This is a genomic window from Sphingomonas colocasiae (assembly GCF_019880585.1).
Taxonomy (GTDB): Bacteria; Pseudomonadota; Alphaproteobacteria; order Sphingomonadales; family Sphingomonadaceae; genus Sphingobium_A; species Sphingobium_A colocasiae.
Window position 1 is genome coordinate 899,930 of record NZ_JAINVV010000004.1, and the last position, 115,343, is coordinate 1,015,272.

Annotated in this window: 98 protein-coding genes, 1 tRNA gene and 1 riboswitch (1 of these 100 cut by a window edge); of the genes, 40 read left to right on the top strand and 59 right to left on the bottom strand. The window is 66.0% G+C overall.

Annotated elements, in window-relative coordinates; genetic code table 11:
* The first annotated feature begins 74 nt into the window (after positions 1 to 74).
* The 3 genes from K7G82_RS10640 (at position 75) to ppdK (ending at position 5,705) form a co-directional block, all read left to right on the top strand.
* Positions 75 to 947, top strand: a complete 873-nt coding sequence (locus K7G82_RS10640; RefSeq protein ID WP_222989810.1) for a glycine--tRNA ligase subunit alpha — start codon at positions 75 to 77, stop codon at positions 945 to 947.
* Entirely contained in the window at positions 947 to 2,980 is a 2,034-nt protein-coding gene (gene glyS / locus K7G82_RS10645) for a glycine--tRNA ligase subunit beta (protein WP_222990259.1), read from the top strand. The genes K7G82_RS10640 and glyS overlap by 1 nt, the downstream gene beginning before the upstream one ends.
* 64 nt (positions 2,981 to 3,044) lie before the next feature.
* Entirely contained in the window at positions 3,045 to 5,705 is a 2,661-nt protein-coding gene (gene ppdK / locus K7G82_RS10650) for a pyruvate, phosphate dikinase (protein ID WP_222989811.1), read from the top strand.
* A 61-nt stretch (positions 5,706 to 5,766) separates the two neighbouring features.
* Here ppdK and K7G82_RS10655 read toward each other — a convergent pair whose 3' ends face one another.
* Genes K7G82_RS10655 through K7G82_RS10685 form a run of 7 tightly spaced genes read right to left on the bottom strand, consistent with a single transcriptional unit; the run spans position 5,767 to position 12,857 of the window.
* The gene (locus tag K7G82_RS10655) at positions 5,767 to 6,786 is read right to left on the bottom strand and encodes a type II secretion system F family protein (protein WP_222989812.1); all 1,020 of its coding nucleotides are present in this window, start codon (positions 6,784 to 6,786) and stop codon (positions 5,767 to 5,769) included.
* Between the two features lie 13 nt (positions 6,787 to 6,799).
* On the bottom strand, positions 6,800 to 7,777 hold the full coding sequence (locus tag K7G82_RS10660) for a type II secretion system F family protein (protein WP_222989813.1): 978 nt from the start codon (positions 7,775 to 7,777) through the stop codon (positions 6,800 to 6,802).
* Positions 7,778 to 7,830: 53 nt separating this feature from the next.
* Entirely contained in the window at positions 7,831 to 9,120 is a 1,290-nt protein-coding gene (locus K7G82_RS10665) for a P-loop NTPase family protein (protein WP_222990260.1), read from the bottom strand.
* Between the two features lie 2 nt (positions 9,121 to 9,122).
* Positions 9,123 to 9,770: a CpaD family pilus assembly protein gene (locus K7G82_RS10670; protein WP_222989814.1), complete on the bottom strand. Its 648-nt coding sequence runs from the start codon at positions 9,768 to 9,770 to the stop codon at positions 9,123 to 9,125.
* Positions 9,771 to 9,783: 13 nt separating this feature from the next.
* Positions 9,784 to 11,355 (bottom strand): type II and III secretion system protein family protein, encoded by a 1,572-nt coding sequence (locus K7G82_RS10675; RefSeq protein WP_222989815.1) that lies wholly within the window; start codon positions 11,353 to 11,355, stop codon positions 9,784 to 9,786.
* A gap of 1 nt (position 11,356) precedes the next feature.
* Positions 11,357 to 12,364 (bottom strand): Flp pilus assembly protein CpaB, encoded by a 1,008-nt coding sequence (gene cpaB, locus K7G82_RS10680; RefSeq protein WP_222989816.1) that lies wholly within the window; start codon positions 12,362 to 12,364, stop codon positions 11,357 to 11,359.
* A gap of 49 nt (positions 12,365 to 12,413) precedes the next feature.
* Positions 12,414 to 12,857 (bottom strand): A24 family peptidase, encoded by a 444-nt coding sequence (locus K7G82_RS10685; protein ID WP_343228558.1) that lies wholly within the window; start codon positions 12,855 to 12,857, stop codon positions 12,414 to 12,416.
* A gap of 76 nt (positions 12,858 to 12,933) precedes the next feature.
* On the opposite strand from K7G82_RS10685, the gene K7G82_RS10690 reads away from it, so the two are divergent.
* The 3 genes from K7G82_RS10690 (at position 12,934) to K7G82_RS10700 (ending at position 15,214) form a co-directional block, all read left to right on the top strand.
* A complete protein-coding gene (locus K7G82_RS10690) occupies positions 12,934 to 13,902 on the top strand; it encodes an alpha/beta fold hydrolase (RefSeq protein WP_222989818.1) in 969 nt (322 codons plus the stop codon).
* Positions 13,902 to 14,975 carry an NAD(P)/FAD-dependent oxidoreductase gene (locus K7G82_RS10695; protein WP_222989819.1) on the top strand — a complete coding sequence of 358 codons (1,074 nt, stop codon included), beginning with the start codon at positions 13,902 to 13,904 and terminating at the stop codon, positions 14,973 to 14,975. The genes K7G82_RS10690 and K7G82_RS10695 overlap by 1 nt, the downstream gene beginning before the upstream one ends.
* A gap of 62 nt (positions 14,976 to 15,037) precedes the next feature.
* Complete coding sequence (locus K7G82_RS10700) at positions 15,038 to 15,214, top strand: YegP family protein (RefSeq protein WP_222989820.1); 177 nt, start codon at positions 15,038 to 15,040, stop codon at positions 15,212 to 15,214.
* A 5-nt stretch (positions 15,215 to 15,219) separates the two neighbouring features.
* On the opposite strand, the gene rnhA is transcribed toward K7G82_RS10700, so the two are convergent.
* Genes rnhA through ispH form a run of 3 tightly spaced genes read right to left on the bottom strand, consistent with a single transcriptional unit; the run spans position 15,220 to position 17,586 of the window.
* The gene (gene rnhA / locus K7G82_RS10705) at positions 15,220 to 15,669 is read right to left on the bottom strand and encodes a ribonuclease HI (RefSeq protein ID WP_222989821.1); all 450 of its coding nucleotides are present in this window, start codon (positions 15,667 to 15,669) and stop codon (positions 15,220 to 15,222) included.
* The gene (gene thrB, locus K7G82_RS10710) at positions 15,666 to 16,625 is read right to left on the bottom strand and encodes a homoserine kinase (RefSeq protein ID WP_222989822.1); all 960 of its coding nucleotides are present in this window, start codon (positions 16,623 to 16,625) and stop codon (positions 15,666 to 15,668) included. Before thrB ends, rnhA begins: the two co-directional genes overlap by 4 nt.
* Before the next feature lies 1 nt (position 16,626).
* Positions 16,627 to 17,586 (bottom strand): 4-hydroxy-3-methylbut-2-enyl diphosphate reductase, encoded by a 960-nt coding sequence (gene ispH / locus K7G82_RS10715; protein ID WP_222989823.1) that lies wholly within the window; start codon positions 17,584 to 17,586, stop codon positions 16,627 to 16,629.
* Positions 17,587 to 17,698: 112 nt separating this feature from the next.
* Here ispH and K7G82_RS10720 point away from each other — a divergent pair, with 112 nt between their 5' ends.
* The 5 genes from K7G82_RS10720 to gcvPB all read left to right on the top strand — a co-directional run bounded on the left by K7G82_RS10720 (position 17,699) and on the right by gcvPB (position 23,258).
* Positions 17,699 to 18,340 (top strand): hypothetical protein, encoded by a 642-nt coding sequence (locus tag K7G82_RS10720; protein ID WP_425517259.1) that lies wholly within the window; start codon positions 17,699 to 17,701, stop codon positions 18,338 to 18,340.
* Positions 18,341 to 18,447: 107 nt separating this feature from the next.
* Positions 18,448 to 18,539: riboswitch (glycine riboswitch) on the top strand.
* 159 nt (positions 18,540 to 18,698) lie between these two features.
* Positions 18,699 to 19,826, top strand: coding sequence for a glycine cleavage system aminomethyltransferase GcvT (gene gcvT / locus K7G82_RS10725; RefSeq protein ID WP_222989824.1), 1,128 nt, complete (start codon positions 18,699 to 18,701; stop codon positions 19,824 to 19,826).
* On the top strand, positions 19,823 to 20,194 hold the full coding sequence (gene gcvH, locus K7G82_RS10730) for a glycine cleavage system protein GcvH (protein WP_222989825.1): 372 nt from the start codon (positions 19,823 to 19,825) through the stop codon (positions 20,192 to 20,194). Before gcvT ends, gcvH begins: the two co-directional genes overlap by 4 nt.
* A gap of 143 nt (positions 20,195 to 20,337) precedes the next feature.
* Positions 20,338 to 21,696 carry an aminomethyl-transferring glycine dehydrogenase subunit GcvPA gene (gene gcvPA / locus K7G82_RS10735; protein WP_222989826.1) on the top strand — a complete coding sequence of 453 codons (1,359 nt, stop codon included), beginning with the start codon at positions 20,338 to 20,340 and terminating at the stop codon, positions 21,694 to 21,696.
* On the top strand, positions 21,693 to 23,258 hold the full coding sequence (gcvPB, locus tag K7G82_RS10740) for an aminomethyl-transferring glycine dehydrogenase subunit GcvPB (protein ID WP_222989827.1): 1,566 nt from the start codon (positions 21,693 to 21,695) through the stop codon (positions 23,256 to 23,258). Before gcvPA ends, gcvPB begins: the two co-directional genes overlap by 4 nt.
* Before the next feature lie 20 nt (positions 23,259 to 23,278).
* Here gcvPB and K7G82_RS10745 read toward each other — a convergent pair whose 3' ends face one another.
* Both K7G82_RS10745 and K7G82_RS10750 read right to left on the bottom strand, forming a co-directional pair.
* Positions 23,279 to 24,610, bottom strand: coding sequence for an ATP-binding protein (locus K7G82_RS10745; RefSeq protein WP_222989828.1), 1,332 nt, complete (start codon positions 24,608 to 24,610; stop codon positions 23,279 to 23,281).
* On the bottom strand, positions 24,610 to 25,428 hold the full coding sequence (locus K7G82_RS10750) for a response regulator (RefSeq protein WP_222989829.1): 819 nt from the start codon (positions 25,426 to 25,428) through the stop codon (positions 24,610 to 24,612). Before K7G82_RS10750 ends, K7G82_RS10745 begins: the two co-directional genes overlap by 1 nt.
* A gap of 50 nt (positions 25,429 to 25,478) precedes the next feature.
* Here K7G82_RS10750 and K7G82_RS10755 point away from each other — a divergent pair, with 50 nt between their 5' ends.
* Complete coding sequence (locus K7G82_RS10755; RefSeq protein WP_222989830.1) at positions 25,479 to 27,629, top strand: TonB-dependent receptor domain-containing protein; 2,151 nt, start codon at positions 25,479 to 25,481, stop codon at positions 27,627 to 27,629.
* A gap of 215 nt (positions 27,630 to 27,844) precedes the next feature.
* The gene (locus K7G82_RS10760) at positions 27,845 to 28,489 is read left to right on the top strand and encodes a DUF938 domain-containing protein (protein WP_222989831.1); all 645 of its coding nucleotides are present in this window, start codon (positions 27,845 to 27,847) and stop codon (positions 28,487 to 28,489) included.
* Positions 28,490 to 28,631: 142 nt separating this feature from the next.
* On the opposite strand, the gene K7G82_RS10765 is transcribed toward K7G82_RS10760, so the two are convergent.
* The 9 genes from K7G82_RS10765 to K7G82_RS10805 all read right to left on the bottom strand — a co-directional run bounded on the left by K7G82_RS10765 (position 28,632) and on the right by K7G82_RS10805 (position 49,059).
* Positions 28,632 to 30,059, bottom strand: a complete 1,428-nt coding sequence (locus K7G82_RS10765) for an aldehyde dehydrogenase family protein (protein ID WP_222990262.1) — start codon at positions 30,057 to 30,059, stop codon at positions 28,632 to 28,634.
* 20 nt (positions 30,060 to 30,079) lie between these two features.
* A complete protein-coding gene (locus K7G82_RS10770; RefSeq protein WP_222989832.1) occupies positions 30,080 to 31,720 on the bottom strand; it encodes an acetolactate synthase large subunit in 1,641 nt (546 codons plus the stop codon).
* A 205-nt stretch (positions 31,721 to 31,925) separates the two neighbouring features.
* Entirely contained in the window at positions 31,926 to 32,876 is a 951-nt protein-coding gene (locus tag K7G82_RS10775; RefSeq protein WP_246623403.1) for a D-2-hydroxyacid dehydrogenase, read from the bottom strand.
* A gap of 212 nt (positions 32,877 to 33,088) precedes the next feature.
* Entirely contained in the window at positions 33,089 to 34,495 is a 1,407-nt protein-coding gene (gene cysS / locus K7G82_RS10780) for a cysteine--tRNA ligase (protein ID WP_222989833.1), read from the bottom strand.
* A gap of 55 nt (positions 34,496 to 34,550) precedes the next feature.
* A complete protein-coding gene (locus tag K7G82_RS10785; RefSeq protein WP_222989834.1) occupies positions 34,551 to 41,111 on the bottom strand; it encodes a beta strand repeat-containing protein in 6,561 nt (2,186 codons plus the stop codon).
* Entirely contained in the window at positions 41,111 to 42,904 is a 1,794-nt protein-coding gene (locus K7G82_RS10790; RefSeq protein WP_246623404.1) for a ShlB/FhaC/HecB family hemolysin secretion/activation protein, read from the bottom strand. Before K7G82_RS10790 ends, K7G82_RS10785 begins: the two co-directional genes overlap by 1 nt.
* 312 nt (positions 42,905 to 43,216) lie before the next feature.
* A complete protein-coding gene (locus K7G82_RS10795) occupies positions 43,217 to 43,951 on the bottom strand; it encodes a hypothetical protein (RefSeq protein ID WP_222989836.1) in 735 nt (244 codons plus the stop codon).
* Positions 43,938 to 45,938, bottom strand: coding sequence for an adenylate/guanylate cyclase domain-containing protein (locus K7G82_RS10800; protein WP_246623405.1), 2,001 nt, complete (start codon positions 45,936 to 45,938; stop codon positions 43,938 to 43,940). Before K7G82_RS10800 ends, K7G82_RS10795 begins: the two co-directional genes overlap by 14 nt.
* Before the next feature lie 19 nt (positions 45,939 to 45,957).
* Entirely contained in the window at positions 45,958 to 49,059 is a 3,102-nt protein-coding gene (locus K7G82_RS10805) for a CHAT domain-containing protein (protein WP_343228559.1), read from the bottom strand.
* 266 nt (positions 49,060 to 49,325) lie between these two features.
* Here K7G82_RS10805 and K7G82_RS10810 point away from each other — a divergent pair.
* The 5 genes from K7G82_RS10810 (at position 49,326) to K7G82_RS10830 (ending at position 56,670) form a co-directional block, all read left to right on the top strand.
* Positions 49,326 to 49,399, top strand: a tRNA-Cys gene (locus K7G82_RS10810).
* A gap of 218 nt (positions 49,400 to 49,617) precedes the next feature.
* Positions 49,618 to 49,803 (top strand): hypothetical protein, encoded by a 186-nt coding sequence (locus K7G82_RS10815; protein WP_222989838.1) that lies wholly within the window; start codon positions 49,618 to 49,620, stop codon positions 49,801 to 49,803.
* A 307-nt stretch (positions 49,804 to 50,110) separates the two neighbouring features.
* Positions 50,111 to 50,641 (top strand): hypothetical protein, encoded by a 531-nt coding sequence (locus K7G82_RS10820; RefSeq protein WP_222989839.1) that lies wholly within the window; start codon positions 50,111 to 50,113, stop codon positions 50,639 to 50,641.
* Positions 50,642 to 51,206: 565 nt separating this feature from the next.
* The gene (locus K7G82_RS10825; protein WP_222989840.1) at positions 51,207 to 52,676 is read left to right on the top strand and encodes a serine hydrolase; all 1,470 of its coding nucleotides are present in this window, start codon (positions 51,207 to 51,209) and stop codon (positions 52,674 to 52,676) included.
* Positions 52,677 to 52,905: 229 nt separating this feature from the next.
* On the top strand, positions 52,906 to 56,670 hold the full coding sequence (locus tag K7G82_RS10830) for an Ig-like domain-containing protein (RefSeq protein ID WP_222989841.1): 3,765 nt from the start codon (positions 52,906 to 52,908) through the stop codon (positions 56,668 to 56,670).
* Positions 56,671 to 56,748: 78 nt separating this feature from the next.
* Here the strand turns inward: K7G82_RS10830 and K7G82_RS10835 are convergent, their stop codons facing one another.
* The 5 genes from K7G82_RS10835 to K7G82_RS10855 form a co-directional block, all read right to left on the bottom strand.
* Positions 56,749 to 58,239, bottom strand: coding sequence for an amidohydrolase family protein (locus tag K7G82_RS10835; protein WP_222989842.1), 1,491 nt, complete (start codon positions 58,237 to 58,239; stop codon positions 56,749 to 56,751).
* A 169-nt stretch (positions 58,240 to 58,408) separates the two neighbouring features.
* Entirely contained in the window at positions 58,409 to 59,758 is a 1,350-nt protein-coding gene (locus K7G82_RS10840; RefSeq protein ID WP_222989843.1) for a GntR family transcriptional regulator, read from the bottom strand.
* Between the two features lie 157 nt (positions 59,759 to 59,915).
* Positions 59,916 to 60,698, bottom strand: coding sequence for an enoyl-CoA hydratase/isomerase family protein (locus K7G82_RS10845; protein ID WP_222989844.1), 783 nt, complete (start codon positions 60,696 to 60,698; stop codon positions 59,916 to 59,918).
* Positions 60,695 to 61,564: a TauD/TfdA dioxygenase family protein gene (locus K7G82_RS10850; RefSeq protein WP_222989845.1), complete on the bottom strand. Its 870-nt coding sequence runs from the start codon at positions 61,562 to 61,564 to the stop codon at positions 60,695 to 60,697. Before K7G82_RS10850 ends, K7G82_RS10845 begins: the two co-directional genes overlap by 4 nt.
* The gene (locus K7G82_RS10855; protein WP_222989846.1) at positions 61,561 to 62,832 is read right to left on the bottom strand and encodes a spinster family MFS transporter; all 1,272 of its coding nucleotides are present in this window, start codon (positions 62,830 to 62,832) and stop codon (positions 61,561 to 61,563) included. Before K7G82_RS10855 ends, K7G82_RS10850 begins: the two co-directional genes overlap by 4 nt.
* 174 nt (positions 62,833 to 63,006) lie before the next feature.
* Here K7G82_RS10855 and K7G82_RS10860 point away from each other — a divergent pair, with 174 nt between their 5' ends.
* From K7G82_RS10860 to K7G82_RS10875, 4 genes are all read left to right on the top strand, one after another.
* Positions 63,007 to 64,188 (top strand): hypothetical protein, encoded by a 1,182-nt coding sequence (locus tag K7G82_RS10860; protein ID WP_222989847.1) that lies wholly within the window; start codon positions 63,007 to 63,009, stop codon positions 64,186 to 64,188.
* A gap of 185 nt (positions 64,189 to 64,373) precedes the next feature.
* On the top strand, positions 64,374 to 64,697 hold the full coding sequence (locus tag K7G82_RS10865) for a PspC domain-containing protein (protein WP_222989848.1): 324 nt from the start codon (positions 64,374 to 64,376) through the stop codon (positions 64,695 to 64,697).
* A gap of 167 nt (positions 64,698 to 64,864) precedes the next feature.
* Positions 64,865 to 65,365 carry a glycine zipper 2TM domain-containing protein gene (locus tag K7G82_RS10870; RefSeq protein ID WP_425517260.1) on the top strand — a complete coding sequence of 167 codons (501 nt, stop codon included), beginning with the start codon at positions 64,865 to 64,867 and terminating at the stop codon, positions 65,363 to 65,365.
* A 127-nt stretch (positions 65,366 to 65,492) separates the two neighbouring features.
* Positions 65,493 to 65,945: a GFA family protein gene (locus tag K7G82_RS10875; RefSeq protein ID WP_222989850.1), complete on the top strand. Its 453-nt coding sequence runs from the start codon at positions 65,493 to 65,495 to the stop codon at positions 65,943 to 65,945.
* Positions 65,946 to 65,982: 37 nt separating this feature from the next.
* On the opposite strand, the gene K7G82_RS10880 is transcribed toward K7G82_RS10875, so the two are convergent.
* The 12 genes from K7G82_RS10880 to K7G82_RS10935 form a co-directional block, all read right to left on the bottom strand.
* Positions 65,983 to 66,804, bottom strand: coding sequence for an energy transducer TonB family protein (locus tag K7G82_RS10880; protein ID WP_222989851.1), 822 nt, complete (start codon positions 66,802 to 66,804; stop codon positions 65,983 to 65,985).
* A complete protein-coding gene (locus K7G82_RS10885) occupies positions 66,801 to 67,079 on the bottom strand; it encodes a DUF3325 domain-containing protein (RefSeq protein ID WP_222989852.1) in 279 nt (92 codons plus the stop codon). The genes K7G82_RS10880 and K7G82_RS10885 overlap by 4 nt, the downstream gene beginning before the upstream one ends.
* Positions 67,079 to 67,378 carry a hypothetical protein gene (locus tag K7G82_RS10890; RefSeq protein WP_222989853.1) on the bottom strand — a complete coding sequence of 100 codons (300 nt, stop codon included), beginning with the start codon at positions 67,376 to 67,378 and terminating at the stop codon, positions 67,079 to 67,081. The genes K7G82_RS10885 and K7G82_RS10890 overlap by 1 nt, the downstream gene beginning before the upstream one ends.
* On the bottom strand, positions 67,375 to 69,045 hold the full coding sequence (locus K7G82_RS10895) for a PepSY-associated TM helix domain-containing protein (RefSeq protein ID WP_222989854.1): 1,671 nt from the start codon (positions 69,043 to 69,045) through the stop codon (positions 67,375 to 67,377). The genes K7G82_RS10890 and K7G82_RS10895 overlap by 4 nt, the downstream gene beginning before the upstream one ends.
* Positions 69,046 to 69,081: 36 nt before the next feature.
* Positions 69,082 to 71,607: a TonB-dependent siderophore receptor gene (locus K7G82_RS10900; RefSeq protein ID WP_222989855.1), complete on the bottom strand. Its 2,526-nt coding sequence runs from the start codon at positions 71,605 to 71,607 to the stop codon at positions 69,082 to 69,084.
* 203 nt (positions 71,608 to 71,810) lie between these two features.
* Positions 71,811 to 72,785 (bottom strand): FecR family protein, encoded by a 975-nt coding sequence (locus K7G82_RS10905; RefSeq protein ID WP_222989856.1) that lies wholly within the window; start codon positions 72,783 to 72,785, stop codon positions 71,811 to 71,813.
* A 123-nt stretch (positions 72,786 to 72,908) separates the two neighbouring features.
* A complete protein-coding gene (locus K7G82_RS10910; protein ID WP_222989857.1) occupies positions 72,909 to 73,454 on the bottom strand; it encodes a sigma-70 family RNA polymerase sigma factor in 546 nt (181 codons plus the stop codon).
* Positions 73,455 to 73,587: 133 nt separating this feature from the next.
* Positions 73,588 to 74,238, bottom strand: a complete 651-nt coding sequence (locus K7G82_RS10915) for a glutathione S-transferase family protein (protein WP_222989858.1) — start codon at positions 74,236 to 74,238, stop codon at positions 73,588 to 73,590.
* Positions 74,239 to 74,257: 19 nt separating this feature from the next.
* A complete protein-coding gene (locus tag K7G82_RS10920; protein WP_222989859.1) occupies positions 74,258 to 74,476 on the bottom strand; it encodes a hypothetical protein in 219 nt (72 codons plus the stop codon).
* A gap of 11 nt (positions 74,477 to 74,487) precedes the next feature.
* Positions 74,488 to 74,928, bottom strand: a complete 441-nt coding sequence (locus tag K7G82_RS10925) for an SRPBCC family protein (protein WP_222989860.1) — start codon at positions 74,926 to 74,928, stop codon at positions 74,488 to 74,490.
* Entirely contained in the window at positions 74,925 to 75,287 is a 363-nt protein-coding gene (locus K7G82_RS10930) for an ArsR/SmtB family transcription factor (protein WP_222989861.1), read from the bottom strand. Before K7G82_RS10930 ends, K7G82_RS10925 begins: the two co-directional genes overlap by 4 nt.
* Positions 75,288 to 75,338: 51 nt before the next feature.
* Positions 75,339 to 75,590: a hypothetical protein gene (locus K7G82_RS10935; protein ID WP_222989862.1), complete on the bottom strand. Its 252-nt coding sequence runs from the start codon at positions 75,588 to 75,590 to the stop codon at positions 75,339 to 75,341.
* Positions 75,591 to 75,874: 284 nt separating this feature from the next.
* On the opposite strand from K7G82_RS10935, the gene K7G82_RS10940 reads away from it, so the two are divergent.
* The 3 genes from K7G82_RS10940 (at position 75,875) to K7G82_RS10950 (ending at position 81,186) form a co-directional block, all read left to right on the top strand.
* The gene (locus K7G82_RS10940) at positions 75,875 to 80,185 is read left to right on the top strand and encodes an autotransporter domain-containing protein (protein WP_222989863.1); all 4,311 of its coding nucleotides are present in this window, start codon (positions 75,875 to 75,877) and stop codon (positions 80,183 to 80,185) included.
* Positions 80,186 to 80,278: 93 nt separating this feature from the next.
* Positions 80,279 to 80,902: a YbhB/YbcL family Raf kinase inhibitor-like protein gene (locus K7G82_RS10945; RefSeq protein WP_222989864.1), complete on the top strand. Its 624-nt coding sequence runs from the start codon at positions 80,279 to 80,281 to the stop codon at positions 80,900 to 80,902.
* On the top strand, positions 80,899 to 81,186 hold the full coding sequence (locus K7G82_RS10950; protein ID WP_222989865.1) for a hypothetical protein: 288 nt from the start codon (positions 80,899 to 80,901) through the stop codon (positions 81,184 to 81,186). Before K7G82_RS10945 ends, K7G82_RS10950 begins: the two co-directional genes overlap by 4 nt.
* Positions 81,187 to 81,192: 6 nt before the next feature.
* On the opposite strand, the gene K7G82_RS10955 is transcribed toward K7G82_RS10950, so the two are convergent.
* The 5 genes from K7G82_RS10955 to alr all read right to left on the bottom strand — a co-directional run bounded on the left by K7G82_RS10955 (position 81,193) and on the right by alr (position 84,926).
* Complete coding sequence (locus tag K7G82_RS10955; protein ID WP_222989866.1) at positions 81,193 to 81,414, bottom strand: hypothetical protein; 222 nt, start codon at positions 81,412 to 81,414, stop codon at positions 81,193 to 81,195.
* The gene (gene rnk / locus K7G82_RS10960; RefSeq protein WP_222989867.1) at positions 81,411 to 81,830 is read right to left on the bottom strand and encodes a nucleoside diphosphate kinase regulator; all 420 of its coding nucleotides are present in this window, start codon (positions 81,828 to 81,830) and stop codon (positions 81,411 to 81,413) included. The genes K7G82_RS10955 and rnk overlap by 4 nt, the downstream gene beginning before the upstream one ends.
* A gap of 331 nt (positions 81,831 to 82,161) precedes the next feature.
* Positions 82,162 to 82,509: a RidA family protein gene (locus tag K7G82_RS10965; protein WP_222989868.1), complete on the bottom strand. Its 348-nt coding sequence runs from the start codon at positions 82,507 to 82,509 to the stop codon at positions 82,162 to 82,164.
* A gap of 21 nt (positions 82,510 to 82,530) precedes the next feature.
* Positions 82,531 to 83,787: a D-amino acid dehydrogenase gene (locus tag K7G82_RS10970; protein WP_222989869.1), complete on the bottom strand. Its 1,257-nt coding sequence runs from the start codon at positions 83,785 to 83,787 to the stop codon at positions 82,531 to 82,533.
* Complete coding sequence (gene alr, locus K7G82_RS10975) at positions 83,787 to 84,926, bottom strand: alanine racemase (protein ID WP_343228560.1); 1,140 nt, start codon at positions 84,924 to 84,926, stop codon at positions 83,787 to 83,789. Before alr ends, K7G82_RS10970 begins: the two co-directional genes overlap by 1 nt.
* A 120-nt stretch (positions 84,927 to 85,046) precedes the next feature.
* Here alr and K7G82_RS10980 point away from each other — a divergent pair, with 120 nt between their 5' ends.
* Both K7G82_RS10980 and K7G82_RS10985 read left to right on the top strand, forming a co-directional pair.
* Positions 85,047 to 85,493, top strand: a complete 447-nt coding sequence (locus K7G82_RS10980; protein ID WP_222989870.1) for an Lrp/AsnC family transcriptional regulator — start codon at positions 85,047 to 85,049, stop codon at positions 85,491 to 85,493.
* Between the two features lie 52 nt (positions 85,494 to 85,545).
* Positions 85,546 to 85,746: a hypothetical protein gene (locus K7G82_RS10985; protein ID WP_222989871.1), complete on the top strand. Its 201-nt coding sequence runs from the start codon at positions 85,546 to 85,548 to the stop codon at positions 85,744 to 85,746.
* Between the two features lie 22 nt (positions 85,747 to 85,768).
* Here K7G82_RS10985 and K7G82_RS10990 read toward each other — a convergent pair whose 3' ends face one another.
* Both K7G82_RS10990 and K7G82_RS10995 read right to left on the bottom strand, forming a co-directional pair.
* Positions 85,769 to 86,071 carry a DUF6958 family protein gene (locus K7G82_RS10990; RefSeq protein WP_222989872.1) on the bottom strand — a complete coding sequence of 101 codons (303 nt, stop codon included), beginning with the start codon at positions 86,069 to 86,071 and terminating at the stop codon, positions 85,769 to 85,771.
* Positions 86,068 to 86,607: a GFA family protein gene (locus tag K7G82_RS10995; protein WP_281422983.1), complete on the bottom strand. Its 540-nt coding sequence runs from the start codon at positions 86,605 to 86,607 to the stop codon at positions 86,068 to 86,070. The genes K7G82_RS10990 and K7G82_RS10995 overlap by 4 nt, the downstream gene beginning before the upstream one ends.
* A gap of 86 nt (positions 86,608 to 86,693) precedes the next feature.
* Between K7G82_RS10995 and K7G82_RS11000 the strand changes: the two genes are divergently transcribed.
* A complete protein-coding gene (locus K7G82_RS11000) occupies positions 86,694 to 87,335 on the top strand; it encodes a TetR/AcrR family transcriptional regulator C-terminal domain-containing protein (protein ID WP_222989874.1) in 642 nt (213 codons plus the stop codon).
* 45 nt (positions 87,336 to 87,380) lie between these two features.
* On the opposite strand, the gene K7G82_RS11005 is transcribed toward K7G82_RS11000, so the two are convergent.
* Both K7G82_RS11005 and K7G82_RS11010 read right to left on the bottom strand, forming a co-directional pair.
* A complete protein-coding gene (locus K7G82_RS11005; RefSeq protein ID WP_222989875.1) occupies positions 87,381 to 87,884 on the bottom strand; it encodes an asparaginase domain-containing protein in 504 nt (167 codons plus the stop codon).
* 89 nt (positions 87,885 to 87,973) lie between these two features.
* Positions 87,974 to 88,333: a hypothetical protein gene (locus K7G82_RS11010; RefSeq protein WP_222989876.1), complete on the bottom strand. Its 360-nt coding sequence runs from the start codon at positions 88,331 to 88,333 to the stop codon at positions 87,974 to 87,976.
* Between the two features lie 110 nt (positions 88,334 to 88,443).
* Between K7G82_RS11010 and K7G82_RS11015 the strand changes: the two genes are divergently transcribed.
* The gene (locus K7G82_RS11015; RefSeq protein ID WP_222989877.1) at positions 88,444 to 89,490 is read left to right on the top strand and encodes an alpha/beta fold hydrolase; all 1,047 of its coding nucleotides are present in this window, start codon (positions 88,444 to 88,446) and stop codon (positions 89,488 to 89,490) included.
* Between the two features lie 3 nt (positions 89,491 to 89,493).
* On the opposite strand, the gene K7G82_RS11020 is transcribed toward K7G82_RS11015, so the two are convergent.
* The 5 genes from K7G82_RS11020 to K7G82_RS11040 are packed head-to-tail and all read right to left on the bottom strand — an operon-like array spanning position 89,494 to position 96,789.
* Positions 89,494 to 90,672 (bottom strand): VWA domain-containing protein, encoded by a 1,179-nt coding sequence (locus K7G82_RS11020; protein WP_222989878.1) that lies wholly within the window; start codon positions 90,670 to 90,672, stop codon positions 89,494 to 89,496.
* Positions 90,669 to 92,900 (bottom strand): DUF5682 family protein, encoded by a 2,232-nt coding sequence (locus K7G82_RS11025; protein ID WP_222989879.1) that lies wholly within the window; start codon positions 92,898 to 92,900, stop codon positions 90,669 to 90,671. The genes K7G82_RS11020 and K7G82_RS11025 overlap by 4 nt, the downstream gene beginning before the upstream one ends.
* Positions 92,901 to 92,904: 4 nt before the next feature.
* Positions 92,905 to 93,984: an ATP-binding protein gene (locus K7G82_RS11030; RefSeq protein ID WP_222989880.1), complete on the bottom strand. Its 1,080-nt coding sequence runs from the start codon at positions 93,982 to 93,984 to the stop codon at positions 92,905 to 92,907.
* A complete protein-coding gene (locus K7G82_RS11035; protein ID WP_222989881.1) occupies positions 93,981 to 95,402 on the bottom strand; it encodes a DUF5691 domain-containing protein in 1,422 nt (473 codons plus the stop codon). Before K7G82_RS11035 ends, K7G82_RS11030 begins: the two co-directional genes overlap by 4 nt.
* Complete coding sequence (locus K7G82_RS11040; protein WP_222989882.1) at positions 95,395 to 96,789, bottom strand: SWIM zinc finger family protein; 1,395 nt, start codon at positions 96,787 to 96,789, stop codon at positions 95,395 to 95,397. Before K7G82_RS11040 ends, K7G82_RS11035 begins: the two co-directional genes overlap by 8 nt.
* Positions 96,790 to 97,023: 234 nt before the next feature.
* Between K7G82_RS11040 and K7G82_RS11045 the strand changes: the two genes are divergently transcribed.
* Positions 97,024 to 99,153, top strand: coding sequence for a PQQ-dependent dehydrogenase, methanol/ethanol family (locus tag K7G82_RS11045; protein ID WP_222989883.1), 2,130 nt, complete (start codon positions 97,024 to 97,026; stop codon positions 99,151 to 99,153).
* 3 nt (positions 99,154 to 99,156) lie between these two features.
* On the opposite strand, the gene K7G82_RS11050 is transcribed toward K7G82_RS11045, so the two are convergent.
* Together K7G82_RS11050 and K7G82_RS11055 are read right to left on the bottom strand one after the other, a co-directional pair.
* Positions 99,157 to 99,528: a hypothetical protein gene (locus K7G82_RS11050; RefSeq protein ID WP_222989884.1), complete on the bottom strand. Its 372-nt coding sequence runs from the start codon at positions 99,526 to 99,528 to the stop codon at positions 99,157 to 99,159.
* An 86-nt stretch (positions 99,529 to 99,614) separates the two neighbouring features.
* Positions 99,615 to 100,424 carry a transporter gene (locus K7G82_RS11055; RefSeq protein WP_222989885.1) on the bottom strand — a complete coding sequence of 270 codons (810 nt, stop codon included), beginning with the start codon at positions 100,422 to 100,424 and terminating at the stop codon, positions 99,615 to 99,617.
* Positions 100,425 to 100,520: 96 nt separating this feature from the next.
* On the opposite strand from K7G82_RS11055, the gene K7G82_RS11060 reads away from it, so the two are divergent.
* A complete protein-coding gene (locus K7G82_RS11060; protein WP_222989886.1) occupies positions 100,521 to 100,811 on the top strand; it encodes a hypothetical protein in 291 nt (96 codons plus the stop codon).
* Between the two features lie 65 nt (positions 100,812 to 100,876).
* Here K7G82_RS11060 and putA read toward each other — a convergent pair whose 3' ends face one another.
* Positions 100,877 to 104,518 (bottom strand): trifunctional transcriptional regulator/proline dehydrogenase/L-glutamate gamma-semialdehyde dehydrogenase, encoded by a 3,642-nt coding sequence (gene putA, locus K7G82_RS11065; protein WP_222989887.1) that lies wholly within the window; start codon positions 104,516 to 104,518, stop codon positions 100,877 to 100,879.
* Between the two features lie 118 nt (positions 104,519 to 104,636).
* Between putA and K7G82_RS11070 the strand changes: the two genes are divergently transcribed.
* Positions 104,637 to 105,107, top strand: coding sequence for an Lrp/AsnC family transcriptional regulator (locus K7G82_RS11070; RefSeq protein ID WP_222989888.1), 471 nt, complete (start codon positions 104,637 to 104,639; stop codon positions 105,105 to 105,107).
* Positions 105,108 to 105,174: 67 nt separating this feature from the next.
* On the top strand, positions 105,175 to 105,546 hold the full coding sequence (locus tag K7G82_RS11075) for a tRNA-binding protein (protein ID WP_222989889.1): 372 nt from the start codon (positions 105,175 to 105,177) through the stop codon (positions 105,544 to 105,546).
* A gap of 10 nt (positions 105,547 to 105,556) precedes the next feature.
* On the opposite strand, the gene K7G82_RS11080 is transcribed toward K7G82_RS11075, so the two are convergent.
* Positions 105,557 to 106,312: a phytanoyl-CoA dioxygenase family protein gene (locus K7G82_RS11080; protein WP_246623407.1), complete on the bottom strand. Its 756-nt coding sequence runs from the start codon at positions 106,310 to 106,312 to the stop codon at positions 105,557 to 105,559.
* A gap of 184 nt (positions 106,313 to 106,496) precedes the next feature.
* Here K7G82_RS11080 and K7G82_RS11085 point away from each other — a divergent pair, with 184 nt between their 5' ends.
* The 4 genes from K7G82_RS11085 to K7G82_RS11100 all read left to right on the top strand — a co-directional run bounded on the left by K7G82_RS11085 (position 106,497) and on the right by K7G82_RS11100 (position 110,394).
* Positions 106,497 to 107,081, top strand: coding sequence for a helix-turn-helix domain-containing protein (locus K7G82_RS11085; RefSeq protein WP_222989891.1), 585 nt, complete (start codon positions 106,497 to 106,499; stop codon positions 107,079 to 107,081).
* 42 nt (positions 107,082 to 107,123) lie between these two features.
* Positions 107,124 to 108,302 carry an MFS transporter gene (locus tag K7G82_RS11090; protein ID WP_222989892.1) on the top strand — a complete coding sequence of 393 codons (1,179 nt, stop codon included), beginning with the start codon at positions 107,124 to 107,126 and terminating at the stop codon, positions 108,300 to 108,302.
* Between the two features lie 179 nt (positions 108,303 to 108,481).
* A complete protein-coding gene (locus K7G82_RS11095) occupies positions 108,482 to 109,729 on the top strand; it encodes a BtaA family protein (RefSeq protein ID WP_222989893.1) in 1,248 nt (415 codons plus the stop codon).
* Entirely contained in the window at positions 109,729 to 110,394 is a 666-nt protein-coding gene (locus K7G82_RS11100; RefSeq protein ID WP_246623408.1) for a class I SAM-dependent methyltransferase, read from the top strand. Before K7G82_RS11095 ends, K7G82_RS11100 begins: the two co-directional genes overlap by 1 nt.
* A 52-nt stretch (positions 110,395 to 110,446) precedes the next feature.
* Here K7G82_RS11100 and K7G82_RS11105 read toward each other — a convergent pair whose 3' ends face one another.
* Positions 110,447 to 111,334, bottom strand: coding sequence for a LysR family transcriptional regulator (locus K7G82_RS11105; RefSeq protein ID WP_222989894.1), 888 nt, complete (start codon positions 111,332 to 111,334; stop codon positions 110,447 to 110,449).
* A gap of 155 nt (positions 111,335 to 111,489) precedes the next feature.
* Between K7G82_RS11105 and bla the strand changes: the two genes are divergently transcribed.
* Positions 111,490 to 112,323, top strand: a complete 834-nt coding sequence (bla, locus tag K7G82_RS11110; protein WP_222989895.1) for a class A beta-lactamase — start codon at positions 111,490 to 111,492, stop codon at positions 112,321 to 112,323.
* Between the two features lie 66 nt (positions 112,324 to 112,389).
* Here bla and hemA read toward each other — a convergent pair whose 3' ends face one another.
* Entirely contained in the window at positions 112,390 to 113,604 is a 1,215-nt protein-coding gene (gene hemA, locus K7G82_RS11115; RefSeq protein ID WP_222989896.1) for a 5-aminolevulinate synthase, read from the bottom strand.
* 129 nt (positions 113,605 to 113,733) lie between these two features.
* The gene (gene murI / locus K7G82_RS11120) at positions 113,734 to 114,531 is read right to left on the bottom strand and encodes a glutamate racemase (protein WP_222989897.1); all 798 of its coding nucleotides are present in this window, start codon (positions 114,529 to 114,531) and stop codon (positions 113,734 to 113,736) included.
* Positions 114,532 to 114,665: 134 nt separating this feature from the next.
* On the opposite strand from murI, the gene plsY reads away from it, so the two are divergent.
* Complete coding sequence (gene plsY, locus K7G82_RS11125; protein WP_246623409.1) at positions 114,666 to 115,277, top strand: glycerol-3-phosphate 1-O-acyltransferase PlsY; 612 nt, start codon at positions 114,666 to 114,668, stop codon at positions 115,275 to 115,277.
* A gap of 1 nt (position 115,278) precedes the next feature.
* Positions 115,279 to 115,343 carry the beginning of a DNA-processing protein DprA gene (gene dprA / locus K7G82_RS11130; protein WP_222989898.1) on the top strand. Its footprint extends 1,054 nt past the window's final position, so only the first 65 of its 1,119 coding nucleotides appear in the window; it begins with the start codon at positions 115,279 to 115,281; its stop codon lies beyond the right edge, outside the window.

The following is a 115,343-nucleotide window of genomic DNA, read 5'->3' on the forward strand; positions in this document are numbered from 1 at the left end:
CGTTCTTCTTGACCATCCGGACCGCATCCGCCAAAGGCTCGCGCGAGATTTTTTGCATCTGCGAAGGCCGGAAATTGACCGACTCGAAGCCGCCGAGCTTCCAGCAGCTCATCCTCACGCTCCACGATTACTGGAGCGAGCAGGGGTGCGTGATCCTGCAGCCCTATGACATGCGCATGGGCGCCGGCACCTTTCATCCGGCGACGACGCTGCGCGCGCTCGGCCCCGATCCGTGGAATGCCGCCTTTGTCCAGCCGTGCCGGCGGCCGACCGATGGCCGTTATGGCGAGAATCCGAATCGCGGGCAGCATTATTACCAGTATCAGGTGATGCTAAAACCCAGTCCGCCCGATCTCCAGGATCTTTATCTGGGGTCGCTCAAGCGGATCGGCATCGATTTTTCGAAGCACGACATCCGCTTCGTCGAGGATGACTGGGAAAGCCCGACGCTTGGCGCCTGGGGGCTGGGCTGGGAAGTCTGGTGCGACGGCATGGAGGTGACCCAGTTCACCTATTTCCAGCAGATGGGCGGTTTCGACTGCAAGCCGGTGGCGGGTGAGCTGACCTATGGGCTGGAGCGCCTGGCCATGTATATCCAGGGCGTCGACAGCATGTACGACCTGGATTTCAACGGTCGCGGCGTCACCTATGGCGACATCTTCCTCGAAAATGAGCGCCAGATGTCGACCTGGAATTTCGAGGTGGCGGATACCGATCGCCTGTTCGATCTGTTCCGCAAGGCGACCGCCGAATGCGAGCTCTGCCTGGAGCGCAAGCTGCCGATCCCGGCCTATGAGCAGGCAATCGAGGCCAGCCACATCTTCAACCTGCTCAACGCGCGCGGCGTGATCTCGGTCGCCGAGCGTCAGGCCTATATCGGCCGCGTTCGCGATCTGGCCAAGGGAAGCTGCGCGGCGTGGATGGAACATAACGGGTGGACCGCGTGATGGCGGATTTCCTGCTTGAGTTGTTGTCCGAGGAAATCCCGGCGCGGATGCAGGACAAGGCGCGCGCCGATCTGGCGCGGCTGTTCGGCGAGGAACTGGCGAAGTCCGGCCTGACATCGGCCGCGATCGAGACCTTCGCCACGCCCCGGCGGCTGGCGCTGATCGCGCGTGGCCTGCCGCTCGAAACCGAAGCCGTGTCCGAGGAACGCAAGGGCCCCCGCGCCAGTGCGCCCGAACAGGCGCTGGCCGGTTTCCTGCGTTCGACGGGTCTCAGCCGCGAGCAGCTTGTCGAGCGTGACGGCGTGCTCTTCGCGGTGATCGAAAAACCCGGCCGCAAGACCGCCGATGTGCTCGCCGAAGCGGTGCCGGCGATCGTCCGCGCCTTTCCATGGCCCAAATCGATGCGCTGGGGCCGCGCCAGCCAGACGACCGAAAGCCTGCGCTGGGTGCGGCCGCTGCAGGGCATCGTCGCCCTGCTCGGCGATGCGGTGGTGCCGTTCGAGATCGAGGGGGTCGCGTCGGGCGCCGAAACCGTCGGCCATCGTTTCCACCATCCCGGCCGCATCACCATCGGCAATGCCGATGACTATGCCGCCAAGCTGCGCGCCTGCCATGTCATTGTCGATCAGGATGCGCGCAAGGCGCTGATCCGCGAAGGCGCTACCGCCGCCGCCGCGAATGCCGGGCTGGTGCTGGTCGAGGACGAAGGACTGGTCGTCGAGAATGCCGGGCTCACCGAATGGCCGGTGCCCTTGCTCGGATCGTTCGATTCCGCATTCCTCCAGGTGCCGCGTGAGGTGATCCAGCTCACCATGCGCACCAACCAGAAATATTTCGCGGTCAACGATCGCGACGGCAAGCTTGCGCCCAATTTCATCTGCACCGCGAATATCGTGGCGACGGACGGCGGCGCGAAGATCGTCGACGGCAATCGCAAGGTGCTGGCGGCTCGGCTGTCGGACGCGAAATTCTTCTGGGAGCAGGATCTGAAGGCGCCGCTCGACGCCTATCTGCCCAAGCTCGAGAACATGTTGTTCTATGAAGGCATGGGCACGCTGCGCGCCAAGGCGGAACGCATCGCCGCGCTCGCCGCCTGGATCGCGGCCGAATATTTCCCGGAGCGTGATCCGGAGACGGCGCGACGGGCCGGATTGCTGGCCAAGGCCGATCTCGCGACCGGCATGGTTGGCGAATTCCCCGAGTTGCAGGGTATCATGGGCGGCTATTATGCCGAACATGCTGGCGAGAAGCCAGGCACGGTCTCCGCGTTGCAGCAGCAATATGTCGCGGCGGTCGAAGGCTGCATCCCCGCATGCGTGGCGCTGGCCGATCGGATCGATACGCTGGCGGCCTTCTTCGCGCAGGGCATCCGGCCGACCGGATCGAAGGACCCGTTCGCGCTGCGCCGCGCCGCCTTGCAGGCGATCCAGACCATCCTGGTCAACGGCACGCGGCTGAACCTGCTCACGGTGCTGGAGCGTGCGAAGGCCGGCCTGTCCGTCGATGGCGGGGATGTCTCGCTCGATACCGGCGAACTGCTCGATTTCTTCGCCGATCGCCTGAAGGTCCAGCAGCGCGAAGCGGGCGTGCGTCACGATCTGATCGACGCGGTGTTCGCGCTGGGCGGCGAGGATGACCTTGTCCGCCTGCTGGCGCGGGTGAAGGCGTTGCAGGGATTTGTCGAAACCGAGGACGGCGCCAATCTGCTCGCCGGCTACAAGCGTGCGGCCAATATCCTGAAGAAGGAAGAGGCCCCGACCGTCGCCGCCGCGACGCCGTCCGAACCCGCGGAAATCGCGCTGGTCGCGGCACTCGATGCCGCCGCGCCGAAGGCGGATGCCGCGATCGCGGCCGAGGATTTCGAAGGCGCGATGGCGGCGCTCGCAACGCTGCGCGCGCCGATCGACAGCTTTTTCGAAGCGGTGATGGTGAACGATGCCGACCCGGCCAAACGGGCGGCGCGACTGGGGATGCTGGCACGGGTTCGCGATGCGGTGCATCGCGTCGCCGATTTTTCGAGAATAGAGGGCTGAGCGCGAGTTTCGACATCATCCCGGAAATCGAAGCGAAGCTCCACATTTCAACAGGGACGGAACGATGACCCAATATGTCTACCGCTTCGGCGGCGGTGTGTCGGACGGCGGCCAGGGGAACAAGAATCTCCTCGGCGGAAAGGGCGCGAACCTCGACGGCATGGCGTCGATCGGTCTGCCTGTTCCTCCGGGCTTCACCATCACCACCGAAATGTGCACGCGCTATTATGAGGAAGGTGAGACCTTCCCCGACAGCGTGAAAGCCGAAGTGGCGAACGGCATCGCGCATATCGAGGCGGTGACCGGCAAGGTCTTTGGCGACGCGGCAGATCCGCTGCTCGTGTCCGTCCGCAGCGGCGCGCGCGTTTCGATGCCCGGCATGATGGACACCGTCCTGAACCTGGGCCTCAACGACGAAACCGTGAAGGGCCTGGCCGAAACCTCGGGCGACGCCCGCTTCGCGTGGGACAGCTATCGCCGCTTCATCCAGATGTATTCGGACGTCGTGCTCGAACTCGATCATGGCGCGTTCGAGGAAGCGCTGGAGATCGCCAAGGAAGACAAGGGCTTCCACCTCGACACGCAAATGAGCGCGGAGGACTGGCAGGCGCTGGTCGGCGAGTATAAGGCGCTTGTCGAACAGCAATGGGGCAAGCCGTTCCCGCAGGATGTGCACGCCCAGCTCTGGGGCGCGGTCGGCGCGGTGTTCGGTTCGTGGCAATCCGAGCGCGCCAAGGTCTATCGCCGCTTGAACGACATTCCGGGCGACTGGGGCACCGCGGTCAACGTCCAGGCGATGGTGTTCGGCAACATGGGCGACACCTCGGCGACGGGCGTCGCCTTCACCCGCGATCCGGCGACGGGCGAGCGTGCCTATTATGGCGAGTTCCTGATCAACGCGCAGGGCGAGGACGTCGTCGCCGGCATCCGCACGCCGCAATATCTGACCAGGGCCGCGCGCGAACGGGCAGGGGCCAAGCCGCTTTCGATGGAAGAGGCGATGCCGGAGACCTTCACCGAACTGGCACGCGTCTTCGACCTGCTTGAAACCCATTATCGCGACATGCAGGATATCGAATTCACCGTGCAGCAGGGCAAGCTCTGGATGCTCCAGACGCGCTCGGGCAAGCGGACGGCCAAGGCGGCGCTGCGCATCGCGGTCGACATGGCGAACGAGGAACTGATCACCCGCGACGAGGCGATCGCGCGTGTCGACCCCGCGGCGCTCGACCAGCTTCTCCACCCGACGCTCGACCCCAATGCGCCGCGCGATGTGCTGGCCAAGGGGCTTCCCGCCTCGCCGGGGGCAGCGTCGGGCATCGCGGTGTTCGATAGCGACACCGCCGAGAAGCGCGCCGAGATGGGCGATGCGGTGATCCTGGTGCGGACGGAGACCAGCCCCGAAGACATTCACGGCATGCATGCCGCCAAGGGCATCCTGACCGCGCGGGGCGGCATGACCAGCCATGCCGCCGTGGTTGCGCGCGGCATGGGCCGGCCCTGCGTCTCCGGCGTCGGTACGCTCGCGATCGACGCGAAGGCGAAGCTGATGCGCGTGGGCACGCGTGAGGTGAAGGAAGGCGATATCATCACCATCGACGGCGCGTCGGGCGAAGTGATGCTGGGATCGGTGCCGACCGTGCAGCCGGAACTCGCCGGTGATTTCGGTACCTTGATGGAATGGGCGGACAAGGTTCGCCGGCTGAAGGTCCGCGCCAATGCGGAAACGCCGCTCGATTGCCGCACCGCGCGCGAATTCGGCGCCGAGGGGGTCGGCCTGTGCCGTACCGAGCATATGTTCTTCGACGCCGGCCGGATCACGGCGGTGCGCCAGATGATCCTGGCGGACAGCGAGGCCGGCCGCCGCGCCGCGCTCGACAAGCTGTTGCCGGAGCAGCGCAAGGACTTCACCGAGATCTTCGAGGTGATGGCCGGGCTGCCCGTGACGATCCGCCTGCTCGATCCGCCGCTGCACGAATTCTTGCCGCATGAGGAAGCCGAGTTCGCGGAGGTGGCCGCGGCCGCCGATGTCAGCATCGACACGCTCAAGCGCCGCGCGGCCGAACTGCACGAATTCAATCCGATGCTTGGCCATCGCGGTTGCCGCCTGGGCGTGACCTATCCCGAGATCTACGAGATGCAGGCCCGCGCGATCTTCGAGGCCGCGCTCGACGTCGCCGGCAAGTCGGGCAGCGCGCCGATCCCGGAGGTGATGATCCCGCTGGTCGCGACCAAGCGCGAACTGGAACTGATGAAGGCGATCGTCGACAAGACCGCGCAGGCGGTCTTCGTCGAACGCGGCGCCAGTGTCGATTATCTCGTCGGCACCATGATCGAGCTGCCGCGCGCGGCGCTGATGGCGGGCGAGATCGCGGAAGTCGGCGAATTCTTCAGCTTCGGCACCAACGATCTGACGCAGACGACGCTCGGCGTCAGCCGCGACGATGCCGGGCGTTTCCTCACCACCTATGTCGACAAGGGCATCTTCGCGCGCGATCCGTTCGTCAGCCTCGATATCGAGGGTGTCGGCCAGTTGATCGCGCTGGCGGCGGAGCGGGGCAGGGCGACGCGGCCCGACATCAAGCTCGGCATCTGCGGCGAGCATGGCGGAGATCCTGCCAGCATCGCCTTCTGCGAGAAGACCGGGCTCGATTACGTGTCCGCCTCACCCTATCGCGTGCCGATCGCCAGGCTGGCGGCCGCGCAGGCCGCGCTCAAGGCGTGATAAAAAATGCCCCGGCATCGAGAGATGCCGGGGCATTTTTCTTGAGCGATCGCGAAGCGCTTTAAGGTGCCGCGCCGGTCGCCTGTCCGCTCAGGAAGCTGTCGGAGATCGAACAGGCCGCGGGACCGAGGATCACGACGAACAGCACGGGCAGAATGAACAGGATCAGCGGCACGGTCATGATCGCCGGCAGACGCGCGGCCTTTTCTTCGGCGCGCATCATGCGCTCGTTGCGGAATTCGGCGGAAAGGACGCGCAGTGCCGAAGCGAGCGGCGTACCGTATTTCTCGGTCTGGATCATCGTGGTGACCACGCCGCGAACGGCTTCCAGATCGACGCGTGACGACAAATTCTCGAATGCCATGCGCCGTTCGGTCAGGAAGCCCAGTTCGATGGCGGTCAGCGCGAACTCCTCGCCGAGTTCCGGATAGGCGCGACCGAGCTCGCGAGAGACGCGGCCAAAGGCCGCGTCGACGGTCAGGCCGGCTTCGGCGCAGATGACGAGCAGATCCAGCGCATCCGGCAAACCCTTGCGGATGGCATCGCTGCGCTTCTGGATCTTGTTCTTGATGAAGATGTCCGGTGCCTTGTAGCTCAGGATCAGCGTGCCGGCCGTGAGCCCGAACTTCTTGATCGCGCTCCAGTCGGGGAACCAGTCGAGGACATAGACGCCGAGCACCACGGTGCCGCCGAGCACGACGGGCAGGATCATGCGCGCGAAGATGACGGTTACGGCCAGATCCTTGGACCTGATGCCGGCCTGGGCGAGTTTGATCTGTGCCGCCTTCACTTGCTCGTCCTGCAAAACCTTGAAGGTTTTCAGGAAGTCGCGAATGCGGTCAGTGGTTTCGCTCTGGTGGACAAGCTTGGCGCGACGGCGCGACGTCGACGCGACGATGCCCGCCTTTAACTGCTCGCGCCGGGCGTTGAGCGCCTTCACGCGCTTGATCATGGGATCGCGCACCGTCGTTGCCGCATAAAGCGCGACAAGCATGGCGAAGGTCGCGATGGCGGCCAGGATGGTGGCCACCCAGATCACGTCGACTCCAAGAAGGGTCGGCCCGGCAGGTGCGGTGCTCATCTCTCTGTGCCCCTCAGATCTCGAAACTGACCATCTTGGCCATGATGGCGCTGCCGATTCCCATCCATGTCAGGCCGCCGAGGCCGGCGATGATCAGCCGCTGGTCGGTGAAGAACTGGCCCATATAGCCCGGGCTCTGCACATAGATCAGCGCGAAGACGAGGAAGGGCAGCGATCCGACGATATAGGCGGATGCCTTGGATTCGGACGACATCGCCTTGATCTTCAATTTCATCTGCGCGCGCTTGCGCAGCACGTCGGCCAGATTCGACAGGGTTTCGGCCAGGTTGCCGCCCGTTTCGCGCTGGATCGCCAGAGTGATCACGAAGAACTGGAACTCGGGCGTGTTGAGCTTGTCGGCCACGTCCTGAAGCGCCGCTTCCATGGTTCGGCCGATACGGATCTTGTCGGCGACCGTGCTGAACTCTTCACCCACCGGGCCCGGGATTTCCTTGGCGACGACGTTCAGGGTCTCAGAGATCGGCAGACCGGCACGAAGGCCGCGTACGAGCAGCTCGATCGCATCGGGGAAGCGTGCCGTGAACGCGTTGATGCGCTTCTTGATGAGATAGCTGATCGTCATATGCGGAATCGCCAGACCCAGCATGACACCGATCAGGACCGACAAGGCCCAGGGCAAGCCCTGCAGCATCGCCAGCATCGCCGTGCCGATCGCCAGGCCCAGGGACGCGACACCATATTGGCCCAGCGTCCAGGCCTTGCCCGTCCGTCCGATGCGCTGTTTCAGCAATGCGGGATTGGGCAGGATCTGCGAGGCGACGCTGTCCATCTTCGTCGTCTGGCGGGCGGAAATCGCCTTGCGCATCTGCGCTTCGATCGATGCGGACGCCGAACTGGCATGGCGGTCCTTCGCCGAGGACAATCGCCGCGACAGCGCCTTGCTGGTCGACGGCCCCGAAAATGCCACGAACACCAGCAGCAGCGCGGCAAGCGCACCCACCGTCATCATGATCATCGGCATTATCGGCATCAGCCCGTTCCTTCAATCGCGCCGGTCGCCCGGCATTCTCGTGCGGCCCGACTTCAAGCGGGGCTCTTCGCCTTCTTGCCCTTGGGGATCAGCGCCTTGATGTCGCCAAGCTTGCCGAGCAGCGACTTGCCCTTGTCCGCATCGCGGTCTCGCTCGGCGACTTCCTCGACCGTTGCGAGCAGTCGATTGGAAAGGTCGATCAAAGCCTGGCCCACCTTGGAGCCCTTGCCGGCTTCGGCCATCGGTTTACCGAGCTTCGCTGCCTGAGCGGCGACCTTGATGTCGAGCGGAACGATCAGGTCGATCTTGCGTTCGATCGAGCTCTCAAATTCCTTGCGGCTGACTTCCGAGGCGCCTGTGGTCGGCACGCGATTGGCGATGACCAGGACGCGGGATTGTGGCGCGTTGCTCTTGAGCCATGACAGGATCCTGATGACGTCGCGCGCCGCAGCCAGCGTCAACTCGGTTACGATCACCGCAGCCTGCACTTCCTGGAGCAGATGCGGATGCTGGACCAGCATGTTGCGCGGCAGATCGATGACGGTGCATTCGAACGCGGCCCGCAATTCCTCCTGGAGCTGGAAGAATGCCGATCCGTCGGTCAGCATCGCCTGGCTGAGCGGGGCCTCGGCGGACAGCACCGAAAGCTTGTCGCTGGCACGCACCAGCGCGCGTTCGATGAAGAGGCCGTCGATCCGGCTTGGATTTTCGATCGCGTCGGTCAGCCCGCGGCCGGGCTCGAGATCGAGCGCGAGTGCACCAGTCCCGAAATGGACGTCCAGATCGAGGATCGCCGTCGAACGATTCGATTTTTCGCCGAACAGCCAGGCAAGCGAGGTCGCGATCGTCGAAGCGCCGACGCCACCGCGTGCACCGATCACCGCGGTCATGACATGTGGACGATCAATGCCCGATTCGACATGCTTGGGCGCGCTCAGCGTCGCCTGAGCCTGACCGAAGGCATCACGCAGTTGATCGGGGTTAAGGGGTTTCAGCAGATAATCTTGGATGCCGCTGGCGATCAGATCGCGGTAAAGACGGACATCGTTGACCTGGCCAGCGGCGATCACGATGGTTCCGGGCTCGCAGACCTCGGCAAGCGCGTTGATATCGTTGAGCGGGTCGCCCGATTCCGAAAGATCGACGAACAATATATTCGGGCTCGCGGAGACGGAGAGCGACTGGACGGCGTTGCGCAATCCGCCCTTGTTCACCTTCTCGGGCAGCCAGCCAAGTTCGATCGCGACCGAACGCAGCGTTTCGGCGGTCATCTCGTCGGAGACATAGGCGTTGAACGGTTCGCGGAGCGCCGCGCCGCGCGCCGGGTTCCAGGGTGCATTCATGGTCATCGTGCTCCCTTGCTGCTTTCTTGCTTGAGATCGGCGGCGCCCGTCGGAGCCTTGTCGCGATATGTCTTGATGGCTTTGCTCGACACGCGCTGGTCGGTGCTGCCGACCTGACCGCGGATAAGATCCTCGGGGTTGGCGACCATGGCGGCCAGATTGGCGTTGGTCGCGCAACCGAAGTTCGACATCGATGACGCCGCATATTCAGGCTGGGACGAACGGCTCCAGTCGGGACAGCCCCGTACGGATGCCGACATGCGGCTGACGACCACCCGGATCATGCCACCTCCGACTTCGCCCGTCGTGACCGGCGCACCGTCATCGAGCAGCAGGCCGTGACGCGCTGCAACGGAGGCAACGGCGTCACGACTGGCGGCGCTGCCGTAAGGAGAGGGGTCGTCGATCGAAATACGATCGCCATAACCGACGCGCAACGTATCGAACCAACCGGCAAGGCGCTGCGCCTCGCCATCCGCCAGCCCGCCATTTCCGCCTGTGTTCAGGTCAAGCGCATAATCCAGTCGATTGACGATCGGCTGATGGACGGACTCCAAGCCCGCGTTACGCGTGCCGCCGCATGCGCCGAGAGTGAGGCCAAGCGCGATAAGGAGGGGGCTGGCCGCCTTGCGTAGGACATTGCTCTTCATGAAACCCTCCCAATCAATCGAAGCTGAAGCCGGGTTTCGCCGAAGCGTTGCCCTTGGGTTGTGGTGAAGCCTGGGCCTGCGCCACCTTGGGCGTCGGCTGCTGGGGCAGGTTGCCGGGCAGTCCTTCGCCGGGAAGGGCTGCGCTGGGGCTGGCATCCGGAGAGACGCCTGGCTTGACGGTCTGCGGGGCTCCAGCCGATGGCAATGGGCGCTTCTGCCCGGTCTTGCCCTCATAGGTTTGGCCGAGCAGGAAACTTTCCGCGTCGTTGGCAGCGCGATAACCGTCGGTCGGCAGCGCGATCTGATTGGCCGATACCGGCTTGACCAGATAAGGCGTCACGACGATCACCAGTTCGCTTTCAGCACGGTTCCAGCGCTTGGAGCGGAACAGGGCTCCAAGAATTGGAAGGTCTCCCAGGAAGGGCGCCTTCTCCATCGAATTGTTGCTGGAATTGTTCAGCAATCCGCCGATGACGAAACTTTGCCCCGAACCCAGTTCCACCGTGGTCTCCGCCCGGCGTGTTGTAATGCCCGGGATTTCGAAGTCGTTCAGCGTGACCGATCCGGCGCTTGAAAGCTGGGACACTTCCGGGCGGACGCGCATCGAAATGCGGCCATCGGCCAGAACGGTGGGCGTGAAGGACAGGCTGACGCCATATTGTTTGTATTCGACCGAAATCTGACCCAGGGTCGTGCTGATCGGGATCGGGATTTCGCCACCGGCGAGGAAGCTGGCGGTTTCACCCGAAAGCGCGGTCAGGTTCGGATTGGCAAGCGTGGTCACCAGGCCGTCATTCTCGGCCAGATCGAGTGCACCAAGCACGTCGAGGCCAAAAAGCTTCCCGGCCGCCGCGAGCGTTGTCGAGCCCTCGATCCCCTTGAAGCTTGCCTTTCCGGTGGTGGCATCGATCGTCACCGCGTCGGGACGTCCCTGGGCAAGGCCGAACATGAATCCGCCGGTCGGGTCACGCGTCAGCAGGTTGAAGCCGACCTGCTTGCTCAGTTCGCGGCTGACTTCAGCGATCTTGACCTGAAGGTTGACCTGGAGTGGCGTCGCGGTGCGAAGCCGGCTGATCACCTGGCTGCCACTGCCGACAAATGCCTGGGCGAGGCGCTCGGCCTCGGCCGCATCGTCAGGGCTGGCGACCGTGCCGGTCAGCAGCATCAGGCCGTTCATCGGAGTCGCCTGGATTTGCGCATCGGGCATCGCCAGGCGGAGCATCGCATCGATCGAGCCGATATTGGTGCCGACGCGGACATTGGCCGAATAGACGACCTTGCCCGATTTCGACGTGGCATAGATGGTCGTTTCGCCCGCGGTCTTGGCAAAGACGTAGAGCTGGGTCGAGGAGCGCACCTGGACGTCGGCGATGTTGTTGTCGGCGACGAAGAGATCGCTCATCGGGGCGGAAAGATTGACCAGTGTGCCGCGGCCGATCGAAAGATTGACGGTACTTGCGGGCTGGGACGCGCCGGTCGGCTGCGCCATGAGCGGGGCAGTGCCCGCGGTTCCCGCTCCCAGGGCGAGGACTGCGGCGAGCGCGGTCCCCAGCGCCTGGCGCTTGGTCGTGTTGAAGATTGACATCTTATTTCCCCCCCACCGGGACTTCAGTGACAGTGTTGCCGCGCGCCACACGGACGACAGGGCCGCGCGGCGTGTAGATCGCCACGGGTGCGCCGCCCTGCGAAGGTGCCGGTGCCGTGGCGCCGCCGCGCTGCGCGACGGGCAGCGAGCGGCGCTGGAAGCGCGAGACATCCGCGCCTGTGACGAAAGTCGTGTCGGTGTCGATCGGGCGCGAAGCGATGGCGAGCAGCATCTGCTTCTCGGCCTTCGGATCGCCGTTCTCGGGTACCGTGACCTCGCCGGCGGCGATGGCGCGTTCGAGTTCGGCTGTGTTGTCGGCGATCGAGCGCAGCGACAGCGAGAGCTGGCCGATGGTCTGCGCGACCGCGATCTTCTCGGCGATGCGCGGCGTCGCTTCGAGCGTGACCGTCGAGAAGGTCTTGACCTCGGTCTGACCCTCGTCATTGGTATTGGTGGTGCGCTGGTCGGTTGCGAGCACACGCAGATTGCGGATGATGGTTTCCGACGTCTTGAGCGCGGGGCCGTCGCTGCCGGGAACTTCCTGCGTTAGCACCAGATCGACCCGGTCACCGGGAAAGACAAAGCCCGCCACGCTGGTTGCGGCGCCGACCGAAACGGTCACGGCGCGCATGCCCGGGCCAAGCGCTGCGGCAAGGAACCCGCGATCGCCGGGCTTGACGAGCGCACCCTGGGTGATCGGCTGGCCGGCGGTGATGGCATAACGGACCACTGTGCCCGAAAGCGTCGCCGGATCGGCCTCGCCCTTCAGATAATAGGCGCTCTGGATCAGGTCCTTGGGCCAGGGCTGGAATCGGAAGCTGTCCGGTTCGATGATGGTGCCGATGGGCATGGCGCGCGTCGCGACCAGGACCTCCGGACCCATCGGCACCGTTGGTGCGGCCGCCGCGCTCGGCGCCGATGCGCCCGAGAACATGCTCTTTGCCATGAAGGCCGTCACCGCTGCGATAAGCAGCGCGCCAACCAGCAATGCGATCTTCCTAACGTCCATGACGACTCTCGCCTCCTGAGCCGGCCCCCCAAAGGCCCGCGATGTTTCATCAAGCAAATTGGTTAAAATAGTGTTCGGACATCACCCAAAGCCCGCCGATGGCAATGGCAACGCCATAGGGGACTTCGATTTGTCCGTTTAATTTCCGTATCTTATGGAAAATAAGCGCGATCAGCGTGATGACGCCGCCTGCGATCGCCATGATAAACAGCATGTTGAACAGCGGCACGATCGGCAGCCACAGCGCAAGTGCGGCGAGCAGTTTGACGTCGCCGCCGCCCATCATGCCGATCGCGTAGACGCCGGCGAAAAGCGCGAAAACGCCGATCGCGATGCCGATCTGGATGGCGACGTCGGGCCACAGCGCATAATTCGCGGTCCACCAGTAAAAGGGGGCGAGCAACGCGATGGCAGCGACGGTCCAGTGCTCGATCGTCCGTCCCTTCAGGTCGGTGAATACCGCCACGAGCAACAGACAGCCGAGCGCCGCCACTAGAACATGTGCTAAAATTCCCCCAGTCATCCAGCGAGGTCTAGACGCTATGCCTTACGAAACCGTAACCAAGGACATGGCTGATGCATCAGGAGAATTTCCGGCAACCCTTCGCCGGTCCATCCCGCGCGGCGCGACCGTGCGCAACGAAGCGGTTGCGGATGGCTGGCCGCTGCGCGTCTTCGACTGGCCGGCCGATATCATGCCGGCGCGCGGCACTTTGCTGTTCCAGGGCGGGCGCGGCGACATATTGGAGAAGTATCTCGAATCTTTCGCGTATTGGCATGGCCGCGGCTGGCGGGTCACCAGTTTCGACTGGCGTGGGCAGGGGGGCTCCGGCCGTCTGAGCGCCAACCCGAATGTCGGTCATGCCGATGATTTCGCGCCCTGGATCGACGATCTGGCGGATCGTTTCACGGTGCTGCGGGCATCGACGCCCGGGCCGCATGTGATCGTCGCGCATTCGATGGGCGGTCATCTCGTGATGCGCGCGCTTCAGGAGCGGCGCGTGGCGCCGGATGCCGTGGTGCTGGTAGCGCCGATGCTGGGGTTGCAGAGCGCCCCATTCACGCCGGCGATGGCGGAGAGGGTCGCGCGTTTCATGACGCGGATCGGCGATCCCGCGCGTGCGGCGTGGAAGAACAACGAACGCCCGGCGCCGCCGGGCGCTTCGCGCCGCGCGTTCCTGACGCATTCGAACGAGCGCTATGACGACGAATTGTGGTGGAAGGCGCAGCAACCAGAGCTTGCGCTTGGGCCGCCAAGCTGGAAATGGCTGGCCGTGGCCTATCGCTCGACTCTCGACTCCTTCCTGCCCGGTCGCCTGGAGGCGGTGGAAACGCCGCTGCTGCTGCTGTGCGCCGATCGCGACAAGCTGGTGCGGCCGGCGGCGATCCATGAGGCGGCGCGCCGGCTGCCCCATGCGGAACTGCTGCGCTTCGGCGACGAGTCCGCGCACGAGATATTGCGGGAAGTCGATCCTGTTCGGAACCGGGCGCTCACCGCGATCGACGCATTCCTGGACCGGAACGCCCCGGCCGGCTGATGCGCTACGACATCGCGATCGTCGGCGCCGGCATTGCGGGTGCAAGCCTGGCTGCCGAACTGGCGGCGCACGCATCGGTCGTGATGCTGGAGACCGAGGACAGCCCCGGCTATCATGCCACCGGCCGTTCCGCCGCCTTCTGGAGCGAAACCTATGGCGGCCCGGCGATCCAGCCTTTGACCACGGCGTCGGGCGCGGCATTGCGGAATGGCGGTTTTCTCGATCCGATGGGCGCGCTGCATATCGGTCGCGCTTCGGACCGTGCCGCCTTCGACGGACTGCATGAAGCCTTCGCGGCGAGCGACGTGGTGTTGACGCCCGTCGATCCGGCAGCCCATGTCCCCGGTCTCAGGCCGGAATGGACGCTGGGCATGTTCGAGCCGAGCTGCGCCTATATCGATGTCGGCGCGCTCCATGCCGATTTCCTGACGCGGGCACGCAGGCAAGGCGCCGACCTACGGACCAGGGCGGCGCTTCGCTCGGCCGCGCGCGATATGGCGGGATGGATCATCGACAGCGCGGCGGGGCCGGTCCGCGCGGATATATTGGTCGACGCGGCGGGCGCATGGGCGGATCCCGTCGCGCAAATGACGGGCGTCCGGCCACTCGGCATCAGGCCCTTCCGCCGGACCGTGGCGCAGATCCGCACGACTCCGGCACGACCCGATGCGCTGCCGATCGTGATCGACATCGGCGGCGGCTTCTATTTCAAGCCGGAGGCGGGTGGGCGGCTCTGGCTGACGCCGCACGACGAAAGCCCCACCGATCCTTGCGACGCGGCACCCGAGGAGATCGATGTCGCGACCGCGATCGACCGGTTCGAGCGGGCCGTCGACTGGCGCGTCGATGCGGTCGAGCGGAAATGGGCGGGGCTGCGCAGTTTCGCGCCCGATCGGCGGCCCGTCTATGGCTTCGATCGGGCAATGCCCGGCTTCTTCTGGTGTGCCGGGCAGGGCGGCTTCGGCATCCAGACCGCACCGGCGGCGGCCAGGCTGGGAGCGGCGCTTATCCTGGGGCATTCGCCCGATCCGGGCATCGATCCGGCGCTCTATGATCCGGCACGGTTCGAATAGGCTTGGCAGATACGTCGCGCGCGCTAGTCTCGCTTGATCGAGATCAACAAGGAATCGGATCCATGGCGCACAAGTTCGTGATCGAGAAGAACAAGGCCGGCGAGTTCGTGGCCAAGTTCAAGTACAACAGCGAGATCATGTTCTGGACCGAAGGCTATTCGAGCAAGGCCAGCGCCAAGGAAGCGATCGAGTCGCTCAAGAAGAACGGCCCCGGCGCGGAAGTCGAAGACGCGAGCTGAGCTCTTCAGCCGCGCGGCTGGGCGAGCGCGGCGTCGCTCGCCAGCCGGTCCGCGCGTTCATTGTCGGGGTGACCGGCATGGCCCTTCACCCATAGCCATTCCACGCGATGCGGCTTGATCGCCGCGAGCAGCTCCTGCCATAGCTCGGCATTCTTGACGGGCTTGCGATCGGCGGTCTTCCAGCCATTCTTCTGCCAGCCGAAGATCCAGCGGGTGATCCCGTCCTTCACATAGTTGCTGTCGGTCGAAAGCGTCACGCGGCAGGGGCGCTTCAGCGCTTCGAGCGCCTTGATCGCGGCCATCAATTCCATGCGGTTGTTCGTCGTATGCGGCTCGCCGCCCGACAATAGCTTTTCATGGCTGCCCATCCGGATCACCGCGCCCCAGCCGCCGCGCCCGGGATTTCCCTTGCACGCACCGTCGGTCGCGATCTCGACATGGTCCAGCTCGCTCATCGCGCGAAGAGTCCGGGATTGGCGGCATAGGTTTCCAGCCGACGCAGGAAGGCGAGCGGATCCTTGCGATTGACGACCGCGTCGGCGGGCGTGTTGAGCCAATCCCATGCGCGGGTGAGCAGGAAACGAAGGCAGGCGCCACGCGCCAGCACGGGCAGCGCCGTACGCTCCGCGTCGCTCAGCCCGAAGCTGTCATCATAGCCTGCGATCAGCGCCGAACCGAGATCTGCATGATAGCCGGCGCCGTCATTCTCGAAGCTCCAGGCGGTGTGCGTCACCGCCACGTCCCAGGCGCGAATTTCGCGACAGGCGAAATAAAAGTCGATCAGGCCCGTCACCGTGTCGCCGAGCATCAGCACATTGTCCGGGAACAGATCGGCGTGGATCACCGCGCTTGGCAGGTCGCTCGGCCAGTGCGCGTCGAGATAGGCGAGTTCGTCGGCGACGCGTTGCCCCAGCCCGGGCGAGATCTGGTCCAGGTCGCCGCCGCATTTCTCGGCAAGCGCATGCCAGCCGGCCAATCCCAGCGCATTGGGGCGATCGCCCGGGAAATCGGCGACGGCTGCGTGCATCCGGCCAAGCGCCCCGCCCACCGCGCGAGCCTGCGCGGCGGTCGGATGGCTCACGGACACGCCCGACAGGAATTCGATCAGGCAGGCCGGGCGGCCGGCGACCGTCTGAAGCTGGACGCCGTCGCGATCCTTGATCGTGCGCGGGACGCGGTTGCCGGCATCGGCGAGATGATCGAGCAAGGCGAAGAAAAAGGGCAGATCGGCGACATCGACGCGCTTTTCGTACAGCGTCAGGAAGAAGCGATTGCGGTCGGTCTCGACCAGATAATTGCTGTTCTCGACGCCTTCAGCGATGCCCTTGGCCGAAACCAGCTGGCCCGCATTCTCGTAGCGCGTCAGAAGCGCCGCCATCTCCTCGGCGGAAACCTGCGTATAAACGGCCATGTCAGGCTGCTTCGAGGCCGCGAGGCAGTTTGAACGCGATCGATTCGACCGTGGTCTCGACTTCGCGTTCGCTGACGTCGAAGCGCGTCGCCAGCCGTTCGACCACTTCGCGCACCAAGATTTCGGGTGCGGAGGCGCCGGCCGTGATCCCCAGCCGGGCCACGCCCCGCAGCCACTCGAAATCGAGGTCGTCGGCGCGCTGGATCAGGCGCGCCCGCGTGCCTTCGCGCTCCGCGACTTCGACAAGGCGCAGCGAATTGGAGGAATTGGGCGCGCCGATCACCACCATCGCGTCGCACGCGGCGGCGATCGCCTTGACCGCGGCCTGACGGTTGGACGTCGCATAGCAGATATCCTCGCCGCGGGGTTCGCCGATCGTCGGAAAGCGCAGGCGCAGCGCCGCGACGATCGCCGCCGTGTCGTCCACCGACAATGTGGTCTGGGTCAGGAAGGAAAGATTGTCCGGATCGGGCGGCGTCAGCGTCTCCACGTCCTCCACCGTCTCGATCAGCGTCATCGATCCTTCGGGTACCTGCCCGAATGTCCCGATCACTTCGGGATGGCCGCGATGGCCGATGAACAGGATATGCCTCCCGGCGGCGACGAGCCGTTCGGCCTGGCGGTGCACCTTGGAAACCAGCGGGCAGGTGGCGTCGAGATAGGACAGGCCACGCTCGGCCGCCTTCGCGGGCACGGCTTTCGGAACGCCATGCGCGGAAAAGACGACGGGCGCATCGTCCGGCACCTCGTCCAGCTCCTCGACGAAGATCGCGCCCTTCGCCTTCAATCCATCGACGACGAAGCGGTTGTGGACGATCTCGTGGCGGACATAGACCGGCACGCCATATTTCTCGATCGCGAGCTCGACGATGCGGATGGCGCGGTCGACGCCCGCGCAAAAGCCGCGAGGGGCGGCGATCAGCAGCTCGAGCGACGGGCGCTGGGAAGCGGTTTCGGTCATGCTCGGGCCTCTACGCGATTGCTTGCTTCGACGAAAGCCGCTTCCTATGATCGCGTCCGCCGCCTATCGGCCGATCTGCGGTTTTCTCCGCTCGCCTGAAGGAAGTCTGTACGTGCCCGATCTGAAGCCGTTTATCCTTGTTGCCGCGCTTGCCAGCCTGGGCGCGTGCGCGAAAGACAATCAGATCGATGCCAGCGGCGGCATCACGGTCACCCGTTCTTCCTGCCCGGCGGTCGCGATTCCGGCGCACACTGGCGACGTGACCCTGTTCGACCCGCCGGTGAGCCGGGACGCGCGCGCGATCGACGTGGTCGCCTCCATCACCAATTTGCGGTCGACCTGCGACGATAGCGGGGCCGAGCTCACGGTCGATGCGACCTTCGACGTGATCGCGACCCGCACCAATGCCAGCGGTGCGCGCGAGGTCGTCCTGCCCTATTTCGCGACGGTGATCCGCGGCGGTCGCGCCGTCGTCTCTAAGCGGCTGAGCCGCGTCGCGATCCGGTTCGAGGACGGGCAGACCCGCGCGACCGCGACGGCAGGCGCCGGCGCCGCGGTCAATCGCGCGGCGGCGACCTTGCCCGACGATATCCGCCAGCAGATCGTGCGCCGCCGCAAGCCTGGGGACACGGACGCCGCGATCGATCCGCTGTCGATCCCCGAAGTGCGCGACGCGGTCAGCCGCACCAGCTTCGAACTGCTGATCGGGTTCCAGCTGACCAACGAGCAGCTTCAGTACAACGCGACGCGGTAACGCCTTGCGGACGCGGTGGCGGTAAATCGATCGCCGGACGATGATCTGCGATTGACTCGAATCGCGGCCTCGCCCAAGCGGAATCCCGTCGCCGGCGGGTAACCGCCGGGGATCGCGCGGGAGAGCCCCCGGATTCGTCCGGGGCGCCGAAGGAGCAACCGCCCCGGAATCTCTCAGGCCACTGGACCGCGCGGTCTCAGGCACTCTGGAAAGCGTTTCGGCGAAGGCCGGAGCCACCGAAGGGGTAAGTGGCGCCCGATGGCGCCGCGAAAGCTCTCAGGTTCCGTGACAGAGGGGGCAGCAAGGCAGGGCGCAATCATGCGCGCTGTCGGCTGTGGACCGTCACGGGAGCATATCGATGAGCGAAGACGCCAATATCGCAGAAGCCGCAGAAGCCTTGCCGCTGGATGCGTGGCATCGGGCACGGGGCGCGCGGATGCTGCCCTTTGCGGGCTATTCCATGCCGATCCAATATGAAGGGATCATGGCGGAGCATCTGTGGACGCGCGAATCCGCCGGCCTGTTCGATGTCAGCCATATGGGGCAGCTGCTGTTCACCGGCGAGGGTGCCGATGCCGCACTCGAAACCTTGCTGCCCGGCAATATCAAGGAACTGGGCGCCGGGCGGATGCGCTATTCGCTGCTGCTCGACGAGAATGGCGGCATCCTCGATGATCTGATGGTCACCCGCAGGGCCGACGATATCTATATGGTCGTCAACGGCGCGACCAAGTTCGACGATATCGGCGTGCTGCGCGAACATCTGCCCGACGAGATCGGGATGAACCATCTCGAGGATCAGGCGCTGATCGCGTTGCAGGGCCCCAAGGCCGTGGACGCGCTGTCGCGCGTCGTGCCCGGCGTCGAGGCGCTGTTCTTCATGGAGGCCGGTGGATTCGACTGGAACGGCACGCCGCTCTGGGTGAGCCGGTCGGGTTATACCGGCGAGGATGGTTTCGAGATCTCGGTGCCCGCCGATGCGGTCGAAGCGTTCGCCGAGGCGCTGGCCGGCCAGCCCGAAGTCAAGCCGATCGGCCTTGGCGCGCGCGACTCGCTGCGGCTGGAGGCCGGGCTTCCGCTCTACGGCCATGACCTCGATCCCGGCGTGACCCCGGTGGGCGCGGATCTGACCTTCGCGATGCAGAAGCGTCGCCGCACCGAAGGCGGCTTCATGGGCGCGGATGTCGTGTTGAAGCAGCTCGCCGAGGGCGCGCCCAACAAGCGCGTCGGCCTGTCGGTCGAAGGGCGGCTGCCCGTGCGTGAAGGCGCGCCGCTCTATAATGGCGAGGCCCAGGTCGGCGTCGTCACGTCGGGCGGCTTCGCGCCCAGCGTCGGCGCGCCGATCGCGATGGGTTATGTCTCCGCCGATCTCGCCGTCGCCGGCACCGCGCTCGAAGCCGAGGTACGCGGCAAGCGCGTCCCCGTCGCGGTCGCGCCCATGCCCTTCGTTCCCCATCGCTATCACCGCAAAGGAGCCCCGAAATGAGCCGCTATTTCACCGAGGACCATGAATGGGTCGACGTCGACGGCGAGATCGGCACCGTCGGCATCACCGATTATGCGCAGAGCCAGCTTGGCGACATCGTGTTCGTCGAGGTGCCTGCCGAGGGCAAGCAGCTCGCCAAGGGTGATGACGCCGCCGTCGTCGAAAGCGTCAAGGCCGCGTCCGACGTCTATTCGCCGGTTTCGGGCACGGTGGTCGAAGGCAATGCCGACCTCGCCGACGATCCCGCGCTGGTGAACGGTTCGGCCGAAGAGGATGGCTGGTTCTTCAAGCTGACGCTCTCCGATCCGTCCGAACTCGAAGGCCTGATGGACGAGGCAGCCTACGCGGCGTTCGTCGCGAAGCTCTGATCCAAGCCCCTCCCCTTGGGGGAGGGCGTGGGGTGGGGAAGTCGTGACGCCTCATCCCGAAAGCGCCCCGGCCGGCGTCGAGCGGGCCGGGGTGCTCATCCACCCCAAACCCCGCCCTTGAAAGGGAGGGGCTGGAGATTCGAATGCGATACCTTCCCCTGACCAATGAAGACCGCAGCGCGATGCTTGCGCGCATCGGTGCGGCATCGATCGACGATCTGTTCGTCGACGTGCCCGAAAGCGCGCGCCTGTCCGGCCCGGTGGCCGGCCTGCCCAACCACGCGACCGAGCTTGCCGTTGAACGCCACATGGGCGCCCTGGCGAAGCGCAACCTGTCGGCGGGGGAAGCGCCGTTCTTCCTGGGATGCGGGGCCTATCGCCATCATGTGCCGGCCTCGGTCGATCACCTGATCCAGCGGGGCGAGTTCCTGACCGCCTATACGCCGTATCAGCCCGAGATCGCGCAGGGCACGCTGCAGATGCTCTTCGAGTTCCAGACCCAGGTCGCGCGCCTCTATGGTTGCGACGTGGCCAATGCTTCGATGTACGACGGTTCGACGGCGTGCTGGGAAGCGATCGTGATGGCGCGGCGGGTCACGCGCCGCAACAAGGCGGTCCTTTCCGCCGGGCTGCATCCGCATTATGTATCGGTGGCGCAGACCATGGCGCGCTTCACCGGCGACGTGCTCGAAACCGCCTTGCCCACGCTTGAAGCCACCACCGATGCGGCGCGGCTGTTGGACGCGATCGACGGTGAGACCTCGTGCGTCGTCGTCCAATATCCCGACATTCTCGGCCGGATCGGCGATCTTTCCGAGATCGCGGCGCGCGCGCATGAAAAGGGCGCGCTGTTGATTGCGGTGGTGACGGAGCCGGTGGCGCTGGGCGCGCTCCGCGCACCGGGTGAGATGGGCGCGGACATCGTCGTCGGCGAGGGGCAGGGTATCGGCGTCGGCCTGCAGTTCGGCGGTCCTTATGTCGGCCTGTTCGCGTGCAAGGAGCGCTTCGTGCGCCAGATGCCCGGTCGGCTGTGCGGCGAAACCGTGGACGCGGAGGGCAAGCGCGGCTTCGTGCTGACGCTGTCCACGCGCGAGCAGCATATCCGCCGTGAAAAGGCGACGTCGAACATCTGCACCAATAGCGGCCTGTGCGCGCTCGCTTTCTCGATCCACATGACCCTGCTGGGCGAGAAGGGGCTGCGCGATCTGGCGATGCTCAATCACGGCCTGGCGGTGAAGGCGGCGGACCGGCTGGCCAAGGTGCCGGGTGTCGCCCTGATCAATGACGGGTTCTTCAACGAATTCACGCTCGATCTGGGGCGTGAGGCGCGGCCGGTCGTGCGCTCGCTCGCCGATCGCGGGATTTTGGCCGGCGTGTCGCTCGGGCGTCTCTATCCGGGCGTCGCGGCGCTCGAACGCGGGCTTGTCGTGGCGGTGACGGAGACGAGCACCGCCGAGGATGTCGAGGCGCTGGCCGCCGGACTTGAGGAGGCGCTGGCATGACGATCAACCAGAGCGGATGGAAACCCGAAATGGGTGACGGCAACGCGCCGGCCGGCACGACCTTCACCGGCAATCGCGGACTGATGCTGGAAGAGGCGCTGATCTTCGAGATCGGCGACTCGCACACCACCGGGGTCGACCTTGACGCCGCGCCGGCGATCGCGTCGCGCCTTTCCGGGCTCGAGCGCAATCGCGAGATCGGCCTGCCGGGCTTGTCCGAGCCGGAGACGGTTCGCCACTATACGCGGCTCAGCCGCCAGAACTACGCGATCGATCTGGGCCTGTTCCCGCTGGGATCGTGCACGATGAAGCACAATCCGCGCCTCAACGAGAAGGTGGCCCGCATGGCGGGCTTCGCCGATCTCCATCCGCTCCAGACCATCGATACGGTGCAGGGCGCGCTGGGCGTGATCCACGAGCTGGCGCACTGGCTGACGACGCTGACCGGCATGCCGGCGGTGGCGATGAGCCCCAAGGCGGGCGCTCACGGCGAATTGTGCGGGTTGCTTGCGATCCGTTCGGCGCTGGAAGCGCGCGGCGATGCCCGTTCGGTGATCCTCGTGCCCGAAAGCGCGCACGGCACCAATCCGGCGACGGCGGCATTCTGCGGCTATGCCGTCGAGAATATTCCGGCGACGGCAGAAGGGCGCGTGGATCTGGCGGCCCTGAAGGCGCGTCTGGGGCCGGACGTCGCGGCGGTGATGATCACCAACCCCAATACCTGCGGCCTGTTCGAACGCGATATGAAGGCGATCGCAGACGCCGTGCATGACGCGGGCGCGCTGGTCTATTGCGATGGCGCCAATTTCAACGCGATCGTCGGGCGCGTCCGTCCGGGCGATCTCGGCGTCGATGCGATGCACATCAACCTGCACAAGACCTTCTCGACGCCGCATGGCGGCGGCGGGCCGGGTGCGGGGCCGGTGGTCTTTTCCGAAGCGCTGGCGCCTTACGCGCCGCTGCCGATCGTGGAGAAGGCGGAGGACGGCTATCACCTGGTCGAGGAAGAGACGGCCGGTGAGCATCATGCCGACAGCTTCGGCCGGATGGTGGCGTTCCATGGCCAGATGGGCATGTTCACGCGCGCGCTCGCCTATATTCTGAGCCATGGCGCCGACGGTCTGCGCCAGGTTTCCGAAGATGCGGTGCTCAACGCCAATTATGTGCTGCGCAGCCTGGAGGACGTGCTCGACGCGCCGTTCGGGCCGAGCGGTCCGTGCATGCACGAGGCGTTGTTCTCGGACGACGGGCTCGCCGACGGCTTCACCACGCTCGACGTGGCGAAGGGCCTGATCGACGAGGGCTATCACCCGATGACGATGTATTTCCCGCTCGTCGTTCATGGCGCGATGCTGGTCGAACCGACCGAGACCGAGAGCAAGGCGGCGCTCGATCAGTTCATCGGCGCGCTGCGCTCGGTGGCGGAACGGGCCAAGGCGGGTGACGAGGCGCTCAAGAGCGCTCCGCATTTCGCGCCGCGCCGACGGCTCGACGAAACCGCCGCCGCGCGCAAGCCGGTACTGGTTTGGAAGGCGCCGGAGGTGGCGGAGGCCGCCGAATAAGCCTCGCCGCCTGACGGCAATTAGGGGCGGCGTGCGTCGGCGGGGATCTTGATCCGCGCCAGCAGGCCGCCCAGCGCGCTTTCCCCCAGGTCGATATGCCCGCCCATGGCGGTGACCGCACGCTCGACGATGGCGAGCCCCAGCCCGGCGCCTCCACCCGCGCCGCGCGCGGGATCGATCCGGCGAAAGGGCGCGAAAGCGTCGGCGCGGTGCTCCGGGGCTATGCCCGGCCCGTCATCCTCCACCGTCACCACGATGATGCCCGGTACACGGGTGAGGGTGACGTGGACGGTCTCGCCATATCGCACCGCATTTTCGATGAGGTTGGACAGCGCCCGTTTGAACGCGATCGGCGGCACCGCCGCCTCGAGCGTATCGGGGCCGGCATAGATGATGTCCGCGCCAGCGTCGGTCGCCTGGTCGACAAGGGTGAGCGCGACCGCGGCCAGATCGATCAGGCGCGGGGCTTCCACTTCGTCGCCGCGCATATAGGCGAGCACCGAACCGACGAATTTCTCCATGTCGTCGAGGTCGGCGGCCATCGTCTCGCGCGCTTCGGCGTCGTCGAGCAGCGATGCGCGCAGGCGCAAGCGCTGGATCGGCGTGCGGAGGTCGTGCGAGAGCGCGACGAGCGCCTCCGTCCGGTCGCGCACGATCCGCAGCAGCCGATCCTGCATGCCGCCCAATGCGGTGGCGAGTTGGCGAACCTCGTGCGGACCGGTCTGTGGCATGGCGATGGCATCGCTGCCGCCGACCCGGTTCGCGGCCTCGGCCAGCGCGCGGAGCGGACGGACCAGCGCGTAGGCCAGCAGCATGGTGATCAGCACGACGCCGCCGATGACGGCAAGGTGCAGCAACACCGTTGGAAGCACGCCGGGCGGCGCGTTCAGGAACGGGGTCACGCGAAAGGTGATGAACCCGCCATCGGTCAGGCCGAACGCCCCAAGCAGGTCGCGTCTTTGCGAATCCGCGGAGCGGACGATGTTGAGCCGAAGATCGCGACCGGCAAGCGCGGGGGCGGCGGCGATCAGGCGCGCCTTGACGCGTTCCAGCGCGGGCTGTGCATTGGACGCGTCCGTGATCACGGTGGCCGGGACCCAGTTGAGCCCGACATCGCGTGTCCGCATGTCGTGCATCAGCCGCGCGCGAGACGCGGGCTCGACATCGCTGAGCACGCGTTCGGCGACCAGCAATTGTTCGGCGAAGCGCTGGGTGCGGTCCGCCGACAGCAGATCCCGCTCGGAGCGTTCGAACAGCAGCAGGTTTCCCGCGAGTTCGAGCAGGAGAGCGAAGAGCAGGACCACCCCGATGCGGCCGATCATCGAACGGGGCAGCCATCTGCGCCAATCCATCAACCGGCCTCGACGTCCACCGCGAGCATATAGCCGACGCCCCGGATCGTTCGGATCATCGGGCGTGGCCTGCGACCGTCGCCAAGTTTGCGGCGCAGGCGGCTGACAAGAACATCGACGCTGCGGTCCGATGAATTGCGGATGCGGGTGCGCGAAAGCTCCAGCAACCGTTCGCGACCGATCACCCGCTGCGGATGCCGCAACAGACTGAGCAGAAGATCCTGTTCCGCACCGGACAATTCGACCTCCGCGCCGGAGGGGGCCAGCAATTCGCGATGGCGGATGTTGAAACGATACCCCGCGAAGATCAACCATTCGGATGCGTCGGTGCCTGCCGGTCGCGCGAAACAGGTCGCGCGTCGCAACTGGGCACGTACGCGGGCCAGCAGTTCGGATCGGCCGAAGGGCTTCGCGATATAGTCGTCGGCGCCGACCTCTAGCCCGGCGACGCGATCGGCTTCCTCGCCGCGCGCGCTGACCATGATGATGGGCACGGTGCTGTGCTCGCGGATCGCGCCGCACAGATCCAGGCCGTTTTCGCCGGGCAACATGATGTCGAGCAGGATCAGGTCGACGGGGCGGGCCGCCATCAACTCTCGCAGCATCGCGCCATCGGCCACCCCGCTCGCGTCATAGCCGTTTTCGCGCAGGATGCGGACGAGCAGCATGCGGATGCCGGCATCGTCCTCCACCACGATCACATGCTGCGGCGCATCGGGCGCCGACGCCAGATCGTCGTCCGCATCGCTTCTTTGTAACAACGTATTGCTCGTCCGCAGACGAAGCCGTTGGATATTGACCGCTGCCTGTACGTCCATCAATCGCCCCTTCGATTTCTGCTACTTATTCGCAATAGCGAGGGGGTTCAATGTTAGAGTTTATCGGCAAGCGCGCGCTGGCGGGCGCGGGTACCCTGGCTGTCGCCATGCTGCTGGCGGCGCCGGTTCACGCCCAGTCGCCCGAAGGCGCGGATGCCGACGGCCAGCCTCAGGCGTCGGGCGACGATATCGTGGTGACCGCGTCGGGCTTCGAACAGAAGATCGTCGAAGCACCCGCGAGCATCAGCGTGATCGGGCGTGAGACGCTCCAGGAAAGGCGCTTCGGCAGCCTGGCCGAAGCGCTGGGGGATGTGGAAGGCGTCGATGTCGGCGACACCGCGGGCAAGACCGGCGGACTCAACATCTCGATCCGTGGCATGCCGAGCGATTATACGCTGGTGCTGGTCGATGGCCGCCGGCAGAATTCGCCCGGCAGCGTGACGCCCAATGGTTTCGGCGAGACTTCGACGGGTTTCCTGCCGCCTTTCTCTGCGATCGACCGGATCGAGGTGGTGCGCGGGCCGATGTCGACCCTGTACGGTTCCGATGCGATGGGCGGCGTGATCAACCTCATCACCCGCAAGGTGGGCGATCGCTGGAGCGGCACGGTCAGCGCCGAAAGTACGATTCAGGAACATGGCGATTTCGGCAATATCGTATCGGCCAACGCCTATATGCAGGGGCCGATCGTCCGCAATCTGATCGGCCTGTCGTTGCGCGGCAGCATCTATCATCGCGAGGCGGCGGCGCTTCAGTACGAGAATGCCAATGGTGTCTTGATACCGGTCAGCACGCGCGGGCCGAGCCCGGTCAAGGCTGACATCTACACCTTTGGCGGCCGGCTTTCGATCACGCCCAGCCCCGATCACGACATCTGGTTCGAAGCGGATCGCGCGCGCCAGAAATACGACAACAGCCAGGGCCAGCTCGGTACCGCGACGGTGCAGGGCGGCTATGGCCCGATCCAGCGCTTCAACCGCGACAATTATGTGCTGGCGCATACCTGGCGCGCCGGTTTCGGCACGCTGGAAACGACGCTGACGCGCAATATGACCGAAACCATCGGCCGGACGGTGCCGCCGGGCACGCCGGGCGTGGTCGCTGGCACGCCGCGCACGCTGGAGGCGACCAACAGCATCGCCGACACCCGGCTGGTTTCGTCGATCGGCGCCTTCACCTTCACGCTCGGCGGCCAATATTGGAAAGCCGAGATGATCGACGGCGTCGCGCCGGAAAAATACGAGTTCGAGCAATGGGCGGCGTTCGCGGAGAATGAGCTCAAGATTGCCGACAGCTTCCGCTTCACGCTCGGTGCGCGTTACGATCATCACAGCACGTTCGGCGGCAAGCTTTCGCCCCGTGCGTACGCCGTCTGGAACGCCACCGACTCGCTGACCGTGAAGGGCGGCATCAGCCGGGGCTTCAAGACGCCGCGGCTCGACCAGATCGCCGAAGGGATCACCGGTTTCGGCGGGCAGGGCACGATTCCGCTGATCGGCAGCCCCGGTCTGAAGCCTGAAACCAGCACCACCTACGAAGCCGGCCTCTATTTCGACAATGGCGGTTTCTTCAGCGGCAACGTCACCGTCTTCAACAATGAATTCAAGGACAAGATCGCGGCAGGGCCAGGCATTCCCAATTGCCGCTTCAACGGCAATCCCAACCGGCCGGGGTGCCTTGACGTCGGCCAGTTCCCCAATGTCGATCTGTTCGGCCAGTCGATCAATGTCGATGAAGCGGTCACGCGGGGCGGAGAGGTCGCGGCGCGCTTCGAGTTCACCGACGCGCTGACGCTGGGGCTCAACTACACCTATACCGAAAGCGAGCAGAAGAGCGGCGCGCAAAAGGGGCTGCCGCTCACCAATACGCCCAAGCATATGGTCAACGGCAATCTGCGCTGGCGTGTCGACGACAAGGCGACGCTCTGGGTACGCGGCGAAATCCGGTCCAGCCGCTATCGCGGGGCGGGCGCTCCGCAGACCGCGCTGGGCGATTTCAAGGGTTATGAGCTGTTCCACCTCGGCGGCTCGCTGCAGGTGACCGAACGTTTCCGGTTGGCGGCGACGGTCTTCAACATCTTCGACACCGATTTCGTCCGTTACCTGCCCTATGCCAGCGGGAACACGACCGTCTACGCGGCCGAATATGCCAACAATCAGGAAGGCCGCCGGCTCTGGCTTTCGGCGACCGTGGATTTCTAGAGCGATTTCCAGTCAGATGGAATCATCTGACGACTCGGAAATCGCGGTTCAACAAAAACTGAGAGCGGTTGATCTGATTCAATCAGATCGCAAACCGCTCTAGGCTGTTCCACCCCGTCATTCCGGCTTTCGCCGGAATGACGGGATTTTGAGATACCCAGTCAGTCTCGTCGCAAATCCTTGCCAGCCAGGCGCGAAAGCGCTTTGACCCTGGCATGACCATATCCAAACCGACTCCCTGGAGCCCGGCCGATGGCCGCGACGAGGCCAAGCGCCATGCGCCCGCGACGTTGCGCAACCGCGACGCGATCGTCGCCGTGCTGCGAAAGACATTGCCCGAAGCCGGCCTCGCACTGGAGATCGCGAGCGGCAGCGGCGAGCACGTCGTTCATTTCGCGCACGCCTTTCCCGCGCTTGACTGGCAGCCCAGTGATCCCGAACCGGCCGCGCTGACCTCGATCGCGGCATGGTCCGCGGAAGCTGGTCTGCCCAATATCCGCCCGCCTGCCATGCTCGATGCGTCGGCGCCGGGCTGGCCGGTCGATCGCGCGGATGCGATCCTCTGCATCAACATGGTGCATATCAGCCCCTGGACCGCGACGCAGGGGCTGATGGCGGGCGCGGCACGCCTGCTGCCGCCCGGTGCGCCGCTCTACCTCTATGGCCCTTATGTGCGGTCGGGCGTGCCGACCGCCGAAAGCAATCTGGCGTTCGATGCGTCGCTGCGCGCGCGCGATCCCGCTTGGGGCCTTCGCGCATTGGAGGATGTGATCGCGCTTGCCGCCGAACATGGCCTCGTGTTCGAACGGCTGGTCGAAATGCCGGCGAACAATCTGTCGGTGGTGTTGAGGGCCAGGTAGGCTTGGGAGGGGTGACCTCCTCCTTGTCATTCCCGCGAAAGCGGGAATCCAGCTTCTTCTCTTTTTTCTGAAGCTTCACGGAATAGCTGGATTCCCGCTTTCGCGGGAATGACAGGCAGGATTGTCGTTTTACCCCGGCCGGTCAGGTCCGCCGGATCACCAGATTCCGGATTTCCGTCATATCCTCCATCGCGAAGCGGATACCTTCGCGGCCAAGGCCCGAATCCTTGACGCCGCCATAGGGCATGTTGTCGACGCGGTAGCTCGGCACATCGTTGATGACGATGCCGCCGACGTCGAGCGTATCCCAGGCATCGAACATCTTGAACAGATCGCGCGTGAACACGCCCGCCTGCAGGCCGAATTTGCTGTCGTTGACGATATCGAGCGCGTTGTTGAAATCATCGAACCGGATGAGGAAGGCGACGGGGCCGAAGGCTTCCTCGATATTGAGCTTGGTGTTCCGGTCGACGCCTTCGAGCAATGTCGCCTCCAGCATCGCGCCATCGCGCTTGCCGCCGCACAGCAATGTCGCACCTTTGGCCACCGCCTCCCGGATCCAGCCGTCCAATCGTTTGGCTTCGCCTTCGGAGATCATCGGGCCGATGAATGTGGCGCGATCATGCGGATCGCCGGCGACGAGCGTTTTCGTTTTCGCGACGAGCATATCGCGGAATTCGTCATAGACATCGGCGTGGATCAGGATGCGCTGCACGCCGATGCAGCTCTGGCCGGACTGGTAGAAGGCGCCGAAGATCACGCGTTCGAGCGCATCGGCCAGGTTCGCATCCCTGTCGACAATCACGGCCGCGTTGCCGCCGAGTTCGAGCACGACCTTCTTCTTGCCCGCCTTGGCCTTCAGATCCCAGCCGACACCGGGCGATCCGGTGAAGGACAGGAGTTTCAGGCGATCATCCTCCGTGAACAGATCGGCGCCCTCGCGATGCGCGGGCAGGATCGAGAAGGCGCCCTTGGGCAGGTCGGTTTCGGCCAGCACTTCGCCCATGATCAACGCGCCCAGCGGGGTGCGGCTGGCGGGTTTCATCACGAAGGGGCAGCCGACCGCGATCGCCGGCGCGATCTTGTGAGCGGCGAGATTGAGCGGAAAGTTGAAGGGCGAGATGAACGAGCAGGGGCCGATCGGCACCCGCTTCCAGATGCCCTGATATCCCTTGGCGCGCGGCGAGATGTCGAGCGGCTGGACCTCGCCCGTCATGCGCACCGATTCCTCGGCGGCGATGCGGAAGGTGTCGATCAGCCGGGTGACTTCGCCTTCGCTGTCCTTGATCGGCTTGCCCGCTTCGACGCACAGCGCATAGGCCAGTTCGTCGAACCGTTCCTTGAAGCGCGAGACGCAGTGCTGGAGCACGGCCTGCCGCTCATAGGCGGCAAGCTTGCGCATTGGCTCGGCGGCTTCCACCGCGCCCTGGATGCCCGCGTCGATCGTTTTCGCATCGGCCTGCGCGCAGCGGAACGCGACCTTGCCGGTGAACTTGTCGGTCACCTCCAGATCGGTGTTGGGCTGCTGCGCCTCGTTGTTCAGATAGAGCGGATAGACATCCTTCAGCATCGACACGCGGCGCGCTCCTTTTACAGCTTGGCGCTCAGCGCCTTGATCTCGTTGTTCAATATGCGGTCGTTGTCGGAATAATCGACCGGGCAATCGATGAGATGGACACCCGGCGTGTCGAGTGTGTGACGGAGCAACTCCGGCAGATGCTCCGCGCTCTCGACGCGATGGCCCGATGCGCCATAGGCCTCGGCATATTTGACGAAATCGGGATTGCCGAATTCCAGCCCCCAATCCTTGAAGCCCATATTCGCCTGTTTCCAGCGGATCATGCCGTAGCTGCTGTCGTTGAGGATCAGCACGGTGATGTCGAGCTTGAGCCGGACCGCCGTCTCCATCTCCTGGCTGTTCATCATGAAGCCGCCATCGCCGCAGATCGCCATCACCTTGCGGCCGGGATAGACCATCGCGGAGGCCATGGCGGAGGGCAGGCCGGCGCCCATCGTCGCCAGCGCATTGTCGAGCAGCACCGTATTCTGCTGGCGCGCCGGATAGTTGCGCGCGAACCAGATCTTGTAGACGCCATTGTCGAGGCAGATGATCCCGTCATTGGGCATCGCCTTGCGCACCTGTTTGACGAGATGCGACGGATAGATCGGAAAGCGCCGGTCATCCTCAAGACTGGCGGTGTGGTCCAGCTCCGCCTTGCGATAGGCGAGCATCGCCTCGCAACCCCAGCCCTGGGGCACGATATCCTCCTTCATCTGCCAGATCGCATTGGCGATATCGCCGATCACCTCGATCTCGGGAAAATAGACGGGATCGACCTCGGCCGATCGTGTCGAGACATGGATGACCGGGCAGCCGCCCTGGCGCATGAAGAAAGGCGGCTTCTCGATCACGTCATGGCCGATATTGACGATCAGGTCCGACGCCTCGATCGCCCGGTGGACGAAATCGCCGGCCGAAAGCGCCGCGCAGCCCAGGAATTTGGGATGGGTCTCGTCGATCACGCCCTTGCCGAGCTGGGTGGTGAGGAAGGGAATGCCGGTCTTCTCGACGAACTGGAGCAGCATGCGCCCGGTCATCTTGCGGTTGGCGCCCGCGCCGATGACGAGCACAGGCGCCTTCGCCTTCTCCAGCATGTTCACCGCGGCGCGCACCGCCTTGGGATCGGCGGAGGGGCGGCGGGCAAGGCTGGGCTTGATGGGGACGCTGTCGGTCTTTTCGTCCGCCACATCCTCGGGAAATTCGAGATGGGTGGCGCCGGGTTTCTCCTCCTCGGCCAGGCGGAACGCCTCGCGCACGCGGCTGGGGATGTTGTCGGCGCTGGCGAGCTGATGCGTATATTTGGTGATCGGGCGCATCATGTCGACGACGTCGAGGATCTGGAAGCGCCCCTGTTTCGATTTCTTGATCGGTTTCTGCCCGGTCACCATCAGGATCGGCATGCCGCCGAGCTGCGCATAGGCGGCAGCGGTGACGAGGTTGGTGGCGCCCGGACCAAGCGTCGCCATGCAGACGCCGGTCTTGCCGGTATGGCGGCCATAGGTCGCGGCCATGAAACCGGCGCCCTGTTCGTGGCGGGTGAGGATCAGCCTGATGCTCGACCGGCTGAGCGAATCGAGCATGTCGAGATTTTCCTCGCCGGGAACGCCGAAGATATATTCGACGCCTTCTTCCTCGAGGCATTGAACGAACAGATCGGATGCCTTGGTCATGCCGCTGGTCTCCCCCTCGAGCCCCGTAGAGCGATGGACGTGGTTCAGATGATCGCGACCCTATAGCAAGATGCGGCGAGTCTCACGTGCCGCATCTTGCTATAAGCCCGCGCGGCGCTTGAGCGACCCAAGGTGCGGATGCGTCAGCATTCCTGCGCCTTGCTATCCATGCTGGTGGTAAGCCTGTTCGCACCGTGAGTCATCCTCAATAGCCGCGCGCGGGATCGACCAGATTCTCGAGCGGTTCGCCCGCCAGATAGCTGCGGAGATTCCGGGCGAACAGCTCTGCCGCGCGTGGGAACAGCCGGGTTTGCGATCGTCCCGACAGATGCATGGTGATGATGACGTTGGGCATCGCCCAGAGCGGATTTTCGGGCGGAAGCGGTTCCGGCGTCATCACGTCGAGGAACGCGCCCGCGATCCGGCGGAGGCGCAGCGCCGCGATCAGCGCATCCTGATCGACCAGCTCGCCGCGCGCGACATTGATCAGCCAGGCATTGGATCGCATCGCCGCGAAATCGCTTTCGCCGAGCAGCGCCTGCGTCTCGCCTGTCGAGGGGGCGGCGAGCACGACCCAGTCGAACTCGCCCAGCCGTCCGCGCCAGGCATCGGGCCCGATGATGTTCGGATCGTTGGACGGCGAACGGCGCACGCCCGTCACGCGAACCCCCAACCCCTTCAGCCGCTCGCCGATCGCCGCGCCGATCGCGCCATAGCCGATCACCAGTGCGCTGCTTTCCCACAATTCGGTATTGCCCGGTGGTACGACCGGCCATTCGCGCCGATCCTGCGCGCGGACAACCTGATGGAAACCCTTGGCGGCCGCCAGTACGCCCATCACCGCATATTCGGCGACCGGGATCGCGCCCAGTCCGGCGCCATTGGTGATCGCGACGCCGCGCTCGGCCAGCAGGTCGAGTGGGAGCGCGTCGAGCCCGGCGAAGACGCTGGTCAGCCATTTCAGCTTCTCCGCCGCCGCCGCCGCCCGGCCGATATCCGCGGGCACCTGTTGGTCGAACCAGCCGATCTCCGCCTCCGGCGCCAGCGCGATCGCTTCCTCGGCGGTGGTGAACCAGTGCGCGTCGATCTCCGGCGGAAGCTGGCGTTCGATGAGCGATCGGGCATAGGCGGGAAAGACGGCGTTGATCCGGCGCATATGTCTCCACCTTTCGATGTCGAGGGCGTCAACGGATGCCGCAAAGCGGGCCCTAGCTCAAGCGCGGCACCTTTGGCGAGCCCCGGACAAAGCTGCCCATGTCATTGCGAGGCGCGTAGCGGCGCGGCAATCCAGCGTTTGACGCATCGCTGGATTGCCGCGCTTCGCTCGCAATGACGATGCGCGGAGCAGGTGCATTCTCCCCCGGCGCGTCAATCCAGTGCGATCTTCCAGTCCCAACCCAGCGGATCACCGTCCATGATCTCGATGCCCTGTGCCGCCAGCGCGTCACGAACGCGATCGGACGTCGCGAAATCCTTCGCGGCGCGCGCCTGCCGACGCTCGGCGATCCGCGCCTCCACCTCATCCTCGCTCAGCACCGCATCGGCGGGACGGACGCGCAGATCGGCGCGGGTGAGCGACAACAGGTTCAGGCCAAGCACCTCGTCCATCCGCGCCACGGTCGCACGCGACTTCTGCGCGATCGCCTTGTCGAGCAGCGGCAGCGCCTTGGGCAGATTGAGATCGTCCGAAATGGCTTCGTCGAACGCATCGAGCAGCGCCCGATCGGGTTCGCCGCCATCATCGGCGAGCGCCGAGACGGCGATCACCCAGCGGCGCAGGCGCGTGAGCGCCGCGACCAGGCTTTCCGCGCTGAATTCGAGTTCCGAGCGATAATGCGCGGAAATGCACATCAGCCGATAGGCGAGCGGATGGATGCCCCGGTCGATCAGCGACTGGAGCGTGGTGAAGCCGCCCTTGGACTTCGACATCTTGCCGCCGCGATCGACCAGGAAATTATTGTGCATCCACCAGTTCGCGCCGGTGTTGGCGGTGCAGCTATGCGCCTGGTTTTGCGCGATCTCGTTGGGATGGTGGATTTCGCGATGGTCGATCCCACCGGTGTGGATATCGAACTGGTCGCCCAGATATTTGCGACTCATCACCGAGCATTCGAGATGCCAGCCGGGTGCGCCGCGCCCCCAGGGTGAATCCCATTCCATCTGCCGGTTCTCGCCCGGCGCGCTCTTGCGCCAGATCGCGAAATCCTGCGCATGGCGTTTGCCCGCCACCGGATCGATCCGGCTCTCGCCTTCATCGTCGGTGGTGCGCGCAAGCCGGCCGTAATCGGGAACCGTCGACACGTCGAAATACAGGCCCGTTTCCAGCTCGTAGCAATGGCGCGGGGCGATGTCGGTCGCGAATTCCACCATTTCGATGATGTGATCGGTCGCGACGGACCACAGGCTGGGCGGGCGGATGTTGAGATCCGCCAGATTGCGCTTGAACGCCTCGGTATAATGCGCGGCGATATCCCAGATGCTCTTGGCCTGCGCGCGCGCGGCGGCCTCCATCTTGTCGTCGCCGGCATCGGCGTCGGACGTCAGATGGCCGACATCGGTGATGTTGATGATGTGCGTGAGCTGCCAGCCCTTCCAGGCGAGCACGCGGCTCAGCGTGTCGGTGAAGACATAGGCGCGCAGATTGCCGAGATGGGCGTAGTTATAGACCGTTGGGCCGCAGGAATAGACGCGCACATGATCGGGATCGATCGGCGCGAACGGCCGGGCCGCGCGCGTCAGGCTGTCGTAGAGAATGAGCGATGCGCCTTGGGTCATGGTGCGAGCCAATCCCCGCAAAACGCGTCCGCGTCAACCATGGTGACGCCGGGTCTCACGGCGGGGAGGGGGGCGGTTTCGCCGGTGGCGGGGCAGGGCAGTCGCCTTGCTTCGCCGGATCGCAATCCTGCGCGATCCAGAGATCGTCATTGCCCGATCCCGTCACGGGTTCGTCGATCAGCGGCTGATAGCCGAAGCTGTCGACGTCCTCGATCTCGATCTGCGCGATCCGCAACCCTTCATCGACATCGGTTTCGACGGGCCCTTCGATCCGGTCGCGCGTCGGTGTGTCCACGATCCGGTCCGGCGTCGGCGTGGGTGTCGGGGTAGGCGTTGGCGTCGGAGTTGGTGTTGGTGTGGGTGTCGGGGTAGGCGTTGGTGTCGGTGTCGGTGTCGGTGTCGGTGTGGGGGTAGGCGTCGGAGTGGGCGTTGGTGTGGGAGTCGGCGTTGGTGTGGGAGTAGGCGTCGGCGTGACGCAGTTGCCTGCGGCGGTGATCACGCAGCCGTTGATTGTCGATCCGGCGGCGAAACCCGACGCGGATGGCGCGGGCTGGCCGTTGATGGTGACGTTGGGGATGGTGTCGAGGCCGGTGATCGGCGTGCCGCCGGCCGGAACCACGTGTCCGTTGATCGCGATATGCGGGGTTGCGCCTTGCGCGGTGGCGATCGCGATGCCGCTGGCCCCAGCCGTGAAGCCGCGCCGTTGGGCATAGGCGGTGCCGGCGCCGCTGTTCTGAATGTAGAGGCCGTTGCTCACCGTGAAGCGCAGGCCGCGCGCGCGCAGCATGCCTTGGTCGATCGTCGCGCCGTCATTGCTGCCCAGCCGCGTATCGATCGCGGCGATGTCGTCGCTGGCGAGCACGGTCTCGGTGGCGCCCGCCGAAGCCGCGATGATGTCGCCCGCCGAGAGCGCGATCGTGCCGCCCAGCGCGTCATTGGGCCCGCGCACGTCGATCGATCCGGTCGCGGCGTCGATGGCGATGAGTTCGCCGGCCTGGATGGCGAAGGCGTTGGCGTCGCCGGCGCCGGTCATCGCGACCGCGCCGTCCAGGCGGACCCGGCCGGTCGTGCGGATGGTGAAAGCGCCCTGCGCGCCAAGCTGGCCGACAGGGGCGTTGGCGCGGCTGGCGATTGTCATCGCGCCGACGATCACATCGGGCGCGTTGGTGCCGCTTGCGGCGGTGCGCGGGGCGATCAACGTGATGTCGTCGCCAAAGACCCTGCCCAGTTCGTCGGCGGACAGGCTGTAACCGTCGGTGGTCGAAGCGCCGCCATAGAAGCTCCGCCGCGTATCGTCGCTATTGCTCAGTTCCACCAATGTCGTCGTGCCCACCGTGCCGATCCGGCCGCCGCCGGCGATCGCAATGTCGCCCGACGCGATCTTGACGGTGTCGCCGGTGGCGAGCGTACTGACCGTCGTGCCGCCCTTGGACGCGAGCGCCAGAGCGCCGTCCGCCTGAACACTGCCGACGGTCAATGCGCCGCCACTGCTCGTCAGTTCGATATCGCCGCTCGCCGTGCCGCTGTTGACGGAGAGGGCGCCGCCCGCGAGCACGCTGAGCCCGCCCGCGGTCGCCTGCGCCGAAAGGAGCGTCAGATCCTTGGTCGCGGTCAGGTCGATCGATTTGCCCAATGCCGTGACCTGGCCCGCCGCGACAAGGTCGGTCGAGACGGTGACCGCACCCGCTTCCGCCTTCAGCGTGACGGGGCCGCCCGCCTGGATGGTCTTCACCGCCAGGCCGGTATCGGCGATCTGGCTCATCGCGCCGGCGCCGGTGGTCTTGGCCGTGTCGATCGTCGCGCTGCCGTCTAGATCGACCGAAAGCGCTCCCGCGGCGCTCAGTATGCCCGCGGTCAGGCTGGCGCTGCCGGTATCGGTGATCGCGATGTCGCGCGTGGCGACCGCGCTGTCGATCTTGATCGCCTGACTGCCGAGCGCCGCGATCGAAAGATCAGCTGCCGTGCTGCCGACACCTGCATTCGCGGACGCGATGGTGATCGCACCCGGCGCGCTGATCGTGACACCGCTTTTGCCGGTGATCGTCCCGGCATCGATCGTCGATGTCGTCGATACGAGCTGGGCGATTCCGCCCGCATCGACCTCTTCGGCGAACAATGCGGTGTTGGCCTTAAGCGTGATTGCATCGCCGGCCGTCAGGCTCGTCGCATTGAGCGTTCCCGTGGTCGCTGTGGCGAGAATATCGTCATCGACCAGGATGGTGCCGAGCGTGATCGTCGGCGCGCTTGCCTTGAGGAAATCGGAGGCGCCGCCATTGCCGGTGAGCGAGCCGAGCGACAGCGTGCCGCCGGTCGTCGCGATATCAAGGCCCTTGGTCACCGCATCGCCGATCGCCAGGCCGTTCGCTGCGCGGATCGTGGCGGTCGATGGGCCGCTCAGCCGCAGCAGGTTGGAGATCGCGACCTCGCCGGGCACCGTCAATATGCCGGCCCCAGTGATCACGCCGAGCGCGTTGATGCTGTTCAGCGGTCCGGATATGTCGATCGTTCGAACGCGGAGGTCCCGGCCGACCGACAGGTCGAGATTGCGGTTCGAAAGCAGTGAAAGATTGGCGCCGGTTATGTCTCGGCCCGCGATCAGCGAGACGATCTCGCCTCGCAGCGTGCGATCGGGCGGGCCGCCGACGCCGACGATGTCGCGCCCTGCGTGCATGCGCAGTTGGCCGCTGGCGTTCACCGTGCCGCTGATCAGTATGTCGACCGGCGCATAGGTGCCGACCAGTTCGATCGGATCGACGCCGGCGGTGATGTCGATCGAACCACCTGTCAGCGGCGTGCCGCTGGCCGGTCCGGTCGTGCGCGCATTGGTGATGGCGACGGTGCCGAGCGCATGGACACCCAGGGTATCGACGGCGCGCAGATCGGCGGCGATAATGTTGCCCGTGCGTGCGCGAACGGTCAGGCTGGCGCCGGCGCTGACGATCGTGCCGGTGCCGGCGGTGAAATTCTTGCCGGCGTCGAAGACGGCGGAACCGCTGGTGATCGACGAAGCGTTCGGCGTGGTCTGGCTGCCATGGCTTACGGTGATATCCCCCCCGGCGAAGACGCTGGCCGTGCCGCCGATGGCGAGCGTGCCGTTGCCGGCGATGGCGAAGCTGGCATTGCCGCCCGTTTCGACCGAGAAATCGCCAGTAACCGGCAATGGGGCGCCCGCGCTTTCGAACTGGAAGCCTTTGCCCGCAGCCCCGCTGCCCAGGGCTTCGGCCAGGACGCTGGCGATCTTCACCGATCCGTTCGGGCCATTCGCCGGATCGGCGAGCCGGGCGAGGCCGGCGACGGCATTGGGCCCGGGAGAGCCGCCGATCAGCCCGCCATTCCCGTTGGCGCGGAGGCTGAGCGCACCGACGGTGCGACCGTTCGGGGCCACCGGATCCGAGCCCTGATTGACGAATTGCGCCGTCCCGCCGGTTCCTGCGCCATTCTCCGGCTGGGTGCCTTTGGATACGGGCTGGGCATCGCCCGCGACGCCGGATGCATCGAGCGCGAGTATGTTGATCGCATAGCTTGCGTTGTTCGCCAGCACCTGCGCAAGCCCGCCGGTGCCCGAGCCTCCGGCGCCCGGCGCAACATCCTCGTTCCCGCTGAAGCCACCCAGGCCGCCGGATCCCTGGGCATATAGCCCCGTCGCCGCCGCCGTCACCTTGGCGCCGCCGAGCGCCAGGGTCACGGTTCCGCCGGTGCCGTCGCCGCCGTTGGATGCCGGGTTGAGGCCGATTCCATCTCCGCCGGCGCCACCGTTGCCGAGCGCGGAGAGTTGCAGCAAGTCGGTGATGACGCTGCCGCTGGTCGCGGTGAAGCTGACTGTGCCGCCGATGCCGTCGCCGGCAAAGCCAGCATATTCCTCGGTGGTGTTGGGACTGATCGCCATACCGCCGTTGCCGCCCGCCGCCGCGAACATGGTATCGACGTCCACCGTGCCGCCATTGACGGTGATGCCGATCGTCCCGCCCTGGCCGATGCCGGCGGCCAGAAGACCGCTCTCTGTCGGCGATTCCACGGCATGGCCGCCGAAACCATGGCTGCTCGCCGAGATCTCGTTGCCGATCAGCGTGCCGCCCGAAGATGTGATGTTGATCGTGCCGCCCTTGCCCAGTCCGCCACTGCCTGTCGCGTAGGGCACGCCTTCGTCGGTGAAATTGGCGGCACCGCTGACGTCGATGAAGATCCGGTCGAAATCGATTCCGGCCTTGGTTCCGCCCGCCTGCGTCTGCACGGTCGCCGTTCCACCCTGGCCGGTGCCCGGTGTACCGCCGCTGTTCCGGCCCGCCTGGCCGCTCGCGGTCATGGTGAGGGTGTTCGCCGCTTGGATGCTTCCGCCATTGGCCAGCAATGCGACGGTTCCGCCGATACCGTCCGCGCCCTGCGTGCCCGATCCGCCCTTGCCGTTGGCGGAAAGAGTCAGGAAATTCGAGAATTTGGCGGCCCCTTCGATCCCCGCGGCATCGCTTGCGGTCAGGCTGACATTGCCGCCCGTGGTCGCGCCGATCGATATGCTCGGCAGTTCGGTGCCGAAGGCGTTCGCATCGGCGGTGAACTGGCCGGTCTGTGCGGTCAGTGTGCCCCCGGCAACGGAAACGGAGACGGTGCCGCCCTTGGTGGTGCCGGCCTTGGTCGGCAACAAGTCCGCCGCGAATGCCCAATCGATGCTGGCCGATCCGGAGAGGGCCGAATTTACATCCAGCAGCGCGCCGTTGGTCGCCTGGATCTGGACGGTGCCCGCCTGGCTCGATCCCGATGCGGTGCCCGCGATCCGGCTGAGCGCGTTGGACTGGACGGTAACGTTTCCACCCGATTTGAGCGACACGCCACTTCCTGAGACGGCCAGGCGCGCGATGCTCGACGCGCCGTTCGCGATGCCGTTGGCGCCGGTGCCGGAGCCTGCGCCGCCAGTGGAGCTCGCATCGATCGCGACGGCGCCGGTCGTGGTCGTGCCGCCACTGGCGACGAATTCGGCCAGTCCGCCCGTACCGTCGCCACCACTGCCGGTGATGCCGGCATTGGCGCCCATGCCCTGGGCCAGGACATCGACCTCTCCCAGCGACAATGTGCCGCCCTTGTTCAGGATCTGCGCGGTGCCACCCTTGCCGTCGCCGCCATCACCCGAACTGGTCAGGCCGAAACCCTGTGCTTCGACGGTCGTGGCGCCCTGGACGGTCAGGATCGGGGCGGGGCCGCCGCCGTCGAGCTGGAGCGTCGCGATGCCGCCGATGCCGTCTCCCCCCGGCGTCAGGGCGATGCCGCTGGCCTTGATGTTGAGCAGGCCGGCGATATCGACCTTCGCGGCGTTGTCGAGCGTGCCCGACTCGGCGTTGGTGACACCAAGGCGCAGGCTGGCCGAAATCGGCGATATCAGCGAGAGATCGCCCTTGGCGACGATGCTCTCGTCGAGATCCGCGACCATCGAAACGCCCTTGGCGCCGGTCAGCGAGGCATCCCCTTCGAACAGCAGCTTGGTGCCACGCGATGGATTGGCGTCGATCGTGCCGGTGGTGACGCCGACAAGGTCGGAACCGAAGGTGGCGGTGCCGATCTTGATGTCGACCGATTTGGTGGTGTCCGCGATGGCGGCGATGCCGGTGCCCGCAATGTCGGCGATGTCGTAGCCGCCCGAGAGGATCACGCCGCCCTTGGTCGCGGCGGCGCTTGCCGCCGAGGTGCCGAGCGAGCCGCCGACGAGCATGGTGATCGCGTTGTTCTTGGGGAGGGCCGCGACATAGACGCGCTGCGCGCCATCGAACGGCCCGCCGGAATTCGGCGCCTGGCCGCTGACGCCGCTATGGACGATCGCCTCCGACATCGTCGTGCCGGTGATCATGTTGATGTCGAACAGGCCCTGGTTGATCGTCACATCGACTTCCTCGGCCGCGATCATCGCGACCGATCCGTCGATATGGATCGTCCCGCCCTGGACGACGCGCGGCGCGACCAGCGCGACATAGGCGCTGGTGCCGTTGGTGGAGATGAACGCGCCCGGCTGGACGACGACGGAGGCGGTGCTGCCGGCCGTGGCCCGGAATGGGATGCGGCCGCCGGGACCGAGATTGATCTTGCCGTCGGGCTCGCCGCTGTTGGGCGTGTAGGAGATATTGTTGGCGGAGAGGACGAGGTTGCCGACCGCGAAGAGCGAGCCATTGCCCGCGATCAGGCCCGACGGGCTGTAGAACCAGATGCTGCCGCCGACATTGTTGCCGACGCGGCTGAACACATCGCCGTTCAGGGCAACCGGCCGGTTGCTGTTCGGCAGGATGCGGTTGAGCACGGTATAGTCGAAGTCGGCGCCGAACTGCACCGTCGCGTTGGCGGGCAGGAAATCGATGGGGCCGCCAAAGGGCACATTGTCGGTCGGTGTCCAGTTGATCACGACCTGGGGTGTGGCGACCGTGATGAAATCATAGGGATTGCCATTGATCTCCGAGTTGGTGATGCCGGCTTCCCCGACCACGATCTGCGGCGTGCCCCTGAACGCCTGACCATAAGCCGACGAGGCGATGCCGAGCGCAAGCCCCATCGCGCAACTGGTGAGCAGCGGCGTGAGGATGCGCGAAAAGGGGGCTGCTTTCGGCATGGCGTTACGCTCCAGCGAGGCGGGCTTGCTCATCATCGTGTCCAGGGCAGCAATTTGACGGTCAGGGACATCAGGAAACGGATAGCGCCCTTGTCGGCCTGAAGGCCGGTGCGGCGCAGCGGCGCGGCGAGCACGGCATCGAAGCGGGCATGGTCGCCCCAGGCGGCGCGCAGGCCCGCGCCCGCCGAGAACAGCCGCTGCGGATCGCGCGGATAGGGCGCGAACAGCCGATCCTCGTTCCAGACCCAGGCGGCGTCAAAAAAGGCGAAGGGCTCGATCGCGACGCCGTCGATCTTGCGGGGCACGAGGCTGCCGACGCGCAACTCGGTCTGGATGCCGATGCCGCTGTCCCCCGTCAGCGTGCCGGGATCATAGCCGCGCCCGATCGTATAGTTGCCGGCCGAGAACTCCTCGAAGCTGAGCAGCGGATTGTGCGACCATTGCACGCGCGGAGACACCGCCAGCGTGATGCCGGGGCTGGGCCGCAACTCGCCATAGGCGGTGGCGCGCATCACCAGGGCGGTCGGATCACCCTCCACCCGGCTGATGCCGACATTGGGGGGCAGGCAGTTGACGAAGGTCGCGCCGCACGGCTTGCTCGCGCCCAGGATCGACAGACCCTGGCGCATCTCCAGCGATCCGCCGAAGCGCCAGCGCGGCTCGCGCGCGGAAAAGCCGCGAATGCTGGAAATGCTCTCCGGATCGATCAGGTCATAATCGAGCCGGGCGAAAAGCACGCGCAGCCTGTCGCGATTGAGCAGGACGCCGCCGAAGCGGATATCCTGATCGGCATAGTCGATGCCGCCGCCCGCATAGACGTTGGCCGACTGGCTGCGCAGCACTGGATAGGTGGCGCGCAGCGTCGCGATCAGCGTCCGGGTGCGGAAATCGGCGCCGGGGCCGAGCGACGGCCGCGTCCAAGCATAGGTGAAGTCTCCACCCAGCGTGAGCCCCTCACTGCCCGCGCGGAAGCTGTGCGAGGCCTGGACGACATGCTGTTCCTGGAAATCGGCGGTGGTATAGTAGCTGAGCGTCGAGGTGTCGCCCATGCCCGTCAGCCCGTTGAAGCGGGCGCGGATCATCCCGCCGAAACGGCCGACGTCGCGCGATCCGTAATTCTGGATGTTGGCGTCGATCTCGACCGGTGTGTAGGTGACCGCGACCTCGCCGACGACCTCGCCGGGCCTAGTGCCCGCCGGCCGCAAGGTCAGTCGCGCGTCATAGCCCGGTATGTCCTGGACGAGCAGCAGATAGCGTTCGGCCTCATGCGTGTTGAAGACGGGTTGGTCCTGCAGCTTGCGCAACTGGCGTTCGATCACCGCCTCCGCACGGCCGGCATCGCCGCGCACCTGGACGCGGACGAGCTTCGCCATCAGCACGTCGAACCGCGCGACGCCATTGTCGTCGATGCGCTGCGGCGGCACCTGCACCGCGGCCAGATAGCCCTGGCGGCGCAGCATGGTGGCGGCGCGATCGCGGATCTCGCACAGCGCGGCGACGGGCACGCTGCGGCCCGCATAGTCCGCCCAGGCCGGGCGCAGCGTTTCGGGCGCGACGACCGAAAGCCCGTCGAACCGGACATCGGAGAGCGTGACGTTGACGCCGGCGAAGCGCGGATCGGCCAGCGGGCAGGGCGCGCGTTCGACGTCCCCCTCCACCGTCACACGGTTACGGCGGTCGCGATCGATGCGGTCGACGCCGCCGCGCTCGATCTGGTCTCGGGTGGGGGCCGGGGGAGGCGGCGTCTGGGCAAGCGCCGGCACGGACAGGGCAAGCGTGCTGAGCAGGGGGACCGACAACAGACAGGCGGACCGCGACAACAGCATGAGCATGCCCCCAAAAGGCCGCCCGGTTCCCGGTCTTTTCCGCTGCCCCGTCCGTTGGCCGCTGGCACCGGACGATGGGCGGCGGCAAAGGCTGAAAAGCCGCGGCCGTCCAAACTTCGTTACCAGGGGCCGAAACGCGCCCCGGAAACCGGCATTGGCGCGGGCGCTTGCCGCCTCGTCCCCTTTGCCTCCCCTGCGACCAGCGGGATCGAAACAAGCCCGCGAAACCGCGCTTTTTTCAGTGCCATAGGCTATCAGCCGGCCCCTTCAAAGGCAAGGCGGAAAGCCCGATCCGCGCCCGTTCCTGCGGGTTCAGGATCTGGTTTCGTCGGTGCTGGTCGCGGTGATCAGCAAATCCCTTTGATCGCCGCAGCCCTTGCCGTCGAGCGCGGTGTAGGTGGCGACCGGATCGGTGACGGGCGTGCCCAGCATGGCGAAACGCAGCTTGACCGGCTTGGCCAGTCCCGCGCCGCTCAGCGTATAGCTGTGTCCATCGGCGATGGGCAGCGTCGCGGCCGGCCAGGGCACGTTGTTCTGGCCCATCGCGAAGGCGATATTGCTGCTCTTGCCGCCCTGATCGGTGATGGTGAGCGTCGCCGCCTGCTGCATGTCCGGCCGCCAGAGCTGAACCGCCGTGGCGTCGGCAACGCAGAAGGTGGCGCCGCGTTCGATGTCGACGAACCACAGGCTGGGCGGCAGCACGCGTTGGCCGAGCGTGCGCACCGCCCCGGTGCGAGCGCGGCGGCGATTCTGCGTCGCGACCAGCGAGGCGAAGCTCTGATTGGCCGTGGCCGACGATGCCTCCGCGCCGAAATTGCCGGGGCCGCTGAGCGTGCGGGTGCCGCGACTGTCGAGCACGGTCAGGCTGTCTCCCTTGGCCAGCACGATCTTCGCGCCGGGCGCGAGCGACTTGCCGACGGGATAGCTCTTCGCCGAAGGACCCGTGGATTTGACGACGATGGTCTGCGCGATCGCCGCGCCGCCAAGCCCCAATGCGCAGGCCAGCACGATCGTGCCGCGCCTCATGATCGCATCAGTCGAGAACATAGTGACCTCCTGGTTCGGCATGTTTCAAACGATACACCAGATTGCCGAGCGCCGCATCGTCGGGATGGGAGGATGCGAAAGCCTCCAACTCGTCGAGCGCCGCCAAGTCACCTTGCGATAGCCGATTCATCATTGACCTGAAGTGACCGAGATCACTGGCGGCCATATCGGGCACGGGCTCGAAGATCTCGACGGGCTTGGCGCGCCCGCGCAGGACGACGCGGCCCATCGGCCGCCACCAGTCCAGATTCGATCGCTCCACCGCCTCGCGGCTGGCCATCATGCCGGCCTTGAGCTGCTTGTTTCCCGATTCGATGCGCGACGCGGTGTTCATGCTGTCGCCCAGCGCCGTGTACTGGATGCGCCCTTCGCCGCCGAAATTGCCGACGATCGCCTCTCCGAAATGCAGGCCCACGCGCGTCTTGCCGATCGGGGGAACCCCTTCCGGCGCGCTGTTGCGAAATGCTTCACCGGCCTGCCACATCGCATAGGCGGCGCGCGCGGCGCGTTCGCCATCGTCGGGGCGCGAGATCGGCGCGCCCCAGAAAGCGACGACGGCATCGCCGACGAACTTGTCGATGGTGCCGCCATGATCGAGCACGACGTCGCTCAGCATGTCGAGATAGCGGTTGAGCAGCAGCGCGACCATTTCCGGCGCGATCGCGTGGCTCAGCTTTGTAAAGCCCTCCAGATCGGTGAAGACGACGAAGATCTCGCGCTTCTCGCCATGAAGCGCCAGTCGTTCGGGATCGGCCAGGATTTCGGTCGCGATGTCGCGCGGCAGATATTTGCCGAGCGCCGATTGCGCGAACTTGCGCTGTTCCGATCCGATCGCGCGCGCTGCCGCACCGACGGCGGCAAAGGCGATCACCCAGCCGACGAGCCAGCCGAAGACGGGCAGGCCCTGGGTATCGATCATGCGCGCATGGAGCATGAAGGGCAGGATGGTGATGGCCGCGCCCTGAACGGCGAGCGCGGCGCTGAGCCGCCACCAGGCCCCGCCGATCAGGCTGGAGAGTGCGCCCGCGATCACCGCCACCATCGCCGAAAGCCAGAGCACCCAGCCGGGGATGCGGGCATAGCCGGCGCCGTCGAGCAATTGGGAGAGGATGTTGGCGTGCACCTCCAGCCCAATCATCGTTGCGCCGGTCAGGCCGCGCAGCGGCGTCTCGAACTTGTCGAAATCGAAGATGTCGCCGCCGATCAGCACATATCGGTCCCGGATCAGATCGGCGAATTGCGGCACCACCGCTTCGCCGGCGAACAGGTCTATCGGCAGCTTGTTGTAGACGGGGTAATCCGCGAGCTTCGGCGCTAGGAAACGGATGCTGCCGGTATAGCGCCGGGATTCGGGATGCACGGGGGTGAGCGCGTTGGCGAGCAGCGGCGGCACGCTGGCGGGCTGGGCCGGCCAGCTTCGCACGACATTGTCGTTATCCACCTCAAGCCGGATGCTCGCGGGTTTCACTTTGGGGCCGGCGATCGCGCGCTGGAACGCGTCCAGGAATTGCTGCTGGCCATATTCGATATTGCCGGCATTGGTGTCTGCCGAAGCATAGGCGAGATAGGTCGGCGTTCGCATCGACCGGAACGCCTCGACCAGTTCGGCATCTTCATCCTGTTCCTGATCGATCAGGATATCGATACCGATCGCCTTGGCACCCATCGCGTCGAGATTGCGGAGCGCGCGCGCCAGCGTGGCGCGATCGAGCGGCGAGCGCTTGCGCGTCGCGATCAGCGTCTGATCGTTATAGACGACCATGACGATGCGATCGTCCTTCTCCACGCGCGGCACGGTGGCCACGACGCGCAGATCGTAGAGCGCGCGTTCGGCGGCGGGCGTCAGCAGCCGCAGATCCCAGCTATGGCGCGCGATCAGCAAGGCGGCGATCAGGAACAATGCGGTGGCGGCGGCGCGCGCCGGGCGCACCTTGCGCACCAGCCGCGCCGTCCGCACCAGCGGCGGGCGTTTCGCCGTTCCTGCCATATCCTCCCCCATCAGGCGTTCAGCGCTTGACGATCAACTGCTGCGCGCCGTCCCCGATGATGGCGAAGCCCGACCAGTAATAGGGATGCGATGTGGCGGCCTCGTCCATCAGCCCGCGTTCGGCATCCTTCATGGCGAACGCGATCGGGCGGCCGGCGCCCCCTTCGAACAGGCCGGCGATCAGCCGTCGCGTGGCGTTGAAATCGTCTGGCGCGGGCCAGTGGCTGGCGATCACCGATCGCCCGCCCGCGCCGATGAATGCGCGCACCAGCCCGTCGAGCGCGGAGCCCCCGCCGGTGGTGACGCCGGCTTCGCGCGTCGCGTCGCGGCTGGCTTCGCCGGCGGTGTCGCAGGCGGAAAGGATCACGACATCGGCATCGATCTTCAGATCATAGATCTCGCGGAAGCTGAGCAGCCCGTCCGAATCGCCGCCGCCGAACGAGGTGAGCAATGCGGGGCGGGCGGGGCATTCGGGGCGGGGCGCCGTGACCAGGCCGTGGGTCGCGAAATGGAGGATGCGATAATCGGCCAGATCGGTGCGGCCGCGCACGGCGGTATCGGTGAAGGCGTTGCCGGTGACGATCTGCGACGCGCCGGCGCCGACCTCCGCCGCGGCCTGCCGCAGTTCGGCGGCGGCGATCGGCTTGTTCCATTCGCTGAGCGGCCAGGCGCAATCGATCGCGGCGGACGGATCGGGCGAGCGCGTCGCGGATGCCGGGACCAGTGCGCCAGAGGCGGGGGCATTGTCCCCAAAGCCGATATATTGATGCGCGGCGGCGGAGGCGGGGGTGCGACGGGTGTCGCGGAACGCACGCGCGGAAACGGCGGTGCTCACCGCGTGGCGGCGGCCCAGCCAGTCGATGCCGCGGAAATCGAATTCGTCGGCATTGGGATCGGCGGTGCGCGCCAGATAGGCGTCGACGCCCGCCTGATCGGCGATCAGCAGGTTGACCGGCAGGCGCAGCATCGCGCCATCGGGCTCGAAGATCAGGTGCTCGACCGATGCCAGCCGCTGCGCCACCGGATCGAACAGATCCGAATAGAGCGATCGCGCCAGCTTCACATCGAACGGATAGGTCATGTTCTGTCCGTTCTCGATCGTCGAGATCGTGTCGCGCAGCCCACTGACCTTGGCATCGAGCGTGGTGGCGGAGATCGGCAGGCGCCAGGCGGTCGCCCCCCGGGCATCGAGATAGACGGCGTAGATATCGCGCCCGGCGATTGCCATCTTGTAATAGGCCTCACCCGGTTTCAGCGCCGCCTTCAGATCGTCGAGCGTCATCGCTTCGGTGGAGAGCGCGCGATATTGCGGATATTCGGAGAGGCGGGCGAAGGTGAGCGATTGCTGCTCCACCATCGTCTTCAGATCGGCATCGCGCGCGGCGATCAGATCGCGCACCGATGCATCGGGATTGCCGATCTGGCCGAGCCGCGCCATCTCGATGCGCGTGCGCTCGATATCGCGCGAGAGCGTCACCGCCTGGCGGAACAGGCGCGCGGGCTCGCCGCCGCCATCGCGCAGTTCGCGCGCGAGCACGGCCTGGGTATCGGCGACACCCGGGCGGACAAGCGTCTGGCTGGCGAGGAACAGATCGGAGACCAGCGCGGGGCGGCTGGGCACCTGTTCGGCGAGCATCTGGAAATAGGGGGCGAGCAGATTGGCGAGGCCGGTGGTGTTGGCGCGGCTTTCGGTCGTGCTCGCCACCACTTCCCGGTACAGCGTCATCGCCTCGTCGCGCTTGCCGCGACGGACGAGAAAGGCGGCGAGCCGCGCGCGTCCGCCGTTCATCGCGGTGGTTTCGGGATAGCTGGTGCGCAGCAGATCGAGCGCACGGCGCAGCAGCGCCTCCGCACTGCCGAAATCGCCCCGATCCTCATGCGTCAGCGCATTCTCCGCCATGATCTGCGCGCGCAGCCGGGTGATCGATGTGACGCGGCCCTCGCGGATCGCGGTGGCGTCCGCCAGGGCCTTGTCGAGCATGGCGCTGGCGGGCGCGGGATTGCCCTGCAGGCGCAGTACGGTGGCGCGAAGCTGCAAGGCCTGCGCATCGAGGATGGCGACGCGTTCCTCCGGAGAGAGCATCGCCGATTGGGTGGCGCCTAGCCGGCGCGCGGCGGGCAGGCTGGAATTGATCTCGGCGGCGAGCGGCGCGCCGATCTCGACCGCGCCGGCGGTGGGGGCGAGCCCCGCGATCGGCGTCACCGGGCGGGCGAGCACCGCCGCTGCCTCGGCCAGCTTGCGCTGGTTGAGCAGGTGCAGCGCCTCGAAATTGCGGCGCAGGCGCGTCTGCACGGGATCGAGCGTGGGGATGCGGAGCGCCGCGGCGAACAGCGCGTCGGCTTCGGCGAACTCGCCCAGGTTCGATTTCTGCAGCGCCTGGTTGACGAGATATTCGTTGAGCCGCTGCTCGCGATTGGCGGGGGTATCGCGCGTGGCATCCTCCGCATCGAGGCGCGATTGCAGCGTGTCGAAGAATTCGGCGGCTTCGGCATAATTGCCGCTGTTGTTGCGGCGATAGCCCTCCGCCAGCGTTTGCGCGGGATCGAGCGCGCCGGCCTGGACGCGGGCGAAGGCGACGGGATCGGCAAGGCCGGTGGTGGCGACGCGGATTTCCCCATCGACGATGCGATCGGCGACGATGGTGCGCAGGCCCAGTTCCAGCGCGCTGTCATAGCCGGCAAGGCCCTGCGCCAGATAGGTGACGCGGCCGATGCGGGTGCGATAGATCTTGTAGCCGACATTGGCGTTGGCGAGCCGACATGTGGTGACGGAAACGGTGCCGAGATCGGCGACGGGCGCGCTCGCCTCGCCATCGCAGGTGACGGGCGTTTCCCGCGAGGCGGCAAGGCGGGCGGGGCCGTCCTCCGCGTCGCGCAGCGCATAGATCTGCCCGATCGGGCGCGCGGCATCGCGGCATACGATCGACCATGCGCGATCGAACATGCCGCGCGCGGCGGGGTCGGCATTCTGGCTCTGCATCTGGCACAGCGATCCGCCGGCATTGCCCAGGCGGAAACTGTCCTGAAGGCTGGGGCGCGCGCTTTGCGCGGGCGCGGCCGCCGGCATGGCGACAAGCGCGAACAGGGCGGATGGCACAACGAACGTCCGGGCGCGCAACACGTTTCTCCCCCTTCGGTCGCCCGGGGGGCCTGTATGGCCGTGCCTTCCGGTTAACCGATTGAATTGCGACCGTCAGATCCGGATTCGAATCGTGGAGAGGATACAACAGCCGGTCGCCAAGGCGAAGCGCGACGTTGGGGCAGCGTGAATGGATGGCGAGCGCCGCGAAATGCTGGCCAATGCCGCCGATAACGCGCGATCGGCGTGCGCGATGCAGCATAGCGGTTGACATCCCCGGCAGGCCCGCGCAGAGGAAGCGCCCTTCCGGCCCGATGGCGGAGTGGTTACGCAGAGGACTGCAAATCCTTGCACGCCGGTTCGATTCCGGCTCGGGCCTCCACTTCCTTAAATTGCGATGTTTCAGGCACGTGGGATTGCGGAGGTTGGGCGTGTGCGCTCGCTGCCCCTCTGTTATGATCTTCATACCAGTGCCAGCAATGCGCCGGCTAATCTCGACTGTTCAGCGGTCCTCAGGTGATCCCAAAACAGTCGCTGGTTCAGGCCGGCGGCTATTATGTGGGTAGCGGGCGTTCACGTCATCTCGAAGTATGAGCGGCCATGGGCGCGCTGCGCGAGGCGAATGAGAGGCGCTCGATCCACTTCCTCGATTTCAAAAGATGCCATCGCTGCTCCGCGCTGAACATCGTGGCGATCATGGGCCAACTTCCTTTGCTCGAGCTGAATAGCTCTGCTTGCCGCGCCGCCCTCGCTCTCCGCCAGTACATGGCGTGTAAGCATAACTGAGCGGCCTGTTTGAGCCGGCGGATTCGATCAAATCGTAGGTTGGGGTTCCGATCAGAAAGACTGAATAGCAGCGCTTACCGTATGAACGGTATCTGGCCATTGTATATCAATGTCCGCAATTGGACCGCTTGTCGGACGTTCGGTCCCTCGCTTGAAGCGCGGCGAATTATGCAAAATCACCGTAATATGAATTCATATCGGACCAAATTCCTGGGCGCCGTGGCGCTGATCCTGTTGTGGCCTCGGAGGGTCGAGTGCAAGAGATGGGCGAGCTTTCCCAGGGGGCACTGGCCGAACGATGATGCGCATGATCCAGACCATGATGGCGCTGCTTGCCATCGTTTTTACAAACGAAACAAATGCCTGCTCCTATGTTTCTCCACCAACTTCTAAGATCGCGAAGGAGGTAGCGGCAAAGGGGGTTCTGATCCGAGGGCGCATCATCCAGGTCTTCGATCCTGTAAAACGGCGGCCGGAAATCATTCGGGCACAGGAAATATTCGTAGGGAAGGGCAAGCCGAGGAATTTCGTGATCTATTCCTCGAAATCCGACTATGATTCCGCGCTCGAACTGCGCAGAAAAATGAAGAAGAAGTCCTATATACCTTCTCCCTGCTCGGGGATGGGGCCAGGCGGCTACGTGCTGGGGGAAAGCCTTGAAAGGCTGGTTCTCATGCCGGCGAAAGCCTCCAATGGCAAAGCTGTTGCCGGACAATGGTCGCACTCTTTTTGGGGTGGCAATGTATCAGGGGGAATGGGGCTGGATATGCTGGTGGTCGAAGCCAGGCGCCTTGGCCGATTCCAGAAGCCGCCACCGAGCGACCCCAGATCCAGATAGAGCGATTGCGAGTGCAGGTTCCGTCCATGACGCCGTCCGGGCTGCTGGTGAACGATAAACCAAAAGCTGATCCTGCGGCATTGGGCATATGCGCCTTCGCAAAGACCGTTTCCTGCTTCTTCAGGGGCAAGCTCGCCGAACTTGCCGTGCTTGATTCCACCCGGCTCCCTTGCATCGGACTTCACCCAAGTGCGATCACATTTCAGGGCGGTGGACCAGCTTGCACTTCGTCGATCAGCAGCAATTGCGCAATGTTGCCGCAATGTCGGTTTTTTACCTGACCTGTCATAGCTTTCCGAAGCGCCATGAGCCGATCGGCACCCATGGCGTGAAGGGGTGATCCGATACTTCCAAAATTTTTCTGTCTGCCGCGCGTAAGATCTTCCGTGCTTGCGCGACTATGCCTTGAGCGGAGGAAAATGGGCGGGGCGCGGCTGTAGCAGCCAAGGCAGCGGGATGCGCGCGATGCGGATGTCGCTCGCATCGGTGTCCGGTCGCTCCAGTGACGCGCCGCAGTGGTTCCAGATGCAGATGACGATATCAGTGCAATGACAAGAGGGAAGATATGAGAAAGCTTGCAGGCCCATTGTTGACGATGCTGACGTTCACCGCGCTTCCTGCGGCGGCCCATGCCCAGACCGACGCCAAGCCGGCGGCGGCGCCCGCGCGGCCGCCGCTGCCCGCGAACTGGACGCTGCCCGCGAACGCGAAGATCGCGGAACTGATCGACGCCCGCATCGCGCAACGGCCCGGCGAGGGGATCGTCGTCGGCGTGCTCGACCGGTCGGGCAGGCGGATCGTTGCGCGCGGTCCCGGAGGGAAGGCGGCGCCGTTCGGCGATCGCACCGTCCTGGAGATCGGTTCGATGTCCAAGATATTCACGGCGCTGCTGCTGGCCGACATGGCGGCGAAGGGCGAAGTATCGCTCGACGATCCGGCCGAGAAATATCTGCCCGCCGGCGCGAAGATGCCCGAGCGCAACGGCCGCAAGATCACGCTGCGCGATCTGGCCAACCAGCATTCGGGCCTGCCGCGGCTGCCCAGCAACATGCCCTTCGGTAATCTTGAAGACCCCTATGCCGACTATACCGAAGAGATGATGCTCGACTTTCTTGGCGGGTATCAGCTGACGCGCGATATCGGCAGCCAGTTCGAATATTCGAATCTGGGCGTCGGCCTGCTCGGCTATCTGCTCGGTCGTGCCGACCACAGCGATTACGAGACGATGATCGCGCGGCGGATCACCGGTCCGCTCGGCATGCGCGACACCGCGATCACGCTTTCGGCCGATCAGAAGGCGCGCTTTGCCCAGGGGCACGATGCCTATATGCGGCCCACCGGCCCCTGGAGCCTGCCGACGCTGGCGGGCGCCGGCGCGCTCCGATCGACGATCACCGATATGCTGATCTTTGTGAACGCCGCGATGAATCCGAAATCGCCGATCGCGCCGGCGATGAAGCTCGCGACCGCCGAGCGCTGGCCGCTCGGCGCGGCCGGCAGATCGATCGGGCTGGGCTGGATCATCGGCGAGCCGGCGCAAGGCCGGGAGACGCTGTTCCACAATGGCGGCACCGGTGGATTCCGGTCGGCGATGCTGCTGGAGCCGGGCAGGGGCAGCGCCGTCGTCGTGCTGACCAATGCGTCGGTCGAACCCTCCAGCGACGATCTCGCCTCGCACATCCTGCTCGGCACGCCGCTCCAGCCCCTGGTTCCCGTTCCGCCCGCGCCCGCGCCGCAGCCGGCACAGGCCGCGCGGACCGAGGTGACGCTGCCGCCCGCCGAACTGGAGCGCGTGATCGGCCGCTACGAATTCGCGCCCGGCGTCACGGTCGTCATCGCGCGCGAAGGGACGGGGCTGACGGCGCAACTGACCGGGCAGCCGGCCTTCCAGATCTTCGCGGAGGCGCCGCTCAACTTCTTCCTGCGCGTGGCGGACGCGCAACTGCGCTTCATCGCGGGGTCGGACGGGAAGGTGACGGGCATGACGCTGGTCCAGGCCGGCCAGTCACAGGAGGCCAAGCGCGTAGCGCCCTGAACGCAGGGGCGCGGCATGGGCGGGTGAATGCCTGCCCATGCCTGCGGCCAAGCGGCGCGGGGGCAGGCTGTTCCGACGCCATGGCCATTCGCCGACGCATCGTCCCTGCGGAAAACCGGTTCTCGCTTTTCCGCACCATCCTGCGGCGAGCGTCAAAATTCTACAATCCGGCGTTGCTGAGCGCTGATAGGCCCGATCGATCATATCCATTTGAATAGTGGGGGATTCGATGGGCACAGATCTGATTTCGGGATTGGGTGGATCGGCGGGATTCGGATCGGCGGCGCTGGGGCGCACCGATGACGGATCCGGCTTCGTCAACATCGGCACGATCTTCGAAGAGGGGCTGAAATTCTTCGGCCAGACCTTCACTGGCCTGGTCGTCAACAACAATGGCAGCGTCACGTTCGGCGCGCCGCGATCCTCGCTGACGCCGGGGTTCGTCGACAATACCGGACTGCCTGAAATCGCAGTGTTCTTCGCCGATGTGGATACGCGCGGCAGTGCGGTGGCGGCCACGCCGGGCGGCACCTCCACCGGCTCGAACCGGGTCTATTATTATCTGGATACGACCAACGACCGCGTGATCATCACCTGGGACGATGTCGGCTATTTCCAGAACAAGACCGACAAGCTCAACGCTTTCCAGCTTATCCTGAGCGATCGCGGCGGCGGGGACTTCGACATCGAGTTCCGTTACGAGGCGATCAACTGGGCGATCGGATCGGCCGGCGCCGCCGGGGTCGCGCGCGCCGGCATTTCTGCGGGCACCGCGGCGCCGGGCTCCTTCTACGAACTCGCCTTTTCGGGCGACCAGAATGCCGTCCTTTCGGCCGATGAAACCGCGGGCAATACCGGCGACGCCGGACGCTGGCTGATCAATATCCGCGCGACGACCTTGTTCGACAACTGGCAGAATATCGTCGATTTCAACGATCTGACACCATCGCAGACCCAGGCCGTGCTCGCGGGTGGGCAGGTCGCCTTCGCGGCATCGGGCAATGATGTCGTGTGGCTGCCCGATACCGACGCCTATCGGGTGCAGGGCACGGTGATCTGGGACGCGAACACGAAGTTCGATGCGGGCGTGGGCGACGATAGCGTTCATGGCGGCGACGGCAGGGACGTCATTTTCGGCAATTCGGGCGACGATCTGCTCTTCGGCGGAGACGGCAACGACGTGCTGCGCGGCGGCGAGGGGCGCGACACGCTGGTCGGCGGCTCCGCGATCGTCGGGGACGGGGTGACCAGGGTGATGCCGGACAACGGCATCGATGTCGCGGTCTATGAGAAGCCGATGGAATCCTACAAGGTCGAGGCGATCGCCGGCGGTTTCCGGGTGACCGATCTGGGCGCGGGCGGCCGGGCCGACGACCTCTACAATATCGAATATCTGCTGTTCAACAGCAGCGCCACACCGAGCTGGGCCGAACTGGGGATCAGCCAGGGCCAGGGGAATCCGCCCGCGGGCACCGAGCTTTACCGGCTGCCCTATGTCTATATCGATTTCGACGCGGAAATGACGCGCGTCTTCCGCGTGGTGGATGTCCATACCGCCGATGGATCCTATCAGTCGGTCGCGTCGAAAGCGGGCTTCGAGCCGCTTGGCCGCTTCACCGATGCGCAGAGGCGCGAGATCGTCGAGGGCGTTCAGGCGATCTTCGATCGTTCGGGGCTGGAGATCACGGTGGTCGCCGGCCGCTCTCCCGACGGCGAACAGGCAACGAGCGTCTATTTTTCGGGCCGGGATATCTTTTACGATCATGACGGCAATCCCGCCACCGCCGATGCCCAGTATCGCGGTTATTACACCTATGGGCAGCCGGACTATTACAACCGCAACCGGGACGACGACGTCTTCGTCCTGATGGACGGATACAAGGCCGACGGCATCACGCCGAGTTCGGCCGGCGACATGCAGCAGTTGATCAACACGGTCGCGCACGAGCTCGGCCATGCCTTCGGGCTCGCGCATGTCACCACGGCGGGCAATGGCGCCAATGTGATGGATGACGTCAGCACGGCGGCGGAGCGCTTCGCCAACGACATCTCGCCGCTCGACACGCCCTTTCCGTCGATCAACGACAGCCTCGGGCAGAACCAGTTCTGGCTCATCAATCGCTATGTGGTGGGCGTCAATGCGCAGAACGTCACACCGGGCGGCATCGACCTGAAACAGGTCCAACCGTCCGCCTATGATCTGGCGGCGCAGGATCAGGTCAGTTTCGGGTTCACCTCGGCGATCGCCTCGCTGCAGTTCGCTCTGCAGGTTCTGGGCGCTTCGGCTGCCGACAGCGGTGATTTCGACAGTTTTCCGCTGCTCGAGCTGAACGCCGAGGACGCGGGTGGAGCGACTTACAACCTCCGTTTCGCCGAAGGGCAGGTCATCCGGATCCTGGGCGCTTCGGCGGATGGCGGGCCGATGGATCTGATCGTCGCATTCGATACGCCAGAGGGGCAGGTGACCGAACTGCGCGTCGGACAGGCCATGCCGACCACCGGGACCGTGCTGAAGTATGGCGCGCCGGGGGCGCCGCCGGAAACGCTGGGCACGATCGCGATCGCCGTCACCGGGGTGGAGAGCGTCGGTCCGCCCAGTGCCGCCGACGACATGGCGAATGTGAACGAGGACGGTTCGGTCACGATCAGCGTGCTGGCCAATGACGCTGTCACCGATAGCGGCGGGAGCCTGACGTTGGCGGAGGCGAGCGATCCGGCCAAGGGGAGCGTGACGATCAACCCGGACGGGACCATCACCTATACCCCCGGCGCCAACGCGAACGGGCAGGACAGTTTCACCTATACCGTGACCGACGAAACCGGCGACCCCGATACGGCGACGGTCTTTATCACCATCGTGCCGGTGAACGACGCGCCGGATGCGGTGAACGACAGCGGGAGGGCCGTGCGAGGCGGCACCGTAACCATCGCGGTTCTTGCCAATGATGTGGATGTGGATGGTGACGCGCTGAGTATCGCGAATGTGGGGAATGCCCTTCACGGTACGGCAGTGGCGAACTCCGATGGCACCATCACCTATACGCCGGGCGCCAATTATGTCGGGCCTGACAGCTTCACCTACACCGTATCGGACGGGCAAGGCGGTACGGACAGCGCGATCGTCAACGTCGCCATATCCGATCCCCGTTTCCGGCTGGTCATGTTCGACGGATATGCCGGCGGCGTGCGCGGCGCGGGGGATGTGTTCGGAACCAATGGTTTCCAGGATATCGCCATCCTGGATGGCTCCTATGCGGTGAATCTGGACGGATCGTTCAGCCGGGGCGGGGATATCGTTCGGTTGCCGGGGGTGGCGAGCGCCTACGACATCCGGCTGGCCGGCTCGACGGCGGTGTTCACCAAGGATGACTTGTCGGTCGCGATTCCGATCGGTGTCGCCGGATTGCCGATCGTGTTCGATGACGGTGCGCGCAACCTGCTGTTCGACGGCACGGCGCTGAAGATCGGGGGACAGGTTTTCTCCTCCGTCGCGGCCAAGATACTCGCGCCGCCCGACGGCACGGCGCTGCCATCGGGCGAGAACCCCGCAGCCGTCGCACGCCTGCTGATGGCGTCCGACGGCAGCTATGCGATCGACGGCGACGCGCAGCTATTCGGGACGAACGGCGGGGAGCGGATCGAGATCGTCGACGGCAGCGTCCTGCTGGACGGATCGTTCGGCCGGGGCGGAGACACGCTGGTCTTCAATGAGGGCGCGACCAATTTCGCTGCCTATATCGCGGGATCCTCGCTGGTGCTGGTCGACGACATGGACAATGATCTGATCGTCATTCCGATCGGTACGGCGGGGCTCCGGCTCGAGTTCGACGGCGATGCGCGCATCCTGAGATACGATCTGACGGCACGTGCGGTCATGGTCGGCGATCAGCCCATTACCGCGAGCAGTCTGATTTCCGCGGAGGACCTTGTTCCGCCGCAGGGAAGCGGTGCTGGACTCGCGCCGTTGATACCGGAGGCGCTCCATTTCGGTTGATCCGGAGAAGTCGGGGGCGCCATTCCTTCGAACGACCAGGAACGTGCCCCCGATATCATGATCTCGCCGCGTTGACCCTTATCTGTCGCCGCGCTTGACGCCGACGCCCGGAAACAGATTGGGCGTGATCTTGCCGTTTTCCGCCATCACCTTGCCGGCGACCAGCACGTAGCGATAGCCGCTCGATGCCTGGAGCGGCTTTTCGTAGGTGGCGTTGTCCTTGACGGTATTGGGATCGAAGACACTGATATCGGCATCCGCGCCCACCTGGATGCGACCCTTGCGCGCCATCGCGGGTGCGACCTTTTCGAGGCGTTTGGCGGGCATGATCGTCATCTTGGCGAGCGCGGTCTTGAGATCGAGCAATTTGCGCTCGCGCACATAATGGCCGAGCACCCGGCTGAAGCTGCCGGCGCCGCGCGGGTGGACGTTGGATTCGACCATCGGCATGCCGTCGGATGCGATGCTGACGAAAGGATCCGCCATCGCCGTGTCGATCGCGACCTGCGGGATCATGAAGATGACCACTTCGCCGCCGGGCTGTTCCTTGCGGTACTTGTTGAAGCTCTCCTCGGTCAGTCGCTCGCCGGTCGCGGACCACTGGACATCCTTGTAGGTGATGCCGGAGCGCTGCTGCCAGCCTTCGGAGAAGAACTCGGATCCGAGCGCCGTCGAGCCCGCCTCATAGGGATAGGCTTCGGTCGTGACGTCGACGCCGTGGCTGGCGGCCCCCTTCAGGATCTCGATCACCGTTGGCGCGTCGCCGAGCGAGGTCGAGGTGACGTGGACAAGCTGCAGCGCGGCGCCGGTCGACGCGGCGTCGGCGATCAGCTCGTTGGCGACCGCGATCGGCATCCCCGGCGCACGGCTCTGTTCGCGCATGCGGGCATGGACGAAGACCGGCACGCCGTGTTTCGCGCCCGCCTTGAACGCCTTGTAGATTTCGCGCCGTCCGGTCGCTGGCGTATATTCCAGGCCGATGCCGATGCCGAGTGCGCCGGCTTCGATTTCCCGCTCCACCGCCGCGACGATCCGGTTCTCCTGCTGCTCATCGGCGGAGGTGACCAGCGCTTGCGGCGAAATGACCAGGGCCGCAGTGGGGGGCGCGCCCGGCGTGCCGCACCTCTTGTCGCTCAACACCTCGATCCGCGCACACAGGAAGCTGGCGGTCGCGCCATAATGGATCAGCGCCTTGCCCTGCTTCTCCGCATAGAAATTGGCGACCGGCATCGTGCCGATCTCCATTTCGAACGCGGAGGTCACACCGTCGAGCAACTGGAAGCCCTGGCTTTTCAGGTCCTGGCCATGGGCGTGATAATCGATGAAGCCCGGCGCCACGACCTGGCCCTTGGCATCGAGCACGCGCTTGCCCTTGAGCGGGCTGGTCGAGATCGCGGCGATGGTGCCGCCGTTGATGCCGACATCGGCGACCTCGTCGCGGCCGCTCGCCGGATCGATCACGCGTCCGCCCTTGATGACGATATCGTAATTGGGTTCCTGCGCCGCGGCAGGCGCGACGGCGATCAGGGGAAGCAGGCAAGCCGCGCCAAGAAATTGTCCAAAACGCATCGTCATCTTCTCCCTGGATTGATCCACTCAAGCCGCCCCGGTCGGCATCGGCCGGGCACGCGCTTCAACTGCTTCCAACGACCATCGAAAAGATTTCCGATTCGGTCAATTTTTCTCTGAATGAGATTGTAGTGATCCGGATCTTCACGATCGCTGTGGACGGCGCAATTCACTGCCCGTCGCGCCGGATCGTCCTCAAGGCTTCCGCGCCCGCTTCCTCCACAACCTGACGGCCGAGCCTTCCTGCTTTCCCGGGATCGCCCGCCAGGATCGCATCGATGATTTCCCGCCAGGCGCGTGCGGAGGTGAGCCGCCGTTCGGGCGTGACGACGCCGGCCCAGAGGATCGCGACTTCACCTTCCAGCTCGGCGGCGAGGCGGCCGATCATGATGTTGCCGCCGGCCGCCAGCGTGACCAGCGCCAGCGTGCGTCGCGCGACGATATAGTTTTCGAATGGGCTGTCCTGGTCCTGCGACAAGGCGTCGAGCAGATCCGCGCCGGCCATCAGTTCGTCGTCGATCCAGGCGGGGCGATCGGGGGCCTGTGCCGCCTCCGCCATCTGGACGCCCGACAGCACCGCGCGGATCGCGAACAGATCGGCGACATCGGTCGCATCCAGGCGGCGGACGAAGACGCCGCGCCGCCCCTCCATGCTGATCAGGCCGTGGCGGTCGAGCAGGCGGAAAGCCTCGCGGACGGGGCCGCGGCTGGTGCCGAATTCGGCGGCGAGCGGAAGTTCGCGGATCGGATCGCCGGGCTTGAGCGCGCCGAACTGGATGCGCTGCAATATCGCCGCCGCGACCTGATCGGTGGCGGAGGGCGCGGAGGGGCCGGTGGCGAGCAGCCGCTGTGCGATCCGCGAGACATAATGGCGGACCTTGCGCGCGGTTCGCCCCTTGTCGATCACCACCGGGGTCACAGCGCCCGGAAGCTGTGCCGCCTCGCGCCGCGCGGGGGAGCGGCGGGTGGTTTCGAGAAAGCTCGCCGCGACCAGCCGGTCGGCATCGTCGAAACGATCCTGCGCGATGGCGGCAGCCAGATCGCTCAGCGCGTCGACATCGATCGGGCTGGTACGGCCATGGGCGATCATGCTCATCACGCCCAGCCGCTGCAATATCGCCGCCAATCGCGGCAGTCCGCTCGCATCGCCGATCAGGGAGAGCGCGGCGCGCAGCCGCAGATAGTCCCGCCACGCGCCCGGCTCGAAATCCACGGATGCGATTGCCGTGTCGCCCCGCCTGATCTTCGCGCGGTCGATCGCCAGTATGAGCAGCGCCTGCCAGATCGGCCTGATATCGGTGGGATCGGCATCCTGTGGCCGGGCCAGCGTCGCACCCCGCCGTGAGGACAAGGTCAGCGCGCCGAGTTTGTCGAGCTGGTGCAGCGCTTCGCGGGCCTGGGTGTGGGTCACGCCGAACATATCGACGAACCAGCGCTCGGCAAGGCGCGCGCCGGGGGCGACCGCGCCTTCGATCATTCGCCGCAGGGCGGCGAAAACCAGATCGTCTTCCTCAGCCATTCATGATCCGCTGGTCACGCTCCGTCGGTCGATTCGGACGTGTCTAGACCTAGAGTGATTTCGAGGCAGGTGGAATCACCTGCCGACTGGGAAATCACGGCAAACCAAGGACAATCGGATGCGATCCGGTTCAGCTCGAGCCGGATCTCGTCCGATCCTAGCGGTCATCGAAGCGCGGCGTCCGTTTCCCGAGAAAAGCGGCGACGCCTTCCTCGAAATCATGGCTGAGCGTGGTCAGCAGAAACTGGTCGCGATCCATGTGATTGACCGCCGCGTGCAGCGCGCCGGATGTGCGGTTGACCGCTTCCTTGGTCATCCGCACGGGCATGGGGGGCAGGGCGGCGATGCGCTCGGCCCATCGCAGCGCCAGATCCAGAGCCCCGCCGCGGTCCGCGCCGGCATCGGCCAATCCCCAGTCCAGCGCTTGCGTGGCGGCGACGGCATCGCCGAACACTGTGATACGCTTGGCGCGGGCCGGGCCGACCAGTGCGGTCAGGCGCGGCAATGTCTGCCAGCTCATGTTCATGCCCAGCGCGATTTCGGGGAGGCGGAGCGTGGCGTCCGCGCCCATGATCCGGAAATCGCAGGCGAGGGCCAGCGCGAAGGCGCCGCCGATGCAATAGCCATCGATCGCGCAGATGGTGATCGCCTCTATCTCCTCCCAGGCGCGGCACAGGTCGGGGCCGGCGCGAAGGGCCTGGCGGCGCTCGATCAGTGTCGCATCCTCCGCGACCGCCGGTGTGGCGAGGTCGATCCCGCACGAGAAGATCGTGTCGCCCCCGCTCAGGATCACGGCGCGGATATCGGCGCGCGCGCCGAGATCGCGGGCGATGGTGGTGAGCGCAGCGATCGTCGCCGGGTCGAGCGCATTGCGCTTTTGCGGCCGGTCGATGCGGACGATGTGGATGCCCGCCGCATGCTCCTCCAGGGTGACGCTCAAAAGGGCCGATCCCCCTTGATCGTCACGCGGTTGCCATAGCGCCGCGCCGGCCAATAATCCCAGATCGCATGATGCTGGGCGCAGCGATTGTCCCACAGCGCGACGCTGCCCGGCGTCCAGCGGAAGCGGCACTGGAACAGCGGATGCGCGAGATGCTGGAACAGATAGCGCAGCACGGCGTCGCTCTCGTCCGCCTGCATGTCCAGGATATGCGTGGTGAAACCGGCATTGACGAACAGCGCCTTGCGTCCGGTGACGGGATGGGTGCGCACCACCGGATGGATCGCGCGCGGATAGCTCGGCCGGTCGGCGACGCCCAGATCGGCATAGAGGCCGCGATAGACATGTTCGCCGTCATGCACCGCGCGCAGGCCCTCCAGCCGCGCCTTCATGCCGTCCGACAGCGTCTCATAGGCCGCGTACATATTGGCGAACAGCGTGTCGCCGCCGATGTCCGGACAGGTGCGGATATGCAGGATGCTGCCGAGCGGCGGTTCGGCGTCGCATGACACGTCCGAATGCCAGCCCTCGCCATTGGCGCGCGCACTGTTCTCGTCGGCGGCGATGATCATCAGTTCGGGGTGGCCGGCCTCGCTGGGCGCCGCGGGGTGGATATGGAGTTCGCCGAAACGCCTGCCGAACGCGATATGCGCATCCGGGGTCAGCCGCTGATCGCGAAAGAAGATCACCAGATTTTCGGCGAAGGCGCGCTCGATCTCGGCGAAGGCGGCGGGCGCGATCTCCCCCGCCAGATCGACGCCCTCGATCTCGGCGCCGATCGCGGGTGTGAGCTTGCGGACGCCGATATGGCGGTAGGCATCACCCACCGGGGCGACATTGGCGATATGGACGCGTCTTTCGATCATGGCTCCGCTCGCGCGGGATCGGCGCCGAGCGCGCTTGCCGCGCGCCAATAGGCGAAACCCGCCAATAGGTTGAAGATGAAGATGCCCGCGATCGCGACGCCCAGCGCACGGACGCCCAGATCCGGCGACAGTCCGTCGCTGATCATGCCGATCAGCAATGGACCCAGGCCGAGCCCGACCAGATTCTGCACGAAGATCATCAGCGCCGCCGCGCTCGCGCGCTCGCCGGGATGCGCGACGCCCTGGACGAGCGCGTAGGTGGAGGGCTGGTAGAGGAAATTGAGGAAGGTCGCGAGCGCCGCGCCGGCCAGCGCCAGTTCGTAATCGCCGGTCAGATAGGCGGGCGCGCCGACCGCGGCAGCGATCAATACGGTGATCGCGGGCCACCATCCCAGCCAGCGCCGGTCGCGTCGCGCCAGCCGGTCGCCGATCGCGCCGCCCGCCAGGCTGCCCAGCGCGCCCGCGACGAGCCCGATCATGCCGAGCAGCAGCCCGGCCTGCGCGATCGACAGGCCATGGCCACGCACGAACCAGGGGATCGCCCAGGCGCCCAGCCCATAGGTAACGACCAGATGGAGCGCCGAGCCCGAGATGCACCAGGTGAAGGCGCGGTTGGCAAGCAGTCCGCGATAGACGCTCCATGCGGTCTCGGCGCGTGGCGGCGCGATGCGGGGCGGCTCCTTGATCGTCAGCCGGACGATCAGCGCGACGGCGATGCCCGGCAGCCCGATCGCAGCGAAGGCCCAGCGCCAGCCATGATGCTGCGCCACATAGCCGCCCAGGGCGGAGGCGAGGAAGGCGCCCAGCGAAATGCCCGTCACCAGCACCGCGAAGGCGGTGCCGCGATTGCGGGCAGGCACGCTGTCGGCGATCAGCGAGTGGGTGCAGGGTGCATAGCCGGCCTCGCCCGCCGCCACACCGGCACGGGCCAGCAACAGCGTCCAGAAACCGGTCGCCAACCCGCACAGGCTGGCCATCGCGCTCCAGATCGTCAGGCAGATCGCCAGGATGTTGCGCCGGTTGAACCGGTCCGCCAGCCGCGCGATCGGCAGACCGAGTGGGGGATAGACGAGCGCGAAGGCGGTGCCGCCGAGCAAGCCGATCATCGTGTCCGACAGGCCGAACTCGCGCTTGATCGGTTCGGCGATGACGCCGATGATCTGCCGGTCCGCCATGTTGAGCGTCGACACGAGCAGCATGATCAGCAGGAAATAGGCGGTGCGCGCGCGTCCCGGTTCCTCGGTGGGGAGAGACGCATTCACCGTCATGATCGCTTTTCCCCTCCACCGGATTCACGCACAACCATATTGCGAATGTCGATTATTGACAATAATGCTCGCGGGGACGATGCGATGCAAGAGTGATTTCAAGGCAGGTGCAATCACCTGCCGGATCGGAAATCGCGACAAACAAACGAATGTCCAAGTGGATGAATCGTCAAGATGATCGATGCTCTTTCCCGTCTTCTCGATCGCTATGCCGGTTTCGGCCGCAAGGCTTCCGGTGGCGCGGGAGACGATGCCTGCGGCGCCTGGCTGGAGGCCGAAATGGCGGCGATCGGGTTCGCGACCGAGCGCCGCTATTTCGACATGAGCTGGTTCGATGCGGATCGGGCGGACCTGTCGGTTGCCGGGCTCTCGGTGCCTCTGCTCCCGCATCTCGACTGGTCCGGAACCGTTGCCGGTCGCATGCTGCCGTGCTGGCCCGATATGGCGGTGCAGAATGTGGCGGATCGCATCGTCCTGCTTCATCTGCCTTTCGAGCGCTGGTCCGACAGCGCCGACCGGCGGATCGCGCGGCAGGTCGATCCGCTGCTTGGCCGCGGCGCGGCGGCGATCATTCTTGTGACAACCGGGCCGACCGGCCAGCCGCTCGCGCTCAATATCGGGGATGGCGACGTGGCGCCCCTTCCGGCGGCGATCATGGGATCGCGCGATGCGGCGGCGATCTCCGCCATGGCGGGTGCGGAGGCGGTGCTGACCGTGCAGGGGCGGGGTGGTCGCCGGCCCGCCTATAATCTGGTCGCGCGGCTCGATCGGGGGCATGCGCGGGATCTGGTCGTCTCGACTCCGCGCTCGGGCTGGTTCGACTGTGTCGGCGAACGCGGCCCCGGCATCGCGATCTGGCGCATGCTCGCCGAAGCCCTTGCCCGCGACGATCCCGGCGCCAATCTCGTCTTTGTGTGCGCAAGCGGGCATGAGCGCGGCTATGCCGGCATGTCCGCCTATCTGTCGGATGGCGCGCCATCGATCGACCGGACGGCCTTCTGGCTGCATCTCGGCGCGAATTGCGCGGCGCGCGACTGGCATCGCTCCGATGAATGGCTGATGCCCTTGCCCAGCGCGGATCCGCATCGCTTCCTTGTCGCGTCCCCGGCGCATGTGGAGGTGGCGCGTCCATATTTTGCCGGATTGAGCGGGCTGGAATGCCCGTATCCGGGCGATGGCGCAGCCGCGGGCGAGACCGGCCGGATCATGGCCGCCGGCTATCCAGATGTCGCCGGCATCTTCGGCGGGCATCTTCTCCACCATTGCGCGGATGATGATCTGCGCGCCATCGATGTCAGGCTCGTCCGCCCGGTGCTGGATGCGTGCGAGGCATTTCTTCGCAGGGCACTCGCCTGAATCCGCAATATTGGTGATAATTGCCGATATTTGGTAAAATGCATTGAGGGTGCCGCCGGTCGCTTGGAGCTTTTGCGAGGCGGAAATGGCGAAAAACCTGACTTTCGCGAAATTGGCACGGTCCGTGCTGAAGGGGTTGCAAGAGCGGCGGGATGTTCTCCGCCCCTGGCAACGGAGTTCAGTCGATGGAAGCGCAACAGTCCCTTTTTGCCCGCAGCGATACGCTTTTCGGCATTTGCGAGGCGCTCGGTCAGGATTTCGGTTTCAACCCGAACTATCTGCGCGTGGCATTGGCTGCGGTGGTGATCTGGAGCCCGGTCGGCGCGATTGCCGGATATGCCGCTGCCGGCGCGGTGGTGCTGCTGTCGCGCCTGGTCTTCCCGGCGCCGCGTTCGGCTCAGGCCGACCAGACGGATACGCAGGACGAGATCGCGACGCCGGCGATGCTGCCCGCGCCGCGCGGACGCAGCGAAGTCGCCGATGCGGAGATGTTGCCGATCGCCGCTTGACCTTTTCCTTACGGTGCGATGACCCCAGCATCGCCCGCACCATGCCCGTCCCTGCCAAGGCAGGGGCGGGCTTTTTCGTATCGGTCCCGGTTCAACGCCGGTTCAGCCGTCGGCATGGAACCTTGCGGGCCTTCGGAGCGCTATCGGCGCAGGATTGGAGACAGATCGTGAAGACCAGGCTTATCATCATCGCCGCAACGCTGGCCGCCGGCAGCGCGGCGCCCGCGCTCGCACAAACCCGCGCCGATCAGGAGCGGTGGGATGCGGCCCAGGCGCGCTATCAGGCCGAATCGGATCGGTACCAGCGCGAGCGCGAACTCTATTATGAAGCGCGTGATCGCGATCGCAGTTATCGTGCGCGCCCGCGCTACGAGGACGATCGCTACGCCACCGATTACGACGCTTCGCGCTATTATCGCGACGATCCGCGCTACACCGAACGGCGGCTCGGTTCGAACGACGAAGTCTATCGCGGTTCGGATGGCCGCTATTATTGCAAGCGCAGCGACGGCACGACCGGGCTGATCGTCGGCGCCGCCGCCGGCGGCTTGCTCGGCAACGTCATCGATGGCGGCCGCCGCCGCACCGGTGGAACGCTGATCGGCGGTGCGCTGGGCGCATTGCTCGGCCGTTCGGTCGAACAGAATAATGATATCCGCTGCCGCTGAACCCGCGATATCGAACCCGATCCGCGCCGTTGCGGATCGGGTTCGCCTCTCGTCGGAACCGGCCTGATGCGCTAACCGGTGCACGTGGTGCGGGGTGATTCCCGGCATCGGGTTCAGGGAGAGTGGGATGAGCGGACCGACGCTGCCGATCGAGGGTGAATGCCGTTGCGGCGCGGTGGGTTTTTCGATCAATGCGCCGCCGCTCCTGACCATGGCCTGCCACTGCACGGGCTGCCAGCGGATGAGTTCGAGCGCCTATTCGCTGTCCGCCGCGATCCCGAGCGACGCCTTTTCGATCACGCGCGGCGAAACCGTGATCGGCGGCCTTCATGGCCCCAGCCAGCATCATTTCTGTGGCCATTGCATGAGCTGGCTGTTCACCCGGCCGGAGGGCATGGACTGGTTCGTCAATATCCGCCCGACCATGTTGAACGACACGAACTGGTTCAGCCCGTTCATCGAGACTTTCACCAGCGAGAAGCTGCCCTGGGCGGAGACCGGCGCCGCGCACAGCTATGAGAGCTTCCCTCCGATGGAGGATTATGAGGGGCTGGTCGCGGAATATGCCGGGCGATCATGAGCCCCTGGTGACCCGGTGAAGGGGGCCGCGCATATCCTCACTTGATGAAGAACTCCACCGGCACGACGAGTTCGATCGCATCACCCTTCACATCCTCGGGCGGTTTGGGGAGCGGCTGGGCGCGTTTGGGCAGCGATAGCGCTTCCTCGTCGAGCGATCGGATGCCGGAGGGGCGCTCGAGCCGGACGGACAGAATCCTGCCCTCGCGGTTCATCACGAAGCGGATATAGGGCACACCCTGCTGGCGGCGGAACGCCGCTTCGCGCGGATAGCGCTTCACCTTGTTCAACGCGCCGAGCACCAGGCCCTCCCATGTGGGCTTGCCCGTCGACACCTGCGGCGCGGGCGGTGCGGGCCGGGTTTCGGGCGCGGTCATCGTCTCTGCCGGCGGGCCGGGATCGGGAACGGGCCGTGGCGGCGGCGCCGCAACCGTGCGGGTACCGGGAAGCTGGATCTCGGGCGGTTCGATCCTGGGCGTCTCGATATCGGGTTGCTGCCTTTGCTTCGGCACCTGTTCGGGGCCGGGCGGGACTTCGCGGACCGGTTCCGCCGGCGCGGCGGGCGGCGCCACGTCGAACACGCTGAGCGATACCGGCGGCGGCATCGCCCGATGGCTGACCCAGGTGAACAGCGCGCCACCCATGATGATGAGGCCGGTCACCATGGTCCCGCCGATCCCGAACAGCCGTCCCTGCAGGCTGGCCGAACGATCCGAGAAGCGAGGGGAGGGCTGCCAATCATCGGTGTGCGAAGGGAATGGGGACGATCGGCCGGCCGACGGGCTGGTCGGTACTGTCGCGGCGTCCTCCGTGCCGGCCTGTGCGTGCGCTCCCGCTTCGTTTTCGGTTTCGAACGTCATCCGCGCCGCCACAGTTCTTGATAGGTGATCATCGCGACGACGGCGAGCGCGGCGATGGTCAATGTGCCCGACCAGAGCACGAGCCCGATCGACAGTCCGTCCGCCGCGATGCACGACGTCAGCGATACACTCAGCAGCAGCCAGCCGCCGGTCCGCAACCTGCGCTCGGCCGTTCTGGACGGCATCCCGCCGATCAGATCGCGATGATGTTTCGCCAGCGACAACGCGAGCAGGGCGAAGCCGCTCAGGGCGAGCACGAGTGCAAGGATGGTCATTATCCGCCGATACCGCCGTTCAAGACCAGCAGGAGCAGGGCGACGGGCAGGGATGCGCCGGCGATCCACAGCCAGGCCCGCGCCGCGCTGCGCGCATGGAACACGGCCATGACGATTGCGGCATAGATCAGGAAGCTGGCGAGCGCGGGCGCGAGCAGTGCGGCATCCCTCGCCACCCCGCCAGCGCGCAGCAACAGGAACATGAGCATGGCGATCAGGCTGGTCAGCAGATATCCGCCTCCAGCGCCCGCGATGATGCGCGATACCAGCGAAAGCCGATGATGAACGGCGGGCGTCATGCGAAACTCTTTCCATGCACGCGCAGCGCGCGTCCGGAAGGTGCCGCCCATTTGCGGCGTACCTTGGCGGCTGCGATCGCCATGACCGCACCCAGTGCCAACATGGTGAGATCGAAGCCGGCCAGCACCCAGTCGCCCGCCGGAATGGTGACGCCGAGATGGCGGTTCGTCGTGATGGCGTTGAGCACCGGCAGCAGGATGAAGGCGAGTGCGGCGGCGGCGAGCGCTTCTTCCCACGCCTTGCCGGCCGGGCGGCGGATCGCGGCCCATAGCAGCGTAGCGCCCATTGCGAGGAAAAGGCTGTGATATTCCCATGCCGCGCGCGTTTCCATGGCGACGGGCAACAGGCGATTGGCCCAGAAATAGGCGGCGATCCCCAGCGGCAGGCCTGCGATCGTGCCGATATTGAGCGTTTCGACCAGGCGGAAGGAGAATGCATCGCCATCGCGATGCTGCTTGTGCCGGCGTTTCACCGTCCACAGGATCAGCCCCGTCGCGATCATCGCACAACCGAGCAGGCCGGACAGGAAATAGAGCCAGCGCAGCAGTCGGCCGGCGAACAGCCCCTCATGCAATGCGGTCATCGCATTCTGCGCCTTCCAGGTCGCGCCCTGACGGAATGGTGCGGACGAAATGTCGGCGCCGGTTACGCCATCGAAGACGCGGGTGATCCGGGTGTTGCGCGCCAGCCCGCTCTCCATGAGCGAAAAGGTGATGCGCGCATTGGCATCGCCGGGACGATCGATCGAAATGCCGCCGATCTTTCCCGCCCCCCATTGGCGCTCGACTTCACGCGCAAGGCGGGGAAGGTCGGTCAGCGGCGCGGGGATGCCGCTTGCCGGTACCGCATCGTCACGTCGGAAGCGACCGCCCCGCGGCGCCCCGTCGCCGTCGAAGCGATTGTTCACCCGTGGATTGAGCGGATTGCCATAGCCGTCATTGTCCCATGTCTTGTCCACGCCATAAGCGAGGGTCATCGTCGCCGGGATGTAGGCGTACATGAAGAAGACCAGCCCGGAATAGGTGATCATCAGGAAGAAGGGCAGCGCTGTCACGCTGATGACATTGTGCATGTCCAGCCAGCTCCGCTGCCCCTTTCCCGGCCGGAAGGTGAAGAAATCCTTGAAGATCTTCTTGTGCGTGACGACTCCGCTCAGGATCGCGAGCAGCATCAGCATCGTGCACAGTCCGACGATCAGGATGGCGCTGTGCTCGGGCATGTAGTGAAGCTTGTAGTGAAGACGATACAGGCCGACCCCGCCATCGGTTTCCCTGGGTTCGATCTTGCGCGTGATCTCGTCGCCGGTTGCGGGATCCATCGTCACGCGTTCCCGCCCGCCACCGCGCCGGCCGGCCTGTTCCGCGCCCGGCTTGGGCCAGGACAGATGCCACTCGCGTTCGGTGCGATCCCATGGCGGATCGATCGACCAGCGTTCGGCATCGGGCGCTCTCGCGCTGAGGATCGCCTGCGCCCGCGCGATCGCCTCTGCCGCGGGAACGGGCGCGGACGCCACCGCCAGCGGCGCCTCCGGCTGCATCCAGCGGGTTATCTCTTCGTCGAAATAACCCGCGGTGCCGGTCATGAACACGAGATACAGCACCCAGCCGACGACCAGACCGGTCCATGTGTGCAGCCACGCCATGGATTGACGAAAAGTCTCTTTCATCGGCTCAGGTCCGGTTTCCGGCCAGGGTGCGGATCATCAATAGGTGAGCCGGGCGGTCAGCAGCACCGAGCGGGGCTCGCCGTAGCGATTGCCGCTGCTCCACGCGCCCAGGCGCTGGTAATAGCGCTTGTCGAACAGGTTGTTGGCGTTGAGCCCCAGCATGAGATGTTCGTTCACGCGATAGCCAAGGCGCGCATTGACCAGCACATAGCCGGCCTGCTCGACGATGTCGGTCACATTATATGCGCTCGTGGTGCGGCTCTGCGCGTTGATGCCGGCGCCCAGCGTCACGCCCTCCAGCGTGCCCGGCAGCGCGTAATTCGCCCAGATCCGCACGAGATGCTTGGGCGTGATCATGCTGAATTGCCGGCCCTGATTGGCACTTGGCGTACCATTGGCGAGCCGATCGCGCAGATATCTGGTCTTGGTGTAGGTATAGCCGGCGGTGATCTGCAGGCCGGGGATCAACTCTCCGGAGATTTCGGTCTCGAGGCCCTGGCCGCGCACCTTGCCTTCGGCGATGTAGCAGGCGCCGCCGGTCGGCGACCCTGCGCACGGCAGCGGGTTTTCGGGATCGATCTGGGAGCGATTGGTTTCCAGGATACGGAACAGCGCGAAGGAGAGGTTCAGCTTGCCGTCGTAGAATTCACCCTTCGCGCCCAGTTCGTAATTCGCGCCGACGACGGGCGGCAGGGGCGTGCCATCGGCCTGGTACAGGCTGTTCTGGACGCGGAAGATGTCGGCATAGCTTGCGTAGAGGGACCAGTTGCGGTCCACATCGAACACGATGCCGCCATAGGGCGTGAAGACGTTCTTCTGCTTCCGGCTGACGGGCGTCGCGGTCGCGTTCGCCCGCGATACCGTCTCGTGATTGCTGAGCCGGGCGCCGACGATCAGTTTCAGCGGATCGGCGACATTGAGCCGCGCCACGCCCCAGATCCCCTGCTGTACGGTCCGGGTGTAGTTGCCGATCGGAACGAAGGGCCCGAAAGTCGGCTCCGCGATCGCCCAGGGATCCGCACCGAAGATCGGCTGCGGGACGGCGACGACGGTCGCGCGTGCTTCCTTCCGTCCATAAGCGAGCTGACGTGAATGGCTGGCACCGACCATCACTTCGTGCGCGCGTCCGAGAAGATTCACCTCGCCGCTTACCTGCCCTTCGGCCGATACGGTTTCGGTCGATGACATGATGTCCGTGATGGTGGCGCCCAGGCGCGGGCCGATCAGCGTGACGGGATCGATCGCCGCGACGACCGCGGCGTTCGGCGCCAGCCAGTCCTGCAGCCAATGCTGGTAATTGACCTGCAGCTTCGCCTTCCAGCTACCGCCAAGCTGCTGCTCGATCCCGCCAAATGCATTCACGGCATTCACGTTGAAATGATTCCAGCCGGGCGCGATTCCGCGCGACGAACGCGGCAGGCGGGAATCGCGACCGTCGGAAAACCAGGGCAGGCCGCTGTTGAAGAAGGCGTCGGTGTTGTTCTCCTCATAGCTCGCGCCGATCGTCACCAGCGTCGTGGGCGTCACATCCGCTTCGAGGATGCCGTACAGAAGGGGGCGCTTGGCATGCTGCAGGTCGATGAAGAATTCGCGATCCTCATAGGCCGCGATCCCGCGCACGCGCAGCCAGTCGGTCAACGGCACGCTGATATCCGCCTCAACGCGAAACTGGTTCCAGGTGCCGGCATGTGCGACCAGGCCGTAGCGCTCGGTTTCCAGTGGCCGCTTGCGCACCAGGTTGACGACGCCCCCGGGATTGCCTTGTCCACTCACCAGTCCGGCCGCGCCGCGCACGATCTCGACCCGATCGAACATCGCGACGTTGGGCGTATAGCCGCCGGTGGATGTTCCGGCGCCCATCATGCCGTCGATTTGCGTGGAGCCCATGGAAAAGCCGCGCGCATTGAAAGTGATCGATCCCAGATTCGCCGCTGTGCCGGTAATGCCGGTGGCGGATTCGACGGCGTCGTCGATGGTCATGAAATTTCGGTCTTCGATCTGCTGGCGCGTGATGACCGACACCGATTGCGGGGTCTCTCGCAGGGTGAGCGGGAGCTTGGATGCGGTGATCGCACCGCGCGCGGTGTAGGATCGGGTCGCCTCGGATGCGAGCATGTCGCTATTGGCGCTCGGCGCCAGCCCGGCGGAGGCGCCTGCACCCTCCACGCGCACCGGGCCAAGCTGCGTCGCACCGTCCGCCACCGTGGGTGCGCGTTCGATCAGGACGGTGTTCGCGCCCGCATGGCGGAAGGTGAAGCCGGTGCCGCTCAGCAGCGTCGACAATGCCTGTTCGGGTGACATCGCACCGGAAACGCCCTGCGTCCGTACGCCACGCACCTGCGCGCCGTCGACCGTTACCTGCAATCCGGACTGGCTGCCGAAGATCGCGAGCGCGCGATCGAGATTCTGGGCTTCGATGTTGAAATTGCGCTGTGCGCCCGATTGCGCGTGGGCGGGTGCCGCCATCAGCATCGCCGGCCCGATCGCCGTCGTTCCCAGCAGCACCGCACCAAAGACGCCACGCCCGTCGATCAACCGTGCACTCAAACCCCCGAACGACACATTCAGCCTCCAATATCATCACAATCAGGGAGGCAATCTGCTAATGCATGTTCTTTGCAATAAAGCCTCGGGTCATAACGATCCGGGATGAGCGATTTTCAGCGATTTTTTTCGGGTAGTTATTATTCTGTGAATTCAATGTGTTGTGCGGGTCCTGCTCGTTGAGGCAGTGTCTCCGGTCAGCCCGTTTTCGGTGCCGTGCGCTAATCGCGCGAAACCAGAATGATCCACGGTGTGATCTGACGGACGGTCGCGCCGTGCGGGCGCACCAGCGCCACAATGGCGCCCGCCGGATCGGCGAGGTCGAAACTGCCCGATGCCGAGCGGGAGGCCAGGCGATCGTCGTCGACGATGATGACGCCGTGATAGGAGCGGCGGATATCGGCGATCACTTCCGCCACCGGCCGGTCGACCACCGCCAGCGTGCCATTGCTCCAGGATCCGACAAGGCTGGCTGCGCCGTCGCCGCTGCTGAGGCGGCCATTTTTCACCGCTGCCCATTGGCCGGCGGTGAGTTCGCGTTTCGCGGCGACCGATCCGGTGGATGTCACGCGGACCCGGCCGTGGCGCACGGACACATCGGTGCTGTTCCCGCCCAGCCTTACATCGAAGCCCGTGCCCAATACGGTCGTCATGGCCTGATCGGTCAGTACGCGGAACGGACGTTTCTCATCGCGCGCGACTTCGAAATAGGCCTCGCCCGAAAGCAGGCGGACATCCCGGGTGCCATGCGCGAACGTCACCGAGACCGCGCTTTCCGGCCCAAGCCGGATCGAACTGCCGTCTTCCAGCGCAACCGTCCGCCGCTCGGCGGTGCCGGTCCGATGGTCGGCGTGAAGGCGCAGCAGCAAGGTGGGGGTGACGGCGAGTGCAAGGCTGGCGGCGATGGCGGCGGCGGCGAATGTCGGCCAGCGCCGCCGGTGGCGTCGCGACGAAGCCAGGCGATCCGGTGGGCGGGCGGCGGGAGGTTCAAGGAATGCGATGTTGCGGCTTTGTCCGACCAGATCGGACACGTGATTGGCGTGCCTCCAGGCCTCGCGATTTTCGGGCGCCGCCGCGTGCCAGCTCTCGAAATGCGCGCGCAGTTCCGGATCGTCGGGCTCTTCGGCGAGCCGGATCACCCAGTCGATCGCTTCATCGGTCGCACGATCGTCATGCAAGGGCGGTGTTTCGGTCATTCGGCTCCCGCGGCCGCCTCGCATGCGGCGACATCCATCCACGCGCCACTATTCTTCGGGGCGCTTCCGGACCTCAACGATTCCGCGAGCGGGATTTTCAGGAAAAAAGCACGGGCCATCGAACTAGCGCGCCACCGCACGCCCGCAATGGCGCATGCCGTCGGCGACGAGTGCGTGCGCAAGCGCGATCGAAATGCCCAGATGCTCGGCTATTTCGCGCAACTTCCGGCCTTCGACGCGGTGCATGATCAGCGCCGTGCGTGTCCGTTCGGGCAAGGTTGCCATGCGTTCGACGACGCGCTTCAACTCGTCGCGATCCAGTGCGACGTCTTCTGGGGACGGCGCCTCGTCCTGAATTTCGGCGATCTCGGCCGTCGAGTCCGTCCCATCCTGTCGAGTTTCGCGTTTGAGCGCGCGGCGCCGGTCCAGCGCGAGATTGCGGACCACGCGATAGAAATAGCGCAAGGGCTCTTCCAGCATGCGGCCACGTTCGACCTGCTCGATCCGCAGCCAGGCGTCTTGCACGACATCCTCCGCCTGCGCGCGACCGCCGACGATGCCGGCCGCATAATCGACCAGAGCCGCCCGATGCGTGCCATAGAGGGCAGAGGTTGTGCGGCGATCCGCCACGGCAATCAAATGGCTCCTGAGCATTGCGGACGGCCGCATCAGCCGCTCCGAAAAAAAGGAGCATTAATGCGATTGAATCGCAAATACTATATCGGCCGGGCCGCTTCGTCGCAACCGCGTCTCCTCGCCTGCAGATCGCCTGCGGCCCGGAATGGTGCCGGGCAGGCGGAGATCATCCCTCCGGCTCGTTCCCTTCGAAGGACCGCAACTGATCCGCCAGCGCCTTGGCGAAGGCTGGGCGGGTCATGCAGCGGTCGCGATAGGCGGCGAGCCTGGGCCGGCGTTCGACCAGGTCTGTATGTTCGAGATCGCGTAGCACCGTCGTCATCAGCAGGTCGCCGGCACTGAAACGGCCTTCCAGATGATCGCGATCGCCCAGCCACCCTTCAAGCAGGGACAGTTTCTCATCGATCATTTCGACGACGGCGGGCCGGCGCGCGGCCGCCCATGCTTCGCCTTCGGCGAAGATGTCGATATCGGCGAGATTGGCGATCGCGGGCTCGACAGAATTGAGCGCGGCGAACATCCATGCTTCGGTGCGCGCGCGTCCCGCGGGATCGATCGGCATCAGCGCTTCCGAACGGCGCGCGATCCCGAGAACAATCGCGCCGGATTCGAACAGCAATGCGCCATCCTCCTCGATCGCGGGCACCTGACCGAATGGCTGGATCGCCAGATAGTCCGGCGCTGTCTTCTCATCCAGCCCGATCAGCCGTTCGCGATAGGGGATACCGGCCTCTTCCAGCGCCCAGCGCACGCGCAGGTCGCGGACATAGCCCTTCGCGAAATCGGGCACCCAGCGAAAGGCGTAGAGCGTGATCATCCTCGATCCTCCTTCGATGTCATTCCAAGGGCCGGCCGCACCATGCATGGACGGGGTGATCCGGTATTCTCGCATAGGCACTCGGTTCCGGGGCGGTGGCACCGGCGAGCGCGAGCACAGGCATGACCAGCAGCATGCCGCCGCCGACGGTGCGCAGCGATCGCGGCAGGTTGCCCAGCCATCGCCGGGCGCCGATCAGGAGCGTGGCGAACAGGGCAAGGGCGCCGCAGCATGGCATGGCGGATCCCCTCAGATGACCGAGAGGTGCCGTGCCAGCTTGTCGAGCGCGCCGTTCCAGCCCTCTTCATGGCTGATCCGCGAGGCCTCGGTCTTCAGCCGGGCATGGGTGAAGGTCAGCTCCGTGCCGTTCCCGATCGGGCGCAGATCGATCTCGACGCGCGATTCCCCGCCGGCTTCCTCCGGCTCGCCGCCGCCCGTCCATCGCCAGCTCATCGCCAGCCGGACGGGTTTATCGACCTCCAGATACTCGCCGCTGCTTTCATGCTCGCTGCCGTCGAGCATGCGGAAGCGCACCCTGAAGCGACCGCCGACGCGGATATCGGCTTCCGCCAATAGCACCGGGCCGTCGTCCGGCCCCCACCAGCAGGCGATGCCCTCCGGCGTGGTCAGCGCGTCGAACACGATCGACGGCCGCGCCGCGATGCGACGCACGATGGTCAGGCTGGTCATGCATCATCCTCCCGCGCGACCGCTGCTCTTTCCTGCGCTTCGGCATAGGCGGTCAGGCGGTCGAGGCTCGCCGACCAGAAACGTTCATATCTGCGAAGCCAGTGCATCGCTTCCTCCATGGGGGCAGGCGTCAGCCGCACCGCGACGGTGCGCCCGGTCTTGGATCGCGTGATCAGCCCGGCATCGCCGAGCACGTCGAGATGCTTCATCACCGCCGGCAGCTTGATCGCGAACGGGCGCGCCAGTTCGGTCACCGAGACACTGTCCTCACGCTCGAGCCGCGCCAGGATCGCGCGCCGTGTCGGATCGACAAGCGCCGCGAAGACGCGGTCGAGGGGCGATTCTGGAAGCTTTGCCATATAGTGAAGTATTGGCCGGCAACGATGCGCTGTCAAGGCCGCGTTCGCCGCTCAGATGATCTGCTGTTCCTCGATCGCGTCGTTGCGCAGCTTCATCCCGCGGCGATAGGCGACAAAGGCGACGAGCGGGGTGGGCAAGGCATAGTCGATGAAGGCGCCCCAATAATAGGGGCCGCCATTTGCGAACCCCCATCCGGCGAGAGCGCTGACGATGAACCAGCCGGACAGTACCGACAGCAGCTTACCCGCCAGGGGATCGTCGCAGAGGCGTTGCCAGACCAATTTCTCCGATATCCAGGCCATCGCTAGAACCGCTGCGAAGCACCCGGCCAGAAACCCCAATTGATGCCACATAGATCTTCCCTTCGTTCGTGCAGCGGAACGATATCGCCTTCGAGCGTGCGAGATAATGGGGGCGGGGGTCAGATTGATCCATTTGGGATCAGGTTGTCGTCAGACTCGCCCTGTCGCTCCGTCGTTCGATCGCTGAGGTCGGACTGTAACGGAACCGTCACAGCTGTCACAAAAGGATCAAGCAGCGCCCCTATCGCCGCACGAATCGGATTTTCCGTGAATTGGGGGTGACCATGAAATTGCGTGTCGAGACGAGCCGGATCGCGCTTGCTGCCGGAGTGCTGACCTCGATTGTGATGGCGGCGGCGCCCGTCGCGGCGCAAACCCATCATGTCGTTCCCGGCGGCACCACCGATACCGCGCAGAAGACCGTCGCCGGCACCGACAGCATCACCGTGCAGGCGGGCGGAACGCTGCAGACCACGACCAGTCCGGCGATCAACTGGAACAATGCGTCGACCGGTCTGGTCATCACCAATTTGGGCACGATCCGCAGCACCAATGCCAGCGGCCGCGCGATCAACGCGTCGGGCGACGGCAATGTCCGCTCGATCACGCTCACCAACAATGCGGGCGCGGTGATCGAAAGCGCCGACGATGCCTTCCGTATCAACGTCAATCCGACGGGCGGCACGATCACCGTCGACAATCATGGGATCATCCGCACGACCATAGCGGGCCAGGCGCTCGATTTCGATGCCGTCGCGACCGATGCCGCGACGATCATCATCAACAATCATGCCGGCGCCGAGCTGCGCTCGACCGGCCAGGATGCGATCCGGCCGGGGCAGGGCGCGGTCGTCACCAATGCCGGGCTGATCCGCTCGGATGGTGCACCCAACAACAGTTTCGACGGCATCGATTGGCAGGCGCGATCGGGCAAGGTGATCAACCAGGCGGGCGGGGTCATCTCCGGCCTGCGCCACGGCATCACCAGCGATACCAGCGTCGACGTCGTCAACGCCGCGGGCGCCACGATCACCGGCCGCAACGGATCGGGCGTCGGCTCGGACGGTGACGGCATCGTCGTCAATTACGGCACGATCACCGGCCAATGGGACGGCGTCGCCACCAATGGCGACGGCGATGGCGTCGATATCGATCTGGTGGGCACGATCCGCAATTACGGCACGATCGAGGGGCTGAGCGCGGCCGGCGTCGATTCGGGCGGCAGCCCCAACAATGCGCAGGGCATCGCGATGGGCGGCGGCCTGATCGAGAATGCGGCGGGCGCGACCATCGTCGGCGGGGCCGATGCGATCCTGATCGACGACGGATCGGGCGGCGGCGCTTATGGTTCGACCGCGATCACCAATGCCGGCACGATCCGCGGACTGGCCGGCACGGGCATCGTGCTGGTCGGCGATTTCGCCGATACGATCACCAATTCGGGCACGATCGCCGGCGCCACCGTCGCGCTCGACATGGGCGCCGGCAACGATACGCTCAACGTCCAGACCGGCGCGGTCTTCACCGGCGCCGTCGATGGCGGCGCGGGCATGGACCGGATCAATTTCAACGGCAGCGGCAGCTTCGCGGGCGCCGCCGGTTTCGAACAGGTCGCGGTGCAGACGGGCACTTGGACGCTGACCGGCGCGCTTGCCGCGGACAACTATCAGGTCGATGCCGGTGCGACGCTGACCAGCGCGACGAGCGCGACCATCGCCTCGACCGCGACGCCGCTCTCCATCAGCAATTCGGGCACGATAGCCAATAGCAACGCCACCGGCCGCGCGATCAACATCGCCGGATCGAACAATGCCCGCGATATCAGCATCACCAACAATGCCGGCGCGGTGATCCAGAGCGCCGACGATGCGGTACGCGTGAACTTCAACCCCACCGGTGGTACGATCACGCTCAACAATGCGGGCATCATCAAAACAACCAATGGCGGCCAGGCGATCGATTTCGACGCCGCCGCCTCGGGCGGTGCGACGATCGTCATCAACAATCTGGCGGGCGGCGAACTGCGCTCCTTCGGGCAGGATGCGATCCGGCCGGGGCAGGGCGCGGTCGTCACCAATGCCGGGCTCATCTATTCGGATGGCCCCGCCAACAACAATTATGATGGCGTCGACTGGCAGGGCAAATCGGGCAAGGTGATCAACCAGTCAGGCGGCGTCATTTCGGGTCTGCGCCACGGCATCACCAGCGACGTGAATGTCGACGTGACCAATGCGGCGGGCGCCACGATCATCGGCCGCAACGGATCGGGCGTCGGATCCGACGGCGGCGGCATCGTCGTCAACAACGGTACGATCATCGGCACCTGGGACGGTGTCGCGACCAATGGCGATGGCGACGGCGTCGATATCGATCTGATCGGCACCGTCCGCAATTTCGGAACGATCCGCGGCATCAGCGCGACCGGCGTCGATTCGGGCGGCCGGCCCAACAGCGCGCAGGGCATCGCCATGGGCGGCGGCACGATCGAGAATGCGGCGAACGCGCTGATCAGCGGCGGCCGCAACGGCATCCTGATCGACGATGGCGCCGATAACGGCGCCTATGGCGCGACCACGATCGTCAATGCCGGCCGGATCGAGGGGCTCGCCGGCCCCGCGATCACTTTGGTCGGCGATTTCGCGGACACCATCACCAATTCGGGCACGATCGCCGGAACCGGTGGCATCGCAATCCAGATGGGCGGCGGCAACGATGCGCTCAACCTGCTCGCCGGATCGGTCATCATCGGCAGCGTCGACGGCGGCACCGGTAGAGACACCGTCACGCTGGGCGGCCCCGGCACCGGCAGCTTCGCGGGCGCGGTCAATTTCGAGCGGCTTGCAGTCGCTTCGGGCAGCTGGACTTTGACTGCGGCGTCCAGCTTCAGCGAGGGCACAACGATCGCGGGAGGCGCTACGCTGACCGGCAACAGCACCACATTGACCGGCGCGATCGCCAATGCCGGCACGCTGCGTATCGATCAGGCGGATGCGGGCACGCTGGCGGCAACGCTCACCGGCACCGGCCTGTTGCAGAAACTGGGTGCGGGCACGCTCGCCATCGGCGCGCAGCCGGGCTTTGCCGGCCCGGTCGATGTGCTTGCCGGCCGACTCAACGTGCTGGGGGCGATGCCCTCAGCAGTGCGCGTGGCGAACGGCGCCACCTTGGGCGGCACCGGCACGATCGCGGGCGCGACCATCCAGTCGGGCGGCACGATCGCGCCGGGCCTGAGCGTCGGCACGCTCACCATCACCGGCCAGCTCGTCCAGGAAGCCGGATCGACCTATGCCGCCGAAATCACTTCGGCTGGTGCCGACCGGATCGCGGTGGGCAGCATCGCGACGATCCGTTCGGGCGCGACGCTGGCGGTCACCCGCGCGAGCGGCGATTATACGGTTGGTTCGCGTTACACGCTGCTGACCGCCGCAGGCGGCGTCAGCGGCAATTACACGACGATGACGCAGAACCCGCTCGGCAACACCGAATTGCGGCTGGGATCGAACGCCAACGCGATCTATGTCGATGTCGTGCGCACCGGTGCGTCGCTGGCGCTGCTGGGCCTCAATCCCAATCAGGTGAATACGGCCACCGCGTTCGGCACGCTCGGTGTCGCCAATCCCGCTTATGCTGCGCTGACGTTGATCCCCAGCGACGATGCAGTCCGCACGGGGCTCGACCTGCTCTCCGGTGAGATCCATGCCTCGGTCAGCACCGCGATGGTGCTCAACGCGATCGCGGCGCAAGCGGCGCTGGCGCCACGCTTCTCGGTCGATACTGCGGGCCCCGCAATCTGGGGCCAGTTCGTCGCGTCGAGTGATGAGGATTCGGGCATTCTCGGCGCGGCCGATGCCGAGCGTGAGACGACCGGCGGGATCGGCGGCGTGGACTTCGGTTTCGCGTCTGGCGCTCGTATCGGCATCGCCGGCGGCTTCACCAGCGAGGATCTGACGGTCGCCGCGCGGCGCAGCACCGCCAAGCTCGAGACGGTGCATGTGATGGCTTATGCCGGGGGCAGCTTCGGTGGCGTCAATCTGCGTGGCGGCATCGGCTATGGCCGGGTGGACGTCAGCACGGTGCGCGACATCGCTTTCCCTGGCTTCACCGATCATGCGGTGGCGGATTACAAGGGCACCACGCTGCACGGTTTCGCCGAGATCGGCATGCCGATCGCGATCAGGGGCGGCGCGGTCGAACCCTTTGCCGGCCTCGGCATCTATCGCGTCAAGACTGATGGTTTCAACGAAGCCGGTGGGCCGGTGGCGCTGCGTGTTGCTGCGCGCGAAGACACGTTCGGCCTCGGCAAGCTGGGCGTGAAGGCATCGACGCCGATCGTTGGCGGACTTTCCGGTCGCGGCAGTCTGGCCTGGCAGCATGTGTTCGGCGATCTGGTTTCGACGGGTGTCCACAGTTTCGGCGCCTCGGTCGCCAGCTTCGGCGTCACCGGCACCGCGCTGTCGCGTGACGCCGCGGCGGCGACGGTCGCGCTCGACTGGCGGATGAGCAAGGCCGCGACGCTTTCGGTCTCCTATGACGGGCTGATCGGCAAGAACGGTTCGCAGAGCAATGGCCGCCTGACGCTGTCGATCGGGTTCTGAACCCGCCGACGCGCGTCGCCGATTGCTTTCTTGCAACGATCGGGAGCCTTCCCGGCTTCCGATCGTTCTCGAACCGGCAAGGAGGCGCGCGCGATGCTGCAACATGTTCCGCACTGGCTTGGCAGCCTGCTCCGCAACGTACGCGCGGGGCATGCGAAGCTCGTGATCGCGCAGGAGGCGCTTGGGCTGGGCGATGGTTTCATCGAACTGTCGAGTCCGGCGTTCGCGGATGGCGGGCGGCTGCCGATACGCTTCACCGCCGATGGCGAAGGTGTGTCGCCGCCCTTGATCTGGCGCGGCGTGCCCGAAGGCGCCACCAGCCTGGCGCTGATCGTCGAGGATCCGGATGCGCCCGCGACGAGTCCGCTCGTCCATGCGATCGTCTGGAATCTGCCGCCTGACGAGACGGGCCTGGCCGAAGGCGCGATCGCGCGCGACGGGCATGGCGAGGCCGATGGCCGGGATGTCGGGCGGAACAGCCTGTTCGCCGAAGGCTGGTTGCCGCCCGATCCGCCCACGGGGCACGGCGCGCACGACTATGTCTTCCAGCTTTTCGCGCTGTCCGACACGCCGGTGATCGGCGACAATCCCGGTCGCTCCAGCATGGTCGACGCGATCGCCGGCCGCGTCCTGGCGGCGGGCATGCTCGTCGCCACCTATTCGCGTGGCGAGGAAGCCGGTGTGGGCGCCGCCGGATTGGTGGAGGCACGGGCATGAACAGCGGCAAGCCCATCGGCTATGGGCACTGGATCCGGCAGGCCGAGGCGTGCCGGCGGACGGCCGCGCGCATCACCGGCGAATTCACCCGCGCCTATCTGCTCGATCTCGCGATGCGCTGCGACGCGCTCGCGGCGGCATCCGTACCGCGCATCCGACCGAAAGGCGGTGTGGTGGAGGGCTCATCCGCAGCGGGTGGACTGATGTTCGCGAAGCCGGTTCGCGATCCGGTATCGGACATGCTGATCGCGCGGCGGCGTTTCGGCCCCGACGCGCGCGGCTGACGACCGTCAGGATATGCGGCGGATCAGCTCGCCGCTGTCGATCACTTCGAAACAGGCCTCGTCGATATAGCGCACGGGCTCGCCGGTCTCGAGCGTGAGCTTGGTCGCGCCGAGATGGCGGCGCGTGCCCGTACTGCTCCGCGCCAGATGGACATAGCGATATTCGACGACGGCAACCCGCGTGCCGTCGTCGCCGATGCAGCGATAGCGGGCGAGTTCCTCCATCACGGCGACTCTCCCGGCTTGACCTCGACGATGCGGAGCGATCGTTCCTGGCCCTCGCGATCGGGCCAGTCGATCGCGTCACCTTGCGCCAAGCCGATCAGTCCGGCGCCGACCGGGGTCAGGATCGAGATCCGCCCCGCCTCGATATCGGCGTCCTGCGGATAGACGAGTTGCACGGTGCGCCGCGTGCCGCTGCGCTCGTCGACATAGGCGATGACGCTGTTCATCGAGACGGTGTGGGGTGGCAGAGTATCCGCCGAATGGAGTTCGGCGCGTTCCAGTTCGGTGAGCAGCAGATCCGCCACCACGGGCTGGGCTTCCTCGATCCGCAGGGCAAGCGCGGTCAGCGCTTCGCATTCGGTGTCGATGATATGGATGGGCGGGCGGCGGTGCTCCACCGCAGCCGAGGATGTCGTCATGATCATGTCTCTCAGGGTTCGGCGCGCACGCTCTTCGGCCGCCGGGTGCTTCGGAAATTGTCTCCCCGGGCTTCGGGTGAGGATAAAGGAAGCCCGGGGCTAGCTGCGCGCGGCGAGCTGCCCTGAGTGGTGGCGATATCGCCCATGGATGATCTCGGTGATCATCATCGTGATGTGGAGGCGCGAGGGCGGTCTGTCAAATTCGGGTTTGTTGGAGAAAGCGCGAAGGGCGCTTTCTGGCGCTACCGGTCCGCTCCTCCGCCCAACCACCCGTCAGGATCATACCGGATCGGGCGGTTGGGCGGGGGAGCGGGCCGGCAGCGTGCGGCGATCAGGGAAGCGCGGCGACGATGATGACCTCGACGCGATACTCGTCGGTCGCCAGGCGGACTTCGCCCGTCGCGCGGGCGGGGGCGGTCGCCTGGTCCACCCAGTCTTCCCACACCGCGTTCATCGCGGCGAAGTCGCCCATGTCGGCGAGCCAGATCGTCGCGCTCAGGATGCGCGAGCGATCGGTGCCGGCTTCGGCGAGCAGCGCGTCGATCGACGACAGCACGGTGCGCGTCTGCGCCGTCACGTCGTCGCCGGGGTTGCCGACCTGGCCGGCCAGATAGACCAGCCCGCCATGGATCACGGCCTGGCTCATGCGCGGCCCGGAATGCAGTCTGACGATGCTCATTGATGGTTCTCCTTTTCGTGGTCAGGCTCGATAGCGTGCGATCGACAGGCCGTCCGCATCGATTTCGGGGGCACGGCCGGAAATAATGTCGGCGATGACATGACCGGATCCGCACGCCATGGTCCAGCCGAGCGTGCCGTGGCCCGTATTGAGGTAGAGATTGGGGATCGCGGTCGGCCCCAGGATCGGCGGGCCATCGGGCGTCATGGGCCGCAGGCCGCACCAATAGGATACGTCCGACAGGTCGGCGGCGCCGGGGAAAAGATCGTCGACGCAATAGAGCAGCGTGCCGCGCCGGCGCTCCGGCAGGTCGCGACTATATCCCGATATCTCGGCCATGCCGCCCACGCGAACGCGATTCCCCAGGCGAGTGATCGCGATCTTGTAGCTTTCGTCGAGCAGCGTGGAGACGGGCGCGCGTTCCGCATCGACGATGTCGGCGGTGATCGAATAGCCCTTCACCGGATAGACGGGCACGCGGAAGCCCAGCGGCTTCAGCAATGCCGGCGAGAAGCTGGCGAGCGCGACGAGATAGCGATCGCCGGTGACCATGCCGCGATTGGTGCGCACGCCGGCGATCTGGCCCTGCGCGACCGCGAGCGATTCGATCTCGGTGTCGTACCGGAATTCGACCCCCATCTTCTGGAGCCGCGCGGCCAGCTCGGTCGTGAAGATCTGGCAGTCGCCGGTCTCGTCATTGGGCAGCCTGAGGCCGCCGACGAAGCGCTCGCGCGTCGCGGACAGGCCGGGTTCGGCGCCCACACAGCCGTCGCGATCGAGCACTTCATAGGGAATGCCATAGTCGCGCAGCACCGCGATATCCTTGGCGCTGCCGTCGAGCTGCGCCTGGGTGCGGAAAAGCTGGAGCGTACCGCGCTCGCGATGGTCATAGTCGATGCCGAGTTCGGTGCGCATCCCGGCGAGCTGGTCTCGGCTGAACTCGGCCAGGCGGACCATCCGGCTCTTGTTGAGCGCATAGCGCGCGCTGGTGCAGTTGCGCAGCATCGCCGCCACCCAGCGCACCATCTCCATATCGAGGCCGGGGCGCAGGATCAGCGGCGCATGGCGCATCATCAGCCAGCGGATCGCCTTCATCGGAATGCCGGGCGCCGCCCAGGGCGAGGCGTAGCCGGGAGAGATCTCGCCGGCATTGGCGAAGCTGGTCTCGAGCGCCGGGCCGGGCTGGCGATCGATCACGACCACTTCATGGCCGGCCTTGGCGAGATACCATGCCGATGTAACGCCGATGACGCCGGCGCCCAGAATGACGACCTTCATTATAATCCCCCCGGTGACTGGATGTCGGTCACGCCGCTTTCGATGAAGAGGCGCTGGAAGCGCGTGCCCAGACGCGCCAGGATCTCATGGTCGATGGTCCCGGCATCGTCGGCGACATCGACGGCGGACTGGCTCGGCCCGATCAGTTCGACGAAATCGCCATGGCCGAGCGCGCCCTCGGGCAGCGCGCTGATGTCCACTGTCATGCAGTCCATCGAAACCCGGCCGACGATCGGCAGGCGCACGCCCTTGAACCAGGCGGCGCCGCGCCCGCTCAGGCTGCGCGGCCAGCCATCGGCATAGCCGATGCCGAGCGTGGCGAGGCGCTGGGGCGTCGATGCGATATGCGCCAGGCCATAGCCCACCCCGTCACCGGGTTCGATCGTGCGGATCTGGATGATGCGCGCGTCGAGACGCACGGCGGGGAGGGGCGATGCAGTCGTTCCTGTCGATACCGTTCCGAACAGGGCAAGGCCGGCGCGCACCAGATCGAAATGATATCCGCCGCCGAGCACCGCGCCGGCGCTGTTGGCGATCGAAGCGGGGACGGCCGGGAACAGTGATCGCACCGCCGCGAAACGCGCAAGCTGATCGGCATTGGCCGGGTGGTCGGGCAGATCCGCGCAGGCGAGGTGCGTCATCAACAGGCGCAGCGAAAGCTGTTCGGCGAGGGTCGCGTCGTTTGCCAGCCGCACGGCGCAGTCGAGGTCCATGCCGAGCCGCGACATGCCCGTATCGATCTGGAGCGCGGCGGGCAGCGCGCGCCCGCGTTCGATCGCCAGCCCGCGCCAGGCCTCGACCTGTTCGGGTGCGTTGAGCACCGGAATGAAACCCCGGTCGGCGCACAGCGGCTCGTACCCAGGCTCCAGCCCGTTGAGCACGAAGATGTCGCTGTCGGGCTCGAGGACGCGGGCGATGGCGAGCGCTTCGGAGAGATGCGCGACGAAGAAGCTGCGGCATCCCTGTCGATGAAGCGCTTCGGCAACGAAAGGCGCACCGAGCCCATAGGCATCGGCCTTGATCACCGCGGCGCATGCCGCCGGCGCGACATGTGCCGCGAGCGCCGCGAAATTGGCGCGGACGGCATCGAGGTCGACGGTCAGACGACCGGTCCCGCCAGGACAGCCATTCAGATCCACGCGCCACCTCCTTGCGCGGATGTAGCGGTGAAGCTGTCGAATATTTCGCCTGATCGTGCTAGAAAGCGCCGAGTGAAAGCTATAATTCGCAGATTATTCGAAGATATGGAATAAATCACCATGCATGCCATCGATGAGACCGATCGCCGGATTTTGACCGCGCTGCGGCTGGACGGGCGGATCACCAACGGCGCGCTCGCGGCCAAGGTCGGCCTGTCCGCCTCGGCATGCCTGCGCCGCGTCCGCATGCTCGAGCGCTCGGGCGTGATCCGGGGCTATACAGCGATCATCGCGGGCAGCGCGCCGGACGAGGGCATGACTGCGATCGTCCAGGTCGCGCTCGACCGGCAGACGGAGGAGTATCTCACCCGTTTCGAACAGGGGCTGCGCAATCATCCCGAGGTGCGCGAATGGTATCTGATGACGGGCGACGGCGATTATGTGCTGCGGCTGCAGATCGCCAACATGGCGGAATATGAGCGTTTCCACGCGACCGTGTTGTCGCGTTTGCCCGGCGTGTCGCGCATCACCTCAAGCTTTGCCATGCGCAGCCATGCCCATCGATAATTCTTTGCGATGACGGTTGAAATCGGTTCGGGAAGACCGCTACCGGCGCGCGATGAGCATCATCGCAACCATCATGAATTCCGCCACCGGCGAACCCATCCAGAAAATGAGCTTCGGGCGGATGCCGCGCCCCTATGCCAGCTTCACGCTGAAATCGGGCGAGCTGGTCACCGCCGAACGGATCGACATCGGCAAGCCGGCGCCGGGCAAATTCGCGGCGCCGGTCGATATCTGGGTCACGCTCAAGGCCTGACCCGACGCATCTCGTTCAGTGATCAAAGCCGGTGCAGGCGCAGCGGCTTTGTTTCCTCACGTTTGATCAGCCTCTTGGCTTCTAGGTCGAGCTGGACGCCCTTGAGCCACCAGCCCGCCTTGGCGCCGCCAGGGAACAGCGAGTCGGGCAAGAGCGGCAACAGTCGCGCCTTGGTTTCGGTGACCGTCAGCCCGGGTGAGGCGGCAGGCAGCACCGCGAGGATCGCGTCGCGCATCGCCCGATATTTGTCGGCATCGACGCGGATTGGGCGGCCGGGGCTGTTGATATTCTCCATCAGCACCTTTTCAGGGGTGTCGCTTTTCATGCGGCCTCCAGTCCGGGCACGCGCGGAACGCGCAACCCCATCGCGATCCATGCGCCGAGCAATCGCCACATGAAGCGGCCGGAATGGCGGGCATAGGCAGGGACGTCGTCGGGAAGGGGGATATTGTCCGGCTGATCGGCGGTCATCACCCGCATCTCCGGCGGCTGAGCATGATCGGGGAAACGATCGCGATACATGCTCAGCCAATGGCCCTTGGAAAATTCGAGCGCCATCGGGGCATTGCAGCAGCGTGCGACCAATCGACGCGTGGGCGAATCGGGTTTGAGCCGAAGCGTCTCAAGCTTTTCGCCCCCACGCGTGCAGCGCAGGCGGTCCTTGCGATAGAGCAGGAATGTCGTGCCGCCGATGGCATCGAGCACCGCCGGCGCGCCTGGGCGTTCCTCGATCCGATGCCCGGCCGTCCGGCAACTCGTACAATGACAGATGACGCTCATGATCGGTGAGCCGGCCGTTTCGAATGTCACCGCGCCACATAAACATGATGCCGTCAGGGACTGACTGTCTTCACCGTTCATCGGAGTCGCTTCTCTTCGTTGCTTGAATCAAACTGGACTGTCCAGTACTAAGAGTCAATCAACACAAGCGACTGGAGGCTGTGCGCGTGGCGGAAGCTCTGATGGTCGAGGGTGAAGGGCGGTCTGAACGAAAGCGCCGGGCGATCATTGATGCCGCCACCGAAATCTTCCTGCGGAACGGTTATCCGGGCACCAGCATGGACGAGATCGCGGCACAGGCGGCGGTGTCCAAGCAGACGGTCTACAAGCAGTTCGCGAGCAAGGAGGCGCTGTTCGTGACGATCATCACCGGCATGACCTCCGTCGCCGGCGATGAAGTGCAGCGCGAGATCGCGGATCTGGGCGACAAGGACGATGTCGAGGCGCGGCTGCTCGCCTATGCCGAGCGGCAATTGATCGTGGTGCTGACGCCAAGGTTGATGCAACTCCGTCGCCTGATCATCGCCGAGGCGAACCGCTTTCCAGAACTCGGCGCTGCGCTCGATCGCGGCGGACCGTCGCGCGCGGTCGCCGGGCTCGCCATCGCCTTTGCACGCTGGGCCGGTCGCGGCCTGCTTGCGATCGACGACGCGCGGGTCGCCGCCTCGCAGTTCAACTGGCTGGTGATGGGCGATCCGGTGAACCGCGTCATGATGCTCGGCGACAGCGCCATACCAGATCAGGCGACACTGCGGCGTCACGCTGCCGAAGCGGTCCGGGCTTTCCTTGCGGCCTATCGGCTGCGTTGATTGGAATTTCCTGTCATTCCCGCGTGCGCGGGAATGACAGGAGAATTATTGCGCGTCGCGGCGGACGAAGGCGCCCTTCGCCCGGTCCTTCACCACCTCGGCGGCGTTGGAGATCGTGCCGTTCATCGCGATGTAGACGCCGGGCGCGGCGGTCTGGGCCGCGGCGAACGCCATGCCGAGATTGAACACCGCATCGCTTTCCGCGAAGCGCGCGGGTGTGAAGGCGCCCACCAATATGATCACCTTGCCGGGGATGCCGGACAGCGATTCCGCCGTCACCGTCATCGTATCCGTGCCATGGGTGATGACGAACCGCTTCGCTTCATCCGCGCGGATGCGCGCGACGAGCGCGGCGCGATCCTCTTCCGACAGATCGTTGCTGTCCTTGCGGAACATCTCCTCCACCCGGTGCGGCTGGGTGACACGCGCGATTTCCAGCAGCCGCGTCACGATCGTGTCGGTGATCTGATATTCGCTGAGGCTGTCGAAATATTGCTTGTCGATCGTCCCACCGGTGGTGAGCACCTGGATCGTGTCGTCGTTCGTCATCGATATCCCATTTCAAGGCAGTAGGCGCACCGACCATAGCCGATGTGCCGCGTCAATTTCGATCATGCCGGTTCTTCAGGCGTGACCCCTTAGCAGGGGCGCATGCCGCATACTCCGCCCTGGCTGCGTTGGACACTGCCCATCGCCTCGCCGGTTTGCCGGCGGATGTCCTCCCACTCCTTGCGCGTGCGGCAGGTGCGCGTCTTCTGAAGGCGAGAGCCGGTCACCGATTCGGTCCGGCAGATGCGCTCATTGGGGTCGGGAGCCGGTTTTTCCGTTTCGGGCGCTGCCAGTGCGGGCGAAAGCGCCATCGTGCCGGCGGCGCATAGAATGACAAATCGGGAGAACATGCGGAAAAACCTCACTCGAAACGGGTGCGCAATGGCGCAATCGCCGATCGGCACCGGTTTATATGTGTTTTGGGGGTTTCCGGAAAGATCGGCTTTCATCCGGAACGGATGAGCCCATGCTGCGTGCGTGATTGTGGGGGCCGCGTTCCGATGACAATGTTCGCGCAATGGAATGCCGCCAAGGCCGGGTAAAATTGGCGGGGGGACATATGGCGGGATCACGGGCCTTGCGCGTGCTGAAGCGCATCGGAATCGGGCTGGGGGGCATGGTCGTCCTCGCCGTGGCGTTCGGCGCCGCTTGTGAACAATGGGCGCGGCACAGCGCCGCGAAGGATTTTCCGCCGCGCGGCCAGCTCGTCGATATCGGCGGGCGCAAGCTTCATCTCGATTGCCGCGGCAGCGGATCGCCGACGGTGATCCTCGAATCCGGCGTCGATCCCAACGGCACATTGTCGTGGCGCCCGGTGCATGATTCGATCGCGAAGATCACGCGCACCTGTGCCTATGATCGCGCGGGCATCATGTGGAGCGACGACAAGTCCGGGCCGCACGACGGCGAAGGTGTGGCGCGCGATCTTCACGCCATGCTGCAAAAGGCGGGCATCGGCGGCCCGCTCGTCCTGGTCGGTCTTTCCGCGGGCGGCCCTTATGCGATGACCTATACGCGGCTCCATGGCGACGATGTGAAGGGGATCGTGTTCGTCGATGCTTCGCATGCCGATCAGGGCAAGAAGCTGCCCCCGCCGGGCCGCAAGGCCTATGTGGAACTGCCTTTCGTGCCGCGCGCGATGTCGGCGCTCGCCTGGACCGGGATCTGGCGCCTGGTGCCCTCTCAGGCCGCGCCTGGCGAACCGCCGGCCGAGGCCGGCGCGCGCCAGGCCTATATGGGGCACAGCGTCGGCGGCGTGATCGCCGAAATGGATGCGCTGCCCGCGATCTGGGAACAGGCGGGCAAGCTCCGCAATCTGGGCGATCGCCCCATCGTCGTCCTCACCTCCACCCAGCCCTATCCGCCCGAAATGTTGCAGGGGCTGGGCGTGACCAGGGCGGAGGGGGAGGGCATGCAGGCGCGCTGGAAGGCGCTGCATGCCGAGATCGCTTCCTGGTCGACGCGGTCGCGTCAGGAACTCGTTCCCGATGCGGGCCATTATATCCAGAATGAGCGGCCCGACGTGGTGGTGCGCGCGGTGGACGAGGTGGTGAAGGCGGTGCGCGCCGATGCGGTCAAGGCGCCGGCTGCGGCGCCCGCGACCTGAAGGTCAACCGTCGGATCGGATCAGCTTGATGTCGCGATCGGCGGCCCAGCCATGCACGTCCTCGCGGCGAAGCGCGGTCGCCATCAGATCGGGGAATTGATCGGGCGTGCACGCGAAGACGGGAATGCCGAGCGCCGCGACCCTGGCGGATAGCGCGGGATCATAGGATGGCCGGCCGGTATCGGTGAGCGCCAGCAGCACGATCACATTGACGCCGGTCAGCGTCAGTCGCGCCAGCCGATCGACCAGCGCATCGGCATTGCCGCCTTCGTACATGTCGGAGATCAGCACGAAGGTCGCCTTTGTCGGGCGCTCGATCCGCTCCTCGCAATAGGCGACGGCGCGATTGATGTCGGTGCCCCCGCCAAGCTGGACGCCGAACAGCACCTCCACCGGATCGGCAAGCGTTTCGGTCAGGTCGACGATCGCGGTGTCGAAGCAGACGAGCTTGGTCGCGACGACGGGCAGCGAGGCCATCACCGCCGCGAAGATCGATGCATAGACGACCGACGTCGCCATCGACCCGGATTGGTCGACGCACAAAATGACCTCGTCGAGATCGACGATGCGCCGCTGCCGCCGCATGAAGCCGATCAGCCGTTCGGGCACCACCGTGCGATGCTCCGCCTGATAATGGCGCAGATTGGCCTGGATGGTGCGCGGCCAGTCGATATCGGAAAAGCGCGGCCGGTTGGTCCGCCGGGATCGGTCGAGCGAGCCGCGTATGGCGTCGGCGGTCTTGCGCTCGAGCCTTTCCATCAGTTCGGCGACCACTTTCGCGATCACGATCCGCGCGGTCTCCTTGGTCTTTTCGGGCATCACGCCGCGCAGCGAAACCAGATCGGCGACCAGATTCACATCGGCTTCCACCGTCGCCAGGAATTCGGGTTCGAGCAGCATCTGGCGCAGGCCCTTGCGCTCGAATGCGTCCTTCTGGATCACCTGCACGATCGGGGCGGGAAAGAATTCGCGGATGTCACCCAGCCATTTGGCCACGCGCGGCGCCGATCCGCCAAGGCCGCCGCGCCCCTTTTTCGGCGCGTCGTCGCCATCGCCGTAAAGCGCGGTGAGCGCTTCGGACATCCGGCGATCGCTGTCCGACAATGCGGAGCCGCCATCCTCGGCCGCATCCACGCCCAGCGCCAGCGTCCAGCGGCGATCGCGTTCGTTCGCTTCGGTCATCGCGGCGCCCCCGCCGTCAGCAATGCGATCACCCTTTGCTCATGCGCCGGCCAGATCGCGGCGGCGCCGTCGATCAGCCGATAGCCGCCGGCGCCGCTGGTGGTGCCACGCCCGAATATGGCGTCGATCAGCCGGCGCCTTTCGGTGCGGTCGAGCGCCGAGAAGACGCGCCGGAACAGTGGCAGATTGGCGGTGAAGGCATCCTCCTCGAGCGACATCAGCCAGGCGTCGACGGCATCGCGCAACGATGCGTCATGGATCAGCCTTTGTCCCGCGCCCTCCAGAAACCCTTCGAAGAACCCGGCGGCATCGGCGACCGGCGTGCCGGGGGAGAGCATGCGACCGAGCAGGTCCGCCGCCGCATCGGCATCGAGCAACTCGGCTTCATAGAGCAGGCGGGCGGCAGCGCCGGCGATCAGGCGCGTCGCCTGTGCATCGCCCAGCAGCAACTGGAGCGCGCGGTGCCAGGTCGCCAGCGTATCGCCGTCGAGTTCGGCCAGCGCGATCGCGCGATCCGCCGCCAGGATCGCGCCGCGCAGCCGGCCCGCCGCATCGGCATCGAGGTTGCGGGCGGCATAGGGCAGCGCCAGCGCGGCCTGAACGACGATGCGCGGCATCAGCGCGGAAAGATGCGCCGCCGTTCCCGCGCGCGCTTCGCCATAGCGCATGATGTCGGCCATCGGCGTGATCGTGGCGAGCAATGTCTGGCAGTCGCTGGTCAGCGCCGCCTTGTCCTCCAGCAGCGCGATGCCCGCCTCGGTCGCGCGCGGCAGGTCCGCGACCATCGCGGTGCGGACCAATGTTGCCAGCGCGGCAAGATCGGCTTCGCCCCGCATCGCCTCGAGCAGGCGTCCGCCCGCGGCCTCGGGGATGGTCGATCCGAAAACGAGATTTTCGATCAGCCGCACCGCATATTCGGGTTCCCAGCAGAGCTGCCAATTCTCGCGGAAGGTGCCACGGCTGCGCCCCGCATCGGCAAGCCGGCCCCATGGCACGTCCAGCGCGTTCAGACGGTGAAGCAATGTCGATCGCGCGAGCCCGCTTTCGCTGCGAAGGTCGAGCGTCAGCGCGCGTTCGAGCGCCTCGGGCTTCAGGCGCGTCGCCTTTTGCTGGCGCTGCAGATCCTCCAGCAGCGGGGCGAGCGGCGTCGACGCGGGGATCGCGCCGACCGTCGATCCGATCAGCAGTTCCGCCGCGATATCGTCCCACAGGGCGCGTTCGCCGTTGCACAGGCAGGCGATCGCGGCTTCGCGCAATTCCTCGAAACCCGGCGCGGGCCGATCGCGCAGCGCCGCCAGCGCGGTGCCGAGCCGTTGCGCCTCGATCACCGACGCGGTCGATACGAAATGCCCGCGTTCGCGCATCACCCGCGCGATCCGCGCCAGCCAGACGGCATCGCGGTCCTCGGCGTCGCGCGTGTCCCACAGATGCGCGCACCAGCCCGGGGCGACGACGCCGGCGCCATAGCCGCTCGCGCGCGCCAGTCGCGGTGCGGTCCAGGGTGCCCAGGTCGCCTTGATCTTCGCTTTCGGACGTCCCTTCAGCAGGTCTCGGTCGGCGGTCAGGCTCTGTCTGGCGATCAGTGCGGGCACATGCCACGCTCCGCACACCACCGCGACCGGCCCGTCGCTTTCCTTCGCGGCGCGCGCGATCTCGATCCGCATATGTGCTTCGCGCGCGGCTTCCCGAGCGGAAAGTGGGCCGGCTTCGGCGCGAAGCGCGCTCATCGCGTCGGCGACGGCCGCGAACACCGGGCCGGACGACGGATTCTCCTCGATCACGTCGGACCACCAGGATTCGCCGTCGTCATAGCCGGCGGCGATGGCGAGCATGCCGATGGGATCGCGGCTGATCGGATCGTCGTCGGCGGTCGCGGCGGCGTCCTCCTCGATTCCGCCGCCATGCGCGCCCAGCCGGTCCGATGCGGGCAGGTCGATGAAACGCAGCGCGGCGCCGTGCCGTACCGCCCAGCGCGCCGCCTGATATTCGGGCGAATAATCGGCGAAAGGGAAGAAGCTGGCGTTGGCGGGGTCGTCCTCGGCATAGGTGAGCAGCGCCACCGGCGTCGCCATGCCCGGATCCGCGAGCATCGGCAACAGCGCCGACGCGTCCGCCGGCCCCTCGATCAGCACCGTCGCGGGCGCGAGCGCATCGAGCGCCTCGACCAGCCGGCGCGCGGAGCCGGGGCCGTGATGGCGGATGCCGTAGATCGAGACGTCGCCGGCCATGATGTCAGATCAGGTCGGTCAGCGAGGCATAATAGCCTTCGAAACCGCGCCGTTTCTTGAGCACGGTTTCCAGATATTCCCCGAGCACCGCGCGATCCTGCACCGGATCCTTGACGACCGCGCCGATCACGTTCGCCGCCAGCGTCTCCGGCGTCAGCGCGCCATTGTTGAAGAAGGTCGCCTGGCTGATACCGCCGACCATCACGGCGATCGCCTCCGCGGTCGAAAGCCCGCCCGAAGGCGACTTCAGCGCCACCTTGCCGTCCTCGGTGGATCCCGACCTGAGTTCGCGGAAGATCGCGACGACGCGCGCCACTTCCTCGGCGACGTTCTTGGGGGCCGGCAGGTCCAGGCTTCGCGCCATTTCGCCGACGCGCTTGACGATGATCGCGATCTCCTCGTCGGCGCTGTCGGGCAGCGGCAGCACGACGACGTTGAAACGCCGCTTGAGCGCCGAGGACAGTTCATTGACGCCCTTGTCGCGATTGTTGGCGGTGGCGATGATGTTGAAGCCGCGCGCCGCATAGACCGCGTCGTTGAGTTCGGGGATCGGCATCATCTTTTCGGAGAGCACGGTGATCAGCGTGTCCTGCACGTCGCTGCCCATCCGGGTCAGTTCCTCGAAGCGGCAGAGCTTGCCCGTTTCCATCGCGCGCATCAGCGGGGTCGGCACCAGCGCGTCGCGGCTCGGCCCGTGCGCCAGCAACTGCGCATAGTTCCAGCCATAGCGCACCTGGTTCTCGTCGGTGCCGGCGGTGCACTGGACGATCATCGTCGAATCGCCGGTGATCGCGGCGGCCAGATGTTCCGAGACCCAGGATTTGGCGGTGCCCGGCACGCCGAGCAGCAGCAGCGCCCGATCGGTGGCGAGCGTCGCGACGGCGGTTTCGATCAGCCGCTTGTCGCCCACATATTTGGGCGTGATCGCGGTGCCGTCGGCGGCTTTGCCGCCCATCAGATAGGTGACGACAAGCCGGGGCGACAATGCCCAGCCCGGCGGGCGAGGGCCGGTATCGCCGGCCGCCAGCGCCGCCAGTTCGGCCGCATGGCTCTTCTCGGCGGGTTGCCGCAATATCTCGCTCATCCAGTCGCTCCATTGTTTTCCAGGGCGGCATTCAGCCGGATCATGTCGAGGCGGGGATCGGCCGCCAGCATGCCGGCGCGGCCGAGCCGTTCCATCGCCTGGGCAGCTGCCGATCGCGATGCGAGCAGGCCGAATGCCAGCAGTTCGCAGGCCAGCTCCGCCGGACGCATCGCATCACTGTTGCTCGCGGCCACGACGATCGCGGCGCCGGCCGGCGTGTCGATCAGGCCATCCAGGCTGCAATCGCCGCCCGTAATGTTGAGCGCTACCTGGCAGGAGGCGCGCCGCCGCAGCAATTGCCGCGCGAAATCCATGCGTTGCGCGCGGTCCAGCCTCGGCAGCAGCGCGTCGAGCGTCGGCATGGCGGCGGTGCCGATATCATCGAGACGCCCGCACAGCGCCGCGATCAGCGCGTCCGGGGCGGAGCGGGCGGCCATCTCGGCGATGCCGGCATCGGCGATATAGTCTTCGCACCAGGTCCACATCTGGGCGAGCTCATCGGGCGTGATCTGCAAGGCCGCTGCGAAGCCGGCGATATCGACGATGCCGAACAGCGCGCGCCGCCGCTGGTGCTGTGCCGGCGTCTTGAGCGGCAATGCCGCGACGATCCTGGTCCGCCGCAGCAATCCCTTGGTCCGGACTTCGAAATAACCCGCCAGTTCGGCCGCGTCCTCGCCGGCGGCGGCGCCTTGGCCGAGCCGCGCGAGCAGGGCGGCCGCCAATGATTTCACCTTGGGCGCGCGGTCGCTCGTCGCGAGCGTTTCGAGCAGGCCGATATCATCGTCCGACAATTGGGGCGCCAGCAGCGAGAGCAGGCGCAGCCGGGCGTCGGCGCCTTCGCCCGCCAGTCTGGTTTCCAGAAGCGCGCGGGCGGCGGCGGGATCGCGGCGTCGCAATTCGCCGAACGCGGCCTGCCGCGCGGCGGGCCAGAAATCGTCCCAGCTCTCGGCGGTGAGCGCATGTGCCGATGTCCGATCCCTCGCCGCCGGTGACGCCGATGCCTCGGCCCAGTCGCGCCACGGTGCATAGGTATCGGGCGTGTCGTCGTCGCTCGCGGCGGGCATCCAGTCGGCCGGATGCATCGTCCAGCCGCGCGCATCCAGGAAACGAAGAAGGTCGCGGCGCTGGCGGGCGTCCTTCATCGAGAGCAGGATGCGGCGCACCGTCGCGCGGAGCGGATCGGGAATGGTCGCGAGCGCCAGTGCCGGCACATCGGGCAGCACGCGCAAGCCGGCGGGCGGCTCCACCGTCACCGCCACGCCCAGAAACTGGCCCGACAGCGCGAGCAGCCGCAGTTCGGCTTCTTCGGGGGCGTCGCCGAGCGCCTCTTTCCAAAGGCTGGTAGCGGGCGCGGCGGCCGCACCCATCGTCCAGCGCGTCAGCACCGCGCCCAATGCGTCGTGGATCGCCTCAGCCATCGGCGGAGACCCGTCCCCAACGCGTCTGCGCCGCCAGGATCGTCAGCCGGTTGCCGGACCAGATGGCGGCCGCCCGCTCCAGGTTCGTGCCGCGCAGCAGTCCGTCGATGGCGCCGGTCACCGGCAGCACGGCGTCGCCGCTGCCGGCGCGCCACCAGGGACGGTCCTCGGGATCGAGTGCGATCCGCCCTGCCGGCAGCAGGATCGGCAGGTCGATCGCCCAGGGTTCGACGAGAAACGGTGTGGTGAGTTCGTCGCTCAGGGGGGCTTTCGCGGCAGGCCAGCCGGCCGGCGCGCCATCCTGCGCCGCCGGGGATCGATTGACGAGCACCGCGCGAAGCGGGCGCTGCCCCGGATAGAAAGCGAGTTCGCCCGCGAATTGCTCGCCGGGCGTGAACACCGATCCGCGCCGGCCGGCGCTTGCCGGGAAATAATCGAGCAGCATCGCGAAGCGCGGGCCTTCGGCGTCGAGATTGAGCAGCCAGGTGGTTTGCGAGACCAGCCCGTCGCGGCGCGTCTGCACCTGTTCGGCCAGCACCTCCCAGCGTGCGGAAACGCGCGGCGCCTCCGGATTGCCGAGCACCGCGTCGCGCGATTCCGATGTCGCCACCGCGCGCCGGATATCGGCATCGCGTGGCGCCGCGCGAAAGGCGCGGGCGAGCAGCACCAGCTTGCCGAGTTCCACCGTCGCGCCGCGTGGCCGATCGCCCGTAGGCAGCGCCAGCAGGCGCGCGGGCAATTCGTCGATCCGGCCGGCGAGCGTCGCCGCCTTGCCGTCGACGAGCCGCGCCGCGATCTTGCGGCAGCGCGCGGTGGCGTCGTCGATGAAGCCGGCCAAGCCCATGCGAAGCTGGTCGCCGATCCATTGTTCGAGCGCATCGAGCGCATCCACGATGGCGCGTTCGGTGTCTTCGGACCGTTTCGCGGCCGCCGCCTCCCGGCGCGCGGCCGCTTTCGGATCTTCCGGCGCTTCGGCCTCTTCGGCCAGCGCGGCGCGCAGATCCTTGGGCGCGGCCGGCGCTGTGGTGGCCGCCGCCTTTGGCGCGCCTGCGCCTGTCCGCCGCCGCCCCAGCCAGTCGCTCACCCAATCGGGCGTGTCGGCGGCGGGAAAGGGGATGATCGCCTCGGCCTTCAGCCACAACAGGCCCAGCACATGTTTGCAGGGGAACTTCCGCGACGGACAGGTGCATTTATTGCCCAGGTCGCGCAGGTCCGCCATCACGCGATAGGGGTTCGCGCCGGATCCCGCGCACTCGCCCCAGATCAGCGCCCCGTCATGACTGATGCCGGTGCCCGACCATTTGGCAGGTTTGGCGAGGCCGGCCGCGGCCTTGAGCGACGATTGATCGGTGGCAAGCTGTTCAACCGCCTTCAGATCGATCGCCACGCCATTCCCCTACGCCCGACGCCGCCATGATAGGCGACGATTATGGAGGTGTGATGTCACGCCATCGCGCCTCCCGACCGGATTAATCGGACAGGTGCGGTTCGGGAAGATGTGCGCGCGTCTGTTTCACATATTTTCAAATAATTGGCCCGATCGGAAAATCATTTTCCGTTTCGAGTTGCACTGGCGGCGCACGCATGACACCTTCCCTCGAAACAGGGACGGGGGCGGACCATGCGGATCTTTCGGCTTGTCATGCTGGCGGCGATCGCGATTCTCGGATCGTGCAATGTGACGCCGGATGCCTCGGGCGATCCATTCGCGCTGCCCACCGGCACCGACGCGACCGAATGGCCGCTTTATGGCCATGGCTTCGGAGAACAGCGTTTCTCGCCGGTCGCCGATATCACCCGGGCCAATGTCGGTACGCTCGGGCTGGCATTCTCCTTCGACGATTTCGTCGTGCGCGGGCGCACGCATCGCGGCGCGCAGGCGACGCCGATCATGGTGGACGGCACGCTGTATTTCACGGGACCGTGGAGCGTCGTCTACGCGGTCGACGCGAAAACGGGCGCGCTCAAATGGTCGCACGATCCCGAAGTGGACGGCGGCTGGGGGCGGCATGCCTGTTGCGACGTGGTCAACCGTGGCGTCGCGGTGTGGAAGGGCACTGTCTATGTCGGCACGGTCGATGGCTGGCTGGTCGCGCTCGACGCCGCGACCGGCAAGCAGAAATGGCGTTCCGATACTTTTGTCGATCGCACGAAAAGCTATGCGATCACCGGCGCACCGCGCATCGCCGGCAACAACATCGTGATCGGCAATGGCGGCGCTGAAATGGGCGTGCGCGGTTATGTCAGCGCCTATGACGCCGAAACGGGCAAGCTTTCCTGGCGCTTCTACACGGTGCCCGGGGCGGGGCCGGACGAACATCCCGAAGTGACGATGGCGCGCAAGACCTGGGCGCCCACGGCTCGCTGGGATCTGGGCGGCGGCGGCACCGCATGGGACGGGATGACCTATGATCCCGCGCTTGGCCTGATCTATATCGGCGTCGGCAATGCCGGGCCTTATCCGGCGAAACTCAGGAACGGCGGCGGCGGGGGCGATAATCTGTTCGTCTCCAGCATCGTCGCGCTCGACGCCGCGACGGGGCGGATGAAATGGTATTATCAGACCACGCCCGGCGACGAATGGGATTTCACCGCCACGCAGAATATGATCCTGGCCGATCTCGATATCGGCGGGAAACCGCGCAAGGTGTTGATGCAGGCGCCCAAGAACGGCTTTTTCTACGTGCTCGACCGTGAAACCGGGGAATTGCTGTCGGCGGAGAAATATACGCCCGTCACCTGGGCCAGCCATGTCGACATGAAGACCGGCCGGCCGGTGCTGCTCGACAATGCCGATTACAGTACGCAGGAGCGCGTGATCTGGCCGTCGCAGGCGGGCGGGCATAATTGGGCGCCGATGGCGTTCAGCCGCGAGACCGGGCTCGTCTATATCCCGACGATCGAGATGCCGATCAAGTTCATGGTCGCGGACAAGGAGATGAAGACGCTGGTGCCGGGCGCAGCGAACATCGGCGTCGGCGCGGATTTCGCCGATGCGAAGCGCGATGCGGCGATCATGAAGGGCATGCCGGCCCCAACGCAGCATACCGTGCTGAAGGCCTGGAATCCGAAGACGGGGAAGCTGGTGTGGCAGAGCAGGCCGATGCCTTATTGGGGCGGCGGCGTGCTGACCACGGCGGGCGGACTGGTGTTCCACGGATCCACCGACGGCAAGCTGCGCGTCTATGGCGCGACCGACGGTGCGCTGCTCAAGGAGATCGATACCGGGCTGGCGATCATGGCCGCGCCGATGACCTATCGGATCGAAGGCCAGCAATATGTGGCGGTGCTCGCCGGGCTGGGCGGCGCGATGACCGGCTTCCCGCTGCTGCCCGGCTTCGCCGCCAATATCTATCAGAATCACGAGCGTCTGCTGGTGTTCAAGCTGGGCGGCGGCCCGGTCGATCTGCCGCCGCGTTATGTGAAGCCGGCGGTGCAGCCCATCCCGACCGGTCTGCCGACCGATGCTGCGACGATCCAGCGCGGGCTGACCGCCTATGCGGTCAATTGCGCGCGCTGCCATGCGCCGAGCGGTACGCGCAACGGCTATCCCGATCTCTGGAACCTCTCGCCCGAAACGCACGCCGCCTTTGACTCGATCGTGCTTGACGGGGCGCTGAGCTATGCGGGCATGGCGAGCTTCAAGGATGTGCTGACGCCGGCGGACACGCTCGCCATCCGCGCCTTCATCGCGGACGATCGGCGCAAGGCGGGAACGCGCAAGCCGGTGGAACGATCAGCAGGGCATTGAGGGTTATTTCGAACGTGGCCGGGTGACCGCCCCGCGCAGATACAGGGCGCGCGCCTCCAGTTCCCGCCGCTCGGAGGCGGACAGTCCATCCTGGCTCAAGCGGGTCGCCAGACTGTCGATCGCCCGGGTCTCGCGGCGGAACTGCCGTGCTTCAGCCCGCGATATCGTGCCGGCGTCGCGGGCATCGTCGATGCGGTCGCGGATATCGTTCATGTCACGCCAGGTGCCCGGACCCGTTTCGCGCCTGTCGATCGTCAGCGGATTGGGCCGGAACGCATCGGCCGATGATGGATGCCGGGCGACGATCTGCGCGGTCGCGGGGCTCGCGATCGCGGCGGCGGACAGGACGAGTGCTGGTAGTGCGAGTCCGCGCATCGGGGCTCCTCCGTCGTCAATCGGGCTATGATCGTGGAGCCAGGCTGAACGGGAGCCGAACCGCCATTGATCGGGCCGTTCCGCGATCAGAAGCGCCGGGCGATCCCGAAATAGAGCTCGGTGTCTGGGCTCGTGGCGTTCAGGCCGATATTGAGCCCGATATCGAACTGCAGATCCTTACTGGGCTGCCATCCTGCGGACAGGCCCGCCAGTGCCTCGGTGGTGTGGCCGGCGGGGTCGTCGTCCCGATGGATCGAGATTTCGGTGCTTGTGGAAAGGGCGTCGGTCAGCGAGAATTCGAGCCCGACGACGCTGCCATAGCCGAGATGCCGGCCCTTGCCGTCGCTGTCGACCGCTGCGTCGATCTCGGGCGACAGCGCCAGCGAAACGCCGCCCAGATCGAAGCTCATCGGAACGAGCAGGCCGGCACCCCAGTCGCCCGCGCCGATCGCTTTGCCGCCGCTGGGCAGCGTGGCATAGGGCATGGCGGCGATCGACACGCCCGAGCCATCCGGGTTGATGAAATTCCGGCGCAGCGCCAGCGTGACATCGCCTGTGCCGGAAGCATTGTCGATCGTGCCAGCCGCCATATCGCGGGTGCGGACACGGCCATAGCCGGTCCAGCCGATCTGCGCTTCCAGCGTGTCGTTCAGGCCGATCCGTATCAAGGCGTCGCCGGCAAGGATCGTGTCGGTCCGCATCGGGCCAGTCCTGTCGTGCGTCCAGTCGCCAAGGCCCAGTTCGACGACGACGCGCCCGGCATCGAGCGTGCAGGCGGGCGTGCCCAGCCCCGGCCGGTCCGGGCAAAGATCGCGCGGGCCGGCCGTCTCGGGCGGATCGGCCCATGCCGGCATCGAGATGCCGGACAGGAAAAGCGCGATGGCGAAGCGGCGCATGCGCAATGGCTCCACCTTTTGACGGGGGCGGTCAAATAAATCTTCCGTCATGAAGCGGCGAATGCAACCTTGCGGCCGGCTGGCCATTGGTTGGGCATGGCACGCAACCCATCCTGGATGACGCTCGCGATCGACGGCTGGATGCTGGGCGTGGAATCCTCGTCCGTCATCGGCCTGCGGATGATGACGTTGGCGCGGGGCGGCTCGACCGCCGCCGCCGAGGCTCAGCGGATGGTGGCGGAGAAGATGCGCGCGGCGATCGAACTTCACGCATTGGCGTTCACCGGTGCGCTGGGCAAGACGCCGAACGCCGCCGCCGCGAAGTCGATCGCGCATTATGGCAGGAAAGTCCGCGCCAATCGCCGCCGCCTCTCAAGACGCAGGTGAGGGCGATAGAGCCTCCCTGTCATTCCCGCATGCGCGGGAATGACAAGAGAGGGTGCTGGCCAAGCTTACGCCAATGTCATGAGGCTGGCATTGCCGCCCGCCGCCGTTGTGTTGATGGAAGTCGATACCTCTTCGACCAGCCAGTCGAGCGTATAGGCGTCCGCCTCGCCACATTGCGCGGGGGAGGCGGCCTGCACCAATATGATCGGGCCGGGGCGGGCGGCGATGTCGCGCGCTTCGGCGCGGATGCGGTCGGCGTCGCCTTCGATCAGCGCACCGGCGAGCGGTTCGTCCGGCTGGAGCGGGGATATGCGCGCCGATACGCTTGCCGGCGCGCCCGCAAGCAGCCCGGCAAGGCCCGCCTGGTCGTCGATCGCCACGCTGTTGCCCGTGGCGAGCACCGCCGCGACCTGCTGGTGGAGGCCCGCCGCCGATATCGGCCGGATCAGGATGCGGCCGCGCGGATGAAGGGCGTAGAGGTTGCGTTCGCCCACCGGCCCCGCCAGCTCCAGCTCGATGCCGAGCCCCGAATTCTCGCCATAGCGTCGCGCCTGTTCGGCCGCCGCCTGCTCTCCGTTCGCCGTCAGCCAGCCGGCATAGTCGAGCAGCGCGGCATCGGTATGCGCGGTGCCATGGCCCGGCGGCACCGGCACGGTCTTGACGAGACGGCCGAGATAGAGCGGTCCGCCCGCCTTGGGGCCGGTGCCCGAAAGACCACGCCCGCCAAAGGGCTGGACGCCGACGACCGCGCCGATGACGTTGCGGTTGATGTAGAGATTGCCTGCCCGGATCCGTGAGGTGACATGCGCGATCGTCTCGTCGAGCCGCGTGTGCAGGCCGAAGGTGAGGCCATAGCCGGTCGCGTTGATCGCATCGATCAGCGCATCGAGCCGTTCGCGCTGATACCGCACGACATGGAGGACGGGGCCGAACACCTCGCGCTTGAGCGCGCCGATATCGTCGAGCTCGATGATCGTCGGCGGCACGAAGGTGCCGTGCGCGGTCTCGGACGCGAGATCGAGCTGCGCGACCGGCCGGCCGGCGGCGCGCATCGCCGCGATATGCGCCTCGATCGTGTCCTTCGCCTCGGCGGTGATCACCGGGCCGATATCGACGCGCAACCGATCGGTGCGCCCGATGCTCAGTTCGTTGAGCGCGCCCTTGAGCATCGCCAGCGTGCGATCGGCGATTTCCTCCTGCAGGCACAGGATGCGCAGCGCCGAGCAGCGCTGGCCCGCGCTGTCGAAGGCGGAGGCGATCACGTCGGCCACCACCTGTTCGGCGAGCGCCGAGGAATCGACGATCATCGCATTCTGGCCGCCGGTCTCCGCGATCAGCGGAATCGGCTTGCCCGCCGGGGACAGGCGATCGGCAAGCTGGCCCTGGATCAGCCGCGCGACTTCGGTCGATCCGGTGAACATCACCGCCGATGTCTCCGGGGCCGCGACGAGGGCCGCGCCGATCCTGCCGTCGCCGGGGAGCAACTGCAGCGCGTCGGCGGGCACGCCCGCTTCATGCAGCAGGCGAACGCCTTCCGCCGCGATCAGCGGGGTTTCTTCAGCGGGCTTGGCGAGCACGGGGTTGCCTGCGACGAGCGCGGCGGCGATCTGGCCGGTGAAGATGGCGAGCGGGAAGTTCCAGGGGCTGATACAGACCACCGGGCCGAGCGGCGCATGGACGGGACCGAAGGTGCTGCGTGCCTGCGCGGCATAATAGCGCAGGAAATCCACGGCCTCTCGGACCTCGGCGATGGCGTTGGGCAGCGACTTGCCCGCTTCGCGCACGATCAGGCCGAGCAGGATCGGCATCCGCTGTTCGAACAGATCGGCCGCGCGCTCGAGGCAGGCGGCGCGTTCGGCGATGGGCGCCGCGATCCAGTTCGAACGCGACGCCTGTGTCGCGGCCGCGCGCGCGGCATCGGCCGATGCTTCGGTCACGATGCCGACCGTGTCGCGATGATCAGCGGGATTGAGCACGGGGCGGGCGGTGCCCTGGCGATCGGCCGGCGCGGATGTCCAATCGATCGCGGCGCTTTCGCGCAGCTTCTCGCCAAGCGCGGCGAGTGCGGTTTCGTCGCTCAGGTCGATGCCTGTCGAATTGCGCCGTGCGCCATAAAGGTCGGCGGGGAGCGAGATCTGGTCGTGCGGTGCACCGGGGATCGGCATGGCGCGGACGATCTCGACCGGATCGGCGACCAGGTCTTCGATCGATACCGCCGGATCGGCGATGCGGTTGACGAACGAGGAATTGGCGCCGTTTTCGAGCAGGCGGCGCACCAGATAGGCGAGCAGCGTCTCGTGCGTGCCGACCGGGGCATAGATGCGGCACGGCCGGTCCAGAGCGTCCGCGCCGACGACTTCCTCGTACAGTGGCTCGCCCATGCCGTGCAGGCACTGGAACTCGTAATCGCCCAAGGTGAAATCCGGCCCCGCCATCCGGTAGATGGTGGCGAGCGTCTGCGCATTATGCGTGGCGAATTGCGGGAATACCGCATCGGTCGCGCCGAGCAGCTTGCGCGCGCAGGCGACATAGGCGACGTCGGTGTGGATCTTGCGGGTATAGACAGGGAAGCCGGCGAGCCCGTCGACCTGGGCGCGCTTGATCTCCGCGTCCCAATAGGCGCCCTTGACCAGCCGCACCATCATCCGCCGGCCCGCGCGCCGCGACAGGTCGATGATGAAATCGAGCACGCAGGGGCAGCGCTTGCCATAGGCCTGGACGACGAAGCCCAGCCCGTTCCAGCCGGCGAGATCGGGATCGAACGCCAGACTTTCGAGTAGATCGAGCGAGAGTTCGAGCCGGTCGGCTTCCTCCGCATCGATATTGAAGCCGATGTCGTAGGAGCGCGACAGCGCGGCGAGCGCCTTCACCCTGGGCAACAGTTCGTCCATCACGCGTTCGGCCTGGGCGCGCGCATAGCGGGGATGGAGCGCGGACAGCTTGATCGAAATGCCGGGGCCGCCATAGATGCCGCGCCCCGCCGATGCCGCGCCGATCGCATGGATCGCGCTTTCATAGTCGCGATAGTAACGGTCGGCGTCGGCCGCGGTGGTCGCGGCTTCGCCGAGCATGTCGTAGGAATAGCCGAAGCCCTTGGCTTCCATCTCGCGTGAGCGGCGCAGCGCTTCCGCGATCGTCTCGCCGGTCACGAACTGTTCGCCCATCATCCGCATCGCCAGGTCGACGCCCCGGCGCACCACCGGCTCGCCGGCGCGTGCGACCAGCCGGGTGAGCGCGGCGCCGAGCCCGCGATCGTTGACGCTGTTGACCAGCTTGCCGGTGACGACAAGACCCCAGGTCGCTGCGTTGACGAACAGCGACCGTCCGCCGCCGAGATGCGATTTCCAGTCGCCATCGGCGATCTTGTCGCGAATGAGCGCATCGCGCGTCGCGCTGTCGGGGATGCGCAGCAAGGCTTCGGCCAGGCACATCAGCGCCACGCCTTCCTCGCTCGACAGCGAATATTCCTGCACCAGCCCTTCGACGCCCGTGCCCTTATGCTTGGCGCGCAGCGCGGTGATCAGGCGCCGGGCGGTTTCTCGCGCGGCGTTGCGGGTCTCCTCAGGCAATGTCGCGGCGGCCAGCAGCGGTGCGACGCAGTCGGGTTCCGGGCGACGATAGACGGCGGTGATCGCCTGGCGCAGCGCGTCCTGCCGCCGGATCGGCGGCGCGAAGCTGGAGAAGGACGGTTCTGCGGCTGCGGTCATGCGGAGGCTCCTGGAAATCCCGGTCCGATATAGAATGAAACCCGAAGTCCTTCAGACTTTTCATATGGTCATTTCAGGTGAAATAGACCATAATTTCCGAGAAAGTCAGGGAAATACAATGGATATATCCACAAATTTGGTCGATCTGGACGAGTTCGACCGCCGCATCCTGGCTGTGCTGGCGGATGATGGGCGGATGACCGTCACCGAACTGGCGAAGCGCGTCGGATTGTCGAAGACGCCCTGCATGGTCCGCTTCAAGCGCCTTGTCGACGCCCGCTACATCCTCGGCTTCCGCGCGATCATCGATCCGGTGAAGCTGGGCATGGATCATATCGCATTCGCCGAGGTGAAGCTGTCCGACACGCGCGAAAAGGCGTTGGAGGAATTCAACACCGCGGTGCGCAGGATTCCCGAAGTCGAGGAATGCCACATGATCGCGGGCAATTTCGACTATCTGCTGAAGGTGCGGACCTCCGATATCCGCAAATATCGCGCGGTGCTGGGCGAGAAGATCTCAAGCCTGCCGCACGTCGCCAACACCTCCACCTTCGTGGCGATGCAGACCGTCCGTGAGGCGGTGGCCTGATTTGACGCGTCGATGCCGGTTCGTGCATGGCGAAGCCGGCCCGACGACGGATGAGCCGGAGTTTCCCATGCATGTCTCCCACGACCCTTCGGCGCCTGTTGCCGAAACGATCTCCTTCGATGCCTTTCTGGCGGTCGATATCCGCGTCGGCACGATTGTCGAGGCCGAACCCTTTCCCGAAGCGCGCAAGCCGTCGATCAAGCTGGTGATCGATTTCGGTCCGACGATCGGCCGCCGCAAGTCGTCCGCGCAGATCACGCGCCATTACACCCCAGAAACGCTGATCGGTCGACAGGTCGCCGCCGTGGTCAATTTCCCGCCGCGCCAGATCGGCAAATTCATGTCCGAAGTCCTGACGCTCGGTTTTCCCGATGCCGATGGCGAGGTGGTGCTGGCGATGCCGGGCCTCGCGGTGCCTGACGGTGGGCGGCTGTTCTAGGGGCTGGACCCTAGAGCGCCGCCGCGATCGCGCGTTCGACCGGTGAGGGGCCGGACGGATCGAGCGTCCCGCTCGGTAGCAATGGCGGTTGCGCCAGGAAGCGCGGTCGAGCGCCGAGGTGCGGCTGGGCGGAATGGACCAGGAAAGGATGGCAGAGATAGACGCTGCCCGCTTCGCCGGTCGCCCATGTTTCCGCGCAGCCGCGACTTTCGTCGAAGCCGTTCGCGGCCAGTTCTCGCAGGGTAAGCCCGTCCTCGCCGGCTGGCGCCAGCATCCGCGCGATCGAACGATGCGATCCGATCCTGATCCGTGTCGGCGCATCGTTCTCACCGACATCCGAGAAGAGGAAAAGCATCAGCAGTGCACGGCCCCGCGACATGATATTCGCGCGCCAGGCCATGAAGTCGGGATCCTCATGGCCGAAACTCACATCGATATGCCATCCGGTATCGCCGGGGTCGGCCGGTGAAGGAAAGCGGACCGGAAACGTACCCATAGCGCGCGGCGGCAGCCATCGTCCCGCACCGGCCAGCCGATCATAGGCGGCATGAAGGATCGGGGTATTCGCAGCCTCGGCGAAGGGCGGCTGATGATACATGCCGAGCCGGATCACCGGGCGTGTCCAGCTCGCCGGATTGTCGGGATCGCAGCCGGTATCGCGCCAGAGGATCGCGCGCGCCTGGTCCGCCATCGAGCGGGGGAAGGCGCCGGAGATTTTCACAAAGCCGTCCCGGATGAAATCCGCGATCATGGAGTCTTCGCTCATCGTCATGGCTTAGCCGCGCCGACGGCACTTGGGAAAGAGCGTGGGCGACGGTCGCGCATCGGTCACGATAGGGCAGGCTGCACGGAAGCTGAAACGCGTAAGCCTGCTCCAGCTCTTTGTGACCGCATCGCTTGACGCGGAAAACCGGTTCCCACCTTTCCGCACGATGCTCTAAATTGAGCGCATGGGCCAGCGAGTCTCTCCTCTGGACGGCATCCACCCGCCACAGGCGCCGCTCGGTCGCGCGCTGCGGCGTTGGCGCGTGCTGCATCGCATCAAGCATTCGGATGCGGCGGAACGCTTCGGTGTGGCGCAATCGACGGTTTCGCGCTGGGAAGCGGGTGCGCAGGCGATGGAGCCGGCCGAACGCGCCAAGGTGGAGGCGGTGCTTGCCGCGCGGCTCGACGCCGGGGCCGACCGCGTGCTCGCCGGATTGGTGAGCGACAACCCGCGCGCCATGCACCTGATCTGCGATCTCAGCCACCGCCTGCTCGCTCTGTCTCCGGCGCGGGCGCGAGATTTCGGCTGTGGGCCCGACGCGATGATCGGCCGATCGCTCTGGCCTTTCATCACCGAGGAACTGGCGGCGATGGAGGCGCGGCTGCCCGCATTGGGCTGGCGCGAGCGTCCCGGCGTCGCGCCGGTAGAGATGGAAACCGGCGCGAACGAATCCGATGTCGTGCCGGTTCGCCCGAGCCTTTGCCGCTGGACGCGCTTCGTCCTGTCCGACGGCACCGCCGCGCGGCTGGTGGAGACACTGGGCGCATAACTTATGCGTTGCCGCGTTCGCGGGCGTGGCTAGACCGGGCGAATGACCACAACCCCCAGCCGCCATGTCGGCACATTCCTGCTGATCGTCAGTGGCACGGTCATCGGCATTGCCGGGACCGACCTGATCCTGCCGGCGGTTCCCGGACTGCCGGCGGCGCTGGGCGGGGATCTGCCGCGCGCCCAACTTGTGCTCGCCAGCTTCACTGCGGGTGCGGCAGCGGGGTTGCTCTTCTTCGGCGAACTCGGTGCCCGGTTCGATCAGCGCCGGTTGCTGGCGGTTTCGTTGCTCGCCTACGGATCGATTTCGTTGATTTGCAGCTTCAGCCCGTCATTGGACGCGTTGATCGCGCTGCGTTTCCTGCAAGGCGCCTCCGGCGCGGCGGCGGCCGTGTTCGCGCCGGGCCTGTTGCGGCTGCTGTATGGCGACGGGCGCGCTGTGGGCGCGCTCGGGCTGCTCGGCAGTATCGAATCGCTGGTGCCCGCCCTGGCGCCGCTGGTGGGGCTGTGGTTGCTCGGCCTTTGGGGCTGGCGCGCGAGCTTCGACGTGCTCGCGGCGCTCGGTTTCGCGCTGGCGGCGATCACCCTCTTGCGCCATCACCATCTGCCGAGGCCCGCGGCAAGCCGGAACGGCGGGGGCTATCTGCGTCTGCTGAGCGATCCCGTCTTCATGCGCTATGCGCTCAGCCATGCCTGCACGCTGGGCGCGCTGCTCGTCTTCGTGTTCGGCGCGCCCACCGTCTTCACGGTCGTGATGGGGGGCGGTATCGCCGACTTCATCACGATGCAGATGAGCGGTATCGCCTGTTTCGTCGTCGCATCCAACCTGGCCGGTACCTGCGCCCGCCGGTTCGGCGCGGAGCCGATGATCCTGCTCGGCAACGTGATCTCGGCGGCGGGCGGTGTCGCGATGCTCGGCTATGCGCTGGCGGGCGGTACGGATCCGCTGGGCGTCACCGCGATTTTCCTGCTGTTCAATATCGGCCTGGGGCTGCGCGGGCCGCCCGGTTTCCACCGCGCGGTGGTGGCGTCAAGGGGGGACGATGCGCGCGGCGCCGCATTGGTGATCGTGGCGATCCTGCTCGTCACCTCGCTGGGCACCGCCAGTGTCGCGCCCTTTATCGAGCGTGGACTTGTGCCGCTGTCCGCCGGGGCGGCGCTGATCGCGGTCTCGGGCGTCCTGCTGCTGTTGTTGCTGCCGCCGCTGAAGCACGAGTCCTGAACGGGACGTCTCGGTTCCTTCGCCAAATCGTCACCATGCCGTCACGACGCGCGTCTAGAGCGCTTCCGCAATGAGCGGAAACGCTCTTGTCTTTCGTGGTCGCATTTTCCGAGCCGTCGACCGTGAACGGTCAACTCGAAAATGCTCCAAGCGCACCGAAACCGGGCAGGGGACGCATCATGGCGAGCGCCGCAATCACCGACACGAAACCGGGATCGAACCATCGCGTGCGCGATGCGGTCCTGCAGCATGGCCAGCTCTCGAAGCAGGGCCTGCTCGAACGCGCCTTCACCTTCGCTTTTCGCGGGCTGGTCTATGCGCAGATCTGGGAAGATCCCGTCGTCGATCTGGAGGCGCTCCAGCTCGGGCCGGACACGCATCTGGTGACGATCGCGAGCGGCGGCTGCAACGTGTTGTCCTATCTCACCGCCAATCCGGCGCGGATCACCGCCGTCGACCTCAACACCGCGCATATCGCGCTCAACCGCTTGAAGCTGGCGGCGGCGCGGCGGTTGCCCGATCATGAGAGCTTCTATCGCTTTTTCGGCGATGCCGACCGGCGCGAGAATGTGACCGCCTACACCCAGCATGTCGCGCCGCATCTCGACGAAACGTCGCGCCGTTATTGGGAAGGGCGCGACATGATCGGGCGCCGCCGGATCGGCGGCTTCGCGCGCAATTTCTACCGCCGGGGGCTGCTCGGCAATTTCATCGACGTCGCGCACCTGCTCGCCAGATTCTATGGCGTCGATCCACGGCAATTGCTTCAGGCCGGCTCCATCGAGGAACAGCGCGTGATCTTCGACGCGCATTTCGCGCCGGTGTTCGACCGGCGGTTCATCCGCTGGCTGACGAGCAATCCCGCGTCCCTGTTCGGCCTGGGCATCCCGCCCGCGCAATATGAAGTGCTCGCCGGCGGCAAGGACATGGCGCTGGTGCTGCGCGAGCGGCTCGAGAAGCTCGCATGCGACTTCGATATCGGCTCCAACTATTTCGCCTGGCAGGCGTTCGGCAAAGGCTATGGCAAGGCGCCGGGCGCTTCCGTGCCCCCCTATCTGGAGGCCGCCAATTACGAAGCGGTGGTGTCGCGCGTCGACCGGGTCGATGTACGCCACGCCAATTTCGTCGATTTCCTGCGTGAGAATGGCGATGCCAGCCTCGATCGCTATGTCCTGCTCGATGCACAGGACTGGATGACGGACGCGCAGCTCACCACCTTGTGGAGCGAAATCACGCGTACTGCAAAGCCCGGTTCGCGCGTGCTCTTCCGGACGGCCGCCGAACCGACGCTGCTGCCGGGCCGCGTGCCCGACGCGATCCTGAACCGCTGGCAATATGAAGAGGCCGCGTCGCGCGATTTCACCCGGCGCGATCGTTCGTCGATTTATGGCGGCGTGCATCTCTATGTGCTGAAGGGTGCCGCCTGATGGGGCCAGTCGCGGCGTCCACCGCGGATCATATGGATGCGATCTACCGGACCCAGCGCCATATCTACGACCTGACCCGTAAATATTATCTGCTGGGGCGCGACCGGCTGATCGCCGGCTTGCGCCCGCCGCCCAAGGGCGCGGTGCTGGAGGTCGGCTGCGGCACCGGGCGCAATCTGGTCTCGGCGGCGCGGGCCTGGCCGCAGGCGCGGCTGCATGGATTCGATATCTCGCGCGCGATGCTCGAAACCGCCACCGTCGCGGTCCGTCGCGCGGGATTGGCGCACCGGGTCAGGCTGGCGCAGGGTGATGCGACGGGGTTCGATCCCCGGGCGATGTTCGGCCGCAAGGATTTCGATCGCATCTTCTTTTCTTACACGCTGTCGATGATTCCGGGCTGGCGTGAAGCGATCTCGGCGTCGATCGACGTGCTCGCGCCCGGTGGGGCGATCCACATCGTCGATTTCGGGCAGCAGGAGCGGTTGCCGCGTTGGTGGCGGGCGATGCTGTTCGCCTGGCTTGGCCGCTTTTCGGTGCGCCCACGCGCCGATCTTCGCTCGATCCTGGCGATGCTTGCCGAGGATCATGGGCTGACGCTCGATTTCAAGCCGCTCTATCGCGGCTATGCCTGGAGCGCGGTGCTAAGACGGCCAAAGGCTCGATAGAAGCCTGATTCACGCTTTTGGTGGAAACGCAAAGCGCTTCCACCTCGAACGATCAGGCTCCAAACGGCGGCAACTCGGCACAGGACGCGATCAGCCATTCACGGAACGCGCGCATCGCCTCGCTCGGCTTTCTCGTTTTGAGGCGCGTCAGCCAATAGGCGCCGGTCTCGATCTCGTGCGCGAAGGGACGCACCAGCCGGCCCTGATCCAGCGCATGTTCGAACATGCGCGCCGGCAGCAATGCGACGCCGCTGCCGGCGGCCGCCGCGGCAGCGGTGGTGACCGATGAATCGAACATCGGGCCATGAAGCGGCGGGCAGGGGGTGCGCTGGGTTTCGAACCAGAGTGGCCATTCGTCGGGCCGATAGGATCGCAGCAGCAATTCCCCGGCCAGATCGCCCGGTTGCGATAGGCGCTGCGCGATGCCGGGCGCGCACATCGGCGTCAGCGGCGCTGTCATCAGCCGGTCGGCATCCGCCCCGCGCCACGCGCCGTCGCCGAAGCGGATCGCATAGTCGAGCCCTTCTCCGGCCAGATCGACACGGTTGTTGTTGGTGAGCATGCGCAGGTCGACAAAGGGATGGGCGGCGGCGAAGTCGGGCAGGCGTGGCAGCAGCCAGCCGGTGGCGAAGGTGCCGACCACGCCCAGCGTCAGCACTTCGCGCATGCGCCCGCCGGCATAGCGATCGAGCACGGCCGAGATCCGGTCGAAGCTTTCGGCTAGGACGGGCACGAGCGCCGCGCCCTCGTCGGTCAGCGCCAGGCCGCGCGGAAGGCGGCGGAACAGGGGTACCCCGAGCCGCTGCTCGAGCGCGTTGACCTGATGGCTCACCGCTGCCTGGCTCACGCAGAGTTCAAGCCCCGCGCGCGTCAAGCTCAGATGTCTGGCCGCTGCCTCGAAGGCGCGCAGCGCGTTGAGCGGCAATTGCGGACGATCCATCTATCACCCCAGAAAAACTTATGGCTCTTTCGAGATATGATCGATTGTCGCTTTGTCTCCAATCCATAATTTCGGCGGATATGAAGGGAGATCGGCGTATGTTCGGACGACGCGATATATTGATTGGATTTGGAGCGGCGGCGGCCGGAGCGGCGTTGGCGCCACAACTGGCGCGCGCCGCCGGGCGCGATCCGTGGCGGAGCGATGCGCTGCTGGCGAAGATCCGGCGGATCGAAGCTGGCGTCGGCGGGCGGCTGGGCGTCTCGATGCTCGATACGGGCAATGGCCATCGCTTCGCGTGGCGCGGCGGCGAGCGCTTCCCGATGTGCAGCACCTTCAAATTCCTGCTCGCGGCGGCGGTGCTTCGCCGGGTGGAGCAGGGCAGGGAACGGCTCGACCGCGCGGTGCCGATCGCGAAGAGCGATTTCGTGCCCAATTCTCCGGCCGTGGAGAAGCATTTCGGCGGCACGCTGACCGTTGCCGAACTGTGCAAGGCGACGGTGACGCTCAGCGACAATGCCGCCGCCAATCTGCTGTTGCCTGTGGTCGATGGCATCGCGGGGTTCAATGCGTTCGTGCGCAGCCTGGGCGATGCGGCCACGCGGCTCGATCGTATCGAGCCGATGATGAGCGAGGCCATTCCAGGCGATCCGCGTGACACCACCACGCCGGATGCGATGCTGCGATCGATGCGCGCCGTGCTGATCGGCAATGCGCTGAAACCCGTATCGCGCGCGCAGGTGACGCAATGGCTGATCGAGAACGAGACGGGCGGCAAGCGGCTGCGTGCCGGGCTGCCGGCGGACTGGCGCGTCGGCGACAAGACCGGCACCAGCGGCAATGGTGTCGTCGGTGATATCGGGATCCTGTGGCCGCCCGCGCGCAAGCCGATCCTGGTGACGTCCTATCTGGCGGAGAGCCCGGCGGATCAGACGGCGCGGCAAGGCGCGCTCGCGGACGTCGCGCGCGCTCTGGTTCGGCATTTGTAGGAATTCAGTGCCCACCAACACCTCATTCCGGCTTTGGCCGGAATGAGGGGGGATCGCTTCCTCGGCCTAAGCCGCCTTGCGCATTTCCAGCCGGTCCCAGATCTCGACCAGCGCCTGGGTCAGCTCGCGCATCATCGCTTCGTCATGCGCGGGGCCGGGGGTGAAGCGCAGCCGTTCAGTGCCGCGCGGCACCGTCGGATAATTGATCGGCTGCACATAGACGCCATATTCGGCGAGCAGGATGTCGCTGATCTTCTTGGCGCGGACCGGATCGCCCACCATCAGCGGCACGATATGCGTGGTCGACGCCATCACCGGCAGGCCGGCCTGGGCGAACATGTCCTTCAGCCGCGCGGCGGCCGCCTGCTGGCCGTCGCGTTCGACGCTCGATGATTTGAGGTGGCGCACCGCCGCAAGCACGCCGGCGACGAGCACGGGCGAAAGCGATGTGGTGAAGATGAAGCCGGGCGCATAGCTGCGGATCACGTCGACGATCATCTTGTCGGCGGCGATATAGCCGCCCATCACGCCGAACGCCTTGCCCAGCGTGCCTTCGATGATCGTGATCCGCTGCGCGGCCTCGTCGCGCTCGGAGATGCCGCCGCCGCGCGGGCCGTACATGCCGACGGCATGGACTTCGTCGAGATAGGTCAGCGCGTTGTATTTGTCGGCCAGGTCGCAGATCGCGTGGAGCGGAGCGACGTCGCCGTCCATCGAATAGACGCTCTCGAACGCGATCAGCTTCGGCGTGTCAGCATCCTCGGCCGCGAGCAGCTCTTCCAGATGCGCAAGGTCGTTGTGACGGAAGACGCGCTTCTCGCAGCCCGAATTGCGGATGCCCGCGATCATCGAGGCGTGGTTGAGTTCGTCGGAGAAGATCACGCAGCCGGGCAGGATCTTGCCGAGCGTGGCGAGCGTCGCCTCGTTCGAGACATAGCCCGAGGTGAAGAGCAGCGCGCCTTCCTTGCCGTGAAGGTCCGCCAGCTCATTCTCGAGATCGACATGGTAATGGGTGTTGCCGCCGATATTGCGCGTGCCGCCCGATCCGGCGCCGACGTCGTGGAGCGCTTCCTCCATCGCCGCGATCACCTTGGGATGCTGGCCCATGGCGAGATAGTCGTTCGAGCACCAGACGGTGATCGGCTTCGGCCCGTTATGGCCGGCGAAGCAGCGCGCATTGGGGAACATGCCCTTGTTGCGCAGGATATCGATGAACACGCGATAGCGCCCTTCGGCATGCAGCCGATCGATCGCCTGGGTAAAAACGCGCTGGTAATCCAATGTCCCGGCCCCTCAGCCAATGATGACGCTGCGCCCGCCTCTTGGCTTGGCCTTTAGCGTCGCGATGCGTCTATGGCCAGCGAGAACGGCTCGCAACATACGCAATTGTCCGGGGCAAATTGTCCCACCCTAAAGCGTTTCGATGCGAACGAGCCCGTATCGCGCCAGTGCCGGGGCGAGCGCGGCATTGGCGGAATCCGCCGCCGTGAAGACCATCACGCCGTCGCAGGCCGTTTCCGGCCAGTCCTGACCGGCGGTCAGATGTGCGATCCGCCGCGCGATCCCCGCGCCGCCATCGACAAAGGCGATCGGATGGGGCGCGGCGGCCGCCAATTCCTGCTCGACCAGTGGAAAATGGGTGCAGGCAAGCACGATCGTGTCGATCGCATCGCCGCCCGCCTGCCCGGTCAGCCCGGCGATCGCGCGTTCGAAAATGGCCGGATCGGGCACGCCGCCACGCAGTTTCGTCTCGGCGGCGGTGACCAGTTCGGCCGAACCGTGGCGAAACACCGCGCAGTCCGCCGCGAACTCGGCGGCAAGCCGGTCGACATAGGGCTGGCGGATCGTCGCATCGGTGCCCAGCACGCCGATAGCGCGGGTTCGCGACACCAGCGCCGCCGGCTTGATCGCGGGGACCGTGCCGACGATCGGCACCTCCAGCGCCGAACGGACATGCGCCAGCGCGATCGTGGAGGCGGTGTTGCAGGCGATGACGATCAATCGGGGGCGATAGCGCTCGGCCAGTCGCCCGAGCAGCGCGGGCACGCGCGCCGCGATTTCCGCTTCGCCACGGGTGCCATAGGGAAAACCGCCATTGTCCGCGACATAGACGAAGGGGGCCCGCGGAAGCAGTTCGCGCGCCGGCGCCAGCACTGAAAGCCCGCCCACGCCGGAATCGAAGAACAGGATCGGTCGCATGTCGGTCATGCGTGCTCCCTAAAGCCTGGGTGACCGGCGGGGAAGCGTTGGCCAAGAAATCGGTTCGGAATGGATCGATCTGTTGATCGGCTTTATTGCGGCCATGCCACAAACCACTATGTTGGCCGCGAAAGGGGTGGGATTTGGACACCAGCATCTGGATCGGACCCGCGGCGGCGCTGCTGCTCGGCTATCTCCTGGGATCGATTCCCTTCGGCCTGATCCTCACCCGGATCGCCGGGGCGGGCGATCTGCGCGCCATCGGATCGGGCAATATCGGGGCCACCAACGTGCTTCGCACCGGCCGTAAATGGCTGGCGGCGCTGACGCTGGTCCTCGATATGGCGAAAGGCACGGCCGCAGTGCTGATCGCCGCCGCGATCGGCCCGGATCTGGCGCCCCTGGCGGCGGTCGGCGCGTTTCTGGGCCATGTCTATCCCGTCTGGCTGCGCTTTCGCGGCGGCAAGGGAGTCGCGACCCTGTTCGGCATCGCGCTCGCCTTCAGCATCCTGACCGGCAGCCCATTTTACGCGCTGGTCTTCGCCGCGGTCTGGATCGGGACGATCCTGGTCACGCGGATCTCGTCGCTCGGCGGCATGTCGGCCGCGATCCTGCTGCCGGTGACGGCGGCGGTGCTCGGCCGGTTCGATCTGGTCGTGCTGTTCCTTGCGCTCACGCTGATCCTGCTGTGGAAGCATCGCGGCAATGTCGAGCGCTTGATGGCGGGAACCGAACCGAGGATCGGGCGCGCCTGACATGAGGGGCGATGGGGCGGCCGATGGCGCGGATCGCGCCGATGACCGGCTGGCGCGCCTGCGGCT

Coding starts and splice junctions, on each gene's coding strand:
- glyS (WP_222990259.1), top strand. CDS start 947: ATGGCGGATTTCCTGCTTGAGTTGTTGTCCGAGGAAATCCCGGCGCGG.
- ppdK (WP_222989811.1), top strand. CDS start 3,045: ATGACCCAATATGTCTACCGCTTCGGCGGCGGTGTGTCGGACGGCGGC.
- K7G82_RS10655 (WP_222989812.1), bottom strand. CDS start 6,786: ATGAGCACCGCACCTGCCGGGCCGACCCTTCTTGGAGTCGACGTGATC.
- K7G82_RS10660 (WP_222989813.1), bottom strand. CDS start 7,777: ATGCCGATAATGCCGATGATCATGATGACGGTGGGTGCGCTTGCCGCG.
- K7G82_RS10665 (WP_222990260.1), bottom strand. CDS start 9,120: ATGAATGCACCCTGGAACCCGGCGCGCGGCGCGGCGCTCCGCGAACCG.
- K7G82_RS10670 (WP_222989814.1), bottom strand. CDS start 9,770: ATGAAGAGCAATGTCCTACGCAAGGCGGCCAGCCCCCTCCTTATCGCG.
- K7G82_RS10675 (WP_222989815.1), bottom strand. CDS start 11,355: ATGTCAATCTTCAACACGACCAAGCGCCAGGCGCTGGGGACCGCGCTC.
- cpaB (WP_222989816.1), bottom strand. CDS start 12,364: ATGGACGTTAGGAAGATCGCATTGCTGGTTGGCGCGCTGCTTATCGCA.
- K7G82_RS10690 (WP_222989818.1), top strand. CDS start 12,934: ATGGCTGATGCATCAGGAGAATTTCCGGCAACCCTTCGCCGGTCCATC.
- K7G82_RS10695 (WP_222989819.1), top strand. CDS start 13,902: ATGCGCTACGACATCGCGATCGTCGGCGCCGGCATTGCGGGTGCAAGC.
- K7G82_RS10700 (WP_222989820.1), top strand. CDS start 15,038: ATGGCGCACAAGTTCGTGATCGAGAAGAACAAGGCCGGCGAGTTCGTG.
- rnhA (WP_222989821.1), bottom strand. CDS start 15,669: ATGAGCGAGCTGGACCATGTCGAGATCGCGACCGACGGTGCGTGCAAG.
- thrB (WP_222989822.1), bottom strand. CDS start 16,625: ATGGCCGTTTATACGCAGGTTTCCGCCGAGGAGATGGCGGCGCTTCTG.
- ispH (WP_222989823.1), bottom strand. CDS start 17,586: ATGACCGAAACCGCTTCCCAGCGCCCGTCGCTCGAGCTGCTGATCGCC.
- gcvT (WP_222989824.1), top strand. CDS start 18,699: ATGAGCGAAGACGCCAATATCGCAGAAGCCGCAGAAGCCTTGCCGCTG.
- gcvH (WP_222989825.1), top strand. CDS start 19,823: ATGAGCCGCTATTTCACCGAGGACCATGAATGGGTCGACGTCGACGGC.
- gcvPA (WP_222989826.1), top strand. CDS start 20,338: ATGCGATACCTTCCCCTGACCAATGAAGACCGCAGCGCGATGCTTGCG.
- gcvPB (WP_222989827.1), top strand. CDS start 21,693: ATGACGATCAACCAGAGCGGATGGAAACCCGAAATGGGTGACGGCAAC.
- K7G82_RS10745 (WP_222989828.1), bottom strand. CDS start 24,610: ATGGATTGGCGCAGATGGCTGCCCCGTTCGATGATCGGCCGCATCGGG.
- K7G82_RS10750 (WP_222989829.1), bottom strand. CDS start 25,428: ATGGACGTACAGGCAGCGGTCAATATCCAACGGCTTCGTCTGCGGACG.
- K7G82_RS10755 (WP_222989830.1), top strand. CDS start 25,479: ATGTTAGAGTTTATCGGCAAGCGCGCGCTGGCGGGCGCGGGTACCCTG.
- K7G82_RS10760 (WP_222989831.1), top strand. CDS start 27,845: ATGACCATATCCAAACCGACTCCCTGGAGCCCGGCCGATGGCCGCGAC.
- K7G82_RS10765 (WP_222990262.1), bottom strand. CDS start 30,059: ATGCTGAAGGATGTCTATCCGCTCTATCTGAACAACGAGGCGCAGCAG.
- K7G82_RS10770 (WP_222989832.1), bottom strand. CDS start 31,720: ATGACCAAGGCATCCGATCTGTTCGTTCAATGCCTCGAGGAAGAAGGC.
- K7G82_RS10775 (WP_246623403.1), bottom strand. CDS start 32,876: ATGCGCCGGATCAACGCCGTCTTTCCCGCCTATGCCCGATCGCTCATC.
- cysS (WP_222989833.1), bottom strand. CDS start 34,495: ATGACCCAAGGCGCATCGCTCATTCTCTACGACAGCCTGACGCGCGCG.
- K7G82_RS10785 (WP_222989834.1), bottom strand. CDS start 41,111: ATGAGCAAGCCCGCCTCGCTGGAGCGTAACGCCATGCCGAAAGCAGCC.
- K7G82_RS10790 (WP_246623404.1), bottom strand. CDS start 42,904: ATGCTGTTGTCGCGGTCCGCCTGTCTGTTGTCGGTCCCCCTGCTCAGC.
- K7G82_RS10795 (WP_222989836.1), bottom strand. CDS start 43,951: ATGTTCTCGACTGATGCGATCATGAGGCGCGGCACGATCGTGCTGGCC.
- K7G82_RS10800 (WP_246623405.1), bottom strand. CDS start 45,938: ATGGCAGGAACGGCGAAACGCCCGCCGCTGGTGCGGACGGCGCGGCTG.
- K7G82_RS10815 (WP_222989838.1), top strand. CDS start 49,618: ATGGGCGCGCTGCGCGAGGCGAATGAGAGGCGCTCGATCCACTTCCTC.
- K7G82_RS10820 (WP_222989839.1), top strand. CDS start 50,111: ATGATCCAGACCATGATGGCGCTGCTTGCCATCGTTTTTACAAACGAA.
- K7G82_RS10825 (WP_222989840.1), top strand. CDS start 51,207: ATGAGAAAGCTTGCAGGCCCATTGTTGACGATGCTGACGTTCACCGCG.
- K7G82_RS10830 (WP_222989841.1), top strand. CDS start 52,906: ATGGGCACAGATCTGATTTCGGGATTGGGTGGATCGGCGGGATTCGGA.
- K7G82_RS10835 (WP_222989842.1), bottom strand. CDS start 58,239: ATGCGTTTTGGACAATTTCTTGGCGCGGCTTGCCTGCTTCCCCTGATC.
- K7G82_RS10840 (WP_222989843.1), bottom strand. CDS start 59,758: ATGGCTGAGGAAGACGATCTGGTTTTCGCCGCCCTGCGGCGAATGATC.
- K7G82_RS10850 (WP_222989845.1), bottom strand. CDS start 61,564: ATGATCGAAAGACGCGTCCATATCGCCAATGTCGCCCCGGTGGGTGAT.
- K7G82_RS10855 (WP_222989846.1), bottom strand. CDS start 62,832: ATGACGGTGAATGCGTCTCTCCCCACCGAGGAACCGGGACGCGCGCGC.
- K7G82_RS10860 (WP_222989847.1), top strand. CDS start 63,007: ATGATCGATGCTCTTTCCCGTCTTCTCGATCGCTATGCCGGTTTCGGC.
- K7G82_RS10865 (WP_222989848.1), top strand. CDS start 64,374: ATGGAAGCGCAACAGTCCCTTTTTGCCCGCAGCGATACGCTTTTCGGC.
- K7G82_RS10875 (WP_222989850.1), top strand. CDS start 65,493: ATGAGCGGACCGACGCTGCCGATCGAGGGTGAATGCCGTTGCGGCGCG.
- K7G82_RS10880 (WP_222989851.1), bottom strand. CDS start 66,804: ATGACGTTCGAAACCGAAAACGAAGCGGGAGCGCACGCACAGGCCGGC.
- K7G82_RS10885 (WP_222989852.1), bottom strand. CDS start 67,079: ATGACCATCCTTGCACTCGTGCTCGCCCTGAGCGGCTTCGCCCTGCTC.
- K7G82_RS10890 (WP_222989853.1), bottom strand. CDS start 67,378: ATGACGCCCGCCGTTCATCATCGGCTTTCGCTGGTATCGCGCATCATC.
- K7G82_RS10895 (WP_222989854.1), bottom strand. CDS start 69,045: ATGAAAGAGACTTTTCGTCAATCCATGGCGTGGCTGCACACATGGACC.
- K7G82_RS10905 (WP_222989856.1), bottom strand. CDS start 72,785: ATGACCGAAACACCGCCCTTGCATGACGATCGTGCGACCGATGAAGCG.
- K7G82_RS10910 (WP_222989857.1), bottom strand. CDS start 73,454: ATGCGGCCGTCCGCAATGCTCAGGAGCCATTTGATTGCCGTGGCGGAT.
- K7G82_RS10915 (WP_222989858.1), bottom strand. CDS start 74,238: ATGATCACGCTCTACGCCTTTCGCTGGGTGCCCGATTTCGCGAAGGGC.
- K7G82_RS10920 (WP_222989859.1), bottom strand. CDS start 74,476: ATGCCATGCTGCGGCGCCCTTGCCCTGTTCGCCACGCTCCTGATCGGC.
- K7G82_RS10925 (WP_222989860.1), bottom strand. CDS start 74,928: ATGACCAGCCTGACCATCGTGCGTCGCATCGCGGCGCGGCCGTCGATC.
- K7G82_RS10930 (WP_222989861.1), bottom strand. CDS start 75,287: ATGGCAAAGCTTCCAGAATCGCCCCTCGACCGCGTCTTCGCGGCGCTT.
- K7G82_RS10935 (WP_222989862.1), bottom strand. CDS start 75,590: ATGGCCTGGATATCGGAGAAATTGGTCTGGCAACGCCTCTGCGACGAT.
- K7G82_RS10940 (WP_222989863.1), top strand. CDS start 75,875: ATGAAATTGCGTGTCGAGACGAGCCGGATCGCGCTTGCTGCCGGAGTG.
- K7G82_RS10945 (WP_222989864.1), top strand. CDS start 80,279: ATGCTGCAACATGTTCCGCACTGGCTTGGCAGCCTGCTCCGCAACGTA.
- K7G82_RS10950 (WP_222989865.1), top strand. CDS start 80,899: ATGAACAGCGGCAAGCCCATCGGCTATGGGCACTGGATCCGGCAGGCC.
- rnk (WP_222989867.1), bottom strand. CDS start 81,830: ATGACGACATCCTCGGCTGCGGTGGAGCACCGCCGCCCGCCCATCCAT.
- K7G82_RS10965 (WP_222989868.1), bottom strand. CDS start 82,509: ATGAGCATCGTCAGACTGCATTCCGGGCCGCGCATGAGCCAGGCCGTG.
- K7G82_RS10970 (WP_222989869.1), bottom strand. CDS start 83,787: ATGAAGGTCGTCATTCTGGGCGCCGGCGTCATCGGCGTTACATCGGCA.
- K7G82_RS10980 (WP_222989870.1), top strand. CDS start 85,047: ATGCATGCCATCGATGAGACCGATCGCCGGATTTTGACCGCGCTGCGG.
- K7G82_RS10985 (WP_222989871.1), top strand. CDS start 85,546: ATGAGCATCATCGCAACCATCATGAATTCCGCCACCGGCGAACCCATC.
- K7G82_RS10990 (WP_222989872.1), bottom strand. CDS start 86,071: ATGAAAAGCGACACCCCTGAAAAGGTGCTGATGGAGAATATCAACAGC.
- K7G82_RS10995 (WP_281422983.1), bottom strand. CDS start 86,607: ATGAACGGTGAAGACAGTCAGTCCCTGACGGCATCATGTTTATGTGGC.
- K7G82_RS11005 (WP_222989875.1), bottom strand. CDS start 87,884: ATGACGAACGACGACACGATCCAGGTGCTCACCACCGGTGGGACGATC.
- K7G82_RS11010 (WP_222989876.1), bottom strand. CDS start 88,333: ATGAAAGCCGATCTTTCCGGAAACCCCCAAAACACATATAAACCGGTG.
- K7G82_RS11015 (WP_222989877.1), top strand. CDS start 88,444: ATGGCGGGATCACGGGCCTTGCGCGTGCTGAAGCGCATCGGAATCGGG.
- K7G82_RS11020 (WP_222989878.1), bottom strand. CDS start 90,672: ATGACCGAAGCGAACGAACGCGATCGCCGCTGGACGCTGGCGCTGGGC.
- K7G82_RS11025 (WP_222989879.1), bottom strand. CDS start 92,900: ATGGCCGGCGACGTCTCGATCTACGGCATCCGCCATCACGGCCCCGGC.
- K7G82_RS11030 (WP_222989880.1), bottom strand. CDS start 93,984: ATGAGCGAGATATTGCGGCAACCCGCCGAGAAGAGCCATGCGGCCGAA.
- K7G82_RS11035 (WP_222989881.1), bottom strand. CDS start 95,402: ATGGCTGAGGCGATCCACGACGCATTGGGCGCGGTGCTGACGCGCTGG.
- K7G82_RS11045 (WP_222989883.1), top strand. CDS start 97,024: ATGCGGATCTTTCGGCTTGTCATGCTGGCGGCGATCGCGATTCTCGGA.
- K7G82_RS11050 (WP_222989884.1), bottom strand. CDS start 99,528: ATGCGCGGACTCGCACTACCAGCACTCGTCCTGTCCGCCGCCGCGATC.
- K7G82_RS11055 (WP_222989885.1), bottom strand. CDS start 100,424: ATGCGCCGCTTCGCCATCGCGCTTTTCCTGTCCGGCATCTCGATGCCG.
- K7G82_RS11060 (WP_222989886.1), top strand. CDS start 100,521: ATGGCACGCAACCCATCCTGGATGACGCTCGCGATCGACGGCTGGATG.
- putA (WP_222989887.1), bottom strand. CDS start 104,518: ATGACCGCAGCCGCAGAACCGTCCTTCTCCAGCTTCGCGCCGCCGATC.
- K7G82_RS11070 (WP_222989888.1), top strand. CDS start 104,637: ATGGATATATCCACAAATTTGGTCGATCTGGACGAGTTCGACCGCCGC.
- K7G82_RS11075 (WP_222989889.1), top strand. CDS start 105,175: ATGCATGTCTCCCACGACCCTTCGGCGCCTGTTGCCGAAACGATCTCC.
- K7G82_RS11080 (WP_246623407.1), bottom strand. CDS start 106,312: ATGAGCGAAGACTCCATGATCGCGGATTTCATCCGGGACGGCTTTGTG.
- K7G82_RS11085 (WP_222989891.1), top strand. CDS start 106,497: ATGGGCCAGCGAGTCTCTCCTCTGGACGGCATCCACCCGCCACAGGCG.
- K7G82_RS11090 (WP_222989892.1), top strand. CDS start 107,124: ATGACCACAACCCCCAGCCGCCATGTCGGCACATTCCTGCTGATCGTC.
- K7G82_RS11095 (WP_222989893.1), top strand. CDS start 108,482: ATGGCGAGCGCCGCAATCACCGACACGAAACCGGGATCGAACCATCGC.
- K7G82_RS11100 (WP_246623408.1), top strand. CDS start 109,729: ATGGGGCCAGTCGCGGCGTCCACCGCGGATCATATGGATGCGATCTAC.
- K7G82_RS11105 (WP_222989894.1), bottom strand. CDS start 111,334: ATGGATCGTCCGCAATTGCCGCTCAACGCGCTGCGCGCCTTCGAGGCA.
- murI (WP_222989897.1), bottom strand. CDS start 114,531: ATGACCGACATGCGACCGATCCTGTTCTTCGATTCCGGCGTGGGCGGG.